103 protein-coding genes, 1 tRNA gene and 3 rRNA genes (2 of these 107 only partly in view) are annotated in these 115,343 nt (G+C 52.7%); 46 read left to right on the top strand and 61 right to left on the bottom strand.

Features of this window, described 5'->3' with window-relative positions:
• Both glmS and glmU read right to left on the bottom strand, forming a co-directional pair.
• Positions 1-1,745, bottom strand: the 5' portion of a protein-coding gene (glmS, locus tag ACMYSL_RS29225; protein WP_434660996.1) for a glutamine--fructose-6-phosphate transaminase (isomerizing). The gene continues 85 nt to the left of window position 1, outside the view; 1,745 of the gene's 1,830 nt are visible here — the first part of the coding sequence; its start codon is at positions 1,743-1,745; its stop codon lies beyond the left edge, outside the window.
• 184 nt (positions 1,746-1,929) lie between these two features.
• The gene (glmU, locus tag ACMYSL_RS29220; protein ID WP_181484303.1) at positions 1,930-3,300 is read right to left on the bottom strand and encodes a bifunctional UDP-N-acetylglucosamine diphosphorylase/glucosamine-1-phosphate N-acetyltransferase GlmU; all 1,371 of its coding nucleotides are present in this window, start codon (positions 3,298-3,300) and stop codon (positions 1,930-1,932) included.
• Positions 3,301-3,645: 345 nt separating this feature from the next.
• Here glmU and ACMYSL_RS29215 point away from each other — a divergent pair, with 345 nt between their 5' ends.
• Positions 3,646-5,817, top strand: a complete 2,172-nt coding sequence (locus tag ACMYSL_RS29215; protein ID WP_434660994.1) for a right-handed parallel beta-helix repeat-containing protein — start codon at positions 3,646-3,648, stop codon at positions 5,815-5,817.
• A 409-nt stretch (positions 5,818-6,226) separates the two neighbouring features.
• On the opposite strand, the gene ACMYSL_RS29210 is transcribed toward ACMYSL_RS29215, so the two are convergent.
• From ACMYSL_RS29210 to asnC, 13 genes are all read right to left on the bottom strand, one after another.
• On the bottom strand, positions 6,227-6,646 hold the full coding sequence (locus ACMYSL_RS29210; RefSeq protein ID WP_110276033.1) for a F0F1 ATP synthase subunit epsilon: 420 nt from the start codon (positions 6,644-6,646) through the stop codon (positions 6,227-6,229).
• 20 nt (positions 6,647-6,666) lie between these two features.
• Positions 6,667-8,049 carry a F0F1 ATP synthase subunit beta gene (gene atpD / locus ACMYSL_RS29205; RefSeq protein WP_181484301.1) on the bottom strand — a complete coding sequence of 461 codons (1,383 nt, stop codon included), beginning with the start codon at positions 8,047-8,049 and terminating at the stop codon, positions 6,667-6,669.
• Between the two features lie 26 nt (positions 8,050-8,075).
• Positions 8,076-8,939, bottom strand: a complete 864-nt coding sequence (gene atpG / locus ACMYSL_RS29200) for a F0F1 ATP synthase subunit gamma (protein WP_110276035.1) — start codon at positions 8,937-8,939, stop codon at positions 8,076-8,078.
• Positions 8,940-8,989: 50 nt separating this feature from the next.
• Positions 8,990-10,531: a F0F1 ATP synthase subunit alpha gene (atpA, locus tag ACMYSL_RS29195; protein WP_110276036.1), complete on the bottom strand. Its 1,542-nt coding sequence runs from the start codon at positions 10,529-10,531 to the stop codon at positions 8,990-8,992.
• Between the two features lie 12 nt (positions 10,532-10,543).
• On the bottom strand, positions 10,544-11,077 hold the full coding sequence (atpH, locus tag ACMYSL_RS29190; RefSeq protein WP_110276037.1) for a F0F1 ATP synthase subunit delta: 534 nt from the start codon (positions 11,075-11,077) through the stop codon (positions 10,544-10,546).
• A 14-nt stretch (positions 11,078-11,091) separates the two neighbouring features.
• Entirely contained in the window at positions 11,092-11,562 is a 471-nt protein-coding gene (gene atpF / locus ACMYSL_RS29185; protein WP_110276038.1) for a F0F1 ATP synthase subunit B, read from the bottom strand.
• A gap of 56 nt (positions 11,563-11,618) precedes the next feature.
• Positions 11,619-11,858 (bottom strand): F0F1 ATP synthase subunit C, encoded by a 240-nt coding sequence (gene atpE, locus ACMYSL_RS29180; RefSeq protein ID WP_000429386.1) that lies wholly within the window; start codon positions 11,856-11,858, stop codon positions 11,619-11,621.
• Between the two features lie 47 nt (positions 11,859-11,905).
• Positions 11,906-12,721, bottom strand: coding sequence for a F0F1 ATP synthase subunit A (gene atpB / locus ACMYSL_RS29175; protein WP_110276039.1), 816 nt, complete (start codon positions 12,719-12,721; stop codon positions 11,906-11,908).
• Positions 12,722-12,729: 8 nt separating this feature from the next.
• Positions 12,730-13,110 carry a F0F1 ATP synthase subunit I gene (atpI, locus tag ACMYSL_RS29170; protein WP_182235431.1) on the bottom strand — a complete coding sequence of 127 codons (381 nt, stop codon included), beginning with the start codon at positions 13,108-13,110 and terminating at the stop codon, positions 12,730-12,732.
• 616 nt (positions 13,111-13,726) lie between these two features.
• Positions 13,727-14,350, bottom strand: a complete 624-nt coding sequence (rsmG, locus tag ACMYSL_RS29165; protein WP_304254532.1) for a 16S rRNA (guanine(527)-N(7))-methyltransferase RsmG — start codon at positions 14,348-14,350, stop codon at positions 13,727-13,729.
• A gap of 114 nt (positions 14,351-14,464) precedes the next feature.
• Positions 14,465-16,354: a tRNA uridine-5-carboxymethylaminomethyl(34) synthesis enzyme MnmG gene (mnmG, locus tag ACMYSL_RS29160; protein ID WP_434660991.1), complete on the bottom strand. Its 1,890-nt coding sequence runs from the start codon at positions 16,352-16,354 to the stop codon at positions 14,465-14,467.
• 381 nt (positions 16,355-16,735) lie between these two features.
• A complete protein-coding gene (gene mioC, locus ACMYSL_RS29155) occupies positions 16,736-17,176 on the bottom strand; it encodes an FMN-binding protein MioC (RefSeq protein ID WP_434660989.1) in 441 nt (146 codons plus the stop codon).
• Between the two features lie 91 nt (positions 17,177-17,267).
• Positions 17,268-17,726 carry a transcriptional regulator AsnC gene (asnC, locus tag ACMYSL_RS29150; protein ID WP_004107306.1) on the bottom strand — a complete coding sequence of 153 codons (459 nt, stop codon included), beginning with the start codon at positions 17,724-17,726 and terminating at the stop codon, positions 17,268-17,270.
• A 151-nt stretch (positions 17,727-17,877) separates the two neighbouring features.
• On the opposite strand from asnC, the gene asnA reads away from it, so the two are divergent.
• Positions 17,878-18,870 carry an aspartate--ammonia ligase gene (asnA, locus tag ACMYSL_RS29145; protein WP_181484296.1) on the top strand — a complete coding sequence of 331 codons (993 nt, stop codon included), beginning with the start codon at positions 17,878-17,880 and terminating at the stop codon, positions 18,868-18,870.
• 8 nt (positions 18,871-18,878) lie between these two features.
• On the opposite strand, the gene viaA is transcribed toward asnA, so the two are convergent.
• Both viaA and ravA read right to left on the bottom strand, forming a co-directional pair.
• On the bottom strand, positions 18,879-20,327 hold the full coding sequence (gene viaA / locus ACMYSL_RS29140; RefSeq protein ID WP_304254538.1) for an ATPase RavA stimulator ViaA: 1,449 nt from the start codon (positions 20,325-20,327) through the stop codon (positions 18,879-18,881).
• Positions 20,324-21,823 carry an ATPase RavA gene (ravA, locus tag ACMYSL_RS29135; protein ID WP_182235435.1) on the bottom strand — a complete coding sequence of 500 codons (1,500 nt, stop codon included), beginning with the start codon at positions 21,821-21,823 and terminating at the stop codon, positions 20,324-20,326. Before ravA ends, viaA begins: the two co-directional genes overlap by 4 nt.
• Positions 21,824-22,040: 217 nt before the next feature.
• Here ravA and kup point away from each other — a divergent pair, with 217 nt between their 5' ends.
• From kup to rbsR, 7 genes are all read left to right on the top strand, one after another.
• The gene (gene kup, locus ACMYSL_RS29130; RefSeq protein ID WP_181484293.1) at positions 22,041-23,909 is read left to right on the top strand and encodes a low affinity potassium transporter Kup; all 1,869 of its coding nucleotides are present in this window, start codon (positions 22,041-22,043) and stop codon (positions 23,907-23,909) included.
• A gap of 184 nt (positions 23,910-24,093) precedes the next feature.
• Positions 24,094-24,513 (top strand): D-ribose pyranase, encoded by a 420-nt coding sequence (rbsD, locus tag ACMYSL_RS29125; RefSeq protein WP_434664317.1) that lies wholly within the window; start codon positions 24,094-24,096, stop codon positions 24,511-24,513.
• A 7-nt stretch (positions 24,514-24,520) separates the two neighbouring features.
• Entirely contained in the window at positions 24,521-26,026 is a 1,506-nt protein-coding gene (rbsA, locus tag ACMYSL_RS29120) for a ribose ABC transporter ATP-binding protein RbsA (protein WP_182235436.1), read from the top strand.
• 5 nt (positions 26,027-26,031) lie between these two features.
• The gene (rbsC, locus tag ACMYSL_RS29115; protein ID WP_112215583.1) at positions 26,032-26,997 is read left to right on the top strand and encodes a ribose ABC transporter permease; all 966 of its coding nucleotides are present in this window, start codon (positions 26,032-26,034) and stop codon (positions 26,995-26,997) included.
• A 27-nt stretch (positions 26,998-27,024) separates the two neighbouring features.
• Positions 27,025-27,915, top strand: coding sequence for a ribose ABC transporter substrate-binding protein RbsB (gene rbsB, locus ACMYSL_RS29110; protein ID WP_110276051.1), 891 nt, complete (start codon positions 27,025-27,027; stop codon positions 27,913-27,915).
• 98 nt (positions 27,916-28,013) lie between these two features.
• Positions 28,014-28,946 carry a ribokinase gene (gene rbsK / locus ACMYSL_RS29105; protein WP_182240582.1) on the top strand — a complete coding sequence of 311 codons (933 nt, stop codon included), beginning with the start codon at positions 28,014-28,016 and terminating at the stop codon, positions 28,944-28,946.
• A 3-nt stretch (positions 28,947-28,949) separates the two neighbouring features.
• Positions 28,950-29,942: a ribose operon transcriptional repressor RbsR gene (gene rbsR / locus ACMYSL_RS29100; protein WP_110276052.1), complete on the top strand. Its 993-nt coding sequence runs from the start codon at positions 28,950-28,952 to the stop codon at positions 29,940-29,942.
• Here rbsR and mdtD read toward each other — a convergent pair.
• Both mdtD and ACMYSL_RS29090 read right to left on the bottom strand, forming a co-directional pair.
• Complete coding sequence (mdtD, locus tag ACMYSL_RS29095) at positions 29,939-31,336, bottom strand: multidrug transporter subunit MdtD (protein ID WP_434660985.1); 1,398 nt, start codon at positions 31,334-31,336, stop codon at positions 29,939-29,941. The two genes, rbsR and mdtD, sit on opposite strands and share 4 nt — an antisense overlap.
• The gene (locus tag ACMYSL_RS29090) at positions 31,333-32,040 is read right to left on the bottom strand and encodes a FadR/GntR family transcriptional regulator (protein WP_434660983.1); all 708 of its coding nucleotides are present in this window, start codon (positions 32,038-32,040) and stop codon (positions 31,333-31,335) included. The genes mdtD and ACMYSL_RS29090 overlap by 4 nt, the downstream gene beginning before the upstream one ends.
• A 480-nt stretch (positions 32,041-32,520) precedes the next feature.
• Here ACMYSL_RS29090 and ACMYSL_RS29085 point away from each other — a divergent pair.
• The 4 genes from ACMYSL_RS29085 to rrf all read left to right on the top strand — a co-directional run bounded on the left by ACMYSL_RS29085 (position 32,521) and on the right by rrf (position 37,528).
• A 16S ribosomal RNA gene (locus ACMYSL_RS29085) occupies positions 32,521-34,060 on the top strand.
• 87 nt (positions 34,061-34,147) lie between these two features.
• Positions 34,148-34,222, top strand: a tRNA-Glu gene (locus ACMYSL_RS29080).
• 217 nt (positions 34,223-34,439) lie between these two features.
• A 23S ribosomal RNA gene (locus tag ACMYSL_RS29075) occupies positions 34,440-37,346 on the top strand.
• Between the two features lie 66 nt (positions 37,347-37,412).
• Positions 37,413-37,528: ribosomal RNA gene (gene rrf / locus ACMYSL_RS29070) — 5S ribosomal RNA — on the top strand.
• Together the 16S, 23S and 5S rRNA genes with 1 tRNA gene alongside form the textbook arrangement of a ribosomal RNA operon.
• A gap of 142 nt (positions 37,529-37,670) precedes the next feature.
• On the opposite strand, the gene mobB is transcribed toward rrf, so the two are convergent.
• Together mobB and mobA are read right to left on the bottom strand one after the other, a co-directional pair.
• Positions 37,671-38,177, bottom strand: coding sequence for a molybdopterin-guanine dinucleotide biosynthesis protein MobB (gene mobB, locus ACMYSL_RS29065; RefSeq protein ID WP_434660981.1), 507 nt, complete (start codon positions 38,175-38,177; stop codon positions 37,671-37,673).
• Positions 38,174-38,755, bottom strand: a complete 582-nt coding sequence (mobA, locus tag ACMYSL_RS29060; RefSeq protein ID WP_434660979.1) for a molybdenum cofactor guanylyltransferase MobA — start codon at positions 38,753-38,755, stop codon at positions 38,174-38,176. The genes mobB and mobA overlap by 4 nt, the downstream gene beginning before the upstream one ends.
• 71 nt (positions 38,756-38,826) lie before the next feature.
• On the opposite strand from mobA, the gene ACMYSL_RS29055 reads away from it, so the two are divergent.
• The 3 genes from ACMYSL_RS29055 (at position 38,827) to dsbA (ending at position 40,809) form a co-directional block, all read left to right on the top strand.
• On the top strand, positions 38,827-39,096 hold the full coding sequence (locus ACMYSL_RS29055; RefSeq protein WP_110276062.1) for a YihD family protein: 270 nt from the start codon (positions 38,827-38,829) through the stop codon (positions 39,094-39,096).
• Between the two features lie 75 nt (positions 39,097-39,171).
• Positions 39,172-40,158, top strand: coding sequence for a serine/threonine protein kinase (locus ACMYSL_RS29050; protein WP_434660978.1), 987 nt, complete (start codon positions 39,172-39,174; stop codon positions 40,156-40,158).
• Between the two features lie 27 nt (positions 40,159-40,185).
• Positions 40,186-40,809 (top strand): thiol:disulfide interchange protein DsbA, encoded by a 624-nt coding sequence (dsbA, locus tag ACMYSL_RS29045; RefSeq protein ID WP_110276064.1) that lies wholly within the window; start codon positions 40,186-40,188, stop codon positions 40,807-40,809.
• A 49-nt stretch (positions 40,810-40,858) separates the two neighbouring features.
• Here the strand turns inward: dsbA and ACMYSL_RS29040 are convergent, their stop codons facing one another.
• The gene (locus ACMYSL_RS29040; protein ID WP_182235443.1) at positions 40,859-41,755 is read right to left on the bottom strand and encodes an acyltransferase; all 897 of its coding nucleotides are present in this window, start codon (positions 41,753-41,755) and stop codon (positions 40,859-40,861) included.
• A gap of 396 nt (positions 41,756-42,151) precedes the next feature.
• Between ACMYSL_RS29040 and polA the strand changes: the two genes are divergently transcribed.
• The gene (gene polA, locus ACMYSL_RS29035; RefSeq protein ID WP_434660976.1) at positions 42,152-44,941 is read left to right on the top strand and encodes a DNA polymerase I; all 2,790 of its coding nucleotides are present in this window, start codon (positions 42,152-42,154) and stop codon (positions 44,939-44,941) included.
• A gap of 349 nt (positions 44,942-45,290) precedes the next feature.
• On the opposite strand, the gene yihA is transcribed toward polA, so the two are convergent.
• A complete protein-coding gene (gene yihA / locus ACMYSL_RS29030; RefSeq protein ID WP_110276067.1) occupies positions 45,291-45,923 on the bottom strand; it encodes a ribosome biogenesis GTP-binding protein YihA/YsxC in 633 nt (210 codons plus the stop codon).
• Between the two features lie 583 nt (positions 45,924-46,506).
• On the opposite strand from yihA, the gene yihI reads away from it, so the two are divergent.
• Positions 46,507-47,013, top strand: coding sequence for a Der GTPase-activating protein YihI (yihI, locus tag ACMYSL_RS29025; protein WP_434660974.1), 507 nt, complete (start codon positions 46,507-46,509; stop codon positions 47,011-47,013).
• 188 nt (positions 47,014-47,201) lie between these two features.
• Entirely contained in the window at positions 47,202-48,575 is a 1,374-nt protein-coding gene (hemN, locus tag ACMYSL_RS29020) for an oxygen-independent coproporphyrinogen III oxidase (RefSeq protein ID WP_434660973.1), read from the top strand.
• Between the two features lie 37 nt (positions 48,576-48,612).
• On the opposite strand, the gene ACMYSL_RS29015 is transcribed toward hemN, so the two are convergent.
• From ACMYSL_RS29015 to glnA, 4 genes are all read right to left on the bottom strand, one after another.
• Positions 48,613-48,723 carry a YshB family small membrane protein gene (locus ACMYSL_RS29015; RefSeq protein WP_110276071.1) on the bottom strand — a complete coding sequence of 37 codons (111 nt, stop codon included), beginning with the start codon at positions 48,721-48,723 and terminating at the stop codon, positions 48,613-48,615.
• A 110-nt stretch (positions 48,724-48,833) separates the two neighbouring features.
• Positions 48,834-50,243, bottom strand: a complete 1,410-nt coding sequence (gene glnG, locus ACMYSL_RS29010) for a nitrogen regulation protein NR(I) (protein ID WP_110276072.1) — start codon at positions 50,241-50,243, stop codon at positions 48,834-48,836.
• Between the two features lie 8 nt (positions 50,244-50,251).
• A complete protein-coding gene (gene glnL, locus ACMYSL_RS29005) occupies positions 50,252-51,301 on the bottom strand; it encodes a nitrogen regulation protein NR(II) (RefSeq protein WP_181484283.1) in 1,050 nt (349 codons plus the stop codon).
• A gap of 188 nt (positions 51,302-51,489) precedes the next feature.
• Complete coding sequence (gene glnA, locus ACMYSL_RS29000; protein WP_112216906.1) at positions 51,490-52,899, bottom strand: glutamate--ammonia ligase; 1,410 nt, start codon at positions 52,897-52,899, stop codon at positions 51,490-51,492.
• A gap of 379 nt (positions 52,900-53,278) precedes the next feature.
• On the opposite strand from glnA, the gene typA reads away from it, so the two are divergent.
• Positions 53,279-55,102, top strand: a complete 1,824-nt coding sequence (gene typA, locus ACMYSL_RS28995; RefSeq protein WP_110276075.1) for a ribosome-dependent GTPase TypA — start codon at positions 53,279-53,281, stop codon at positions 55,100-55,102.
• Positions 55,103-55,163: 61 nt separating this feature from the next.
• Here the strand turns inward: typA and ompL are convergent, their stop codons facing one another.
• From ompL to yihU, 8 genes are all read right to left on the bottom strand, one after another.
• Positions 55,164-55,856 (bottom strand): porin OmpL, encoded by a 693-nt coding sequence (gene ompL / locus ACMYSL_RS28990; RefSeq protein ID WP_434660971.1) that lies wholly within the window; start codon positions 55,854-55,856, stop codon positions 55,164-55,166.
• An 86-nt stretch (positions 55,857-55,942) separates the two neighbouring features.
• Positions 55,943-57,325: an MFS transporter gene (locus tag ACMYSL_RS28985; RefSeq protein ID WP_139537226.1), complete on the bottom strand. Its 1,383-nt coding sequence runs from the start codon at positions 57,323-57,325 to the stop codon at positions 55,943-55,945.
• A 46-nt stretch (positions 57,326-57,371) separates the two neighbouring features.
• Positions 57,372-58,754, bottom strand: coding sequence for an MFS transporter (locus tag ACMYSL_RS28980; protein ID WP_139537227.1), 1,383 nt, complete (start codon positions 58,752-58,754; stop codon positions 57,372-57,374).
• A 45-nt stretch (positions 58,755-58,799) separates the two neighbouring features.
• Positions 58,800-60,836 carry an alpha-glucosidase gene (locus tag ACMYSL_RS28975; RefSeq protein WP_434660969.1) on the bottom strand — a complete coding sequence of 679 codons (2,037 nt, stop codon included), beginning with the start codon at positions 60,834-60,836 and terminating at the stop codon, positions 58,800-58,802.
• A gap of 52 nt (positions 60,837-60,888) precedes the next feature.
• On the bottom strand, positions 60,889-61,779 hold the full coding sequence (locus ACMYSL_RS28970) for an aldose-1-epimerase (RefSeq protein ID WP_434664315.1): 891 nt from the start codon (positions 61,777-61,779) through the stop codon (positions 60,889-60,891).
• A gap of 3 nt (positions 61,780-61,782) precedes the next feature.
• Entirely contained in the window at positions 61,783-63,024 is a 1,242-nt protein-coding gene (gene yihS / locus ACMYSL_RS28965) for a sulfoquinovose isomerase (protein WP_434660967.1), read from the bottom strand.
• A 15-nt stretch (positions 63,025-63,039) separates the two neighbouring features.
• Complete coding sequence (yihT, locus tag ACMYSL_RS28960) at positions 63,040-63,918, bottom strand: sulfofructosephosphate aldolase (protein ID WP_136031270.1); 879 nt, start codon at positions 63,916-63,918, stop codon at positions 63,040-63,042.
• A 26-nt stretch (positions 63,919-63,944) separates the two neighbouring features.
• Positions 63,945-64,835: a sulfolactaldehyde 3-reductase gene (gene yihU / locus ACMYSL_RS28955; RefSeq protein ID WP_434660965.1), complete on the bottom strand. Its 891-nt coding sequence runs from the start codon at positions 64,833-64,835 to the stop codon at positions 63,945-63,947.
• Positions 64,836-65,000: 165 nt separating this feature from the next.
• On the opposite strand from yihU, the gene ACMYSL_RS28950 reads away from it, so the two are divergent.
• From ACMYSL_RS28950 to fabY, 6 genes are all read left to right on the top strand, one after another.
• Positions 65,001-65,897 carry a sugar kinase gene (locus ACMYSL_RS28950; protein WP_434660963.1) on the top strand — a complete coding sequence of 299 codons (897 nt, stop codon included), beginning with the start codon at positions 65,001-65,003 and terminating at the stop codon, positions 65,895-65,897.
• A 33-nt stretch (positions 65,898-65,930) separates the two neighbouring features.
• Entirely contained in the window at positions 65,931-66,716 is a 786-nt protein-coding gene (locus ACMYSL_RS28945; RefSeq protein ID WP_434660961.1) for a DeoR/GlpR family DNA-binding transcription regulator, read from the top strand.
• Positions 66,717-66,829: 113 nt separating this feature from the next.
• On the top strand, positions 66,830-67,429 hold the full coding sequence (yihX, locus tag ACMYSL_RS28940) for a glucose-1-phosphatase (protein ID WP_181484273.1): 600 nt from the start codon (positions 66,830-66,832) through the stop codon (positions 67,427-67,429).
• The gene (locus tag ACMYSL_RS28935) at positions 67,423-68,283 is read left to right on the top strand and encodes a virulence factor BrkB family protein (protein ID WP_112216894.1); all 861 of its coding nucleotides are present in this window, start codon (positions 67,423-67,425) and stop codon (positions 68,281-68,283) included. The genes yihX and ACMYSL_RS28935 overlap by 7 nt, the downstream gene beginning before the upstream one ends.
• On the top strand, positions 68,280-68,717 hold the full coding sequence (gene dtd, locus ACMYSL_RS28930) for a D-aminoacyl-tRNA deacylase (protein ID WP_110276088.1): 438 nt from the start codon (positions 68,280-68,282) through the stop codon (positions 68,715-68,717). The genes ACMYSL_RS28935 and dtd overlap by 4 nt, the downstream gene beginning before the upstream one ends.
• A gap of 44 nt (positions 68,718-68,761) precedes the next feature.
• A complete protein-coding gene (gene fabY / locus ACMYSL_RS28925; protein ID WP_181484270.1) occupies positions 68,762-69,703 on the top strand; it encodes a fatty acid biosynthesis protein FabY in 942 nt (313 codons plus the stop codon).
• A gap of 17 nt (positions 69,704-69,720) precedes the next feature.
• Here fabY and ACMYSL_RS28920 read toward each other — a convergent pair whose 3' ends face one another.
• The gene (locus ACMYSL_RS28920) at positions 69,721-70,638 is read right to left on the bottom strand and encodes an alpha/beta hydrolase (RefSeq protein ID WP_434660958.1); all 918 of its coding nucleotides are present in this window, start codon (positions 70,636-70,638) and stop codon (positions 69,721-69,723) included.
• Between the two features lie 230 nt (positions 70,639-70,868).
• Here ACMYSL_RS28920 and ACMYSL_RS28915 point away from each other — a divergent pair, with 230 nt between their 5' ends.
• The 5 genes from ACMYSL_RS28915 (at position 70,869) to ACMYSL_RS28895 (ending at position 72,937) form a co-directional block, all read left to right on the top strand.
• Positions 70,869-71,180, top strand: a complete 312-nt coding sequence (locus ACMYSL_RS28915) for a type II toxin-antitoxin system RelE/ParE family toxin (RefSeq protein ID WP_434660956.1) — start codon at positions 70,869-70,871, stop codon at positions 71,178-71,180.
• Positions 71,181-71,468, top strand: a complete 288-nt coding sequence (gene nadS, locus ACMYSL_RS28910) for a NadS family protein (RefSeq protein WP_139537238.1) — start codon at positions 71,181-71,183, stop codon at positions 71,466-71,468. It begins immediately after the preceding gene.
• Between the two features lie 363 nt (positions 71,469-71,831).
• Positions 71,832-72,119, top strand: a complete 288-nt coding sequence (locus ACMYSL_RS28905) for a hypothetical protein (protein WP_434660955.1) — start codon at positions 71,832-71,834, stop codon at positions 72,117-72,119.
• Between the two features lie 201 nt (positions 72,120-72,320).
• Positions 72,321-72,566, top strand: coding sequence for a CopG family transcriptional regulator (locus ACMYSL_RS28900; protein ID WP_434664313.1), 246 nt, complete (start codon positions 72,321-72,323; stop codon positions 72,564-72,566).
• Positions 72,563-72,937: a type II toxin-antitoxin system VapC family toxin gene (locus ACMYSL_RS28895; RefSeq protein ID WP_434660954.1), complete on the top strand. Its 375-nt coding sequence runs from the start codon at positions 72,563-72,565 to the stop codon at positions 72,935-72,937. Before ACMYSL_RS28900 ends, ACMYSL_RS28895 begins: the two co-directional genes overlap by 4 nt.
• 36 nt (positions 72,938-72,973) lie before the next feature.
• Here the strand turns inward: ACMYSL_RS28895 and fdhE are convergent, their stop codons facing one another.
• The 7 genes from fdhE to fdnG form a co-directional block, all read right to left on the bottom strand.
• Positions 72,974-73,903 (bottom strand): formate dehydrogenase accessory protein FdhE, encoded by a 930-nt coding sequence (gene fdhE / locus ACMYSL_RS28890; RefSeq protein ID WP_181484268.1) that lies wholly within the window; start codon positions 73,901-73,903, stop codon positions 72,974-72,976.
• 146 nt (positions 73,904-74,049) lie between these two features.
• The gene (locus ACMYSL_RS28885; RefSeq protein WP_434660952.1) at positions 74,050-74,736 is read right to left on the bottom strand and encodes a response regulator transcription factor; all 687 of its coding nucleotides are present in this window, start codon (positions 74,734-74,736) and stop codon (positions 74,050-74,052) included.
• A gap of 3 nt (positions 74,737-74,739) precedes the next feature.
• Positions 74,740-76,233, bottom strand: a complete 1,494-nt coding sequence (locus tag ACMYSL_RS28880) for a sensor histidine kinase (RefSeq protein WP_434660951.1) — start codon at positions 76,231-76,233, stop codon at positions 74,740-74,742.
• A 17-nt stretch (positions 76,234-76,250) separates the two neighbouring features.
• A complete protein-coding gene (locus ACMYSL_RS28875) occupies positions 76,251-77,594 on the bottom strand; it encodes a vWA domain-containing protein (protein ID WP_434660950.1) in 1,344 nt (447 codons plus the stop codon).
• Positions 77,595-77,761: 167 nt separating this feature from the next.
• Positions 77,762-78,397 carry a formate dehydrogenase cytochrome b556 subunit gene (gene fdoI, locus ACMYSL_RS28870; protein WP_110276095.1) on the bottom strand — a complete coding sequence of 212 codons (636 nt, stop codon included), beginning with the start codon at positions 78,395-78,397 and terminating at the stop codon, positions 77,762-77,764.
• The gene (gene fdxH, locus ACMYSL_RS28865; protein WP_181484264.1) at positions 78,394-79,296 is read right to left on the bottom strand and encodes a formate dehydrogenase subunit beta; all 903 of its coding nucleotides are present in this window, start codon (positions 79,294-79,296) and stop codon (positions 78,394-78,396) included. The genes fdoI and fdxH overlap by 4 nt, the downstream gene beginning before the upstream one ends.
• 12 nt (positions 79,297-79,308) lie before the next feature.
• Positions 79,309-82,359: a formate dehydrogenase-N subunit alpha gene (gene fdnG / locus ACMYSL_RS28860; protein ID WP_434660949.1), complete on the bottom strand. Its 3,051-nt coding sequence runs from the start codon at positions 82,357-82,359 to the stop codon at positions 79,309-79,311.
• A gap of 155 nt (positions 82,360-82,514) precedes the next feature.
• Between fdnG and fdhD the strand changes: the two genes are divergently transcribed.
• Positions 82,515-83,351, top strand: coding sequence for a formate dehydrogenase accessory sulfurtransferase FdhD (gene fdhD, locus ACMYSL_RS28855; RefSeq protein ID WP_434660948.1), 837 nt, complete (start codon positions 82,515-82,517; stop codon positions 83,349-83,351).
• Between the two features lie 128 nt (positions 83,352-83,479).
• Positions 83,480-83,692 carry a YdgH/BhsA/McbA-like domain containing protein gene (locus tag ACMYSL_RS28850; RefSeq protein WP_112216880.1) on the top strand — a complete coding sequence of 71 codons (213 nt, stop codon included), beginning with the start codon at positions 83,480-83,482 and terminating at the stop codon, positions 83,690-83,692.
• 118 nt (positions 83,693-83,810) lie between these two features.
• Here ACMYSL_RS28850 and ACMYSL_RS28845 read toward each other — a convergent pair whose 3' ends face one another.
• From ACMYSL_RS28845 to ACMYSL_RS28795, 11 genes are all read right to left on the bottom strand, one after another.
• A complete protein-coding gene (locus tag ACMYSL_RS28845) occupies positions 83,811-84,509 on the bottom strand; it encodes an oligogalacturonate-specific porin KdgM family protein (protein WP_434660947.1) in 699 nt (232 codons plus the stop codon).
• Between the two features lie 268 nt (positions 84,510-84,777).
• Positions 84,778-85,620 (bottom strand): PTS system mannose/fructose/sorbose family transporter subunit IID, encoded by an 843-nt coding sequence (locus tag ACMYSL_RS28840; protein WP_142512736.1) that lies wholly within the window; start codon positions 85,618-85,620, stop codon positions 84,778-84,780.
• On the bottom strand, positions 85,613-86,413 hold the full coding sequence (locus ACMYSL_RS28835; RefSeq protein WP_142512737.1) for a PTS mannose/fructose/sorbose/N-acetylgalactosamine transporter subunit IIC: 801 nt from the start codon (positions 86,411-86,413) through the stop codon (positions 85,613-85,615). The genes ACMYSL_RS28840 and ACMYSL_RS28835 overlap by 8 nt, the downstream gene beginning before the upstream one ends.
• 11 nt (positions 86,414-86,424) lie before the next feature.
• Positions 86,425-86,922, bottom strand: a complete 498-nt coding sequence (locus tag ACMYSL_RS28830; protein WP_142514950.1) for a PTS system mannose/fructose/N-acetylgalactosamine-transporter subunit IIB — start codon at positions 86,920-86,922, stop codon at positions 86,425-86,427.
• Positions 86,923-86,934: 12 nt separating this feature from the next.
• Positions 86,935-88,113: a glycoside hydrolase family 88 protein gene (locus ACMYSL_RS28825; RefSeq protein ID WP_182235471.1), complete on the bottom strand. Its 1,179-nt coding sequence runs from the start codon at positions 88,111-88,113 to the stop codon at positions 86,935-86,937.
• A complete protein-coding gene (locus tag ACMYSL_RS28820; RefSeq protein WP_434660944.1) occupies positions 88,110-88,592 on the bottom strand; it encodes a PTS sugar transporter subunit IIA in 483 nt (160 codons plus the stop codon). Before ACMYSL_RS28820 ends, ACMYSL_RS28825 begins: the two co-directional genes overlap by 4 nt.
• A gap of 172 nt (positions 88,593-88,764) precedes the next feature.
• The gene (locus ACMYSL_RS28815) at positions 88,765-91,368 is read right to left on the bottom strand and encodes a sigma 54-interacting transcriptional regulator (protein WP_434660942.1); all 2,604 of its coding nucleotides are present in this window, start codon (positions 91,366-91,368) and stop codon (positions 88,765-88,767) included.
• 358 nt (positions 91,369-91,726) lie between these two features.
• A complete protein-coding gene (locus ACMYSL_RS28810) occupies positions 91,727-93,472 on the bottom strand; it encodes a putative frv operon regulatory protein (RefSeq protein WP_434660940.1) in 1,746 nt (581 codons plus the stop codon).
• A complete protein-coding gene (locus ACMYSL_RS28805) occupies positions 93,472-94,542 on the bottom strand; it encodes an aminopeptidase (RefSeq protein ID WP_434660939.1) in 1,071 nt (356 codons plus the stop codon). Before ACMYSL_RS28805 ends, ACMYSL_RS28810 begins: the two co-directional genes overlap by 1 nt.
• A complete protein-coding gene (locus ACMYSL_RS28800; protein WP_434660937.1) occupies positions 94,532-95,977 on the bottom strand; it encodes a PTS fructose-like transporter subunit IIBC in 1,446 nt (481 codons plus the stop codon). Before ACMYSL_RS28800 ends, ACMYSL_RS28805 begins: the two co-directional genes overlap by 11 nt.
• 10 nt (positions 95,978-95,987) lie before the next feature.
• Positions 95,988-96,434 (bottom strand): PTS fructose transporter subunit IIA, encoded by a 447-nt coding sequence (locus ACMYSL_RS28795; protein WP_142512745.1) that lies wholly within the window; start codon positions 96,432-96,434, stop codon positions 95,988-95,990.
• Between the two features lie 484 nt (positions 96,435-96,918).
• Here ACMYSL_RS28795 and ACMYSL_RS28790 point away from each other — a divergent pair, with 484 nt between their 5' ends.
• The 7 genes from ACMYSL_RS28790 to ACMYSL_RS28760 all read left to right on the top strand — a co-directional run bounded on the left by ACMYSL_RS28790 (position 96,919) and on the right by ACMYSL_RS28760 (position 101,886).
• A complete protein-coding gene (locus ACMYSL_RS28790; protein WP_142512746.1) occupies positions 96,919-97,899 on the top strand; it encodes a 6-phosphofructokinase in 981 nt (326 codons plus the stop codon).
• An 11-nt stretch (positions 97,900-97,910) separates the two neighbouring features.
• A complete protein-coding gene (locus ACMYSL_RS28785; protein ID WP_110276106.1) occupies positions 97,911-98,225 on the top strand; it encodes a PTS sugar transporter subunit IIB in 315 nt (104 codons plus the stop codon).
• A complete protein-coding gene (locus ACMYSL_RS28780) occupies positions 98,218-99,585 on the top strand; it encodes a PTS sugar transporter subunit IIC (protein WP_434660934.1) in 1,368 nt (455 codons plus the stop codon). The genes ACMYSL_RS28785 and ACMYSL_RS28780 overlap by 8 nt, the downstream gene beginning before the upstream one ends.
• Positions 99,572-100,414 carry a class II fructose-bisphosphate aldolase gene (locus ACMYSL_RS28775; protein ID WP_434660933.1) on the top strand — a complete coding sequence of 281 codons (843 nt, stop codon included), beginning with the start codon at positions 99,572-99,574 and terminating at the stop codon, positions 100,412-100,414. Before ACMYSL_RS28780 ends, ACMYSL_RS28775 begins: the two co-directional genes overlap by 14 nt.
• A 58-nt stretch (positions 100,415-100,472) precedes the next feature.
• The gene (locus ACMYSL_RS28770; protein ID WP_304254660.1) at positions 100,473-100,742 is read left to right on the top strand and encodes a hypothetical protein; all 270 of its coding nucleotides are present in this window, start codon (positions 100,473-100,475) and stop codon (positions 100,740-100,742) included.
• 155 nt (positions 100,743-100,897) lie between these two features.
• Complete coding sequence (locus ACMYSL_RS28765; protein ID WP_304254662.1) at positions 100,898-101,335, top strand: PTS sugar transporter subunit IIA; 438 nt, start codon at positions 100,898-100,900, stop codon at positions 101,333-101,335.
• Positions 101,332-101,886 (top strand): AAA family ATPase, encoded by a 555-nt coding sequence (locus tag ACMYSL_RS28760; protein WP_304254663.1) that lies wholly within the window; start codon positions 101,332-101,334, stop codon positions 101,884-101,886. Before ACMYSL_RS28765 ends, ACMYSL_RS28760 begins: the two co-directional genes overlap by 4 nt.
• A 101-nt stretch (positions 101,887-101,987) precedes the next feature.
• Here ACMYSL_RS28760 and ACMYSL_RS28755 read toward each other — a convergent pair whose 3' ends face one another.
• Positions 101,988-102,311 carry an AzlD domain-containing protein gene (locus ACMYSL_RS28755; protein ID WP_304254665.1) on the bottom strand — a complete coding sequence of 108 codons (324 nt, stop codon included), beginning with the start codon at positions 102,309-102,311 and terminating at the stop codon, positions 101,988-101,990.
• Entirely contained in the window at positions 102,311-102,970 is a 660-nt protein-coding gene (locus ACMYSL_RS28750) for an AzlC family ABC transporter permease (protein WP_304254667.1), read from the bottom strand. Before ACMYSL_RS28750 ends, ACMYSL_RS28755 begins: the two co-directional genes overlap by 1 nt.
• Positions 102,971-103,070: 100 nt before the next feature.
• Between ACMYSL_RS28750 and ACMYSL_RS28745 the strand changes: the two genes are divergently transcribed.
• From ACMYSL_RS28745 to ACMYSL_RS28720, 6 genes are all read left to right on the top strand, one after another.
• Positions 103,071-103,619 carry a helix-turn-helix domain-containing protein gene (locus tag ACMYSL_RS28745; RefSeq protein ID WP_434660929.1) on the top strand — a complete coding sequence of 183 codons (549 nt, stop codon included), beginning with the start codon at positions 103,071-103,073 and terminating at the stop codon, positions 103,617-103,619.
• A gap of 74 nt (positions 103,620-103,693) precedes the next feature.
• The gene (locus ACMYSL_RS28740) at positions 103,694-104,689 is read left to right on the top strand and encodes a substrate-binding domain-containing protein (RefSeq protein WP_434660927.1); all 996 of its coding nucleotides are present in this window, start codon (positions 103,694-103,696) and stop codon (positions 104,687-104,689) included.
• Positions 104,690-104,803: 114 nt separating this feature from the next.
• A complete protein-coding gene (locus ACMYSL_RS28735; protein ID WP_434660925.1) occupies positions 104,804-106,927 on the top strand; it encodes an alpha-galactosidase in 2,124 nt (707 codons plus the stop codon).
• Between the two features lie 41 nt (positions 106,928-106,968).
• Positions 106,969-108,234, top strand: coding sequence for an MFS transporter (locus ACMYSL_RS28730; RefSeq protein ID WP_182235485.1), 1,266 nt, complete (start codon positions 106,969-106,971; stop codon positions 108,232-108,234).
• Positions 108,235-108,294: 60 nt separating this feature from the next.
• Entirely contained in the window at positions 108,295-108,885 is a 591-nt protein-coding gene (locus ACMYSL_RS28725) for a maltose acetyltransferase domain-containing protein (protein WP_434660923.1), read from the top strand.
• Positions 108,886-108,991: 106 nt separating this feature from the next.
• Positions 108,992-110,371 carry a carbohydrate porin gene (locus ACMYSL_RS28720; protein WP_434660921.1) on the top strand — a complete coding sequence of 460 codons (1,380 nt, stop codon included), beginning with the start codon at positions 108,992-108,994 and terminating at the stop codon, positions 110,369-110,371.
• A gap of 46 nt (positions 110,372-110,417) precedes the next feature.
• Here ACMYSL_RS28720 and rhaM read toward each other — a convergent pair whose 3' ends face one another.
• From rhaM to ACMYSL_RS28695, 5 genes are all read right to left on the bottom strand, one after another.
• The gene (rhaM, locus tag ACMYSL_RS28715) at positions 110,418-110,732 is read right to left on the bottom strand and encodes an L-rhamnose mutarotase (RefSeq protein WP_434660920.1); all 315 of its coding nucleotides are present in this window, start codon (positions 110,730-110,732) and stop codon (positions 110,418-110,420) included.
• Complete coding sequence (gene fucO / locus ACMYSL_RS28710) at positions 110,729-111,877, bottom strand: lactaldehyde reductase (protein ID WP_434660918.1); 1,149 nt, start codon at positions 111,875-111,877, stop codon at positions 110,729-110,731. Before fucO ends, rhaM begins: the two co-directional genes overlap by 4 nt.
• Before the next feature lie 183 nt (positions 111,878-112,060).
• Positions 112,061-113,065: an ABC transporter permease gene (locus tag ACMYSL_RS28705; protein ID WP_182235490.1), complete on the bottom strand. Its 1,005-nt coding sequence runs from the start codon at positions 113,063-113,065 to the stop codon at positions 112,061-112,063.
• Positions 113,062-114,066 (bottom strand): ABC transporter permease, encoded by a 1,005-nt coding sequence (locus ACMYSL_RS28700; RefSeq protein ID WP_434660916.1) that lies wholly within the window; start codon positions 114,064-114,066, stop codon positions 113,062-113,064. Before ACMYSL_RS28700 ends, ACMYSL_RS28705 begins: the two co-directional genes overlap by 4 nt.
• A protein-coding gene (locus ACMYSL_RS28695) for a sugar ABC transporter ATP-binding protein (RefSeq protein WP_434660914.1) crosses the window boundary here: on the bottom strand, positions 114,066-115,343 show its 3' portion. 234 nt of this gene lie beyond the right edge of the window; only the last 1,278 of its 1,512 coding nucleotides appear in the window; its start codon lies off the right edge, out of view — the gene reads right to left on this strand; it ends in the stop codon at positions 114,066-114,068. Before ACMYSL_RS28695 ends, ACMYSL_RS28700 begins: the two co-directional genes overlap by 1 nt.

Below are 115,343 nucleotides of genomic sequence, written 5' to 3'. Positions count from 1 at the left end.
TGCAGCGGTACGGTGTAGAAGATAGGCGCAATCACCTCTTCGACATGCGGCATCTCGATGATGTGCATATTGTCGCTACTGTTAAAACCCGCATCGCCGTCTGCGAAGACATATAGCTGGCCGCCTCGGGCACGAACCTCTTCAATATTGGATTTTAGCTTCTCCAGCAGCTCGTTGTTCGGTGCCACCACCACTACCGGCATTTCAGCATCAATCAACGCCAGCGGGCCGTGCTTCAGCTCTCCAGCGGCGTAGGCTTCAGCGTGAATGTAGGAGATCTCCTTCAGCTTCAGCGCCCCTTCCAGGGCAATCGGATACTGATCGCCACGCCCGAGGAACAGCGCGTGATGCTTGTCAGAGAAATTCTCGGCCAGAGCTTCAATGCGTTTATCCTGTGAAAGCACCTGCTCAATGCGGCTCGGCAGTGTCTGCAGGCCATGAACGATATCGTATTCGATAGCGGCATCCTGACCTTTCAGGCGAGCCAGTTTAGCCACCAGCATCAGCAGAACGGTCAATTGCGTAGTAAACGCTTTAGTCGAGGCAACGCCGATTTCCGTTCCGGCATTGGTCATCATCGCCAAATCGGATTCGCGTACCAAAGATGAGCCAGGAACGTTACAAATCGCCAGAGACCCTAGATAACCCAGCTCTTTCGACAGGCGCAGGCCAGCCAGTGTATCCGCAGTCTCGCCGGACTGGGAGAGGGTGATCATCAGGCTGTTACGACGTACGGCAGATTTGCGATAGCGGAACTCAGAGGCGATTTCGACGTCGCACGGAACCCCTGCCAGTGATTCAAACCAGTAGCGGGATACCATCCCTGAGTTATAGGAGGTTCCGCAGGCGATAATCTGAATATGCTCAACCTGAGACAGCAGTTCGTTGGCCTGCGGACCCAGCTCGCTCAAATCAACCTCGCCGTGGCTGATACGCCCGGAAAGTGTGTTTTTGATAGCATTCGGCTGCTCGTAGATCTCTTTCTGCATGTAGTGGCGATAGATGCCTTTATCACCCGCGTCATATTGCAGATTGGATTCAATATCCGGGCGCTGAACCTCCACGCCAGATTTATCAAAGACAGTGACCGAGCGGCGGGTCACTTCCGCAATATCGCCCTCTTCAAGGAAGATAAAACGGCGGGTAACCGGCAGCAGCGCCAGCTGGTCGGAAGCAATGAAGTTTTCCCCCATCCCCAGACCGATGACCAGCGGGCTGCCTGAACGGGCGGCCAGCAGCGTACCCGGATCGCGGGTATCCATAATCACGGTGCCGTAAGCGCCACGCAGTTGAGGAATGGTACGCAGTACGGCATCGCGTAGGGTACCGCCTTGCTCCAGCTCCCAATGCACCAGGTGCGCAATCACTTCAGTGTCCGTCTCGGAGGCAAAAACATAGCCCCGGGACTGCAGCAGTTCGCGCAGCGGTTCATGGTTTTCGATGATCCCGTTATGCACCACCACAATATGGTCAGAAACATGCGGATGCGCGTTACCCTCAGACGGTTCGCCATGAGTCGCCCAGCGGGTATGAGCAATCCCGGTACCGCCGTGTAAGGGACGTTCTTCTAACGCCTGAGCCAGCATTTGTACTTTACCGAGGCGGCGAACGCGGTTCATATGACCTTCGTTGTCAACGACCGCCAGACCGGCGGAGTCATAACCGCGGTATTCCAAACGACGTAAACCTTCAAGAAGGATTTCAGCAATATCACGCTGCGCGACTGCGCCAACAATTCCACACATAGTTTTTAATTCCGATTTTGGCTGTATGCCATGCGTTGTCGGTCAACCTGTTTGCCCGTATTTCGGGCGCCCCGAGCCTTGTAGAGAGTGGGGTTATTTTTATGGGTACTGCCAGTGGGGGGAGGATTATATTATCCCCTCACCCCGTTCCTTCACCCCCAATAAGGGCGAAAGAGAAATAGTGTTATTTTTTCTTCACCGGACGCTGCCAGCCCTGTTTATGGACCTGCGGCACGCGGCTTAAAACGAGTTCGTTATCGGCAACGTTTCGCGTTACCGTTGTTCCTGCGGCAATGGTCACGCCCTTGCCTACGGTCACCGGAGCCACTAGTTGGCTATCAGAGCCAACAAACACGTCATCGCCAATCACCGTTTTGTGCTTATTCGCGCCATCATAGTTACAGGTGATGGTGCCCGCGCCGATATTAACGTTATCGCCAATCTCAGCATCGCCAAGGTAGGACAGATGACCGGCCTTAGAGCCTTTACCCAGACGCGCCTTTTTAATTTCGACAAAGTTGCCGACGTGCGCGCCTTCCAGCAACTCTGCGCCCGGGCGCAGACGTGCGAACGGCCCGATAGTACAGGCAGCTTCCAGATGAGCATCTTCCACCACCGTATAGGGACTGATCTCGCAATCATCGCCAATGGTGCTGTTCTTGATAACGCAGCCGGTACCAATCTTCACGCGATCGCCCAGCACCACGTTACCCTCGAGAATAACGTTAGTATCAATTTCAACATCGCGCCCGTGTTTCAGCGTGCCGCGTAAATCAAAACGCGCCGGATCAAGCAGCATGACGCCCGCCAGCAGCAGTTTTTCTGCCTGTTCAGACTGAAAAACGCGTTCAAGGCGGGATAATTGTAGACGGTTATTCACGCCTTCTACCTCGCTTAAACGCTGAGGGTGAACAGCCGCAATTTCATGGCCTTCTTCGTAGGCCATAGCAATGATATCGGTGATGTAGTATTCGCCCTGAACGTTATTATTGGTCAGCTTCGCCAACCAGCGTTTCAGGTCCGCGCCGTTAGCGACCAGGATCCCGGTATTAATTTCCTTAATCTGTCGCTGCTCTTCGCTGGCATCTTTGTGCTCAACAATCCCCGTCACCGCACCGTTATCACGCGTAATGCGGCCATAGCCGGTCGGATCGTCGAGCTTAACCGTCAGCAGACCGATACCGCCTTGCGGTTTCGCTTCTCGCAGGCGTTTTAATGTTTCAACGGAAATCAATGGCACATCGCCGTACAGCATCAGGATATCTTCATCATCGCTGAAGAACGGCGCGGCCTGCTGCATGGCATGACCAGTGCCAAGCTGTTCGGCCTGTAAGACCCAGTTAAGATTATCTTCATGCAGCGTCTGGCGCAGCAGATCGCCGCCGTGCCCGTAAACCAGATGCACGGCTGATGCACCTAATTCTTTAGCTGCATCAATGACATGCTGCACCATTGGCTTTCCAGCCAGCGAATGCAACACCTTGGGAAGATCGGAATACATGCGGGTACCTTTGCCTGCGGCAAGAATAACCACGCTCATCGGACTGTTTGACATACGCATCCTGACTGCTGTTGGAACGAAAAGTAAAAGCCTTTCACGTTGAAATATCTACATATTTTTCATCATGAAACGAGTCGAAGATAAAACGTGCAGGCTCAACGCCATACACCATTTTAGGGCGCTATTTTTAACCAGCGCAAACCCGTTTAGTACAAAAAAATCATTTTAGCTAACGGTTATACCGGCTATGCCTCTGCTTTTACTGTTTTTTTGACACCTGAATAAAGAAGATTAACAAAATAAAACACAGTTTTAATATTCATTAATTGTGACGCGATAAATAGAAACAGCATTTCATTTTCCTGATAATGCCGCTTAATAATTACCCAGGAGAAAAGAATGAATAACAAAATACCTTTGGCATTAACCCTTTGCAGTTCGATGATCGCGCTACCGCTGCAGGCTAATGAAGCCCATCAGTGGCGGGCTATCGCCTTTGGACAATCCACAGATAGCAATTTTTCCTCTAACGTCCTGCCGGAAAAGATTGGCGTTAACGATGTCACGATCGCCGGCAAAAAACTTACGCCGCAAGACCCGGCCGATCTCAGCCAGCCCATTACTATTGAGAGTCGCGGCGGCAAAATTGCCAACTCCCATGACGGGCTGACCTTCTTTTATACCGAACTGCCGACTAACCAGAATTTTATCCTGCAGGCAACGGTGACCGTCAATCAGTTTGGCCCGGAAAATGGCGCTCGTCCGGCCGCGCAGGAAGGCGCTGGTTTGCTGGTCCGCGATATAATTGGCAATGCGCGTCAGCAGCCGCTGAAAGTCGGTTACGAAGAGTTCCCGGCGGCATCCAATATGGTGATGAACGCCATTATGACTCAGGATAAAAAAGATCACTCGCATATCAAGCTACAGGCTATCAGCCGGGAAGGGATAACTCAGCCGTGGGGTAATGCGGGCGCATCAATAAAGCGCCAGAGCTATAAAGAGAAGATAAACCTGGAACAAACCCCGACTTTCCAGCTCAAGCTGGAGCGTACCAACGACAGGTTTATTACCTCATGGGCAGCAACGGGCAGCAATGAATGGGTTAGCCAGCAGGTTCCTCACGCTGACCTGATTACGCAGCAGGATAAAGAGCATTACTACGTCGGTTTCTTCGCCTCACGTAACGCAAAAATCACCGTCAGCAATGCTTCACTCACTACTTCAGCAGCAAATACGGCCCCCTCAGCACCGTACGTCGCCAAAAGCTGGCCTCCTGTGATGCAAATTAGCTCAAGCGCAAAAAGCCAAAGCAAAGATTACATATTGCAGGCGCGCACTAATAGCGACGGGCGCATAACCGTTCGTCAGGATGAAGTGGTGATCGGGCAGGATAAAGAAGTAAAAGCCGGAGAGATGTTTACCCAGCCTGCCGTCCTGAAAGATAAAGACACTTTTGAAATCAGCTTTACCCCAGCCACCAGCGCAAAACCGGTTAGCCAAACGCTGACAGTTGAGCACAGCGCCAGCGTGACAGGCAATACGCTCTATGCCGCACCAGATGGGCTACCGCAGGCTAAAGGGACAGCTGATTCACCGCTTGATTTATCCTCCGCCATTGAATTCGTCCCGGCAGGCGGAAAAATAGTATTAGCCGCTGGAGATTATCCGCAAACGGCAATTCCTCTGAGCGCAAGCGGCCTGAAAGGCAAAACCAAAACCCTGCAAGCCGACGGCAAAGCGATCATTCACGGATTGCTACTGGACGCCAGCTACTGGCATATCAACGGCATTGAAGTTACGGATAAAAGCCTGCGCGTGCAGGGTAGCCATAACCTGATTGAAAACGTTATCGCTTATCGCAACGATGATACCGGGATTCAAATTTCCTCTCCGGCAGATGTTGGACGCCCGCTGTGGGCCAGCTATAACCGGGTGGTGAATTCTGAATCCTTTAGTAATGAAGATCCGGGGAAAATTAACGCCGATGGCTTCGCGGTGAAAATGCGCGTAGGGGAGGGTAACCGGCTGGAAGGTTGCTACTCGCACGATAATATCGATGACGGATTCGACCTGTTTAACAAGATTGAGGACGGGGCGAATGGTGTTGTGGTGATCGAGAATTCAATTGCCCGCAATAATACCAGCAACGGCTTTAAGCTCGGTGGGGAAGGGCAGCCGGTCGCACATGAAGTACGTAACAGCATCGCTATTGGCAATCACCTGGACGGTTTTACCGACAACTTCAACCCCGGTAAGCTGGTGGTGGTCAATAACGTTGCGGTAGACAATCAGCGATTTAACTATATCTTCCGCCCAAGCCCATACGGCGCACCGGAAACGCAAGGCGCTTTCAGCGATAATATATCCTTGCGCACTCAAGCAGGGAAATATGACGACGCCGTGGTCGGCAACATCGACGATAGCAACTACTTCATTCACGGCGGTCGAAGCATCAACGCGCAGGGAAAGAGCATTAGTAGTAACGATTACCAAACGCTGGCGTTACCGGCCCCTCTGCTGCGTAATGAGGATGGGAGTTTCAATAACGGTAACTTCCTCAGTCGAAATTAAGACCCGATAAAAACACAAAGGTCGCCCTCGGGCGACCCTCTAACTTTCTTTCCTGCTTCACACCGCATGTGTTGTCGTTTTAGTTAGCGGTACAGCGCAAATGCAGTTCGGATAGTTTGATTCTTAGTTGTTGAAAGTACCAAAGGTAACGTTCATAGCACTGAAGAAAGCGACGATTTTGTTGATCAGTTTCATGATAACTTCCTGGATAGCGATTATATTTTGATGGATTATTTTGTGATTTACATCACAAAAACAAGTCTACACTTCATTTTTTGATCGATCAATAAAAATGAGATATTCATCACAAAAATATTGAACTCGCTTTTTAGTTTTACTATTTCTGAAACGAAACCATAAAAAAAGCCAGCCTGGAAACCAGACTGGCTTTTTAACTTTCAAGCCGGTGTTACATCGCTTTTTTGGTCAACTCGATAACGCGAAGCTGAGCGATCGCTTTGGCCAGTTCTGCGGACGCCTGAGCGTAATCCACGTCGCCGTGAGAGCTTTTGATATGCTCTTCAGCCTTACGTTTCGCTTCCAGAGCTCGCGCTTCGTCGAGATCCTGGCCACGAATTGCCGTATCAGCCAGAACGGTCGTGCTACCAGGCTGCACTTCAAGAATGCCGCCTGACAGGTAGATAAACTCTTCATGACCGTGCTGCTTAACGATGCGAATCATACCAGGCTTAATGGCGGTGAGCAGCGGTGCGTGACCCGGGTAAATACCCAGCTCACCTTCACTACCCGTTACCTGGATTTTCTCGACCAGACCAGAGAACATTTGTTTCTCTGCGCTGACGACGTCCAGGTGGTAAGTCATTGCCATATCACCCTCCGATTAAGGCGTTAAAGTTTTTTGGCTTTTTCCACGGCTTCGTCGATGGAACCGACCATGTAGAACGCCTGCTCTGGCAGGTGATCGTATTCGCCGTCCATGATGCCTTTAAAGCCACGGATGGTGTCTTTCAGGGAGACGTATTTGCCCGGAGAACCGGTAAATACTTCTGCCACGAAGAACGGCTGGGACAGGAAGCGCTGGATCTTACGAGCACGAGCTACCACCAGTTTGTCTTCTTCAGACAGTTCATCCATACCCAGGATGGCGATGATGTCTTTCAGTTCCTGATAACGCTGCAGGATAGACTGAACGCCACGCGCGGTGTCGTAGTGTTCCTGACCAACAACCAGCGGATCCAACTGACGGCTGGTGGAGTCCAGCGGGTCAACGGCCGGGTAGATACCCAGGGATGCGATCTGACGGCTCAGTACCACGGTTGCATCTAAGTGAGCAAAGGTGGTTGCTGGGGATGGGTCAGTCAAGTCATCCGCAGGTACGTATACCGCCTGTACGGAGGTGATAGAACCGGTTTTGGTGGAGGTGATACGTTCCTGCAGAACGCCCATCTCTTCCGCCAGAGTCGGCTGGTAACCTACCGCTGAAGGCATACGACCCAGCAGTGCTGATACTTCAGTACCGGCCAGGGTGTAACGATAGATGTTATCGACGAACAGCAGTACGTCGCGACCTTCGTCACGGAACTTCTCAGCCATGGTCAGACCGGTCAGAGCAACGCGCAGACGGTTTCCCGGCGGCTCGTTCATCTGGCCATACACCAGGGATACTTTATCGATAACGTTGGAGTCGGTCATTTCGTGGTAGAAGTCGTTACCCTCACGAGTACGTTCACCTACGCCCGCAAACACGGAGTAACCGGAGTGCTCAATCGCGATGTTACGAATAAGCTCCATCATGTTTACGGTTTTACCTACACCCGCACCACCGAACAGACCAACTTTACCGCCCTTCGCAAACGGACACATCAGGTCGATAACTTTGATGCCGGTTTCCAGCAGTTCCTGAGAGTTTGACAACTCTTCATAGGACGGTGCTGCACGGTGGATAGCCCAACGCTCTTCTTCACCGATGTCGCCTTTCATGTCAACTGGCTGGCCCAGTACGTTCATGATACGACCCAGTGTTGCTTTACCTACCGGGACTTCGATCGGGTGCTCAAGGTCTTTAACATCCAGACCACGACGCAGGCCGTCGGAAGAACCCATAGCGATGGTACGTACAATACCGCCGCCGAGCTGCTGCTGAACTTCCAGCACCAGTTGCTCATTACCATTTTGTACCTCAAGAGCCTCGTACACGCGCGGTACGGCATCCTGAGGGAATTCGACGTCGACCACGGCGCCGATTACCTGGACAATTTTTCCAGTAGCCATCTTGAATCCTCTACGAATTAACCTGGTTATACCGCGGATGCTCCACCGACGATCTCGGTGAGTTCCTGAGTAATGCTGGCCTGACGAGCTTTGTTGTATACCAACTGCAGCTCTTTAATCAGGCTGCCGCCATTGTCGGTCGCGGCTTTCATCGCCACCATACGTGCGGCCTGCTCGCTGGCCAGGTTTTCTACCACGCCCTGATAAACCTGAGATTCCACATAGCGGCGCAGCAGGGTATCCAGCAGCGCTTTCGGATCGGGTTCATACAGGTAATCCCAGGATTTACGCTTCAAGTCATCATCTTCTGACGCCGGTAACGGCAGCAGTTGGGTGATGGTTGGAACCTGAGACATGGTGTTAATAAATTTGTTGCTGACAACGTACAGCTTGTCCAGACGACCTTCATCGTAGGCCTGCAACATCACTTTTACCGGACCGATCAGTTCGGACAGGGATGGGTTGTCACCCATGCCGGTCACCTGAGCGACAACATTGCCGCTTACGGAATTAAAGAACGACACGCCCTTCGAGCCGATCATTGCGAGTTCGCTCTGAACGCCTTTATCGGACCATGCTTTCATATCCGCCAGCAGTTTTTTGAACAGGTTAATGTTCAAGCCACCACACAGACCACGGTCGGTAGACACCACCAGGTAGCCCACGCGCTTAACGTCGCGTTCTTCCAGGTACGGGTGCTTATATTCCAGATTACCGTTCGCAAGGTGACCAATCACTTTGCGCATGGTATCTGCGTAAGGACGGCTGGCCGCCATGCGCTCCTGCGATTTACGCATTTTGGAAGCGGCGACCATTTCCATCGCTTTAGTGATCTTTTGCGTGTTCTGGACGCTTGCGATCTTACTACGTATCTCTTTTGCGCCGGCCATGAGCTTCTCCTCAATGCCTTGCGGCCTGCCCTAAAGCAAGCCGCCAGACTTTACCAGGACTGGGTTGCTTTGAAGGAATCGAGGATGCCTTTCAGCTTGCCTTCGATTTCGTCGTTATAGCCACCGGACTGGTTGATCTCTTGCATCAACGGAGCGTGATCACGGTCGACGTAAGCCAGCAGAGCTGCTTCGAAACTACCGATTTTCGCCAGCTCTACATCTGCCAGATAACCACGTTCTGCTGCGTACAGAACCAGAGACTGCTGCGCAACGGACATCGGCGCATACTGTTTCTGTTTCAGCAGTTCAGTTACTTTCTGACCGTGGTCCAGCTGCTTACGGGTTGCATCATCAAGGTCAGAGGCAAACTGGGAGAACGCCGCCAGTTCGCGATACTGCGCCAGCGCGGTACGAATACCACCGGACAGTTTCTTCATGATCTTGGTCTGAGCAGCACCACCAACACGGGATACGGAGATACCCGGGTTAACCGCAGGACGAATACCGGAGTTAAACAGGTTGGTTTCCAGGAAGATCTGACCATCGGTAATGGAAATTACGTTGGTCGGAACGAACGCAGAAACGTCACCCGCCTGGGTTTCGATAATCGGCAGCGCAGTCAGAGAACCGGTTTGACCTTTCACTTCACCTTTGGTGAAAGCTTCAACGTATTCAACGTTAACACGTGCAGCACGCTCCAGCAGACGAGAGTGGAGGTAGAATACGTCGCCCGGGAACGCTTCACGTCCTGGCGGACGGCGGAGCAGCAGGGAGATCTGACGGTAAGCAACGGCCTGTTTAGACAGGTCATCATAAATGATCAGCGCGTCTTCACCGCGGTCGCGGAAGTATTCGCCCATTGCGCAACCGGCATACGGAGCCAGGTATTGCAGTGCAGCGGATTCAGATGCGGTTGCAACCACAACGATGGTGTTGGCCAGCGCGCCGTGCTCTTCCAGTTTACGTACCACGTTAGAAATGGTGGACGCTTTCTGGCCGATAGCCACGTAGACGCACTTAATGCCGGAGTCACGCTGGTTGATAATGGCGTCGATTGCCAGAGCGGTTTTACCGGTCTGACGGTCGCCGATGATCAGTTCACGCTGACCACGACCGATTGGGATCATGGCATCGACGGACTTATAACCGGTTTGAACCGGCTGATCGACGGATTGACGTTCGATTACGCCCGGAGCGATAGCTTCAACAGCGGAGAAGCCGTCGTGCTCCAGCGGACCTTTACCGTCGATTGGCGCACCCAGGGTGTTAACCACGCGGCCCAGCAGGCCACGGCCAACCGGAACTTCCAGGATACGGCCAGTACATTTAACCTTCATGCCTTCGGCAAGGTCAGCGTACGGACCCATCACAACGGCACCTACGGAGTCGCGCTCCAGGTTCAGTGCGATAGCGTAACGGTTACCCGGCAGAGCGATCATCTCACCCTGCATACAATCGGCAAGGCCGTGAATGCGGATAACACCGTCACTGACAGAAACGATAGTACCTTCGTTATGAGCCTCGCTCACAACATTGAACTGAGCAATGCGCTGCTTGATCAGTTCGCTGATTTCGGTGGAATTCAGTTGCATGCTCCAGTCCCCTTAAGACTGCAAGACGTCTGCAAGGCGATCAAGACGGCCGCGTACGCTACCATCAATGACCATATCACCCGCACGGATGATAACACCTGCCATTACAGACTTATCGATTTTGCAATTCAGCTTAACTTTGCGTGACAGACGTTTTTCCATCGCAGTGCTAATCTTCGCAAGCTGTACGTCACTCATCTGGGTGGCAGAAATAACTTCTACCTCTGCGGTTGCCTCACTGGCAGCGCGCAGGTGAATGAACTGCTCGAGAACATCAGGGAGCGCCTTCAGACGACTATTCTCAGCCATTACCCGAATCAGGTTTTGGCCATTTTCGTCCAGTTGCTCACCACATACCGCGATAAACGCATCTGAGAGCGTTTCCGGAGCCAGTGCGCCGGAGAGTAGCTCTGCCATTTGTTCGTTCTTGGTCACTTCAGCGACAAACGCCAGCATATCCTGCCAGCGTTCAACACTGTTGTGCTCGACGGCAAAGTCAAAAGCTGCTTTGGCGTAGGGGCGAGCTACCGTTACAAATTCAGACATCAGCCCCTCCCTCCTTACAGTTCAGCGACAAGTTTATCCACGATGTCGCTGTTAGCAGCTTCATCCACGGAACGTTCGATGATCTTCTCGGCGCCAGCAACAGCCAGGATAGCGACCTGCTTACGCAGCTCCTCACGAGCACGTTTACGTTCGGCATCGATTTCAGCCTGCGCCTGTGCGACGATTTTGGTGCGTTCCTGTTCTGCTTCCGCTTTAGCTTCATCCAGAATCTGAGAGCGACGCTTGTTCGCTTGCTCGATGATTACCTGGGCTTCCGCTTTCGCTTTTTTCAGCTGGTCGGTCGCGTTGGCCTGTGCAAGGTCCAAATCTTTCTTAGCGCGTTCTGCAGAAGCTAAACCGTCAGAAATTTCTTTCTGGCGCTTTTCGATGGCAGCCATTAAAGGCGGCCATACGTACTTCATGCAGAACCATACGAAGAGAACAAACGCGATGGCCTGGCCGAGGATTGTTGCGTTCATGTTCACAGCACAATACCTCTTAAAAATTAACTCTGTGGCTTAGGTTTCTTTCGAACAACTTACTACGCGACGGCGAACATCACGTACAGACCCAGACCTACAGCGATCATCGGGATAGCATCCACCAGACCCATAACGATAAAGAACTGAGTACGCAGCAGAGGAATCAGATCCGGTTGACGCGCTGCGCCTTCCAGGAATTTACCCCCGAGGATGCCGATACCGATCGCAGCACCGATTGCCGCCAGACCCATCATCACAGCGGCAGCCATGTACAGCAGATCCATATTCAGGTTTTCCATGACAGTCTCCAGTTTGTTTCAGTTAAAACGTAGTATGTTGGTAAAAATCAATGCTCTTCGGATGCCATCGACAGATAGACAATCGTCAGAACCATGAAGATGAAGGCTTGCAGCGTAATAATCAGGATGTGGAAAATGGCCCATGGCACATTCAGAATCCACTGTGACCACCACGGCAACAGACCAGCAATCAGAATGAAAATCAGCTCACCGGCATACATGTTGCCGAACAGTCGCAGACCGAGTGATACCGGTTTGGACAGCAGGCTTACCCCTTCAAGGATTAAGTTGACAGGAATGAACGCCCAGTGATTGAACGGCTGCAGGGTCAGTTCTTTAACGAACCCGCCCACGCCTTTCATTTTGATGCTGTAGAAAAGAATCAGGATAAACACGCCAAGCGCCATCGACAGGGTGATGTTCACGTCAGCAGACGGAACCACGCGCAGTGCAGGCAGGCCGAAAATGTGTTCGCCGATGTAAGGAATCAGGTCGATTGGCAGCAGGTCCATCAGGTTCATCAGGAATACCCAGACGAACACGGTCAGGGCCAGCGGAGCAATCAGCTTGCTCTTGCCGTGATACATGTCTTTGACGCTGCCATGGACGAAGCCGATGGTCATTTCGATAGCAGTCTGGAGTTTCCCTGGCACACCGCTGGTCGCTTTCTTAGCAACGCTACGGAAAATGGTAAGGAACAGCAGACCGAGAACCACCGAGAAAAACATGGAGTCAATATTGAGCGTCCAGAAGGTGGCTGGGGGGTTGTGCGGATCCACCAGCGAGAAAGTACGCAGGTCCAACTGAAGGTTGTTCAGATGGTGTCCTATGTATTCCTGCGGCGTCATATTTTCTGAAGCCATGATGCCTTTTACCCTTTGTTGTTAATTACAGCTGGCGCCAGAATTTGTACCACCAGCACCAAAACCCACGTCACTATCAGCGGCAAAAACACCACCTTTAAAACCGCTAGCGCCACCGCCAGAAGAGCGAAGGTCAGCAACACCTTGAAGGCTTCACCGAAGGCGAAGGTCCAGGCCACTCGGCCTTTAGCTGGTGTATGCGCCTGATGACGCCAGGCAAAAATCATAAATATCATGTTTGGCAACACAACCGCCAAACCTCCGCAAACGGCAGAGATGCCCCAGAAGGGGTCTTTGAGGCTGAACAGCAGTCCACTTGCTATTACTGCCAGTAACTGAATAAACAGAAGCTTACGAGCAACGTTTCGACTCAAGAGCGACACAGACATCACGTTTTTACTCCTGCTCCCTTTGAGGTATGTCGCGTGTCGTATAAAACGTCCTTTAAGACGAAGAGTCAAGCATCAAAAAGCGGACAAATTATACGGTGACGCCCCGTGATTTCAAACAATAAGTAGCAAAATAGTGAATAAATGTTTAATTATTTTCAAAGTGACAACTTTTCATGCTTTTCACCAATCTGTGAGCGGTCATGCAAAACTGCAAATAGCGAGAAAACACGGCAATTAAAGCGTGCATTAGATCACATAATAGACATTTTTACCGTAATTGAATTAATTCTGTACATAAAACGTAAGTTTTCATCCTTTTGATATCCAACATAAAAAATGGGCATTCTTTCTAAAACAACCCTATATACAATGAAAACCTTTTATTGACATTTATAATAAATATTTAACATCAGTATGAAGCATCAGCAGCTCGATTTTTAGCACACTGATATTTTCAACGTTGACTATTCATCGGAGAAAGCAACAAGTCAAAGTTAACTGAAAGAAAATCCATGGTAAAAACAAGGTTAACAATGACCCGATAATACCCTGCAGTGACTTTTATTTTTGTAACATGCTTGAGCCATCTTTTTTTCACATTTTTTGATAAAAATTAAATCATTTTTGGTTGAATCACCACCAGGTGACGCTCCCCTTCCAACTGAGGTACATGCAGCTCAATAATCTCATTAACCACATACCCTTGCGGAAGATTTGCCATTTCATCTTCCTGGACTAAACCTTTGAGCGCATAGAAATGACCGTTCTTCGCAGGCAAGTGGTGGCACCAGCTCACCATGTCGCTTAACGAAGCAAAGGCGCGGCTAATGACGCCATCAAACAGCGGCTCACCAGAAAACGCCTCTACGCGACTTTGTACCGGCGTCACATTGTCCAGTTTTAACTCATGCTGAACCTGACGAAGGAACCGAATACGCTTACCAAGGCTGTCCAACAAGGTGAAATTGGACTCAGGGCGCACTATCGCCAGCGGAATACCCGGTAGCCCAGGACCGGTGCCCACATCAATAAAACGAGTTCCTTTAAGGTGCGGCGCAACAATAATGCTATCGAGAATGTGGCGTACCAGCATCTCGTTCGGATCGCGAACGGAGGTCAGGTTATAAGCCTTATTCCACTTATCCAGCATACCCACATAGGCTACCAGCTGATTTTTCTGGTGATCGGTGAGCGAAATCCCTGCTTCAGCCAGCAGACGAGAAAGTTTGTTAAGCACGGTCAATACCTGTCTAAAAACAATGAGCCCGGAGGCGATAACGCTTACCGGGCTGATGAATTAAAAGGGCGGATACGAATGCGTTATCCGCCAAATATCTCTATCAGGGAAAGATCAGGCGCTACGACGCAGCATTCCCTGTTTTTTCAGCCACACCAGCAGAATAGAGATTGCCGCCGGCGTAATACCAGAAATACGCGATGCCTGCCCTATTGAGGACGGTTTGTGATCGTTGAGCTTAGCAATCACCTCGTTCGACAATCCGTTCACCAGCCGGTAATCGAGTGTCGCAGGCAGCAAGGTATTTTCATTGCGCTGCTGCTTTTCGATCTCATCCTGCTGACGAGCGATGTAGCCTTCATACTTAACCTGAATCTCCACCTGCTCAGCTGCTTGCTTATCTGCAAGACCTGGTGAGAACGGTGACATCTGCACCAACTGCTCGTAGGTCATTTCAGGACGACGAAGTAAGTCTTCCCCGCTTGCTTCACGAGAAAGTGGCGCAGTCAGGTGAGCGTTCACTTCCGCAGCGCTTTCTGCCAGCGGATTAACCCAGCTGGATTTTAGACGCTGACGTTCACGCTCAATGCTTTCCAGCTTCTCGTTGAAACGCGCCCAGCGTTCGTCATCCACCAGACCCAGCTCACGACCCTGTTCGGTCAGACGCAGGTCGGCATTGTCTTCACGCAGCATCAGACGATATTCCGCCCGCGAGGTAAACATACGGTACGGTTCTTTGGTCCCAAGAGTGCACAGGTCGTCCACCAGCACGCCGAGATAGGCCTGAGAGCGGCCCGGCGCCCAGCCCTCTTTCTCAGCAGAGAAACGGGCGGCGTTCAGGCCAGCGAGCAGGCCCTGCGCTGCGGCTTCTTCGTAGCCGGTGGTGCCGTTAATCTGCCCAGCGAAGAACAGGCCATGGATAAATTTACTTTCCAGCGTCGGCTTAAGATCGCGCGGGTCGAAGAAATCGTACTCAATAGCGTAGCCAGGACGGACGATTTTTGCATTTTCCATCCCCTGCATTGAGCGAACGATTTGCATCTGGACATCAAACGGCAGGCTGGTAGAGATGCCGTTTGGATAAATTTCATTGGAAGTCAGTCCTTCCGGCTCCAGGAAGATCTGGTGCTGATTGCGATCGGCAAAGCGCATGACTTTGTCTTCGATCGACGGACAGTAACGCGGCCCGATCCCTTCAATCACCCCAGCATACATAGGGCTGCGATCGAGGTTATTGCGGATAACATCGTGGGTTTTCTCGTTGGTATGAGTGACATAGCACGGTACCTGACGTGGGTGCTGGGAAGCATTGCCCATAAACGAGAAGACCGGCATTGGATCATCGCCGTGCTGCTGCGCCAAAACGCTGAAATCAATGGTTCTTGCGTCAATACGCGGTGGAGTACCAGTTTTCAGGCGGCTTACGCGCAACGGAAGCTCGCGTAGACGGCGAGACAGAGGGATCGATGGCGGATCGCCAGCACGGCCACCGCTGTAGTTATCCAGACCGATATGGATCTTGCCATCCAGGAACGTACCAACGGTCAGAACAACCGCCTTCGCACGAAATTTGAGGCCCATCTGGGTCACGGCACCGACAACACGATCGTTCTCAACAATCAGATCTTCAACGGCCTGCTGGAAGATCATCAAGTTCGGCTGGTTTTCCAGGGCTGTGCGAACCGCCTGTCGATAGAGCACGCGATCTGCCTGAGCTCGGGTGGCGCGGACCGCCGGCCCCTTACTGGCGTTTAGTATCCTAAACTGGATACCAGCATGATCGATCGCCGTTGCCATCAGGCCGCCAAGGGCATCCACTTCTTTTACCAGGTGTCCTTTCCCAATGCCGCCAATCGCCGGATTGCAGCTCATCTGCCCCAACGTGTCGATATTGTGTGTCAAAAGCAGAGTCTGTTGACCCATTCGCGCTGCGGCCATCGCGGCCTCAGTGCCTGCATGACCCCCGCCAATGATGATGACGTCAAAAGGATCCTGATAAAACATGGTGGTTTGCCTCGCGTAAAGCGGTTTGAAAATGGATTGAAGCCCGGGCCGTGGATTCTACTCAACTTTCGGCTTTCGAGAAAGCACCGGGATCTTGAGTATTAAAAAGAAGATCTTTTATTTAGAGATCTGTTTTATTGTGATCTCTTATTAGGATCGACGATATCTGTGGATAAGTCAGATCCACGATTTAAGATCAAAAGCTTAAGAAGGATCACTATCTGTGAATGATCGGTGATCCTGTTCAGTATAAGCTGGGATCAAAATGAAGGGTTATACACAGCACAAAAATCAGTCAAGGGTTATACTTTGGATAACTACCGGTTGATCCAAGCTTTTAAGCATAGTTATCCACAGAAGAAACAAGGATCTTTACAATTCTCAGAGCAAATTTTCCCAGGATCCAAGCCAAATCTCTGCTGGATCTTCAGGAATCTCATGTTCGAGGACATTAATCTTCAGCGTTTCGCCAATCTGTTTTGCCCCACATGCTATGAGCGCCGCCTCGATTTTATCAATAGCTCCACAGAAGGTGTCATATTCACGACTACCGATGCCGATTGCGCCAAAGTGGACAGCAGAAAGATCGACTTGCTTCTCCTGAAGCGCTTCATAGAAAGGCAGTAAGTTATCGGGAATATCGCCAGCACCATGAGTAGAAGAGATAACCAGCCAGATTCCTTCGGCCTGCAGATCCTCAATCAACGGACCGTGCTGGATAGTGGTGCCGTGACCAGCTTCTTCCAGCTTTTCCGCCAGATGTTCTGATACATATTCTGCGCTACCCAGAGTACTGCCGCTGATAAGAGTTATGTCTGCCATGATCGCCCGCTCCACTATTCAGAGTAGCGTATTGTACGCTGTGAGCGAGCTGGGATCTACCTGTGGAAAAATGTGGGATTAAAAAGTCCGATCACGGGCGAATGGTACGCATAATCGGGTTCTGCAGGACGATCAATGTTTCAGTGGACTGAATTTCATCGATTGTTTGGATCTTGTTGATAAGTACATGTTGAAGGGCATCAATCGAGCGGCACATCACTTTTATAAAGATGCTGTAGTGGCCGGTGGTGTAATACGCTTCGGTAACTTCATCCAGACTGTTTAATCTGGCCAGTGCGGAAGGGTAATCCTTTGCGCTCTTCAGAATGATGCCGATAAAACAGCCCACATCGTAACCCAGCTGTTTTGGACTGACGTCAATGCGCGCGCCGGTAATAATTCCCGCTTGCTTCATTTTCTCGACGCGAACGTGAATTGTCCCGGGGCTGACGCCAAATTGTTTCGCCAGTTCGGCATAGGCGGTACGTGCATTAGCCATGAGAGCTTCAAGGATGCCGCGATCCAGATTGTCGATCTGATAATTTTCCATAGGTTTTTCTTATGAAGTTTGATGAATCGCTCTATTTTAGCGTCATATTTTGATGAATTAAAACCGAAGCAGGCTTTTTGTTGTTGGATTATTGAATTGCATCGCGGTTTTGTTGCTTAATCAATGGCAACAGGACGCAGGAGTCATAAAAATGAAAACCGCATACATCGCAAAACAACGCCAGATTAGTTTCGTTAAGTCTCACTTTTCCCGCCAGCTTGAAGAGAAGCTTGGTCTGATTGAAGTCCAGGCCCCCATCTTAAGCCGCGTGGGAGATGGGACGCAGGATAACCTGTCTGGTTGCGAAAAAGCGGTTCAGGTGAAAGTGAAAACACTGCCTGACGCCCAATTCGAAGTGGTTCATTCACTGGCGAAGTGGAAGCGTCAAACCCTGGGACAACACGACTTCAGCGCGGGCGAAGGGCTGTACACGCACATGAAGGCCCTTCGCCCCGATGAAGACAGATTAACCGCCATCCATTCCGTTTACGTTGACCAGTGGGACTGGGAGCGCGTAATGGGTGACGCAGAACGCCATTGCGGGACGCTGAAATCGACTGTTGAAGCAATTTATGCCGGGATCAAAGCGACTGAAGCTGCGGTGAGCAAAGAATTTGGCCTGACGCCGTTCTTGCCGGAGACGATCCAGTTTGTTCATAGTCAGGAATTATTAAGTCGTTATCCGGATCTTGATGCTAAAGGCCGCGAGCGGGCGATAGCCAAAGATCTGGGCGCGGTATTCCTGATTGGTATCGGCGGTAAATTGTCTGATGGTCAGCGTCACGATGTTCGAGCCCCGGATTATGATGACTGGAGCACGCCGGCAGCTGAAGGTTTTGCCGGTCTGAACGGCGATATCCTGGTGTGGAACCCGATCCTGGAAGATGCTTTTGAGCTCTCTTCGATGGGCATCCGCGTGGATTCAGAGGCGCTGAAACGCCAGCTCGCGATCACTGGTGATGAAGATCGCCTGAAGCTGGAATGGCACCAGGCGCTGCTGCGTGGGGAAATGCCGCAGACTATCGGCGGTGGTATCGGCCAGTCTCGTCTGACGATGCTACTTCTGCAGCTTGACCATATCGGGCAGGTTCAGTGCGGCGTATGGCCAACGCAGGTTCGTGAAAGCGTCGCTGCCCTTCTTTAATAGATCAACTAACGCCGCCAGCGACGCAGCAGGCGGCTGCGTAACCCGGTATCAAAGCGCCAGATATGATCGAAAATGCGCATGATGCCGGGCTTACCGTGTACCGACATTGCCACCGCATGAAAACGGTGCTGATGTTTATGCTGTAGCTCCCCCACCTTATTGATCACCTCATCTGGCAGGCGCTGGGCGATAAAATCGGAAATCACCACCGCATCAGCATCTACCCACTGAGGGTTCTGCATTCGCTCAATAACAGCCCGGAAGCAGCTGGCCAAATCCGTACCGCCGCGAAAGCGCTGGCTTAAGAAACGGATTGCCTGTTCAAGCCCCTGTGGTCCGGTGAGTTCGTAATGCACCACCTCGCTGGAAAACAGCATAATGAAGCAGCGGCGATTATCTGCCAGTGCGACCCGCATCAGCGCCAGGCAAAAAGCCTTGGCGCACTGCTCATTAAAGCCGCCCATTGATCCCGACGTATCGACGCAGACGATAAACGGCCCTCGCGGCTGTTCATCAAAATCCTGGCGGGTGACTGGACGCTCGGTTACCTTTTCCTTCCAGGCATCACCGTGAAGTCGGTAGGTCAGCAGCTGTTTCTCTACCAGCTTACGATAGAACTCAAACTCCAGCTCGGTGATGCCGAGTGTGGCCAGCTCCGGCGGCAGCAGGCGCAGAATATCGTCGCTCTGCTGTAGCCCATCGACCTGCTCCGGCACGGTTGCAGGTTCTCGCACCAGGCTGCGGAAGGTTTCCATCGGCGCATCCTTTTTTGGTACCGCCTTCGCCTCTCTGGAACGACCCAACTGCTCAGCAAGCTGCATAAGTTCAGGCTGCTGAGTCAAAAAATCCCCGTAGCGAACGATCAGCTGATAATCACCGCGCCTCAGCTCTCCTGCGCTCATATCCCACAGGTGCCCTGCTGCGTTATCATTTTCCACCAGCACCGGCTCCAATTGACCGCTGAGAGTCATTCGTTCCTGGACTTCGCTAAGCAACTGATCGCGCTCCTCATCCAGCAGTTGCTGATTGAGGGACGTTGCCTGCACTACCAGACTCAAACGCCAGCGCTGGAGAAATAGCGTATGCAGAGCGGGGGTAAAAGTATGATTGTTATCCACTAACTGCTGTGCCTGGGCGGCAAAAGGGGAGTGAAGCTTGTGTAGCTGACTCAGGATTTGCGGGAGCTGGACGATAAACTGCGAAGTGGAAAGCCGCTGTGACTGTTGATAGCACTGAACTTCCGCATCCAGCTCGGGAGGAACATGGGTCTCTTTTAGCCGCGATCTGACCGCCTCACGCCAGCGAGGAATGTCTGCGGCGATGATATTTTTTAACCGCGGAAATTTTTCAAAGAAAATGGCTAACTGAGGTGCTGCCAGCAGAGCCAGCAGCATTTCGTCGATCATTCCCTCTTCGCCGACTGCCAGCATGACATTCAGCATATCCAGAGTCATGACTGTCGGGCCTGTTTAATCTGCGTCCCAACGTCCTGCAGGCTGGCTTCGATGCGTCCCAGCCACTCACCGGGAATAAACAGGCATTTTTGCTGTTCGCTGAAGCGGTTGTGTTGTTGATGCCATTCGTCGTCCAGCGCTTCCAGCTGTTGCCTGATTTCGGCCGGCATATTTTCCTGCGATTCACTGCCGGGTAGGGAGAGACGCGACCCCTGCAGACTGACATCGCGCACAACCAGGTGCTGGCTGGTATCGACATCCATATTCAGCTGCTGGGCAAAGCCTATACCGTTGAGTTTACCGCGGATCTCACCGCCTTTTTCCAGCCAATGCGCTAGCTCTTCACGGACAAACGTAATATGAATGACTTCCAGATCGTGCAGTTTGAGCGGCTGCTGGAGTAGCAGAGTCAGCGTGGGTGCCTGCACTTCAGCAGGCAATTCATAATGAGGTTTCCGGCTAAACATACCGCCCAGGCGCGTCACTTTTAGCGCGGTCTTATCGCTTTGCTGTTGCTGAAGCTGAATGCGCCTCTGGATAATCGTCCCCAGGCGGGTGAGCATTGCCTGTTGCTGCCAGGCGTGGCTGGTCATTAAGGTTTCCAACTGCACGGACATCAGGTTCATGGTCTCAATGTTGTGCCACAGGCAATCTTTCAGCAGGATCAGGTCGATAGGGGCAATGGTATCTCGACCGCTGAAGAAGGCGCTGGCTTGCAACAGGCGGATGGCTTTTTTCCAGCGACGATCTGAAACGTAGGGCGCGTTGGGTAGAGCATCCAGTTGCTGGCGCAACTGGAAAATCAGTTCAAACACGCTGTCCGGCAGCTTAACAGCACCGATATCTTGCTGCCACTGTATGAATTCCTCGTCGCTGACCTGCAAATTAGTTGGAACTGGATTGCTGTTCTCATCCTGCTGGCTTATCAACATTGAGCGGAAATTGGTTTTATCTTGTACCTTATCCAGCCATAAACGGATGAGCATACGATCGTATAAGGCTTCCAGGCTGTTATCCGCTTCAGGCAATTCGTTCGATGCTGCCACCAGCAGGCGCATAGGGATTTTCTCTTCGGTTGCCCCGTTGCGAAAATGGCGCTCGTTTATCGCCGTCAGCAGCGTATTGAGGATCGCCGGACCTGCTTTCCAGATCTCATCGAGAAAAACAATTTCGGCTTCCGGAAGGTAGCCGGCGGTCAGGCGTTCGTAACGACCTTCGTCTTTCAGCGCCTGGATGGAAAGTGGGCCAAAGACTTCTTCCGGCGTTGAAAAGCGGGTCATCAGATATTCAAATGCGCGGGCTCGCTGGAAGGCGAACTTAAGACGGCGGGCAATTAAGCTTTTGGCGATACCCGGTGGACCCAGCAAAAAAACGCTCTCGCCGCTGAGTGCCGCAAGTAGACAAAGGCGTATTGCGTGGCTGCGTTCAAAGAGTCCTTTTTCCAGAGCTGCGCTGAGTCGGGAAATTCTTTCTGCCAGTAAATGTGATTGAGCCATAATTGAGTTGCGTGCTTTTTAGGATGTCGTTGTTAAGTCGAGTATAGATGTTTGATTAGGGGTGGTAATAGCCTGAAGAATCGATTTATTTTCTTTGAGTCAGGTTAAGATGATGTCAGTTAGGGGTACGATTTAGCAAATAATCGTGCATACTGTGCGCTTTTTGTGGGCCAAGGGACTAGGCACACATTTGTTTTATAAACGAAAAGACTAGTCTATGAGCTCTGATAATAAGCAATCGTTGCCAGCAATAACGCTGGCGGCAATCGGTGTGGTATACGGCGATATCGGCACCAGCCCGCTATATACACTTCGTGAATGTCTGTCTGGCCAGTTTGGCTTTGGCGTTGAGCGTGATGCTGTTTTTGGCTTCCTGTCGCTCATTTTTTGGCTGCTGATTTTTACCGTATCACTCAAATATATTACCTTCGTTATGCGGGCGGATAACGCCGGTGAAGGTGGGATCCTGACGCTGATGTCGCTGGCAGGACGTAACACGTCCGCGCGAGCAACATCCGTACTGGTGATCCTTGGCCTTATCGGCGGTAGCTTCTTCTACGGGGAGGTGGTCATTACGCCGGCAATCTCTGTCATGTCAGCAATCGAGGGGCTGGAAATTATCGCTCCTGACCTGGATACCTGGGTTGTCCCCATATCAATTATTGTTCTGACGCTGCTGTTTGCTATCCAAAAGCACGGCACCAGTATGGTGGGCAAGCTGTTCGCGCCAATTATGCTGATCTGGTTCCTGCTGCTGGCAGTGCTAGGGGCGCGTAGCATTTTTGCTAACCCGGAAGTGTTGCAGGCGTTGAACCCATACTGGGCGGTTCACTTTTTCCTCGAATATAAAACCGTTTCTTTTGTCGCTCTGGGCGCGGTGGTACTGTCGATTACCGGCGTGGAAGCGCTGTATGCTGACATGGGGCACTTCGGTAAATTGCCTATTCGTCTGGCCTGGTTCTCGGTAGTTCTGCCTTCTCTGGTGCTGAACTACTTTGGTCAGGGAGCACTACTGCTAAAACATCCAGAAGCGATTAAGAACCCGTTCTTCCTGCTGGCGCCCGAATGGGCATTGATTCCGATGCTGATTATCGCCGCCCTGGCGACGGTTATCGCCTCTCAGGCGGTGATTTCCGGTGTCTTCTCGTTGACACGCCAGGCGGTGCGTCTGGGATATCTTTCGCCGATGCGCATTATCCATACCTCGGAAATGGAGTCCGGCCAGATTTATATCCCGTTCATTAACTGGCTGCTCTATATCTCGGTGGTCATTGTGATTGTCAGCTTTGAGCACTCCTCGAACCTGGCGGCAGCATATGGGATTGCGGTGACGGGAACCATGGTGCTGACCACCATTTTGTTCTCGACGGTAGCGCGTAAAAACTGGCACTGGAATAAGTTTGTTGTGGCACTGCTGCTGGTGGCCTTTATGTGTATCGACATTCCGCTGTTCTCAGCTAACCTCGACAAAATCGTCTCCGGTGGCTGGCTGCCGCTGACGCTGGGTCTGGTGATGTTTACCATCATGACCACCTGGAAAAGCGAGCGTTTCCGCTTGCTACGTCGGATGCATGAACACGGTAATTCTTTGGAAGCGATGATCTCTTCCCTTGAAAAATCGCCGCCGGTTCGCGTTCCTGGGACCGCCGTATATATGTCCCGAGCGCTGAACGTGATTCCTTTCGCTCTGTTACATAACCTGAAGCACAACAAGGTGCTGCATGAGCGGGTGATCTTGCTAACGCTGCGTACAGAAGATGCGCCATACGTGCATAACGTTCGTCGTGTGCAGATTGAGCAGATTTCACCGTCGTTCTGGCGCGTGGTTGCCAGCTACGGCTGGCGTGAAACGCCGAATGTTGAAGAAGTCTTCCACCGCTGCGGGCTGGAAGGCCTGAGCTGCCGGATGATGGAGACCTCCTTCTTTATGTCGCATGAGTCGTTAATCATCGGCAAGCGGCCATGGTATCTGCGCCTGCGCGGTAAGCTGTATCTTCTGCTGCAGCGCAATGCCCTGCGAGCGCCGGACCAGTTCGAAATCCCGCCAAACCGGGTTATTGAACTCGGCACTCAGGTCGAAATTTGATCCTCTAAAGCCCTTCCTCGTGAAGGGCTTTTTGCTGTTTGTTATTCTGACTTCCTTCCTTTACCTCAGTTTTGCGAAACGTTTCGATAGCGATCACAATTCTCACTTCTGATGATGGTTTTTTGCTCGAGTATTGATAATACTTATGTCAGCGAAACGTTTCGCTAGTGGAGCAAAAGAGAAAATGAAAAAAGGTACCGTACTTAACGCTGATATTTCGTCGGTCATCTCCCGTCTGGGTCATACCGATACGCTGGTAGTTTGCGATGCTGGATTACCAGTACCTCGCAGCAGCACGCGTATCGACATGGCGTTAACCCACGGAGTTCCCTCCTTTATGCAGGTTCTGGAGGTGGTGACGAGCGAAATGCAGGTTGAAGCGGCTATCCTCGCGCAAGAGATTAAAACCCTTAACCCGCAGCTCCACGCGACGTTGCTCAGACATCTTGAGCTGCTGCAGCAACACCAGGGAAACACCATTGAAATTCGTTATACCAATCATGAGCAGTTCAAAAAAGAAACTGCAGATAGTCAGGCGGTGATTCGCAGCGGGGAGTGTTCCCCGTATGCGAACATTATTCTCTGTGCTGGCGTCACGTTCTGAGGCGGTCATGGACGCACTCTTACAACTCAAAGGGATCGATAAATCGTTCCCGGGCGTGAAGGCGCTCTCCGGTGCTGCGTTAAATGTCTACTCTGGGCGCGTCATGGCGCTGGTGGGCGAAAACGGCGCAGGCAAATCCACCATGATGAAGGTGCTGACCGGGATTTATGCCCGTGACGCTGGTTCGCTATTATGGCTGGGTAAAGAAACCACCTTCACCGGCCCGAAATCCTCCCAGGAAGCGGGTATCGGCATCATTCACCAGGAGCTGAACCTGATCCCGCAGCTGACGATTGCAGAGAACATCTTTCTCGGCCGTGAGTTTGTGAATCGCTTTGGCAAAATCGACTGGAAGAAGATGTATGCAGAAGCCGATGTTTTGCTGGCGAAGCTGAATCTGCGCTTTAAGAGCGATCGTCTGGTAGGCGATCTGTCGATCGGCGATCAGCAGATGGTGGAAATAGCCAAAGTGCTGAGCTTCGAGTCGAAAGTCATCATTATGGACGAACCGACCGATGCGCTGACCGATACCGAAACCGAATCCCTGTTCCGCGTCATCCGCGAGCTGAAATCGCAAGGGCGCGGCATTGTTTATATCTCCCACCGTATGAAAGAGATCTTCGAAATTTGCGATGACGTGACGGTCTTCCGTGACGGCCAGTTCATTGCCGAGCGTGAAGTCGCCAGCCTTGATGAAGATCTGCTGATTGAAATGATGGTGGGACGTAAGCTCGAAGATCAGTACCCGCGCATTGATAAAGCGCCGGGCGATATCCGTCTGAAAGTGGATGCGCTGTGTGGGCCGGGCGTGGAGAACGTCTCTTTTACCCTGCGTAAAGGCGAAATTCTTGGCGTCGCTGGGCTGATGGGCGCAGGGCGTACGGAACTCATGAAAGTGCTATACGGTGCGCTGCCGCGCACCAGCGGCTACGTCACCCTTGATGGCCATGAAGTGGTGACGCGTTCTCCGCAGGATGGCCTGGCAAACGGCATCGTTTATATCTCTGAAGACCGTAAACGTGATGGTTTAGTGCTCGGTATGTCGGTCAAAGAAAATATGTCGCTGACTGCGCTGCGCTATTTCAGCCGCAGCGGCGGTAGCCTCAAGCATAAAGATGAACAGCAGGCGGTCAGCGATTTTATCCGCCTGTTTAATGTGAAGACGCCGTCTATGGAGCAGGCCATTGGGCTACTTTCCGGCGGTAACCAACAGAAAGTGGCGATTGCCCGCGGGCTGATGACTCGGCCAAAAGTGCTGATCCTTGATGAACCAACCCGCGGCGTGGACGTGGGGGCGAAGAAAGAGATCTACCAGCTAATCAACCAGTTTAAAGCCGATGGTCTGAGCATCATTCTGGTCTCTTCTGAGATGCCAGAAGTGCTGGGTATGAGCGATCGCATCATGGTGATGCATGAAGGGCATCTCGGCGGTGAATTCACACGCGAGCAGGCCACCCAGGAAGTATTGATGGCTGCCGCTGTGGGCAAGCTTAACCGCGTGAATCAGGAGTAAAAAAGATGAATAACCCGACTGTTTCTGGTCGCCGCTACTTCACCAAAGCGTGGTTGATGGAGCAAAAATCGCTGATTGCCCTACTGGTGCTGATTGCGGTTGTCTCTACCATGAGCCCCAACTTTTTTACCGTGAATAACCTGTTCAATATTCTGCAACAGACTTCAGTTAACGCCATCATGGCGGTAGGGATGACGCTGGTTATCCTGACGTCGGGTATCGACCTGTCCGTAGGTTCCCTTCTGGCGCTGACTGGCGCGGTCGCCGCTTCAATTGTCGGAATTGAGGTTAACGCGCTGGTGGCCGTTGCCGCCGCGCTGGCATTAGGCGCGGCAATCGGCGCTGTTACAGGCGTAATTGTGGCGAAAGGGCGCGTGCAGGCATTTATCGCTACCCTGGTAATGATGCTGCTGCTACGCGGTGTGACCATGGTTTATACCAACGGTAGCCCGGTAAATACTGGCTTTACCGACAATGCCGATCTGTTTGGCTGGTTCGGGATTGGTCGCCCTCTCGGGATCCCAACGCCGGTATGGATTATGGCGATCGTTTTTCTGGCGGCCTGGTACATGCTGCACCATACCCGTCTGGGTCGTTATATCTATGCGCTGGGGGGAAATGAAGCGGCAACGCGTCTATCCGGCATCAGCGTCAATAAAGTTAAAATCATCGTCTATTCTTTGTGCGGCATGCTGGCTTCGCTGGCCGGGATTATTGAGGTCGCGCGTCTCTCTTCCGCGCAACCGACAGCGGGCACCGGTTATGAACTGGATGCGATTGCTGCGGTAGTGCTTGGTGGCACCAGCCTGGCAGGTGGTAAAGGTCGTATTGTCGGTACGTTGATTGGTGCTTTAATCCTTGGCTTCCTGAACAACGGTTTGAATTTATTAGGTGTTTCATCCTATTACCAGATGATCGTTAAAGCGGTGGTTATTTTGCTGGCGGTACTGGTAGATAACAAGAAGCAGTAACTGAGAACTCTACAGGACATCTTAACTATGAATATGAAAAAACTGGCGACCCTGATCTCTGCTGTAGCTTTAAGCGCAACCGTAAGCGCAAACGCGATGGCAAAAGATACTATCGCCTTGGTTATCTCTACGCTTAACAACCCGTTCTTTGTCTCTCTGAAGGATGGGGCACAAAAAGAAGCGGACAAACTCGGCTATAACCTGGTGGTGCTGGATTCACAGAACAATCCGGCGAAAGAACTGGCTAACGTTCAGGACTTAACCGTTCGCGGAGCCAAACTGCTGCTGATCAACCCAACCGACTCTGACGCAGTAGGTAATGCTGTGAAGCTGGCGAATCAGGCGAAAATTCCGGTTATTACCCTTGACCGCCAGGCCTCAAAAGGCGAAGTGGTAAGCCATATTGCTTCTGATAACGTTCTGGGCGGCAAGATGGCCGGTGACTATATTGCCAAGAAAGTCGGCGAAAGCGCGAAGATTATTGAACTACAGGGAATTGCAGGGACGTCCGCGGCACGTGAGCGTGGCGAAGGTTTTCAACAAGCCGTTACGGCGCATAAATTTAACGTACTGGCTAGCCAGCCGGCAGATTTCGACCGCACTAAGGGCCTGAACGTCATGCAGAACCTGCTGACGGCGCATCCTGATGTACAGGCTGTATTTGCCCAGAACGATGAAATGGCGCTGGGCGCGCTGCGCGCTCTGCAAACTGCTGGTAAATCTGATGTGATGGTGGTTGGATTTGACGGCACTCCGGATGGCGAAAAAGCAGTAAACAGTGGCAAACTGGCTGCGACCGTCGCCCAGCTTCCGGAGCAGATCGGTGTGAAAGGCGTTGAGACCGCTGATAAAGTGCTGAAGGGCGAAAAAGTGGATACCAGCTATCCGGTTGAGTTGAAACTGGTCATTAAGCAATAATGTGTGATTCGGGCTGGTAACGGTCCGAGGGACAACATAATAAAGAAAAGCAGGGCATGCGCCACCGGGTGCCGGTGGCGCGCTTTCCGGGAATATTGATTATGAAAACCGCAGGCAAACTTGTCGTCCTTGGTAGTATCAATGCCGATCACATCCTTAACCTCGACTCCTTCCCTACGCCTGGTGAAACCGTCACCGGTCATCACTATCAGGTCGCTTTCGGCGGTAAGGGCGCAAATCAGGCCGTTGCTGCCGGGCGCAGCGGGGCAAATATCTCTTTTATCGCCTGTACCGGTGATGACGATATTGGTGAACGGGTTCGTCGCCAGTTGGAAAGCGATAATATCGACGTTGCGCCGGTAAGGGCTGTTGCCGGGGAATCAACCGGCGTGGCGCTGATTTTTGTGAACGCTGAAGGTGAGAATACTATTGGTATTCATGCTGGAGCTAACGCCGCCCTTTCCGTTACGCAGGTTGAAGCTGAAAAAGAGCGTATCGCCAGCGCGCAGGCGCTACTAATGCAGCTGGAATCGCCGTTGGAAAGCGTACTGGCGGCGGCGAAAATTGCTCACCAGAGTCAAACTGCAGTGATACTCAATCCTGCTCCAGCACGAGAGTTGCCGGATGAACTGTTAGCGCTGGTGGATATCATTACTCCGAACGAAACCGAAGCGGAAAAACTGACCGGCGTTCGAGTGGAAAATGACGATGATGCGGCAAAAGCAGCTAACGTGCTCCATGATAAAGGTATTGATGCGGTGATTATTACCCTCGGTAGCCGTGGTGTATGGGCTAGTCTCAAAGGCAACGGTCATCGTGTTCCCGGCTTTAAAGTCCAGGCTGTTGACACCATTGCCGCTGGCGATACCTTTAATGGTGCGCTGGTGACTGCGCTCCTTGAAGGTATGGTACTGGCTGAGGCTATTCGTTTTGCCCATGCCGCCGCGGCTATTGCCGTTACGCGTAAAGGTGCCCAGCCCTCCGTGCCATGGCGAAAAGAAATAGACGAATTTTTACGTCAACAGGGGTAACGCTTGGCCACCATGAAGGATGTAGCCCGCATAGCGGGCGTTTCCACTTCGACGGTTTCTCATGTCATCAACAAGGATCGCTTCGTTAGCGAAGCCATTACCGCTAAAGTCGACGCCGCGATTAAGAGCCTGAATTACGCGCCATCTGCACTGGCGCGTAGCCTTAAATTAAACCAAACCCGTACTATTGGCATGCTCATTACCGCCAGTACCAATCCGTTTTACTCGGAGCTGGTACGCGGCGTGGAGCGTAGCTGTTTTGAACGCGGCTATAGCCTGGTGCTTTGTAACACCGAAGGCGATGAACAGCGAATGAACCGTAATCTGGAGACGCTGATGCAAAAGCGCGTCGACGGTTTGCTGCTGCTGTGTACTGAAACTCACCAGCCTTCGCCGGAGATCATGCAGCGCTACCCTTCCGTACCGACGGTGATGATGGACTGGGCACCGTTCGATGGCGATAGTGACCTGATCCAGGATAACTCTTTGCTGGGTGGCGATATAGCGACGCAGTACCTCATCGATCAAGGCCATACGCGGATTGCCTGCATCGCAGGCCCGCTGGATAAAACCCCTTCGCGACTGCGTCTTGAGGGATATCATGCTGCAATGGCTCGTGCCGGGCTGGCAGTACCTGAAGGATACGTTATTAGCAGCGATTTTGAGTTTGGCGGCGGATTTAGCGCAATGGAAAAGCTGTTAGTACTCCCCAAGCTGCCGCAGGCGGTGTTTGTCGGTAACGACGCGATGGCGGTTGGTGCTTATCAGGCGCTTTATCAGAGTGGATTGCGCATTCCGCAGGATATGGCGCTGGTGGGTTATGACGACATTGAGCTGGCTCGCTATATGACGCCGCCGCTGACGACCATCCATCAGCCGAAAGATGAACTGGGCGAGCTGGCCATCGATGTACTCATCCACCGAATGGCTGACCCAGGACAAAAACAACAACGCGTTCAGCTGACTCCAGAACTGGTCGTGCGTGGCTCTGCTTAATGCTTGTGCCGCTCCTTAATCAGGTTGCGGCCATCTTTCGCTTTCAATAAAGCAAATACTAGCGCTGATACCACGGTGATTGCTCCCATGGTTATAAAGGTGTAGTGGAACTGCTCGATGGTATTTACACTATCGAACCCTTCATAAAAGCGCAGCACTGCCGCACTAATGGCGACCCCGAGGCTGATAGATAACTGCTGGGTGACGGCCAGCATGCTGTTGCCGCTACTGGCATTTTCATCGGTCAAATCTGCGAGCGTGATGGTGTTCATTGATGTGAACTGGGTGGACATCGCCATCCCCAATACAAATAGCGGCAACAGCAGTACCCAAATCGACATATCCGGGGACTGCAGTGAAAATTGGGCGATCATCAGACCGATAAATATCGTGACCCCAACCAGCGTTTTTCGATAGCCAAACCAGCGTAGAATTTGGGTAACGGTCGATTTGGCAATAATCGAACCGATAGCTGTTGGTGCAATTATGCAGCCTGCGATAATCGCCGGATAACCAAAGCCCACTTGTAGCATCAGAGGCATCAGGAACGGGACGCAGCCGGTGCCCAGGCGAGTTGCCAGATTTCCCGCGATCCCCACTGAAAAAGTATGCGTCTTAAATAAAGAAAGCGAAATGAGCGGCGTAGGATGGCGGCGAGCGTGGCGAATATACGCCAACAGCATAACAACGCTCAGAGCAATGATGGATAGAGCAATCCATGTCGCGACGATCTTCTCACCAAACAGTTCGATTCCGCTGGAAAACAGTACCAGACTTAATCCGAACAGCAGAAAGCCGAGCGCGTCAAAACGGCGCCGGGGCGTAGTGAAGTCCGGCATATATTTACGGGCGTACACAATCCCGATAATGCCGATGGGAATATTAATCAGAAAAATCCAGTGCCAGCTGGCCCAGGTGACCAGTACACCGCCGAGTACGGGTCCGAGAATGGGGCCGACCAGCCCGGGCATCGTGACGAAATTTAGCACTGGTAGTAATTCACTGCGCGGATAGGCGCGTAGTAATGCCAGCCTCGCCACCGGCATCATCATCGCCCCACCTATACCTTGAATAACGCGGAAGGTAACCAGCTCTGTTAGAGAACCTGAGAGGGCGCAGGCGAGAGAACCCAGGGTGAATAGACTAACGGCGATGATAAACACTTTCCGTGTGCCGAAACGGTCAGCCAGCCAACCGCTGACTGGAATTACCATGGCCACGGTAAGCGTATAGCTGATGATAGCGGATTGCATGGCCAGCGGTGAACGGTTGAGACTCTGTGCTATAGCAGGAAGGGCGGTATTCAGAATGGTGGCATCCAGCGCCTGCATAAAAAAGGCCATCGCAGCAATCCACGGCAGCCCGGCCATACTACGCCCTTTCTTCTCGCTCATTCGGTGCCCTTTGAATGATTTGGAGCACTCAACAAAGCCTGACAGGCGTTCAGCGCTCGTGAACCGTCATTATCGAGGATGGCATCAACTATTGCCTGATGGAGATCCAGCTTCATCACTTCATTCTGGGTTATAGAAGTGAAATAGGTGTGGTAGACCGAATGGAATAGAGAAGCGAAAGAGATCAGAAAGGGATTTCCACTCATCTCATATATATGTTCATGCCAGGCCATATCGACTTCAATCCAGCGCTCGCGCTGAAAGTTTCTCTTCAACTCAATCATCTCCGCCATTAGAGCATTGAGTTGTGCTCTTTGTTCTGAGCTACCTGAATTCGCCGCCAGAAAACAGGCTTGCGGTTCAAGACTGCTGCGCATCACGAGGAAATGGCTAACAACCTCTTCAAAGTTATCTTCCGTTAACCACCAGGCTAGCAGCTCTTTGTCGAGAAAGTTCCAGCTACTGCGTGGCATAACGCGGGTGCCGATGCGTGGGCGAGGCAAAAGCATCCCTTTTGCTGTCAACGTTTTGACTGCCTCACGAACCGCCGTGCGGCTTACGCCGAATTGCTCACCCAGCTCTATCTCTCCAGGAAGAATGCTTTCTGGCTGATATTCGCCGGTCAGAATTTTTTGCGCCAGTTTCTCCGCTAATACCCAGGAGATATTCTTTTGTGCCGCCAGCTGCTGTGTGCTTAAAGACATAAATGCCGTTCCTTTCTCTTTTTTACTCTATCAGTATGCCATCAGGCGACTTACTTCGTTTGTTAAAACGGCAAAACGCCGGTTTTTTGCCACATTACACGTTGCTGTGGTGAAAAAAGAGACGGTTGAAAAGTTTTTTGAAGTTTCCTCTTGTCACGTCGGAATAACTCCCTATAATGCGCCACCACTGACACGGAACAACGGCTTACAGGCCGCCGGGTTAGCGGAGTTCAGCGATGAACGCCGGCAGAGAAAAGCGAAATTAAACGCTTGACTCTGAATGAGGAAAACGTATTATACGGGACCTCGCAACGGTGAGCGAAAGCCGCGTTGCACTGCTCTTTAACAATTTATCAGACAATCTGTGTGGGCACTCAAAGTGACATGGATTCTTAACGTCGCAAGACGAAAAATGAATACCAAGTCTCTGAGTGAACATACGTAATTCATTACGAAGTTTAATTCACGAGCATCAAACTTAAATTGAAGAGTTTGATCATGGCTCAGATTGAACGCTGGCGGCAGGCCTAACACATGCAAGTCGAGCGGTAGCACAGAGAGCTTGCTCTCGGGTGACGAGCGGCGGACGGGTGAGTAATGTCTGGGAAACTGCCTGATGGAGGGGGATAACTACTGGAAACGGTAGCTAATACCGCATAACGTCGCAAGACCAAAGTGGGGGACCTTCGGGCCTCATGCCATCAGATGTGCCCAGATGGGATTAGCTTGTTGGTGAGGTAACGGCTCACCAAGGCGACGATCCCTAGCTGGTCTGAGAGGATGACCAGCCACACTGGAACTGAGACACGGTCCAGACTCCTACGGGAGGCAGCAGTGGGGAATATTGCACAATGGGCGCAAGCCTGATGCAGCCATGCCGCGTGTATGAAGAAGGCCTTCGGGTTGTAAAGTACTTTCAGCGAGGAGGAAGGCATTGAGGTTAATAACCTTAGTGATTGACGTTACTCGCAGAAGAAGCACCGGCTAACTCCGTGCCAGCAGCCGCGGTAATACGGAGGGTGCAAGCGTTAATCGGAATTACTGGGCGTAAAGCGCACGCAGGCGGTCTGTCAAGTCGGATGTGAAATCCCCGGGCTCAACCTGGGAACTGCATTCGAAACTGGCAGGCTAGAGTCTTGTAGAGGGGGGTAGAATTCCAGGTGTAGCGGTGAAATGCGTAGAGATCTGGAGGAATACCGGTGGCGAAGGCGGCCCCCTGGACAAAGACTGACGCTCAGGTGCGAAAGCGTGGGGAGCAAACAGGATTAGATACCCTGGTAGTCCACGCTGTAAACGATGTCGACTTGGAGGTTGTTCCCTTGAGGAGTGGCTTCCGGAGCTAACGCGTTAAGTCGACCGCCTGGGGAGTACGGCCGCAAGGTTAAAACTCAAATGAATTGACGGGGGCCCGCACAAGCGGTGGAGCATGTGGTTTAATTCGATGCAACGCGAAGAACCTTACCTACTCTTGACATCCAGAGAACTTAGCAGAGATGCTTTGGTGCCTTCGGGAACTCTGAGACAGGTGCTGCATGGCTGTCGTCAGCTCGTGTTGTGAAATGTTGGGTTAAGTCCCGCAACGAGCGCAACCCTTATCCTTTGTTGCCAGCGATTCGGTCGGGAACTCAAAGGAGACTGCCAGTGATAAACTGGAGGAAGGTGGGGATGACGTCAAGTCATCATGGCCCTTACGAGTAGGGCTACACACGTGCTACAATGGCATATACAAAGAGAAGCGACCTCGCGAGAGCAAGCGGACCTCATAAAGTATGTCGTAGTCCGGATCGGAGTCTGCAACTCGACTCCGTGAAGTCGGAATCGCTAGTAATCGTGGATCAGAATGCCACGGTGAATACGTTCCCGGGCCTTGTACACACCGCCCGTCACACCATGGGAGTGGGTTGCAAAAGAAGTAGGTAGCTTAACCTTCGGGAGGGCGCTTACCACTTTGTGATTCATGACTGGGGTGAAGTCGTAACAAGGTAACCGTAGGGGAACCTGCGGTTGGATCACCTCCTTACCTTAAAGAACCTGCCTTTGTAGTGCTCACACAGATTGTCTGATGAATGTAAAGAAGCAAGACGGCTGCGAAGTCGCGACACCTCGTGTCCCCTTCGTCTAGCGGTTAGGACTCCGCCCTTTCACGGCGGCAACAGGGGTTCGAATCCCCTAGGGGACGCCACTTGCTGGCTGTGAGTGAAAGACACAACCCACCGATATCTCAAAACTAACTCAGTGAGTTACGTTTGAGATATTTGCTCTTTAAAAATCTGGATCAAGCTGAAAATTGAAACGACACGCTGCGTCTGTTCTCCGTAATAAGAACAGCATGACGGTGTGTTCGAGTCTCTCAAATTTTTGCAGCACGAAGTGTTTTACGAAACATCTTCGGGTTGTGAGGTTAAGCGACTAAGCGTACACGGTGGATGCCCTGGCAGTCAGAGGCGATGAAGGACGTGCTAATCTGCGATAAGCGTCGGTAAGGTGATATGAACCGTTATAACCGACGATTTCCGAATGGGGAAACCCAGTGTGATCCGTCACACTATCGTTAAGTGAATACATAGCTTAACGAAGCGAACCGGGGGAACTGAAACATCTAAGTACCCCGAGGAAAAGAAATCAACCGAGATTCCCCCAGTAGCGGCGAGCGAACGGGGAGGAGCCCAGAGTCTGAATCAGTTTGTGTGTTAGTGGAAGCGTCTGGAAAGTCGCAGGGTACAGGGTGATACTCCCGTACACAAAAACGCACAGGCTGTGAACTCGAAGAGTAGGGCGGGACACGTGGTATCCTGTCTGAATATGGGGGACCATCCTCCAAGGCTAAATACTCCTGACTGACCGATAGTGAACCAGTACCGTGAGGGAAAGGCGAAAAGAACCCCGGCGAGGGGAGTGAAACAGAACCTGAAACCGTGTACGTACAAGCAGTAGGAGCCCACTTGTTGGGTGACTGCGTACCTTTTGTATAATGGGTCAGCGACTTATATTCTGTAGCAAGGTTAACCGTATAGGGGAGCCGCAGGGAAACCGAGTCTTAACTGGGCGTTAAGTTGCAGGGTATAGACCCGAAACCCGGTGATCTAGCCATGGGCAGGTTGAAGGTTGGGTAACACTAACTGGAGGACCGAACCGACTAATGTTGAAAAATTAGCGGATGACTTGTGGCTGGGGGTGAAAGGCCAATCAAACCGGGAGATAGCTGGTTCTCCCCGAAAGCTATTTAGGTAGCGCCTCGTGAACTCATCTTCGGGGGTAGAGCACTGTTTCGGCTAGGGGGTCATCCCGACTTACCAACCCGATGCAAACTACGAATACCGAAGAATGTTATCACGGGAGACACACGGCGGGTGCTAACGTCCGTCGTGAAGAGGGAAACAACCCAGACCGCCAGCTAAGGTCCCAAAGTCATGGTTAAGTGGGAAACGATGTGGGAAGGCACAGACAGCCAGGATGTTGGCTTAGAAGCAGCCATCATTTAAAGAAAGCGTAATAGCTCACTGGTCGAGTCGGCCTGCGCGGAAGATGTAACGGGGCTAAACCATGCACCGAAGCTGCGGCAGCGACGCTTATGCGTTGTTGGGTAGGGGAGCGTTCTGTAAGCCGTTGAAGGTGGCCTGTGAGGGTTGCTGGAGGTATCAGAAGTGCGAATGCTGACATAAGTAACGATAAAGCGGGTGAAAAGCCCGCTCGCCGGAAGACCAAGGGTTCCTGTCCAACGTTAATCGGGGCAGGGTGAGTCGACCCCTAAGGCGAGGCCGAAAGGCGTAGTCGATGGGAAACAGGTTAATATTCCTGTACTCGGTGTTACTGCGAAGGGGGGACGGAGAAGGCTATGTTAGCCGGGCGACGGTTGTCCCGGTTTAAGCATGTAGGCGGATGTTCCAGGTAAATCCGGAACGTCATTCAACGCTGAGGTGTGATGACGAGGCACTACGGTGCTGAAGTAACAAATGCCCTGCTTCCAGGAAAAGCCTCTAAGCATCAGGTAACATCAAATCGTACCCCAAACCGACACAGGTGGTCAGGTAGAGAATACCAAGGCGCTTGAGAGAACTCGGGTGAAGGAACTAGGCAAAATGGTGCCGTAACTTCGGGAGAAGGCACGCTGATGGTAGGTGAAGTGACTTGCTCACGGAGCTGAAATCAGTCGAAGATACCAGCTGGCTGCAACTGTTTATTAAAAACACAGCACTGTGCAAACACGAAAGTGGACGTATACGGTGTGACGCCTGCCCGGTGCCGGAAGGTTAATTGATGGGGTTATCCGTAAGGAGAAGCTCTTGATCGAAGCCCCGGTAAACGGCGGCCGTAACTATAACGGTCCTAAGGTAGCGAAATTCCTTGTCGGGTAAGTTCCGACCTGCACGAATGGCGTAATGATGGCCAGGCTGTCTCCACCCGAGACTCAGTGAAATTGAACTCGCTGTGAAGATGCAGTGTACCCGCGGCAAGACGGAAAGACCCCGTGAACCTTTACTATAGCTTGACACTGAACACTGGTCCTTGATGTGTAGGATAGGTGGGAGGCTTTGAAGTGTGGACGCCAGTCTGCATGGAGCCATCCTTGAAATACCACCCTTTAATGGCTGGTGTTCTAACGTGGGCCCCTAATCGGGGTTGCGGACAGTGTCTGGTGGGTAGTTTGACTGGGGCGGTCTCCTCCTAAAGAGTAACGGAGGAGCACGAAGGTTAGCTAATCCTGGTCGGACATCAGGAGGTTAGTGCAATGGCATAAGCTAGCTTGACTGCGAGCGTGACGGCGCGAGCAGGTGCGAAAGCAGGTCATAGTGATCCGGTGGTTCTGAATGGAAGGGCCATCGCTCAACGGATAAAAGGTACTCCGGGGATAACAGGCTGATACCGCCCAAGAGTTCATATCGACGGCGGTGTTTGGCACCTCGATGTCGGCTCATCACATCCTGGGGCTGAAGTAGGTCCCAAGGGTATGGCTGTTCGCCATTTAAAGTGGTACGCGAGCTGGGTTTAGAACGTCGTGAGACAGTTCGGTCCCTATCTGCCGTGGGCGCTGGAGAATTGAGGGGGGCTGCTCCTAGTACGAGAGGACCGGAGTGGACGCATCACTGGTGTTCGGGTTGTCATGCCAATGGCATTGCCCGGTAGCTAAATGCGGAAGAGATAAGTGCTGAAAGCATCTAAGCACGAAACTTGCCCCGAGATGAGTTCTCCCTGACTCCTTGAGAGTCCTGAAGGAACGTTAAAGACGATGACGTTGATAGGCCGGGTGTGTAAGCGTAGCGATACGTTGAGCTAACCGGTACTAATGAACCGTGAGGCTTAACCTTACAACGCCGAAGATGTTTTGGCGGAATTGAGAGAATTTCAGCTTGATACAGATTAAACAGAATTTGCCTGGCGGCGACAGCGCGGTGGTCCCACCTGACCCCATGCCGAACTCAGAAGTGAAACGCCGTAGCGCCGATGGTAGTGTGGGGTCTCCCCATGTGAGAGTAGGGAACTGCCAGGCATCAATTAAGTGAAGAGCCCATCCTGACGGATGGGCTTTTTGCGTTTTTGTACATCATAAAAAATCAGACAAAGCGCGATGAAGCTTTATCCGAGCATGCATTTCTCATACAGCAAAAATTTTCTTTTCTATTGAGATCTGATTAGGGCTTGTGTAACCACTGTAAAATAAAATCCACGATTTGCGGGATGTTATTTAAATCTAACTGCGGAAGTGAAGTCTCGACAGGAATATCGCTAGCCACGGCAATGACGTATTCATCAAATACCAGTTCATCTACATGGTGCCCACTGTTGTGCCTGTAAAGTAGGATCTTTGGTACTGGCTCATGCTTAAAACCTTCGACTAACACTAAATCCAACGTTGAAGGGTCCATTTTGCTTACTAGCCAGCTAAGATCCAGTTCGTTTTTATTTGGTGTTTCTGTGATTAAGGCCCAGCGCTGTGAACTGGCGACAATAGTCTGTGCAGCTCCGGCTTTGCGTAGCTCATAGCTATCTTTACCTGGTTTATCCACGTCCATGTCATGATGAGTATGTTTGATAAGCCCAGGTCGTAAGCCTTTCGCACATAATTCCGGGATCAGTTCCTTCAGTAATGTTGTTTTACCCGTACCGCTCCAGGCCGCGATAGCCAGAAGGGGAATCATGATGACACCTGCATATTCTGTAAGTCATCGAGGGTATTTACGTTCATGAATGCTGATTTCACATCGCTAAAATCAACATTATGCCCACCAACTTTGCGCATAAATACCATGACTCGCCGTTCACCTGCGGCCAAATAGGTTTCAAGTTCTGCTGTGACCTTATGATTCACCAAAGCGATAGCCGGATGATCGCGTTCACCATCATGTACCCAAACTACTGGAGATAATTTCTTATTCTTTATTAAGCGCTCGACCAGAAAGGCGGGGATAAAAGGAGTATCACATGGACAAAACAGGAACCACTCGCTTTCAACATGCTGCATAACAGATAGCATCCCGGCCAGAGGGCCTGGAAAATCATTCATACTATCGGTAATAATCGGATAACCGCTGGTTTGCCAGCTATCAAGGTTCCGATTGGCGCTAATAACCATTTTATCCACCTGTGGTTCCAGCGTATCGGCGACGTAGCACCACAATGGCTTACCCTTTAACGTCTGCAATCCTTTATCCACTCCCCCCATGCGCGTCGCCCTTCCTCCAGCCAACACGACACCGGTTATTACCTCGCGTTGCATATCAATATCGCCTCTTTCATTGTGGGATTGTCCCTGCTAACGTGTCTTTATCTAGAGTAAGGAGCATTACTATGAAATGTAAACGTCTGAATGAAGTCATTGAACTCCTCCAGCCAGCCTGGCAGAAAGAACCTGAACTAAATTTGATTCAATTCTTGCAAAAACTGGCCAAAGAGGCCGGTTATACGGGGGAATTAAGTGATCTTTCCGACGATATTCTGATTTATCATCTGAAAATGCGCGACTCGACAAAAGAGGCCGTTATTCCCGGTATTCAGAAAGATTATGAAGAAGACTTCAAAACCGCATTGCTTCGCGCTCGCGGAGTCATTAAAGAGTAAAAGGTTGTAAGCGCTGCCACGGAACAGGCAATGAGATGATATCCTGAATCATTCGCACGATTATCGGATGTCAGGATGCACGATAAGGCTTTTAATTTTCAGACGCTTCACCCGGATACCATCATTGATGGTTTGTTTGATCTGGGTATGCGGCTGGACTCTGGGCTCACCCCGCTTAACAGCTATGAGAACCGCGTTTACCAGTTTCAGGACGAAGATCGCCACCGCTATGTGGTGAAGTTCTATCGTCCTGAACGCTGGTCTGCAGAACAAATCCTCGAAGAACATCAGTTTACCCTTCAACTCGTGCAGGATGATGTTCCCGTTGCGGCGCCATTATCTTTCCATGAAAGTACGCTTCACCAGCATCAGGGATTCTTCTTTGCCGTTTTCCCAAGCTTGGGTGGACGTCAGTTTGAGGCGGATAACCTCGATCAGATGGAATGGGTTGGGCGCTATCTTGGCCGTATGCACCAGACAGGTCGCAAGCAGCGTTTTGTCGCTCGCCCGGAGATTGGTACTAATGAATATCTCCTTGAGCCACGCCAGGTCTTCGAGCTCTCCCCGTTGATTCCTGCTGGTTTGAAAGAGGCCTTTCTCAGCGCTACCGATAAACTGATTGATGCTGTAATGGCACAATGGCACGGGAACGCTAATATCTTACGTTTGCACGGTGACTGCCATGCCGGAAATATCCTCTGGCGTGATGGCCCTTTGTTTGTTGATTTAGACGATGCGCGTAATGGTCCTGCTATCCAGGATCTCTGGATGCTGTTAAATGGAGATAAAGCCGAGCAGCGGATGCAGCTTGAGATGATCATTGAAGCCTATGAAGAGTTCAGCTCTTTTAATACGGATGAAATCGCTCTCATCGAACCTTTACGTGCGATGCGGTTAGTTTATTATCTGGCGTGGTTGCTCAGACGCTGGAATGATCCTGCTTTCCCTATAAATTTCCCATGGTTAACCGGGGAAGATTACTGGCGCGGGCAGACAACAACTTTTCTTGAGCAGGTGAAGGTTCTGCAGGAACCCCCTCTTCAGTTAACGCCAATGTATTAATGTGAAATATCCAGGAGAGAATTAATCATGAACAAAATTTGGCTGGCGCTGGCTGGTATGATTCTGGCTTTTAGTGCATCCGCTGCCCAGATCACCGACGGTAAGCAGTACATCACCCTCGACAAGCCAGTTGCTGGCGAGCCTCAGGTGCTCGAGTTCTTCTCGTTCTACTGCCCCCATTGCTATCAGTTTGAAGAAGTACTTCATGTGTCAGATAACGTGAAGAAAAAGCTGCCTGAAGGCGTCAAGATGACTAAATACCACGTTGAGTTCCTGGGCCCATTGGGCAAGGATCTGACTCAGGCGTGGGCTGTGGCGATGGCGCTGGGCGTGGAAGACAAGATTACTGTTCCAATGTTTGAAGCGGTACAGAAAACTCAGTCCGTCCAGACCGTGGCCGATATCCGTAAAATCTTTGTTGATTCCGGTGTGAAAGGCGAAGAGTACGATGCGGCGTGGAACAGCTTCGTGGTGAAATCTCTGGTTGCTCAGCAAGAAAAAGCCGCTGCTGATTTCCAACTGCAGGGCGTACCCGCGATGTACGTTAACGGAAAATATCAGATTAACCCGCAAGGGATGGATACCAGCAACATGGACGCATTTGTTGCTCAGTATGCCGATACTGTTAAGCAGTTAGTTGAGAAGAAATAAAAAACAAACGCCGGTCATTGACCGGCGTTGTTCTCTTCAGCGACTAAAATCATTTTTTCTGCCGCATTATTTCCGTCAGTTGACGATCCTTTTCTTCCCACAGCATATTTAACCAACGCTGGAAGTGGCGCTTAAAGTTTTTATCATTCACATAGTCGCCATGTAGATCTTCAGCTACAGGCTCCAGATTTATTCGCACCACAATCCGCGTCAATCGACCACTTAGCATGTCGTAAAATGGCCTGTGGTTGTTCTCTGGGTAACATAACGTCACGTTGAGCAGCTTATCAAACTGCGATCCCAGCACGCCCAATGCCATAGCGATTCCCGCAGCTTTTGGGGGTAATAAGTTATTGTAAGGTGAGCGAGTCTGACGCTGCTTTTCTTCAGTAAAACGTGAACCTTCGACAAAGTTAACGATAGTCGTTGGGTGGACGCGGAATTTCTCGCAGGAACGACGGGTGGTTTCAACATCTTTACCGCGACGTTCTGGATGACGAATTAAATAACCACGTGAGTAACGGCGCATAAACGGCATGTCCAGGGCCCAGCAAGCAAGACCAATGAACGGTACCCAGGCTAGCTGCTGTTTGAGAAAGTATTTATTCATTGGGATATGTTTGCGAAACAGCACACAGAGCACCACGATATCAGCCCAACTGTGATGGTTGCTGATAAGTAAATACCAGTTTCTCTTGTTCAGGCCTTCAATACCTTGAACATCCCATTTTAACCACGGATTAAGATGTAGCAGTAGTGCCAACCCTTCACACCAGCAATACATCATGAAGTTGCAGAAAACAGATATCGAGCGCCAGACCGCAGGAATCGGCACAAGAAGTTTAATCAGTCCGGCGATGATTATCGGCACCGAGCAGATTATAGTGACTAAGATAGTAAGGGCGATACTCAGCGGAAGGATTATCGCAGCGAGTAATCTCGACATAGTTAGTTTATTCAGAAAGTTAGGCTGACAAAAAACGCATTTAAACAGCGCAAGGGACTGATTTTATCAGAAAATACAGCAAATAACGGGTCTTACCAGAGCAGAAAAATTTCCGGATCTTATATCCACATGGAGCATTGAGTCATCAAAACGACATTACGATAAAAAATATAACGTTAACTAAATGATAAATATGAATTAATTATTTGAAGAGCTATTTTATTAAGAGTTAGCCAGCTATCATTTTAAAACTATACACAAAGTTATCCACAGATGAAGTTGTACAATGATCGTGGAGATCAATGAATCTTTTCGATGAAATAGGGGAAAAATTCAGGATTTAATGCCCGTCTGTGGCATCCTTTACCCATAATCTGATAAACAGGCACGGAAATTATGGTTCAGATCCCAGAAAACCCTCTCATCCTCGTTGACGGCTCCTCTTACCTTTACCGGGCATATCACGCTTTTCCCCCGCTGACTAACAGCGCTGGTGAACCGACTGGCGCAATGTACGGCGTACTGAATATGCTGCGAAGCCTGATCCTACAGTATCAACCGACTCATGCAGTCGTGGTTTTTGATGCCAAAGGGAAGACTTTCCGTGATGAATTGTTTGAGCACTATAAATCTCATCGTCCACCGATGCCGGACGATCTGCGTGCGCAGATCGAGCCGCTGCATACCATGGTTAAGGCGATGGGCTTACCTCTGATGGCTGTTCCGGGCGTTGAAGCTGATGATGTGATCGGTACACTAGCGCGTGAAGCTGAAAAGGCAGGTCGTCCAGTGCTGATTAGCACGGGTGATAAAGATATGGCTCAATTGGTTACGCCGGGTATTACCCTGATTAACACGATGACTAACACTATTCTTGGTCCGGATGAAGTCGTCACAAAATACGGCGTTCCACCTGAACTGATCATTGATTTCCTTGCTCTCATGGGTGACTCGTCGGACAACATTCCTGGCGTCCCTGGGGTCGGCGAGAAGACCGCACAGGCGTTGCTACAGGGGCTGGGTGGGCTTGATACGTTGTATGCTGAGTCTGAGAAAATCGCCGGCCTGAGCTTCCGCGGATCTAAAACGATGGCGGCGAAGCTAGAGCAGAATAAAGAGGTCGCGTATCTCTCTTATCAGCTGGCGACGATTAAAACGGATGTTGAACTGGATTTGAGCTGTGAAGAACTGCTCGTTGAGCAACCCGCAGCGGATGAACTGCTGACGCTGTTTAAAAAGTATGAATTCAAACGCTGGATAACCGATGTTGAGTCCGGTAAATGGATGCAGGCGAAAGGCGCTAAACCTACCGCGAAACCAGTCGAAGTAGCGGCAGATGCTACAGATGCTGAAGAAGAGACGGCGGCAACGCTCTCCTCTGAAAACTATGTCACGATTCTTGATGAAGAAACGCTGACGGCGTGGATCGAAAAACTGAAGAAAGCGCCGCTTTTTGCTTTTGATACCGAAACTGACAGCCTTGATAATGTATCCGCCAATATGGTCGGCCTGTCATTCGCCGTTGAGCCAGGCATCGCAGCTTATGTACCGGTTGCTCATGACTATCTGGATGCGCCGGATCAGATCCCGCGCGACCGCGTGCTGGAACTGCTGAAGCCCTTACTGGAAGACGATAAGGCTCTGAAGGTTGGACAGAACCTCAAGTATGATCGCGGTATTCTGGCTAACTATGACATTGAGCTGCGCGGTATTGCCTTTGATACCATGCTGGAGTCCTACATTCTTGACAGCGTAGCGGGCCGCCATGATATGGATAGCCTTTCCGATCGCTGGTTGAAGCACAAAACCATTACCTTTGAAGAGATTGCCGGCAAGGGTAAAAATCAGCTCACCTTTAATCAAATCGCACTGGAAGAAGCTGGTCGTTACGCGGCGGAAGATGCTGACGTGACTCTGCAACTGCATTTGAAAATGTGGCCAAAGCTTCAGAAAAATGAAGGCCCGCTGAACATCTTTAAAAATATAGAAATGCCGTTAGTGCCAGTGTTATCCCGCGTTGAGCGTAATGGCGTGAAGATTGACCCAGCCGTGCTGCATGCGCATTCTCAGGAAATCGCCAAGCGCCTGATTGAGCTGGAGAAGAAGGCATATGATATTGCAGGTGAAGAGTTTAACCTCTCTTCGCCTAAGCAGCTGCAAACCATCCTGTTTGAAAAACAAGGGATTAAACCACTGAAGAAGACGCCGGGCGGCGCTCCGTCTACGTCGGAAGAGGTGTTGGAAGAGCTGGCTCTGGATTATCCGCTGCCAAAAGTTATCCTTGAATATCGTGGCCTGGCAAAACTCAAATCTACTTATACCGATAAGCTGCCGTTGATGATCAGCGCGAAAACGGGTCGCGTGCATACATCTTATCACCAGGCGGTCACTGCAACGGGACGCCTGTCATCTACCGATCCGAACCTGCAGAACATTCCGGTACGTAACGAAGAAGGACGCCGTATTCGTCAGGCGTTTATTGCTCCGGAAGATTACCTCATTGTCTCCGCCGACTACTCGCAAATTGAATTGCGCATTATGGCGCATCTGTCGCGCGATAACGGTCTGCTAACCGCGTTTGCGGAGGGGAAAGATATCCACCGTGCTACTGCGGCAGAGGTTTTTGGTTTGCCGCTTGAAAGCGTGAGCAGCGAACAGCGACGCAGCGCAAAGGCTATCAACTTTGGCCTGATTTACGGGATGAGCGCATTTGGCCTTGCACGACAGCTCAATATTCCGCGTAAAGAAGCGCAGAAATATATGGACCTCTACTTTGAGCGCTATCCAGGTGTGCTGGATTATATGGAGCGTACCCGTGCGCAGGCAAAAGAGCAGGGGTATGTTGAAACGCTCGATGGCCGCCGACTCTATTTGCCGGACATTAAATCCAGCAACGGAGCACGTCGCGCTGGCGCTGAGCGTGCGGCAATCAACGCGCCGATGCAGGGAACTGCTGCGGATATCATTAAACGTGCAATGATCGCTGTAGATGATTGGTTGTTAAGTGAAAAACCGCGGGTGCGTATGATCATGCAGGTACACGATGAATTAGTCTTCGAAGTTCATAAAGACGATTTAGATACGGTCGCGAAAAAGATCCACGAACTGATGGAAAGCAGCACGACGCTGGCTGTTCCGCTGCTGGTAGAAGTGGGTAGTGGGGAAAATTGGGATCAAGCGCACTAAGTGTTCAGTACATAAGGCCATTTTTTGTAAGTGAGTAACATAACTTATACCTTTTTGTGATGATCATTTGAATTTGCTATGTAAAGACTGAAAATAAACTACAAAAATGCTTTATCCATAACGGAAACAAGAGTAGAGTTAAAGACGTAGGGTACAGAGGTAAGATGTTCTATCTTTCAGACCTTTTACTTCACGTAATCGGATTTGGCTGAATATTTTAGCCGCCCCGGTCATTTATGACCGGGGCGTTTTTTATTGCGTGAAAGAAAATTTTTTGCGTATTGATATTGGCAAGGCAGGCTGCCCGGATAAGGCTCTGTATGCCCATACCCGGGAAAATTAACGATAATTACTCGCCGTCTTCAGGCTCTTCCTGAGGAGGAATGTCGTTATACCAGCTATCCAGCTTCTGACGCAGTTTATCTACGCCCTGCTTCTTCAGGGAAGAAAATGCTTCCACTTGCACATCACCATTAAATGCGATTACTGCTTCACGGACCTGGTTGAGCTGGGCTTTGCGCGCGCCACTGGCCAGCTTATCGGCTTTAGTCAGCAGCACCAGAACCGGGATATCGCTTTCAACGGCCCATAGGATCATCTGCTGATCGAGATCTTTAAGCGGATGCCGGATATCCATCAGTATGACCAGTCCTTTCAGACACAGGCGTTTTTCCAGGTATTCACCCAGCGCCCTCTGCCATTTGATTTTCATCTCTTCAGGAACTTGAGCGTAACCATAGCCTGGCAGGTCGACCAGACGTTTTCCCTCAGCAACTTCAAACAGGTTAATGAGCTGCGTACGACCAGGCGTCTTTGATGTACGAGCAAGGCTTTTCTGGTTAGTCAGCGTATTCAGGGCGCTGGATTTCCCTGCGTTAGAGCGGCCAGCGAATGCCACTTCGATACCGGTATCAGAAGGAAGATGGCGGATATCTGGTGCGCTAGTGACAAAATGCGTCAGTTGATAATTCCAGTTGGTCAAGACGGTCGTCTCCGTTAATCAGGCTATGACGGGGATTATACCTGAACAATAGAAAAAGGCTGTTTTTACCGCAACCCACTGGTGTGAGTAAAAGCCACATGCTTTGTAAGACATTGGCCATTGTTGATATAAGACATTTGTGAGAAAAGCCTGATTAAAAAATCACTAACGTTCTATAAATCATACAATTAAACGAAGAGAAGATTCTGAAATTAGCATTTTTTATACCGTTGCTGGTTGTAGGTTTTTCTTAAACCAGTAAAGTAGCGGGCAAGGGCGAAGGAAGCTAACAGGATTAAGACTCAGGACGAGGTGTCAGGAAGCGCCAGGAGGCGAGGACTACGGATTGTCAGGATGACAGGCGTCTGGAGACGTTTTAAAAGGAAATGGATGTAACAGGGACTGTTGGTAGCTAAAGGAAAGACAGGGGTTGTCGTTAGCTAACATGGAAAGTAGAAACCCATTAAGGGTTGTCAGTGCGGAAAAAGGCGACAGAGTAATCTGTCGCCTTTTTTCTTTGCTTGCTTTCTGCTAGATTCCGCCTCAATTCTATACTGAAGAAAACGGCCTGAAGATTAACACCATGAAAAAACCGACATCTGTACCTCGTGGCAAAAAAAGTCGCAAAACGCGTGAAGAATTGAACCAGGAAGCTCGCGATCGTAAGCAGCAGAAGAAACATCGCGGTCATGCGGCAGGAAGTCGTGCGACCGGTGGTGATGCCGCCTCTGCGGGTAAAAAACAAGGCCAACAGCAAGATCCGCGCATTGGCAGCAAAAAACCGATCCCGCTGGGTGTGACAGAGAATGCCCCAGTGATTAAGCAGCACAAACCGAAGAGCGAGAAACCTATGCTTTCACCGCAGGCTGAGCTGGATTTGCTGGAGAACGATGAGCGCCTGGACGCGCTGCTGGAACGTCTGGAAGAGGGCGGAACCTTGAATGCTGAAGAGCAGATCTGGGTTGATGCCAAACTGGACCGTATTGATGAACTGATGCAACAGCTCGGCCTCTCCTACGATGATGACGAAGATGAGGAAGAGGAAGAACGCAAAGAAGATATGATGCGTTTGCTGAAGGGCGGAAACTAACATTTGCACCCCATCGGATTCCCGGTCCTGCTTATAACCCTTTTGGTTATATGTTATCTGCTGTGGTTATTCGTTAAACTACGACGGTTGTCGCGGCGTCAGAAATGGCTGCGCAACCGGCTCATTACCCCAGGTGTGGTTGGGCCGGAGCGGCGTACCCGCCGACGGCACCATCGGAAGGAGTGAGCATGTCTGTGCAGTTAATCGACTGGGATCTGGCCCTGATCCAAAAATATAACTATTCCGGGCCGCGTTATACTTCGTACCCTACCGCGCTGGAGTTTTCTCCGGAATTTGGCGCTGCTGAATTTGACGCAGCGGTAGCCCGTTATCCGCAGCGACCTCTATCGCTGTATGTGCATATCCCGTTTTGCCATAAGCTCTGCTATTTTTGTGGCTGCAATAAAATTGTCACCCGCCAGCAGCATAAAGCCGATCAGTATCTGGACGTCCTTGAGCAGGAGATTATCCATCGCGCGCCGCTTTTTGCGGGTCGCCTGGTTAACCAACTGCATTGGGGCGGCGGTACGCCGACATATTTAAATAAGGCGCAAATTAGCCGCCTGATGAGCCTGCTGCGTACGCATTTCAATTTTAATGCCGAGGCTGAGATTTCCATTGAAGTCGATCCGCGTGAAATTGAGCTTGATGTACTGGATCATTTACGCGCTGAAGGATTCAACCGCTTGAGCATGGGCGTGCAGGACTTCAACAAAGAGGTGCAGCGCCTGGTGAACCGCGAGCAGGATGAAGAGTTTATCTTCGCCCTGCTCAACCATGCCCGAGAGATTGGCTTTACTTCTACCAATATCGATCTGATTTACGGACTGCCGAAGCAAACGCCAGAGAGCTTCGCTTTTACGCTCCAGCGCGTGGCTGAGCTAAATCCCGATCGTCTGAGCGTATTTAACTATGCGCATTTGCCGACGCTCTTCGCCGCACAGCGCAAAATCAAAGATGCCGATTTACCTTCAGCAGAGCAGAAGCTGGATATCCTGCAGGAAACGATTGATTCGCTGACCGCTGCGGGATATCAGTTTATCGGTATGGACCACTTTGCTCGTCCGGACGATGAACTGGCGATAGCCCAACGTGAAGGTATTTTGCATCGCAACTTCCAGGGCTATACCACCCAAGGGGATTCCGATCTGCTGGGGCTGGGTGTTTCGGCGATCAGTATGATTGGCGACTGCTATGCGCAGAACCAAAAAGAGCTGAAGCAGTATTATCAGCAGATTGATGAAACCGGAACGGCCTTATGGCGTGGCATTGCGTTGACTCGCGATGACTGTATTCGTCGCGATGTCATTAAAGCGCTGATCTGCAATTTCCGTCTCGATTTCTCCGCTGTAGAAACGCAGTGGGACTTAGACTTCAATGACTACTTCACTGAAGATATGAAACTGCTGGCGCCGCTGGCCAAAGACGGGCTGGTGGATGTGGATGAGAAAGGGATTCAGGTGACGCCGAAAGGCCGGTTGCTGATTCGCAACATATGCATGTGCTTTGACGCATATTTGCGCCAGAAAGCACGGATGCAGCAGTTTTCACGCGTGATTTAATCTATTCACCCTCTCCTTGCCGGGAGAGGGTGAATTATCAGCTAAACAATCCAACCATCGCCGCACACAAAACAGCAGCTATTGCCGTCTGCGGGGTATGACCGGCTGCGACACCGCTCGATATAATATTTATGAGTGATTCAAGCATGATTTCCCCCTGTCTTTCCGGGCACGATCATACTCAACGCATTTGAACAGTAAAGTACAAAATAGCAGCAGTTTGCGCTGGCAGACTATTTTTTACACGACACTATTCTACTACTCCATTCCCAGTTCTTTTAGCTTACGTGTCAACGTATTACGGCCCCATCCCAGCAGGCGTGCTGCTTCTTGTTTATGCCCCTGAGTGTGGCGTAGCGCGGTGGTCAATAGCGTGCGCTCCATCTCCGGCTGTGCTTCTGACAGCAGGTTTTGATGACCGGAACGTAAAGCGCGGTCGGCCCATTGCCCCAACAGCGTGGCCCAGCTATCCGGCAGCATTTGCGTCGGATTATCCGGTATCGCGGTTTCAAACAGCTCACTGGGAAGATCCTGGGTCAGAACCTCCTGGCCTGCCGCCATCACCGTCAGCCAACGACAGGTGTTCTCCAGTTGACGCACGTTACCCGGCCAGGCCAGCCGGGTTAGCGCCATCTCCGTTTCCGGGTGCAGCAGCTTGGCTTCAACGCCGAGTTCACGAGCAGCAACTTGCAGGAAGTGGCGCGCCAGCCGCGGAATATCTTCCCGACGCTCGCGTAGCGGCGGGAGATGGACGCGAATCACGTTCAGGCGGTGGAATAAGTCCTCGCGGAATTTTCCTTCCTGTACGCGCAGCTCAAGATTCTGGTGGGTGGCGGCGATAATGCGCACATCCACTTTCACCGGCGCATAGCCGCCTACGCGATAAAACTGGCCATCAGCCAGCACGCGCAGCAACCGAGTTTGTACGTCCAGCGGCATATCGCCGATTTCATCGAGGAACAACGTGCCGCCGTCTGCCTGTTCAAAACGCCCCTGGCGTACGGTATTCGCGCCCGTAAAGGCCCCTTTCTCGTGGCCGAACAGTTCTGATTCAATCAAGTCTTTGGGGATTGCCGCCATATTCAGCGCGATAAATGGTGCCTTAGCGCGCGGGCTGTGGCGGTGCAGAGCATGGGCAACTAGCTCTTTACCGGTACCGGACTCGCCGTTGATCAGCACGCTGATGGAGGAACGCGACAGGCGGCCTATAATGCGAAAAACGTCCTGCATTGCTGGCGCTTCGCCGATAATATCGGCCGCTGGGCTATTTATTGGCGCATTTCGCGGCTGCTGCTGTTCCTGATAATGGCTGATTGCGCGGTCGACCAGCGCCACCGCTTCATCAATATCAAACGGTTTTGGTAGATAATCAAAGGCACCTTGCTGATAAGCGCTGACCGCCGCGTCCAGATCTGAATGCGCCGTCATTATGATGACCGGGAGCATCGGGTGACGCTGTTTAATTTGTTTCAGCAGCGCCAGCCCATCCATTCCCGGCATACGGATATCAGACAGCAGGACATCCGGGGTTTTGGTGGTGAGGGCATCAAGCACCTCGCTGCCGCTCTCAAACGTTGTACAACTCAAGCCAGCCCCGGTGAGCGCGCGTTCAAGCACCCAACGGATGGAGCTATCGTCATCAACGATCCATGCTATCCCTCGTTGCATAAACACCTCTACTTCCGAATAGGCAGGTACACCGAGAATTCGGTATGCCCTGGCCAACTGGTAAATTCAATTTTGCCGGAGTGCTGATCGATAAGGCTGCGGGCGATAGACAGCCCGAGGCCAGTACCGCCTTCGCGCCCGCTCACCATCGGATAAAACAGCGTATCCTGTAAGTGAGACGGTATTCCCGGGCCGTTATCTTCAACGTCAATACGTGCTGCAAGGCGGTAGCGAACCCCGTGCAGAGTCAGCTGGAACGCCGTACGGGTACGCAGGACTATCTCTCCGCCATCAGGCCCCAGCGCTTGCAGCGCATTGCGGACGATATTCAGCAGCACTTGTTCAATTTGATCCGGGTCGTGTGGGAGTTCCGGCAGGCTTGGGTCGTAATCACGAACCAGTTTGACGTTATCCGGCAACTCCATAGACACCAGCTTCACCACTCGCTCTGCAACCTTGTGAATGCTCTCTGTGACGTGCATTCCAGGATGCTGCGGTCCCAGCAGGCGGTCAACCAGATTTCTTAACCGATCGGCCTGCTCAATGATGACTTTGGTGTATTCCGTCAACGAAGGATCGGGCAGCGCTTTGCTCAGCAACTGCGCTGCACCGCGCAGGCCACCCAACGGGTTTTTAATCTCGTGGGCCAAACCGCGCACTAAGTCACGCGCGGCAATCTGCTGTGCGTGCTGAAGCTGTTCCTGGCTCAGACGACGCTGATTATCCATCGGTGCCATTTCCAGCAAAATGTAGCCCTCAGGAAGGCGCTGTGCCGTCAGAGACAGGATATGCGACCGACCATCGATGACCAGCGTCACTTCGTTATCGGTAAAGCCCTGGCCCGCCTGCAGGCTCTCCTGCATGAGACCAATATTCAGCGAGAAATAGCTCAACAGCTCCGGGAGCGGGGTACCAAATAGCTTACGTGAGCTTTGCGCCAGCAACTGCTGTGCAGCCGGGTTCGCGTAATGCACCGCCAGGTCGTCATCGACCAGTAAGATACTGTTGATTAAAGAGTTAAGGATCTGCCCAGCATCGGGCAGTGTGCCTGTTGCCATCTGACAGTCTCCTGAATTAGAGTGCACCATTTTAGTGCAGTATAGCTTTTTATGAGTAAAAAGCTCATGAGATCAGCGCGTTGGTGGAGAAAAAAGCCCATCCTGAGATGGGCTGAAAGTTTCCACGGCAACAAAACATCCTCGGTACCCCACGCCACAACACGGAATACCGCGGATTTACAGCAAAATTAAACGCTGTAGTACAGCTCGAACTCAACCGGGTGCGGAGTCATGCGTACACGGTCGTTCTCTTCAATACGCAGGGCGATGTAAGCATCGATTGCGTCGTTGGTGAATACGCCACCAGCGGTCAGGAATTCACGGTCAGCATCCAGTTCGTTCAATGCTTCTTCCAGAGAACCTGCAACCTGTGGGATCTCTTTCGCTTCTTCCGGCGGCAGATCGTACAGGTTTTTGTCCATCGCTTCGCCCGGATGGATTTTGTTCTTGATACCGTCAAGGCCAGCCATCAGCAGTGCAGCAAAGCACAGGTACGGGTTAGCAGCCGGATCCGGGAAGCGGACTTCGATACGACGCGCTTTCGGAGAGGTCACTACCGGAATACGGATGGAAGCGGAGCGGTTACGGGCAGAGTAAGCCAACATGACCGGTGCTTCATAACCCGGGACCAGACGCTTGTAAGAGTTGGTGGTCGGGTTCGCCAGGGCGTTAATGGCTTTAGCGTGCTTGATTACGCCGCCGATGTAGAACAGCGCTTGTTCAGACAGGCCTGCGTATTTGTCGCCAGAGAACAGGTTTACGCCGTTCTTGGACAGGGACATGTGGCAGTGCATACCGGAACCGTTATCGCCGAACATCGGTTTTGGCATAAAGGTCGCTGTTTTACCGAAGCGGTGTGCGACGTTGTGCACGACGTATTTGTAGATCTGAATTTCGTCCGCTTTTTTGGTCATGGTGTTAAAGCGGGTAGCGATTTCGTTCTGACCGGCAGTCGCCACTTCGTGGTGGTGAGCTTCAACAACAAGGCCCATCTCTTCCATGATCATACACATGGTAGAACGGATATCCTGAGAAGAGTCTACCGGCGGAACCGGGAAATAACCGCCTTTCACGCCCGGACGGTGGCCTTTGTTGCCGCCTTCATATTTGGTGGAAGAGTTCCATGCGCCTTCGATATCATCGATAGCAACGTGAGAACCGGAGATGGACGCACCAAAACGGATGTCATCGAACAGGAAGAATTCAGGTTCTGGCCCGAACAGCACGGTATCCGCAATGCCGGTTGCGCGCAGGTATTCTTCCGCACGTTTGGCGATGGAGCGCGGGTCACGGTCATAGCCCTGCAGGGTGCCTGGTTCCAGGATATCGCAACGGATGATCAGCGTCGGTTCTTCGTAGAACGGGTCGATCAGCGCGGTAGTTGCGTCCGGCATCAGAACCATGTCGGATTCGTTAATACCTTTCCAGCCGCCAATCGAGGAGCCATCAAACATTTTGCCTTCTTCGAAGAATTCGGCATTTACCTGATGAGAAGGAATAGTAACGTGCTGTTCTTTACCTTTGGTATCGGTGAAGCGCAGATCGACAAACTTCACTTCGTGCTCGTTCAGCATCGTCAAAACGTGTTCAGCGGACATACTTAAACTCTCCCGGATTGGTCATTGTCGTCGTGGTAACGAAAACTTTCTAACTGCTTAAGGTGGCGTTGTTGCCTTAAAAAATATAAAGCGAAATCTGTGCCAACTTTTAAATTGCCCCCAAAAGGCGTTATCATGCACACCATCGTGCAAAAGGGCTGCACCATTATGAATGCATTGCACTATAATAGTGCAATTGTGTGAACATTGGGCACTTATTTGGTGCAATTGACCTTTAATAACCCTTTTAACGCTCCGTGAAAGCGGTCACAAAGAAACTCTGCAATACTTGTTTGCGGGGGATGTTTGTGATCCTGTTTTGTAGTGCGATTAATCCGTGTACAATAACGCGCTATTTCTAAATGCCTGAGGCAAAGTTGTGATCGAAAATTTGCGTAACATCGCCATCATCGCGCACGTTGACCATGGTAAAACTACCCTGGTTGATAAGCTGCTGCAGCAATCCGGTACGTTCGATGCGCGTGCCGAAACTCAAGAGCGTGTGATGGACTCCAACGATTTGGAGAAAGAGCGTGGGATTACCATCCTGGCTAAAAACACCGCTATCAAATGGAATGATTACCGTATCAACATCGTTGATACCCCGGGGCACGCCGACTTCGGTGGTGAAGTTGAACGTGTCATGTCCATGGTCGATTCCGTTCTGCTGGTCGTTGATGCAATGGATGGTCCGATGCCGCAGACGCGCTTCGTGACCAAAAAAGCCTTTGCTCATGGCCTGAAGCCAATTGTTGTTATCAACAAAGTTGACCGTCCGGGCGCACGCCCTGACTGGGTTGTCGATCAGGTATTCGACCTGTTCGTAAACCTCGACGCTACCGACGAACAGCTGGACTTCCCTATCGTTTACGCTTCTGCGCTGAACGGTATCGCGGGTCTGGATCACGAAGATATGGCTGACGATATGACTCCGCTGTATCAGACTATCGTCGATCGCGTACCGGCTCCGAACGTTGACCTTGATGGCCCGCTGCAGATGCAAATCTCCCAGTTGGACTACAACAACTACGTTGGCGTCATCGGCATCGGCCGCATCAAACGCGGTAAAGTGAAGCCGAACCAGCAGGTTACTATCGTTGATAGCGAAGGCAAAACCCGTAACGGTAAAGTCGGTAAAGTTCTGACCCATCTGGGTCTTGAGCGTATCGAGAGCGACGTTGCAGAAGCTGGCGATATCATCGCGATCACCGGTCTGGGCGAGCTGAACATCTCTGACACCATCTGCGATACGCAGAATGTTGAAGCGCTGCCGGCGCTGTCTGTTGATGAGCCGACCGTAACCATGTTCTTCTGCGTTAACACCTCTCCGTTCTGTGGCAAAGAAGGTAAGTACGTTACCTCTCGTCAGATCCTTGACCGCCTGAACAAAGAGCTGGTGCACAACGTGGCGCTGCGCGTTGAAGAAACTCCGGATGCAGACGCATTCCGCGTTTCTGGCCGTGGTGAACTGCACCTGTCTGTTCTTATTGAGAACATGCGTCGTGAAGGTTTCGAGATGGCGGTTTCCCGTCCGAAAGTAATCTTCCGCGAAATCGATGGCCGTAAACAAGAGCCGTTCGAAAACGTCACGCTGGACGTCGAAGAGCAGCACCAGGGTTCTGTGATGCAGGCACTGGGTGAGCGTAAAGGCGATCTGAAAAACATGAATCCAGATGGCAAAGGCCGCGTACGTCTTGACTACGTGATCCCAAGCCGTGGTCTGATCGGTTTCCGTTCAGAATTCATGACCATGACCTCCGGTACCGGTCTGCTGTACTCCACCTTCAGCCATTACGACGACGTTCGTGCGGGTGATGTGGGTCAGCGTCAGAACGGCGTTCTGATCTCCAACGGCCAGGGTAAAGCGGTTGCGTTCGCACTGTTCAGCCTGCAGGACCGCGGTAAGCTGTTCCTGGGTCACGGTGCAGAAGTTTACGAAGGCCAGATCATCGGTATTCACAGTCGTTCTAACGACCTGACTGTAAACTGCCTGACCGGTAAGAAACTGACCAACATGCGTGCTTCCGGTACTGACGAAGCGACGACCCTGGTTCCGGCACTGAAAATGACGCTGGAGCAAGCTCTTGAGTTCATCGATGACGACGAACTGGTAGAAGTAACCCCGACTTCTGTCCGTATCCGTAAGCGTCATCTGACCGAGAACGATCGTAAACGCGCGATGCGTGGTTCTAAAGAAGATTAATTAACGCTTCTTGCTATGAAAAAGCCGCTGATTATCAGCGGCTTTTTTTTGCCTAAAAAACTTAAAAGAAATACTTCACCCCAGCGCGAATCTGGTTTTGCTCCCGGTGGTACGGCTCCACATTGCGATCCAGCCAGCGTAGTTCAAAGTAAGGCAGCCAGTTTTGATTGATCCGATACCTGAAGGTATTGGTAATTTCCCAGTGATGGTCTTTACCGTTGCTACTATTAAAGTCATTCACCCGCGTAAAATAGTGTGGTTCAAAAGTATAAGAGAATTTATCGGTGATAATAAAATTCCAATAGGTACCTACTTCGTAGGTATCATTATTATCTTGCTCACCGTTTAAGTCAGTTGAGCTGTAGTTATTGTGATTATAGCGGTTACGCACGGTCAGATTAAACCACGGGGTAAATTTGTAATTCACATCCAGATAAACCGCACCGCTGGAGCCAATGCTCTTGTCGGTAATTAACCCTCCCGGCTGAATCGTTAATTTATCCGTTGGTCTGAATAGCGGATACCAGCCTTCGATTTCGTTATAGCCATGCTTTAACTCATCCTTGCGTTGCAGAGTATAGGTGTTGGTGAGCATCAGGCCAGCGCCCATATCAAAGTTATAGCCAACGCGCAGCATGACCTCCATCTGATCGGATGCAAGGTTATACGCCTCGCGATTTTCCACATAAGCAACAGCAAACGCAGAGGTAGAGATAACAGAGGTTAACAGAAGTATCGCGTTTATTTTTTTCATAATAAATCCATTTTTTAACGTAGGGGAGCCGCTATCCATTAAAATGGATAGAGCGGCAATAATTAAAAAAGAGGTCTTTTAGTTATTCACAATACCGGGTTGTGTTGTTTTTTTCGTTGGCCAATTTCCTCGATAATAAAAGCAAAACGGCTTTCATTGAGCTTATAAAATAAGCCCATAGTGAATGCCGCGATAATCGCCAGACTGCAGGGCCAGAGGAAAATAAGCTGGCGTAAACCGAGTAGCGTAGTTTCACTTTGCGCAACATTGGGGATATAACCAATTTGCGTCAGCATAATTCCTGGCAAGAACCCAGCAAGCGCTGCGGAAATTTTTCGTGAAAAGGTATAACCGGTATAAACCGACCCTTCCGCACGAATACCCGTTTTCCACTCACCATAATCAACCGTATCCGGAACCAGCGCCCAGTTCAGACTGTTAACGAAGGCGGTGCCAAAGAAGGCCATGCAGGAGAACGTCACAAATAAAAATGATGTACTTCCCCAGAAAAAGTTCAGCACATCGCCTATGGCCCACAATGCCAGCCCACCCAGGTAAACCTGCTTTTTACCGAAGCGCTTCACCGTTGTGGGGACAAGAAAAACGCCCACCAGGATACAACCCATACTGAAAAAGCCCATCCATGACAGCAGATGGATATCGTTCAGTACGTACTGGGTGTAATAGACCTGAATCGCCAGCTTGATGTTAAATGCCGCCAGCGTACACAGGTTAGCAATACACAGCACCAGCAGAGGGGGGTTACGGAAAATCGCGCAGAACGACTTGAGAATACTGGGTTTATGATGATCCGGTACGATTTCAATATAGCGCTCTTTCACCCCGCTAAAGCACCACCACATGCTGAATAACCCGCAAACGGAGAAGATCAGCGCAGCAATCAGATAGCCAAGTGAAGGTGAACTTGTAAAAAGCGCCTGAATGGGCATAAAGCCAACGGTACACAGCAACAGGCCCAGGGTTGCGCCGCCCTGTCGCCACGCGGCGAGTTCTGCGCGCTGGTGCGGGTTTTTAGTGATGGCGGGAACCATCGCCCCGTAAGAGCAGTTCATCAGGCTATAGAACAGACCGAACAACATAAACAGCACCGTCGCCAGCCCCGTTTTCACCGTTAGCGTAAAATCTGTCGCTAAAAACTGCGCTGTGGCGACCAGCGCGACGGGGAATGAGGCATACAGAATAAAAGGCCTGAATTTCCCCTTTGCGCCGATATTACGCCGCGAGTCCAGTAATACGCCGGTCAGCATATCGGTGAAGGCGGTGAAGAACTTCGCTACCAGAAAGATGATCCCGCCGTAATATGCAGGCATCCCTAGTTCATCGGTATAAAATTTAAGCAAATACAGCGTGCCGATACACAGCATCAAATTTGAGCCGAAGTCACCCACGCCATAGGCGCATTTTTCCCGTAGGCTCAGTTTTAGCGTTAGCGGATCATGGTCAGACATAATCGCTCCTCAATAACGCCCCGTAGGGCGCTATTCATTATTATTATCAGACAGGTTGTTTACGGGCTTCTATCTCTTCAACGATGCGGACATACATCTTCTCGTTAAGGTTGTAGAAACAGCCCATCGCCACGATGGTGATCACCGCTAGCGCGCACGGATAAATAAAAATCAGCTGGCGTAAGCCTTCGACGGTACCCGCCGATTGCACCACGTTGGGCACGTAGCCAATCTGGGTCAGCATCCAGCCGGGGAAGAAGCCAGCCAGCGCCTGCGACACTTTACGGAAGAAGGTAAATCCGGTGTACACCGTACCTTCAGAACGCACGCCGGTGCGCCATTCGCCATATTCCACCGTGTCGGAGACCAGCGCCCAGTTCAGGCTGTTGACGAACGCCGAACCAAAGAAGGCCAGACAGGAGAAAGCAACAAAACTGACCGACCCGCCGCCAAAGAAGTAGTTGAGCAGATCGCCCGCAATCCAAATCAGCAGGCCGCCGATATAAACCTTCTTCTTACCAAAGCGTCTGACCATCATGGGCATTAAAAAGACGCCAATAAAGATACAGCCCATGCTGAAAAATCCCATCCAGGAGAGGAGGATGGGGTCATTCAGTACGTACTGGGTGTAATAGACCTGAATCGCTAGCTTGACGTTAAACGCGCCGAGCGTACAGAGGTTGGCAATGCACAGAATAAACAGCGGGCGGTTGCCAGCGATGGCGCGGAAGGATTGCAGTAACCCCGGCTTTTGCGCCGCATCAACGGGCTTAACTTCGACGTAGCGCTCTTTAACTCCCGCATAGCATAGCCACATAAACAGCAGGCCGAACAGGGAGAACAGCGTGGCGGCGAAGATATAACCCAGTTGCGAGTTGCCTTCGATCAGGTTCATCACTGGCACAAAGCCGACGGTGCACAGCAGCAGGCCGAGCGTCGCGCCGCCCTGACGCCAGGCGGCAAGCGAAGCGCGCTCATCCGGGTTTTTCGTTATCGCGGGTACCATCGCGCCATAAGAGCAGTTCATCATGCTGAAGAACAGTCCGTACAGCATAAACAGCACCGTCGCCATCACCGTTTTGCCGGTGATTTCAAACGGCGTGCCGACAAAGTTAGCGATAGCCAGAAGCGTAACCGGGAAAGCTGCGTAAATCAGGAATGGACGGAATTTACCTTTTGGACCGATTTTACGCCGCGAATCGAGCATAATCCCGGTGCCCATATCGGTAAATGCGGTAAAAAACTTGGCGATAAGGAAAATAATACCGCCGTAAGTTCCCGGTAAACCAAGGACATCGGTATAAAATTTGAGTAAATAGAGCGTGCCAATGTCCAGCAGGATATTGGAACCTAAATCACCCAGCCCATAGGCGAGTTTTTCTTTAAAAGGCAAGCGTAGGGTTGCCGGATTAGCTGAATTTTGACTCATTGTTATTCTCCGTTTGCCCGCGAGTCTCCCCGCGGGCGAGCCGTATTAGATGTGGCGTAAAGTGGCAAACAGCGATGCCCACTCACTCTTCGCGCGATAGAAGACGGGTGGCTGGCCAATTGGCGCATCGACGGTAATTTCGCCGCCCTGGTGAGTTTCACCGGTCCAGACGTTGACCCAGCTGTCTTCTGGCAGATACAGCGTCCAGTCGCATTTATCCTGTTCGTGAACCGGCGCAACCAACAGATCCTGACCCAGCAGATACTGATATTTCAGGGTATAGGTGGCTGCATCGTCTTCGTAATGCAGGAACAGCGGGCGCATCACCGGCAGGCCGGAGGCGGCGTTCTGCGCAACGGCCTGTTTGAGATACGGTTTCAGGGTGGTGAAGACGGTGGTCATACGGGCAAAGTGGGCGATAGTCTCTTCATCGCCATCAAACTGCCAGTTATCGCCTGGGCGGTTACCTTCGTGGGTGCGCATCATCGGGGTGAAGGCGCTGAAGTCACACCAGCGCAGCAGCAGCTCTTTCGTGCGTTTCATGTCAAACAGGGTCGTGTAGCCGCCGATATCGCTGTGGTGCAGGCCGTGGCCGGTCATCGCCAGCGACAGCGCCGCAGGGACGACCGAAGCCAGGCCATCGTCGAGACTCCAGTCCACGTTTTGGTCGCCCGCCCACATCATGGTGGAGTACTTCTGGCTGCCGGTGTAACCCGCACGCATAAAGAACAGGATCTCGCCGAGCTTGCCGGTCTCCTGTAGCGCCTCGTAGTTACATTTCGCCCACAGCGCAGGCCAGGCGTTGTGCATGATCTCGGCGCTGACGCCGTTGTGCAGATACGTATCGGTCGGCAGGTATTCGCCAAAATCTGCCATCCAGCCGCCGCAACCGAGCTCAATCATGTTCTTTTTGATGACTTCTTTGAACCAGTCGTAGGCTTCCGGGTTAGTCAGATCGACCACGCCGCCGTAAAACTCGCCGAACTCAACCAGGTAGTCACCGCCAGCGGCATCTTTTGCCAGATAGCCGCGTTCTGCCGCTTCGGCGCAGAGATCTTTATCGCTGGCAACGTACGGGTTGATATACGAGAGGAACTGCACGCCTTCTTCTTTCCACTGCTTAATACGGCTATCCAGCTGTGGGTAGTTGTCGCTGTTCCACTTCCAGTTCCACATCACGCGCTTGCCAAAGGAGGTCATACGGATCCCGGACCAGTCCTGCGCCCAGATGCCGTTCACCTTCACGCCCGCGTTGCGCATGGTGTCCAGTTTGTTCTGGCAAACCTCGGTGCCGCCCTGAATACCCAGCGTGACGCCGTCGTAAATCCAGTCCGGCAGCTCTGACTGGCGGCCTAACAGCGCGGTCAGTTTTTCCAGCAGGGAAATATAGGTGTCGGCGCACTCAAAGCGCAGGGTGGTTTTGTCTTCCCACAGCGCCAGTTCGTGATACTCCGGTGCGCTAAAGTCGAAATTCATGTAGCAGCTGTTATCAACGTGGCAGTAGTATTTTTGCGTGCTGACAAAGGTTGGTTGCGGGAAGAAGGTCCAGTAATAGTCGCCGCCCGCGTTCTCTTTGCAGTCCGCCTGCCAGGTGACATAACTATTTTTATTACGACCCACGCCCTGTTCGCTGGTCCACAGTGGGAACGGCTTGCCGCGTAAATCAAAGTAAGAGAACTGTTCGCCGCAGCCGTAGATATGATCGGCCGGGTTAGCGGCCAGCCGCAGCCAGATGCGATTGTGGCTCAGATCGTCGTTTTGCAGATCCAGCTTCAGGCGGCCCTGTTCATCAGTGGAGATTTTCAGGGTCGCGTTGATGGTGGTGCCGCGGCTGAAATCGACCCGCCAGCCGTCAGACGATTCACTGACCGTGGCACTCGTGAGAGCAATTTTTTCATTCAGTTTGTCTTTAATACTGAAGTTGCCGCGAAACATATCAATATCCGCGACGCCGGCGCCAATCCACAGGCAAGGAGTTTGCGAGGTATGGCGCAGAATCAGGCGCTGTTGATACGTTAGCGCAAAGCCATCCTGTAGGGTTGTGAGTTCTAATGCGCTTGACCGTTGTTGTAACGAATTCATTTTCGTCTCCGTAGATATAGGGTAATTCGGTAATTTTTGCGTCGGAATGGGGCTATTCAGCGCCGATCAAAAAGCGCATCCGGTGCATCTCGCCAGGGGCAAGAGAAATAAGGCCAATTCCGGAATTAAAGGCATCAGGCGGACAGGTCATGGGCTCGACGGCGAGTCCTTGTCGATGTAACTTCTCGCCGCTGTAAACCTGCAGCCAGGGTTGGTCGCAGCGCAGAAACGTCGTCATATTTTTTGCTGCGCTGAACATCCTGACTTCCCACTCATCGTCCGGCGCTGTCGTTTTAAAGGTGTGATCGATCTGCGTCGCCGCGATAGGGCGTGGTGTGGTGAAATTTAGCTCTGTGTGCTCAACGCGATGCAATTCCTGGGTATCAATGCTCAATACCTCGTCTGCCGGAAGGATTAGCGTACAGCTATCAATTTTCTCAAGATCGCAGGTTAAATAGGGATGCGCGCCGGAACCGTAAGGGGCTGGTTGATCGCCGATATTGAGCGTGCTGATAGAAACATGCAGACCGCCTATGGCGTCCAGGCGGTACATGACTTCGACAAGCAGCGAAAAGGGATAGCCGTAAGAAGGTGGCAGAAAAATCATCAGCGACGCTTCCGATGCCGACTGCTGGTTAATCTGCCAATCCCGCCAGGCTAAAAGGCCATGAATCGCGCTCTGCGAAGCAAGGTCGTTAACGGCAAGCTGAAATGCCTTGCCGTTATGCTGATAGCAGCCGTTTGCTATGCGATTTGGCCAGGGAACCAATATTTTCCCCAGATGCGCCAGCGGCATCTCTTCAGGCTTGTGCGGAATAACAACGTGACGCCCATGGTGCGTCAGTTCTGCCAGTCCCGCGCCAACCGTGACGATTTTTGCCTGATAGTGTCCGGCCTGAAGTTGAATGGTTTTTCCGCCGCTGTGCATGGCTGCTATCCTTATGACCTATTTTGCGTTGATATCCAGAAGACCAGCAGCAACCGCCGGAGCCAGCCCAGGTGCCAGGGGCAGGCGCGGGATCACCAGGCAGTGCAGCAGGTGGTAAATATCCTGCTTGCCGTCCCAGACTTTGGTGGTCACCTTGTTATCGGTATCCAGCTCCTGCCACCATGAACCGGTCTCGTAGTCCATCAGATAAGTGATGCAGTAATCCCACCACGTCTGGTACCAGGCTTCGTACTGGCTGTCGCCGGTGAGGGTGTACAGGGCGTAGGCGGTGCCCATCGCTTCGACGATCGGCCAGCGCACTCTTTCGCGAACGATCGGTTTACCGTCCCAGTCCACCGAGTAGACAAAGCCGTCCGCGCCGTCCGGTGCCCAGGCATCGCGGATGGTGGCGTGGAATAAACCTTTAGCATCTTCCAGCAGCCAGGCTGGTGGCGTTTCGAAGCGAGCTTCCAGCGCGGCGTGCAGATGCAGCATCAATCTGCCCCACTCGATCCAGTGGCCCGGAGTGCCGCCGTAGGCGCGGAAGCGATGCGCTGGGTTGTCTTTGTTGTAATCGCGAATAGGGTTCCACTGCGAATCGAAGTGCTCGTTAACGCGATACTCACCGCTGCGGGCCACGTCGTGAATAATCACCGACGCGATGCGTAGCGCCCGATCCAGCCATTTACGATCATGAGTGACGTCGTAAACGATCAGGAAGGCTTCAACTGCGTGCATGTTGGCGTTGCCGCCGCGATAATCTTCCGTCTGGCTGAAGGCTTCGTCCCAGGACTCCAGGCACATCTGCTCATCTTCACTCCAGAAGTATTTTTCAATCACTTCGATGGCGTCATTGAGCAGTTGTCTGGCCTGTGGATGACCGGTCGTGACCGCGCTTGCCGCGCCAAGCAACACAAAGAAATGCTGATAGCCCTGCTTGGAGGCATCCGTCACGCCTTCGTCATTAACGCAGGCGTACCAGCCGCCGTAGCGTTTGTCGCGCAATGCGCCGTTCAGAGCGTTGATCCCGTGACTGACTAATTGATACGCACCGGGGCGACCCATGGATGCGGCAACGGAATAGACGTGCAGCATTCGGGCAGTGATCCACAGATGCGTTCCCATATCCGTTCTGACCTGACCACTATTTCCCAGCCAGCCAAATCCGGTCGGTACCGCCGCGTTCTTGCCAAAGTTAAAGATGCGGTCGGTTTCCTGCTCCAGCCAGCGGTTGTGGCTCAAGGTGTTAAACCATTTCATTCTTCGATCCTCGTATTAACGGCGGCGAGCCATCATTTCATCGACGATATCGCCCAGACGCTGCAACTTCGGTGCAGAAACATCGCGCAGCATCAGCTCGGTATCCGGCAGCCCCACAACCGATGACCAGACCGCACGCCCCGCCAGGAAGCCTGATGCGCCAGCGGTCATTGCAACGCTGACCGCGCGAGGAAACAGTTTTTCATCGACACCTGAGGAGAGAATGACCCACGGCATGCTGATGTTTTCATTCAGGCGTTGGGAGGCGGTGAGTAGCTCTTGCGCAGAGCCCTTGCCGTACAGCGGCATTTCGACTTTGTAGAGATCGGCACCGCTGTCGCCCAGCTCTTTAGCGGCATCGATAATGGCCTGCTCGCGATCGAACTTATCGCCACGACGCGGCGGACGTACTACCGGTTCGATAATGCTCAGCAGGCCACTGGAGTGGCATAGCTCGTTGAACTCTTTCACCATGTCCAGACGCTGCTGGGCATCTTCATCGCTGCGCCACAGCACCAGCAGTTTTAATGCTTTGGCACCGTCCTGCTTCACGGCCTGCGGATCGATATTTTTATCAATCACCACGCTATCAACGGGGATGCCGTTGCCGGGAATAAACTCGTCGGCGGCGACAATCATGGCGCAGCTTTTGGCTACCGCGTTTTGCTCCACCACCTGGCGGTAACAGAATTGCTGATCGACCAGAATGGCCGAGGCATAAGGAGAAAGAATCTTCGCCGCATTCACTTTGAAATCGGTCAGCACGCTGTCGCTGACCGGGGATTTCGCCCCCGCTGCGGCAAACATTAAGCGCATGGCTTCGCGTTGATCGACGGCCAGCATGGCAAAACCGCCGGAAGCTCGGGTGATATCTTTCAGGGTGTACTTCGTCATTGTTCAGTCCTCAGTCCTTTTACTTATCAATGTTGATTGTTCAGTCCGGCAGATGCGCGAACCTGCTCAAGAATGGCGCTCCAGTCTTCCCGACCACGACCTGCAGCGCGCGCCTGGTTATAAACTTCACGGGAGGCGGCCCCGAGCGGCATCGGCACATGCAGCTGATTGGCAACATCCAGCGCGATGCCAAGATCTTTGTGGGCCAGATCGATCATGAAGGCCGGAGAGAGATCGCCTTTCAGCACTTTGTTTGGCCAGGAGGTGGTGAAGTGACCTTTTCCGGCAGGCGTTCCGCTCATCACTTTTAAGGCCACATCGAAGGAGAGGCCGAGCGCTTCGCACAGCACGGCGGCTTCGGCGGACAGCGCATTCAGCGCAATGCTCATATAGTTGTTGATAAGCTTCACGCGGATACCCATACCCGGACCGCCTGTATTGACCTGTTCGTTACCCATCGCCATCAGTACCGGCGTTGCGCGTTCGACCTGCTCTGCCGTGCCACCCGCCAGCAGCAGCAATGTCCCCGCGATGGCGTGATCTGAAGTGCGCCCGACCGGGCAATCCATCATGTCGAAGCCTTTGGCGCGCATATCGGTAATCAGTTTGTCGGTTTGCAGCGGGTGAATAGTCGACATATCAATCACCAGCGCTTGTGGGGAAAGGGTTTCGCAGACGCCTGATTCACCGAATAAAACGCCGCGTACCAGATCGCCGTTTGGCAGCATCATGATGACAAACTCTGCCTCTTTCGCTGCCTGTGCTGGACTGGTGGCAGGACGCGCCCCTTTTTCCACCAGCTGCTGCATGGCATTCGGGTTAATGTCAAAGACGCTGAGCTGATGGCCCTGCTTCAACAGGTTGCTCGCCATGGGGGAACCCATCTGACCTAATCCGATAAATGCTATAGCTGCCATAACGTTCTCCTGAGACGTGGTGTCATTTTTTGTCATTTAAAATGGGTTTTTATTGTCTGTTTTTGATCGTATTTGTAATTTATAGTCAAAAAATTGACAGCCGTCACTTTTTAAACATTTTGTGAAATTAAAATGATCCCATCTCCAAACGTTTAAGGAATGACCATGATTCACGTTGCTTGTGTGGGTATTGCCGTGATGGATCGCATCTATTACGTAGAAGGTTTACCGTTTGAAGGAGGGAAGTATGTGGCGAAGCGCTATACGGAAGTGGGCGGCGGGCCTGCCGCAACGGCGGCTGTGGCGGCGGCGAAACTGGGCGCGCAGGTGGACTTTATTGGCCGGGTTGGCGATGACGACACCGGAAACCGCTTGCTGGCGGAACTGGAGTCCCTGGGGGTAAATACTCGCTACACCCGGCGCTATACGGGAGCGAACTCTTCACAATCGGCAATAATGGTTGATGCGAAGGGGGAGCGGATTATCGTCAACTACCCTAGTCCGGATTTACTGCCGGATGCCGACTGGTTGAATGCGATTGATTTTTCCCAGTGGGACGTGGTGCTGGCAGATGTTCGCTGGCACGAAGGGGCAAAGCAGGCATTTACCCTCGCGCGTCGGGCTGGAGTGATAACCGTGCTGGATGGTGATGTTACGCCGCAGGACATTAGCGAGCTGGTGGCGTTAAGCGATCATGCTGCTTTCTCTGAACCGGGTCTGGCGCGTCTGACCGGGACAGAAGAATCGGAGGCTGGTCTGAAAAAAGCACAAGCGCTCACAAATGGACATGTTTATGTGACGCGAGGCGGGGAAGGCTGTGACTGGATAAAAAATAATGTGTTACAGCATCAACCTGGATTTGCCGTGGATGTGGTTGATACTACCGGTGCAGGAGATGTTTTCCATGGTGCGCTGGCCTTCAGTCTGGCTTCTGGCTGCGCCCAGGAAGATGCCGTCAAGTTTGCCAGTGGGGTTGCGGCACTGAAGTGTACGCGCCCGGGAGGGCGTGCGGGTATCCCTGACTGTGATCAAACCCGATCTTTTCTGTCACTTTTTGTATAAAATGCCAGGGCAATGGTTTTTCGAGGAAATTTCATGAGTCTTACCGAACTGACCGGTAACCCGCGGCACGATCAGCTGCTTATGCTGATTAGCGAGCGCGGTTATATGAATATTGACGAGCTGGCCAGCCTGCTGGATGTTTCCACGCAGACCGTGCGCCGTGATATTCGTAAACTAAGCGAACAGGGATTGATTACGCGTCACCACGGCGGGGCGGGCAGAGCGTCGAGCGTGGTCAATACGGCGTTCGAACAGCGTGAAGTCTCATGGACGGAAGAGAAAAAAGCCATCGCGGAAGCGGTGGCTGACTATATTCCGGATGGTTCAACGGTGTTTATTACCATTGGCACCACCGTTGAGCAGGTGGCGCGGGCGTTGTTAAACCATAACCATTTGCGCATCATCACCAACAGCCTGCGGGTGGCGCATATTCTTTATAACAACCCACGCTTCGAGGTTATGGTGCCCGGCGGTACGCTGCGTCCGCACAATAGCGGAATCATCGGCCCTTCCACGACGGCGTTTGTGGCTGACTTTCGGGCTGATTATCTGGTGACAAGCGTCGGGGCCATTGAAAGCGATGGCGCACTGCTGGAGTTTGATGTCAACGAAGCCAGCGTGGTGAAAACGATGATGGCGCACTCGAGGCAAATTCTTCTCGCCGCCGATCATACTAAATATCACGCTTCTGCTGCCGTGGAGATTGGTAACGTCGCGCAGGTGACGGCGCTGTTTACCGATGAGTACCCGTCAGGCGGATTAAAATCGTGGCTGGATGAAAATCAGACAGAAATTATTCTTGCCCAGGAAGAGGGCTAGCTAGCTATTCCTCAGTTCCTGATGTGCTGGGGGTCTTCAACCTTTACTCATGAATAGTAAAACCTCTCCTTTCCCGCTACAGTTAATTTTCCACGGTACAAAAGGAGAGGACCATGCTCTATATCTTTGATTTAGGTAATGTGATTGTCGATATTGACTTCAACCGTGTGCTCGGGACGTGGAGTGATTTAACGCGTATCCCGCTTGCGACGCTGAAGCAGCATTTCGCAATGGGCGAGGCGTTTCATCAGCATGAACGCGGTGAAATCAGCGATGAAGATTTTGCGGCGGCAATGTGCCATGAAATGAGCATGCCGCTTAGCTATGAACAGTTCGCCCATGGCTGGCAGGCCGTTTTTGTTGCCCTGCGCCCGGAAGTCACCACCATTATGCAAAAGCTGCGTGAGCAGGGGCATCGCGTGGTGGTCCTGTCGAATACTAACCGTCTGCATACCACCTTTTGGCCGGATGAATATCCAGAGATACGCGCCGTTGCTGACCATATTTATCTTTCGCAAGAGATGGGGATGCGCAAACCTGAGGCGCGGATCTATCAGAGCGTCCTCGAATCCGAAGGTTTTTCTGCTGAGGATACGGTCTTTTTTGATGATAACGCCGAAAATATCGCGGGCGCTGAGCGGTTAGGGATTACCAGTATTCAGGTGACCGGGAAGGAGACCATTCCCGACTACTTTGCGAAACAGCTATGCTAAAAAATCTTCATCAAAAAACAACGCGCCGTACGCGGCCGCTGGTTTCCTGGCTTAAGTTGCTTTGGCGGCGTATTGATGAAGATAACATGACGACGCTGGCGGGCAACCTTGCTTACGTGTCGTTACTCTCCCTTGTGCCGCTTATCGCCGTTGTTTTCGCGCTGTTCGCGGCATTTCCGATGTTTTCTGATGTCAGCATCCAGATTCGCCACTTTATCTTTGCGAATTTTATCCCGGCTACCGGAGATGTTATTCAGGGTTACATTGAGCAATTTGTCGCTAACTCCAGCCGGATGACCGCCGTGGGCGCTTTCGGCCTGATTGTGACATCGCTGCTGCTGATGTACTCCATTGATAGCGCGTTGAACACGATCTGGCGCAGTACCCGTACGCGGCCAAAGACCTACTCCTTCGCGGTCTACTGGATGATCCTCACACTGGGGCCGCTTCTAGCGGGGGCGAGCCTGGCGATCAGCTCTTACTTGCTGTCATTACGCTGGGCCAGCGAACTGAATAGCGTGATTGACGATGTACTGCGCATTTTTCCGTTAATTCTTTCCTGGGTGGCATTTTGGCTGCTCTACAGCATTGTGCCAACGGCGGAGGTGCGCAATCGCGATGCGGTGATTGGCTCGCTGGTAGCCGCATTATTGTTTGAAGCGGGGAAGAAGGCTTTTGCGTTATATATCACCGCTTTTCCGTCGTATCAGCTGATTTACGGTGTGATCGCCGTCGTACCCATTTTGTTCGTTTGGGTGTACTGGACGTGGTGTATCGTCTTGCTTGGCGCTGAAATTACTGTCACTCTCGGTGAATACCGCAAACTGAAAAAAGAAGAAACAGAACAATCATGATTGCATTAATTCAACGCGTATCCCGAGCTAGCGTTACCGTGGAGGATGAAGTGACGGGCGAAATCGGCCCGGGACTTTTGGTGCTGTTAGGCGTCGAGAGAGACGACGATGAGCAAAAAGCGAACCGCCTGTGCGAGCGCGTGCTGGGATACCGTATTTTCAGCGATGCTGAAGGAAAGATGAATCTTAACGTACAGCAGGCTGGCGGCAGCGTGTTGGTGGTCTCACAGTTCACGCTGGCGGCGGATACCGAGCGCGGGATGCGTCCAGGTTTTTCTAAAGGGGCCGCGCCGGACAGAGCAGAAGCGCTATATGAGTATTTTGTCGAGCGCTGTCGACAGCAGGAAATGAATACACAGACCGGAAGATTCGCTGCCGATATGCAGGTCTCTCTGGTGAATGATGGCCCCGTGACCTTTTGGTTGCAGGTATGAGCCAGCTTCCGGGCAGGCTGCGGGTAACAAAAGAGAGTACAGCTATGTATCACCTTCGTGTACCGCAAACAGAAGAAGAGTTAGAGAGCTACTATCAGTTTCGCTGGGAGATGCTGCGTAAGCCGCTGCATCAGCCGAAAGGGTCCGAACGAGACGCGTGGGATGCGATGGCGCACCACCAGATGGTTGTTGATGAAGAGGGTAATCTGGTTGCTGTCGGACGGCTGTATGTGAATGCGGAGAACGAAGCTTCAATTCGCTTTATGGCTGTGCATCCCTCGGTGCAGGATAAAGGTCTGGGTACCCTGATGGCGATGACGCTGGAGTCGGTTGCCCGTCAGGAGGGCGTCAAGCGCGTGACCTGTAGCGCTCGTGAAGACGCGATGGACTTCTTTGCCAAGCTTGGTTTTGTGAACCAGGGTGAAATCACCACGCCGACCACCACGCCGATTCGCCATTTTTTGATGATTAAGCCGATAGCCTCGTTGGACGATATTTTGCATCGCGGCGACTGGTGCGCTCAGCTGCAACAGGCCTGGTATCAGCATATTCCGCTCAGCGAAAAAATGGGTGTGCGCATTCAGCAGTACACCGGGCAAAAATTTATCACTACCATGCCGGAGGCCGGTAACCAGAATCCGCACCACACGCTGTTTGCCGGTAGCCTGTTTTCACAGGCAACGTTAACCGGTTGGGGGCTTATCTGGCTGATGCTGCGCGAGCGGCATCTCGGCGGGACGATTATTCTTGCCGATGCCCATATCCGTTACAGCCAGCCAATTAGCGGACGCCCGAGCGCAGTTGCCGATCTTGGCTCGTTAAGCGGCGATCTTGACCGCCTGGCGCGGGGGCGCAAAGCACGCGTTCAACTGCAGGTTGAACTGTTTGGCGATGATCAACTGGGCGCTGTCTTCGAAGGTATCTACATTGTTCTGCCCGCGAAACCTTTTGGCTCGTATGAAGAGGGCGGTAACGAGGAAGAGTAGATTTCCCTCGTGCTTATCTATTGGCCTGGTGATTTAACCCGCCAGGCGATATCCCCCATGGCGTTTCGCGCCGCTGGGCTCACCCCACCTAACTGAAAGAAACCGTGAATCACCCCAAGATAGCGCTGGCAGGTACAGTCAACGCCCTGTTCAACCATGCGCTGATATAGCGTTTCGCCTTCATCACGCAAAGGGTCATATTCCGCCGTCAGAATATGCACCGGCGGCAGGCCGCTAAAGTCTTTACGCCAGAGCGGGCTGGCTTCCGGATGGTGGAGTTCCGTCGATAAAAGGTACATTTCGTAGCCGCTGAGCAGCGTATCTTCGGTGATGATGTAATCTTTACCGTTATCGAGATAGCTCTTCATGCTGGCGGTGGCATCCAGCATCGGGTAAATCAAAATGAGCTGTGCGGGTTGCCAGACCTGTGCTGTCTTCAGGCGCAGAGCGGTCACTAATGCCAGATGTCCCCCGGCGCTGTCGCCAGCAAGCGTAATACGCGAAGCGTCAATGCCCAGCGGCTCTGCATGGCGATGAATAATCAGCGCTCCCTTTTCTGCATCGTCATGTGCGGCAGGAAAAGTATGTTCTGGTGCCAGTCGGTATTGCACGGCGATAACCCGACAACCGCTGCGATAAGCCAGCTGGCGAAGCTGATTGTCGTGAGTAGCGAAGCCACCGCTGATAAAGCAGCCGCCGTGAAAATAGATAACGGCTGGCAGTGCGCCAGTAGCATTCAGGGGTGAGACGACGCGAAAAATCATGCCTTCAAGCTCGATATCTTCTACCTGTACGCGCTCTTCTTGTTCCCCGGCTAACACGGTGCTGGCGACGTAACCGTTTCTCCGGTCATCAATATTCTGTTCGCGCGAAGAGGGGCGACCCGCAGCGATAAACTCCCGAACCAGCTCTGCAATACCTTTTTCAAGCGCCATTTTCATTCCCTTTAACTGTTTGGATATACAGCGTTATAGCCTGGTTCTTAGCAAAAGAAAATGGAGGATTTGGGTTGCCGAAGGATTATGGAAAGCGGCTCGCAAAAGTGAAATGTTCATTGAGCACTGGTGGCTTTGCCTGATTCTGGGTCGTAATGTTAAGTGATATGAGCTATACGCCATTGACGTATAGTTGATTTCGATTACTATAAGCCAATGGCGTAGGGAAAATGCTATTTATCGAAACGGAAATCTTTACTGAAGACGTCAAAAAATTACTCGATGACGATGAATACCACCGATTTCAAGTGTTCCTCGCGATACAACCTGAGGGAGGCGATTTGATATCAGAAACCGGTGGTCTGAGAAAAATTCGATGGGGTGCTCGAGGAAAGGGGAAACGAGGTGGTGCACGAGTTATCTATTTTTATCAAAGCCGGAAATCTGAGATTCGGTTATTACTGATCTATCAGAAAGGCATCAAGGATGACCTGACTCCGCAGGAAAAGGCGGTACTCCGTATGTTAAATGAGAGGTGGTAGATGGATAAGGCGCTGTTTGAGCGATTGACCAAAAGCATGAGCCAAATGGGTGAGATAGTCGAAGGAGATCGCCAGCCTTCGCGAACCTTTCATATTGATGCTATGAAAATCAAAGAAATCCGTCAGTCCTCTGGATTATCACAATCTAAATTTGCAGAGTTAATATCGGTAAGTGTAGATACGTTACGTAACTGGGAGCAGGGAAGGCGTTCCCCCACGGGGCCAGCTAAAGCGCTGCTACGGGCGATTGCCAATGATCCATTGCATGTCATTCCGGCGCTTAGCTAAGGGAAGATAGACATAATGATGAATCGGAAGTTTCAGTACTCAGAACTCATGTGAACGCGGCATAGTGCCGCCAACTCAGGAGTGATGAAATGGCCAGAACGCGTGCCGAGCGTCGGCATCATAGTGTGAGGCTAAAGAAAATCCGCAGTAAATATCGTAATGCGGGTTATGGAAGCGGGAGGCAGATTGGTATTTGTTTTCACTCGCCATGTGGTTGTTCCTGCTGGATGTGTGGTCATCAGCGTGCTCATCATGGTCCACGGGTGCAGGAAATACGCGCCAGAGCGCGATATACGGATTAAGGAGTGAAGATGAACTATTTCAAGGAGGCGCATTTTTAGAAACCTTAACAGGAGACTAAAAATGTCGACGTTTAATACCCGCAGAGACAGAACTCGCGATGGTAAAGCGAAACCGCATAAACATACTAAATGCGCCAGTCTTAACGGCAAATGGCATCACCCAGCAGAGGGGGATAGTTGGCCGCGTATGAACTGGAACACACCGGGTCCGCATGACTGGAAACGGCTGTATACCACTCTTTATCGTCGTGCAAACGATCACCAAAACCTGCGAGCTATATTATCAGGGACCGATCCCGAAGGGATGAACTGGTGCCCGGATAACTACCCAGACGAATACTACTACTAATATAAATATTACCCGGCCAACTCTGGATGTTGGCTGGGTTTTTTTGTCGCTGTTGATTGTAACGAGCAGACGGATTGCTATCTTCTGGAAAGCGGCTCGCAAAAGTGAAAATCGTTTCAGACGACACTTTTCCCCTGTCTGCCATAGGTGTATGTTGTTTGAAAATTAGTCGCCAATGATATACTGGAGGTATATGTGAGCATGATGGCAGGAATGGATATGGGCAGAATATTACTCGACTTATCAGATGACGTTATCAAACGTCTTGAAGACCTCAAGCAGCAGCGCAATCTTCCGCGAGCAGAACTGTTACGTGAAGCGGTAGAACAGTACCTGGAAAGGCAAGGCCTGGCTGAAACTACTATCGCCGATGCGCTGGGGCTTTGGCAAGGCTGCGAGGAAGATGGTGTTGAATATGAAAGGAAGCTTCGTGAGGAGTGGCAATGAGTAAAGGCCCGGCGCTGTTTGATACCAATATTCTCATTGATCTGTTCAGCGGCCGCGTTGAAGCGAAACAGGCACTGGAGGCTTATCCACCACAAAATGCGATTAGCCTAATCTCCTGGATCGAAGTGATGGTGGGAGCAAAAAAGTATCACCAGGAACATCGTACGCGCATTGCACTGAGCGCTTTTAATATCATTGGTGTCTCACAGGATATTGCAGAACGAAGCGTCAACCTCAGGCAGGAGTATGGAATGAAGTTGCCGGATGCCATTATTCTGGCGACGGCACAAATGCATCGTTATGAGCTAGTCACGCGCAACACTAAAGATTTTGCCAGGATTCCAGGCGTGATTACGCCTTATCATTTGTAAGCCGGGCAGCAAATGCTACCCGACATAATGCTAAATTTACTCCCCTTCACCAGGGAACAGGAACGGGTTGATGGAACTGCGGGCGAAGCCCTCTTGTTCCATGCGCGCGTCCAGCACCAGTGAGGCGAGGTCGTCGGCGACGGCTTCCACTTTCGGATCTTTTTCCTGATACAAAATCTTCAGGTAAGTCCCGCAGTCGCCACAGCTCTCGGCTTTAATGGCCGACTGCTCGTTATCCAGCGACCAGTAATGCAGATCGCGTGTCTGTTCGCAGTTGCTGCACTTCACACGCACGACGTGCCACTCGGTTTCGCACAGATTGCAGTGCAGATAGCGCAGACCTTGGGTAGTACCAATTTGCACCATGCTGGAGACCGGCATTGAACCGCACACCGGGCAGAACTGGCGCTGTTCGCCGTATTCCGCGCGGGCTTTACCGGGGATCAAGCTGGCCATTTGCGCCCAATAGAGAGATAGCGCAGCCCAGATAAACGGGGCTTTATCACTGCTGACTGATGCGAAATCAGAGGCAAACAGCGCGCTTGCCATCAGTTCCAGCTCCTGCTCTGATGATTTTTCCAGATTCTCGATAACTGCCAGCGCCGGGCCGCTCATCTCGGGCTTCAGCTCGGCAATCAGCGAATGCAGCAGCTTGTGCCAGTGCTTATCGCGCGGCAGCACGTGAATATCCAGCGGCGGTTTGCCCTGGTCGTTTGCTTCTTTAATGCGCGCGGTGAGATCCATCTGTAACGGATGGTCGTACAGCACCACTTCCTGCGCGTGGGCGATCAGTGCGGCGAAGCGCAGGTAGTCGCCCAGCGGGTTATTTTCAGCCAGCTCGCGCAGGCGTTCGGCGCGGCGGTTATACAGATTTTTGAGCCGAGGAAATAATAACGGTGGGATCATATCCGTCGAGCGTTTCTCGCTCTTTTCCAGCTCATCTTGCGGGATGATACGAATGCTCATTTAGTCACTTCCTGGTTTCAGCAGATTCGGCTATGGTCGCGTCCGCTCTGTGATTTGGCGGGCATCACGCGCCCGCTCTGGTGAATGTCATTAATGATAACCGCAATCGGCATACGGGATATACCTAAGAAATCGCAATGTGTGCGTTACGATACCTGATATCTATACCCCAGACCATGCACCGTTCGGATTAGCTGAGGGTGATTAGCATCCTGCTCAATCACCTTACGTAACCGGGAAATATGCTGATCAAGAGTGCGGCTGTTGGGCATGTAATCGTAGCCCCATGCAGCGTCAAACAGCATATCTCGAGTCACCACCTGATTTTTGTGGCGTTCCAGACAGCTTAAAATTCGCACTTCGCGCAGAGAAAGTTCTAATCGTTGCTCGCCACGCCATGCGCACAGTTCGTTGGGAAAAACCGCTAAATCCCCAAAGGAAAAGCTGAGATTGGGCTGTGAATCGTTATGGCTTAAGCAGCGGCGGGCGATCGTTTTGATTCGCGCCCGCAGTTCGTGAATGCCAAATGGTTTGCTGATGTAATCATCCGCTCCCAGTTCCAGCCCCACAACGCGGTCGATTTCCTCATCTTTAGCAGAGAGAAATACAATGGGGATATGTTCATTGTGGCGGCGAATTTCACGGCAAACGGAATAACCATCCATTTCGGGCATCATGATATCCAGCAGCACGAAGTCCGGCATTTCACGATGGTAGATAGCCAATGCTTCACGGCCATCAGGGGCTGCAAGCAGCGTGTAACCTTCACGCGACAGCGCATCAACCAGCCCCTGGCGAATATTGGCGTCATCTTCTGCAATCAGTATCTTCATGTTTCATCCTTGAGGTAATGTTAGCGTAAAGCGCACACCGGGGTTTTCGGCGGTAACCTGAATCTTTCCTTGCAGGCGTTCGGCCAGCTGTGACGCGATGGTCAGCCCAATACCGGTACCTGAAACGCCTTCGGTAATGGATGATTTAACCCGATAAAACGGGTGAAATATCATCTTCATTTCTTTCTCCGCAATGCCCGGACCATAATCACGAACGGCGATCTCAACCTGTTCAGATGTGGTTTGCACCAGGATATCGACCCGTTTACCCTGCGCTGCATATTTTTCGGCATTACTAATAAAGTTGCTGATAATTTGCGTGATCACGTCGCGATCGCTTTGCAATATGATCTCTTCAGGGCAGGAGAGATGAATCGTCATCCCCTTTGCCTGAAGTGCAGGCGTAAAGATTTGGACGATTTCTGCGATGAGGCGTGAAATATTCACCTTCTGCAGATGTAGTTTAGGCGCTCGTGTAAACGTCAGGATATTTTGGATAAGCCGGGATAGCCGCTGGCCCTCCTGGGTGATGACATCTACGTAGCGCAGCTCCTGCGTTTGATCGTCATCCAACCCTTCACGCAATAGCTCGGCATAGAGGGTAATATTGGTCAGCGGGGTTTTAAGTTCATGCGATACCTGGCTGACAAAATCTACCTGCTGGCGCGCCTGGCGGGCGGCGCGAGTGTATTCCCGCCACAGCGAATAGCCCAATAAAGCGACAGCCGTCAGCAGCAGCAGAATGAGCGCGCTACCCCATAGCCAAATGTGATAAAGCGGGGTTTTAACGCCATAAACACTGATTTGCCACAGGGTAAGCGGGTAGTCCAGTGTGCGCGAGTCCAGCGGCGTCAGCTGATTCAGAACTGCCTGTTTGTTTTGAAAAATCTGTCGCCCACTTTCACTTACCCGAACTATATGCTGCTCTTTAGGGCTAACCTGAACGTTATTTGCAATATCCATCATCAGCTGCACATATGAGAGACGAAAGCCGATGACCGTATCGCCTTTTTGTCGCCAGTAAATCAACAGCGGCTCCTGATTTTCACTGGTAATAAACCATCCCGCCTGCGGCGTTTCTTGCTCATTGTGAGTAATATGGCTGACAAGCTGGCTGGGGTCGTTAGCCAATGGCGTTAGCTGGCGCACCCACTCTTTATCTTCATTACTTAATGGCTGGCGTTCATCGGGGTAAAGCAGCTGGTTTTTACGCAGGGTAAACACGGCGGTAATGTCGCTATCGTGTTCTTTTAGCGTCTTGAGAGCGGCGAAATTATGGGGATCGATAAAATCGCTGATAGCATGCAGACGCGAGGCTTTTTGTTGCAGGAGACTTTCGATACCCGTCGCCACGCTGGCGGTTTGTGTCCTGGCAAGGGTTTGCGTCTGGTACTGGCGCAGCAAGACTTCATGCTCCAGAGTACGAATGCCCAGGTAAGCCAGCAGGATAAAAAATATCAACGTAACGATGAGATAAATCAGCTTGCTTCTGGGCATCCCGCACTCCTTGTGGATTAGTTCGCTTTCGAACTCTGATTCTTGGTTCTGTAGTTCTGTTCTTTCAATGATTTACGAGAAGATTCTTTGCTTTCCGTTTCTAGCTTTTGTAGCAACTGGCGGTTTTCTTCTGCACTTTCTTGTGCTTTCATTCTTGGCGCTGGCGCACTGAGCTGCAGGGAACCCATAAGATTTGTGCTTTCACGCAGGGCTGCCTTTGCTTCATCCATTTTGCCTTCGTCGATAAGCTTTAAGGCCTGTTCGTTTTGAATAGCCGATTTTTGAATCGCCGAATCGACGACCACATCTTCCACTACTGCTTTTTTCACTTCGCTGACAGACGCGGTATATTGAATGGTCATCTTCTCATCCCAGCGCTCTTTCTGGCGGGTCGCAAGGTTGTCATAGCGGACGTTCACATCTGCCAGCGGCTTGCTTTGTGCTGCGCTACCTTTTACCGGAAGCAGCTCCAGCATGACATATTTCTCCTGGTTGGCGTAAAGCTGGTTGAGCTTCACGCTAACTGAGTTGCCCTGGATATCGCCTTCACGTCCCAGTAATCGCAGTGGCTTAACGTTGTCAGCGACCTTGATTTCCACCACCACATCCTGGGCGACCACCGACATTACATCGCCAAATTCATGGGCAAATGCTTTCTCCAGATCGTGGGTATTTTGTACAAAAACGTGGTTGCCATCGCTGTACTGTGCTATCGCCGCCATCAGGTCTTCATTGTAACCTTCGCCAATGCCCATCGTGGTGATAGCAATCCCTTTACGGGCGGCGATTTTGCCTAATTCTGCCAATTCGCTGGTTGATGATGGACCAATATTGGCCTGGCCATCGGAGAGCAAAATAATGCGGTTAACCTGGGTTTTATCCAGAAACTTACTGGTCTCTTTGATACCGCGACTCACGCCCGCAAATAGCGCAGTACCGCCGCGGGCGGTCAGTTTTTCGCGAATCTGGCTGATGAGCTTCTCTTTATTGCTGAGCTTAGCTGCGGGGACGATGACATCCACCACATCGTCGTAAATCACCACCGAGAGCGTGTCCTGGGAACTCAAGGTATTTACCGCCATCACTGCGGCTTCTGTGGCTTGTTTAATTCTCTCGCCGCCCATTGAGCCGGAACGGTCTATCACCAGCGCGAGGTTAATCGGGCTGCGTTTGGCGGCGTTAAGAGGAAACCCCGTCAGAGACACTTTGAGGTAGTTTTTATCCTGTGTATTTTCCATGACAACAGGGGAAGCCAGTTCAGCTTTGATGGCCACTTTCTGGTCAGGTTGCTGGGCGTATACACCCGCGTTTGCTGCCAGCAAACCGAGGGTCAGCGCGGCGAAAAGGTGCTTTATATTCACGATACGTCTCCTTGTAAAAGAATCGAATCCATTCTTATGGAACCTGAACCTCGATTGGTCTGTTATCTGTATAAAGATGTCAAAAAGTTGTCAAAACTGAACAAGAACCGTTAAAAAAATGGCGTCGATATACGACGCCATTTCAGAGACCGACAAAGTGCTTGCGCTTACGGCTGGCTCTTATCCTGCTTTTCGCGGACTTCACGGTACCAGCGCGGGTGATGCTTCTTCGCCCACGTCTTCGTGACCCAGCCTTCCACCATCGCGGTAATGGTGCCTTTCACCCATAGAGCGGCGTAAATATGCACCATGATAACCACAATCAACGCTACGGCGGCAAACGAGTGCAGCATTAACGCGAACCGGATCACCGGGATAGAGAACGCTGGCGCAAAGTACGGACGCCAGATGATGACGCCGCTCACCAGCAGCAATACCAGGAAGATAATCGCCGCCCAGAACACGCATTTCTGGCCGAAGTTATAGCGCCCGGTATCCCCCACCTCCTCGTTGACGACGATCTTGCGAATATTCTTCGCCCAGAAAATATCGTCCCGATTGATCAGGTTATGGTGCCAGTAGCGGAAGAACATAATGATGAACGAAGCAAACATGATAACGCCGACAAACGGGTGCAGAATACGCGCCAGCTGCGGAGTACCCATGATTTGCATCAGCCAGTTGAAGGATGGGAAAAAGAACCCCAGCCCGCTCACCGCCGCCAGAATGAAGCAGAAGGCGGTGACCCAGTGGTTGATTCGCTCCGGCGCCGTGTAGCGCACGATGGTGTCACGTCTTTTCATTTGCGCACCTCGTCTTTCTCTTCATCCAGATTATCCTCTTCCTCTTCCGCACGGTTCGGACCGACACCGACGTAGTGGAAGATGCTGGCGGCAAAGGTGGCCGCAAAACCAACGGCGGCCAGCGGTTTCCATATACCTTTCCAGAACTTCACGGTGGCGCTGATTTCCGGGTTCTCCGGCAGGCCGTGGTACAGATTCGGCTTGTCGGCGTGATGCAGCACGTACATCACGTGCGTGCCGCCAACCCCGGCTGGATCGTACAGCCCTGCGTTGTCGTAACCACGGGTTTTCAGCTCCGCCACGCGCTCGCCTGCCAGTACCTTCATATCCTCTTTGGAGCCAAAGTGGATAGCGCCGGTCGGGCAGGTTTTCACGCAGGCCGGTTCCTGGCCTACGGTTACGCGGTCGACGCACAGCGTACATTTGTAAACGCGGTTATCTTCCGGGTTCAGGCGCGGCACGTTGAACGGACAGCCAGCGATACAGTAGCCGCAGCCAATGCACTGCTCAGACTGGAAGTCGACGATACCGTTGGCGTACTGAATGATCGCCCCTTCCGCCGGACACGCCTTCAGGCAGCCCGGATCGGCGCAGTGCATGCAGCCATCCTTGCGGATCAGCCATTCCAGTTTGTCGTTTTGCTCCACTTCCGAGAAGCGCATCACCGTCCAGGATTTGGCGGTCAGGTCGGCGGGGTTGTCGTACACCCCGACGTTGCTACCGATTTCGTCGCGGATATCGTTCCACTCGGAACAGGCCACCTGACAGGCTTTACAGCCGATGCAGGTGGTGACGTCGATAAGCTTCGCCACCTCTTCCTGATGATTCCGCGCCTGGGGCGCGGGAGTGAAACCGTTAGTGGCGGAACGACGAATAATATCTTGCGATTGATAAGCCATAAGTCGTCTCCGTTACACCTTTTCCACATTCACGAGGAAGGATTTAAATTCCGGTGTCTGTGAGTTCGCATCGCCGACGGACGGTGTCAGGGTATTAGCAATAAACCCTTTCTTCGCCACGCCTTCGTAGCCCCAGTGGATCGGAATACCGATGGTATCGATATCCTTACCGTCTGCTTTTAGCGTGCGAATACGCTTGGTCACCACCGCTTTGGCTTTGATAAAACCGCGGTTAGAGGAGACCTTAACGGTATCGCCGTGAGCAATACCGAGCTTATTTGCAAGCTTCTCGCCGATCTCCACAAACTGTTCCGGTTGCGCGATGGCGTTAAGCAGCGCGTGCTTGGTCCAGTAGTGGAAGTGCTCGGTCAGGCGGTAGGTGGTTCCGACGTACGGGAACTTATCTGCTTTACCCAGAGCCTCTTTGTCGCCCTTAAAGATGCGGGCGGCCGGGTTAGAGATTACGTTCGGGTGCAGCGGGTTGGTGCCTAACGGCGTTTCAAACGGCTCGTAGTGTTCCGGGAACGGACCTTCCGCCATCTTATCGAGGGCAAACAGACGTCCCATCCCTTCCGGCTGCATGATAAACGGCCCGACATCGCTGCCCGGCGCCGCGGCGCTGTAGTCCGGAATATCCATCCCACCCCACTTCGCGCCGTCCCATTTCAGGATCTGGCGTTTCGGATCCCACGGATTACCCTGTGGGTCAGCAGAAGCACGGTTGTAGAGGATGCGACGGTTAAGTGGCCACGCCCATGCCCAGCCCAGCGTATTACCGAGACCTGACGGGTCGGCGTTATCGCGTCGTGCCATCTGGTTGCCTTCCGGCGTCCAGCTACCGGCGAAAATCCAACAGCCGCTGGCGGTGGTGCCGTCATCACGTAGCTGTGCAAACGAACTGAGCTGCTGGCCTTTCTTGACGATAACCGCGCCGGTAGCCGGGTCGGTAATATCCGCCAGCGCCTTCCCGTTATTCTCCATTGCCACTTCTTCCGAAGCGGGTTCATGTGGTGTGGAGTAGTTCCAGGTCATGTTCAGCACCTGTTCCGGGTTGGCACCGCTTTGTTCGGCATACATCTTGCGCAGACGCAGGAAGATACCTGCCAGGATCTCGCCATCGGTTACGGCAATCCCTGGGGCATCCGCGCCCTTCCAGTGCCACTGCAGCCAGCGCCCGGAGTTAACGATCGAACCGTTCTCTTCGGCAAAGCAGGTGGATGGCAGGCGGAACACTTCGGTCTGGATTTTCGACGGATCAACATCATTCGACTCACCGTGGTTTTGCCAGAATGTGGAGGTCTCGGTATTGAGCGGATCGATGGTCACCAGGTACTTCAGTTTGGACAGTGAAGCAATCGTCTTGTTTTTGTTCGGGAATGAGGCGACGGGGTTGAAGCCCTGGCAGATGTAGCCATTGACTTTGCCCTCTTTCATCATTTCGAAGTACTGAAGAACGTCGTACCCTTTGTCCCACTTAGGCAGCCAGTCAAAGCCCCAGCTGTTTTCCGCTGTTGCCTTATCGCCATAGAAGGACTTCATCAACGAGACAAAGAATTTCGGGTAGTTGCCCCAGTAGTTGACCTGATCCTTCAACAGCGGTTTTGGCGTGTTGGCGGTCAGATAAGTTTGCAGGTCAGTCTGTTTTTCGTTCGGCAGCGTCAGATAGCCTGGCAGGCTTTGTGACAGCAAGCCGAGGTCGGTCAGTCCCTGGATGTTGGAGTGACCGCGCAGGGCGTTCACGCCGCCACCCGCCATCCCCATATTACCGAGCAGTAGCTGGATCATCGCCATGGTGCGGATGTTCTGCGAACCAATGGAGTGCTGTGTCCAGCCAAGCGCGTAGAGGAACGACGCGGTTTTATCATGGGCGCTGGTTTCCGCGATGTACTCGCAGACTTTCAGGAAGTCGGCTTTCGGTGTCCCACAGATATTTTCGACAACGTCCGGCGTATAGCGGGAAACGTGCTGCTTCAGCAGGTTCCAGACGCAGCGCGGGTGTTGCAGCGTGGTATCGCGTTTGGCAAAGCCGTTTTCATCCAGCTCATAGTTCCAGGATGTTTTATCGTACTTGCGGGCTTCGGCGTCGTAGCCGCTGAACAGACCGTCTTCAAAGCTATAATCCTCACGCACGATCAGGCTGGCGTTGGTGTAGGCTTCGGTATATTCACGGTTGATTTTTTCATTGTTCAACAGGTACAGGATGACGCCTGACAAGAAGGTAATGTCAGTACCGGAACGAATTGGGGTATAGAAATCAGCCACCGACGCGGTACGCGTAAAGCGCGGATCGATCACAATCAGCTTGGCGCCGTTGTGAATTTTAGCTTCCATCGCCCAGCGGAATCCTACCGGGTGTGCTTCAGCGGCGTTGCCGCCCATCACCACGATAAGGTTGGCGTTCTTGATGTCGACCCAGTGGTTGGTCATCGCACCGCGACCAAATGTTGGAGCAAGACTTGCTACCGTTGGTCCGTGTCAGACACGCGCCTGGTTGTCGACCGCGAGCATACCGAGCGCGCGGGAGAATTTCTGGGTTAAATAGCCGGTTTCATTACTTGAAGCGGAAGCGCACAGCATCCCGGTGGAAAGCCAGCGGTTTACGGTGACGCCTTCGGCGTTTTGTGCAACATAGTTGGCATCGCGGTCTTCTTTCATCAGCTTAGCGATGCGATCGAACGCATCATCCCAGCTGATTTGCTGCCATTTATCTGAGCCTGGCGCGCGATATTCCGGGAATTTCAGGCGGCTTTCAGAGTGGATAAAGTCCACCAGACCGGCCCCTTTCGGACAGAGCGCACCACGGTTGACTGGGTGGTCCGAGTCACCTTCGATATGGAAGATAGACGCTTTGGCGTTTTTTGCGCCGTCGCCGAGACTGTACATTAACAGCCCGCAGCCGACGGAACAGTAAGTGCAGGTGTTACGGGTTTCGCGGGTACGCAGCAACTTGTACTGCCGTGTTTCCGCGAGCGCTAAACCGGGCGCAAAGCCCAGCGCAGCCGCCGTGGTTCCTGCCATACCGCCAGCGCAGATCTTAAAGAACTGCCTTCTGCTGACCTGCATGGTTCGCTCCTTGTTTCGACATTGTCACATATAGTTATTTGCTTTGCGGTAAGGGCCGCAAAGGTTCAGAATTAGGGTAATTTCCCTCGTTCCTGGAGGGATATAAACAGAATACCACATTGTGTGTATGCCTGTTCCAATACGGTTAAGACAAAGTGAATAAGAACCCTCTCGAACAAGTCAAAAGTGTGACATATGTCACAGGTTATCGTCAGGTTATGCTCTGGAAACGCGAAGATCTGCAACATCCTCATCCAGACGAGTTAGCTGAAGAAGTACCTGTTGCTCTGGTTTATAACGGTATCTCGCACGTCGTGATGATGGCGACGCCGAAGGATCTGCAGCAATTCGCCGTGGGATTTTCCTTATCCGAAGGGATTATAGAAAATCGACGTGAAATTTATGCGATGGATGTCGTACAGGCTTGCAATGGCCTGGAAGTACAAATTGAGCTGTCCAGCCGCCGCTTTATGGGGCTGAAAGAGCGCCGTCGCGCGTTGGCCGGGCGCACCGGCTGCGGCGTCTGCGGCGTGGAGCAGCTCAACGATATCGGTAAGCCGGTGCAGCCGCTACCGTTTACCCAGACGTTCGACCTGGCGAATCTTGATCGCGCGCTGGCGCATCTGAACGATTTCCAGCCGATAGGTCGCCTGACCGGCTGTACGCATGCCGCGGCCTGGGTTCGTCCTTCCGGCGATCTCTTGGGCGGCTATGAAGACGTGGGTCGTCACGTGGCGCTGGATAAACTCCTCGGACGCCGTGCGGAACTGGGGGATGCCTGGCACAATGGCGCCGCGTTAGTCTCCAGCCGCGCCAGCTATGAAATGGTGCAGAAGGCGGCCATGTGCGGAGTGGAAATCCTGTTTGCGGTTTCTGCCGCTACGATGCTGGCAGTAGAAGTTGCCGAGCGCTGCAACCTGACGCTGGTGGGTTTCTGTAAGCCGGGCAGGGCGACTATCTATACGCATCCACAGCGGTTAATTGCGGGTTAAATTTAAGTCAAATTTTTTGAATGATGACAACAAATCCTTCCGCTTTTTGTTTGCTGATGTGAGGGCTATTATTTATCACATCAAGGCAAAGCGCCTTATACAAACAACTAACGTAAAGGGTTTATATCATGAAAAGCATCAAAACTTTTGTCGCAGTTATCGCTCTGGCCGCTTCTTTTGGTTCCTTCGCCGCTGAAACCGTGACCGCTACCGCTATGACTATCGACGGCGCAGAAGCGCAAATCGCCGCTCAGGCCCAGGCTGCTGGCGCGTCGTCTTACAAAATTACCGAAGCATTTACCGGTAACCGCGTGCACATGACAGCGGAACTGAACAAATAAGCTTAAAGCTACTGTCGAAAGAGCGCCTCAGGGCGCTTTTTTTGTGCCTGAAGCCGGGCAAGGCGTTAGCCGCCGCCCGGCAGAAATGCGGGCACAATAGCTTGTGTCCTGGTTGCATTTAATCGAAGTAATAGCGAATTCCGAGACGGAATCGCACTTGATTGTCATGATTCTGGTCTTGATCCAGCCAGGCGACTTCCGCATAAGGAAGCCAGTGCTTATCAACACGGTAGCGTGCCACGATGCTCGGTTCCCAGTGGGTTTTCTGCCCGTTAGAAGCATTGAAGTCGTTGGTGTTAACGAAAAATTCCGGGTTGAGCTGGAGCCACAGTTTCTCTGTCGCCTGGTAATTCAGGAACAGGTCGAACTGATGGCTGTCGTTATAATCCATCTCGCCATTATAATCGCGCTCTTTATGGGTCATATGGTTATAGCGATAGCGGCTGCTAAAACTTAATTTTTTACTGATTTTATAATCGAGGCTGATATAAGGAGCCAGCTTCGTCCCATTACTATCAATATCGGTTAATCCCCCCGGCGTCAGCGTCCATTTTTCATTAAGCGGAATGGGATACCAACCTTCAAACTCCTGAAAAGAGCTTTTCATTTGATTAAAGTCTTGCCCGAGATCGTACATAGCAGAAGCCAGTACTCCTGCGCCGTTATCAAATATATGGCCCAGACCTATTTTGTACTGATTTTTCTCAGCGGCCGTGGTGTGTGCGTAGCGATTATCAACCCAGGTGGCTGCGGCAAATACGTTTAGCGTAAAGCAGGACAGCGGTATGCCTATCAACAGCGTGCGTAATATTTTCATTTTTATTCCTGTAGGATTTATTGAGTGCCATTATTTGCGAATAAATACAATTACTGCGTCAGAATATAAAATCCTTAAATAAATATATTGATTGTAATATTTCTTGTTGTTATTCGGTGTTGACGGTTTTTCTATTTAAACATTAACCATTTATAGGGCTTTTGTAGCCCGGACAGGCGCAACGCGCCGCCTCCGGGAAATAACCAGCAGCGTGGTTCTGTCCGGGCTACCTGTTCTATCCCTTTATTACAGGGAGCTTGATGATAAATTAAATTATCCCAACGCCAGCCGCCGCAAAGCCAAAGACAATTAACATAATTAATACCTTATTTGGGCTAACCTTTTTATTCAGCAGCTTCAGGCAGCCCAGAACTAAAAGCAGAGGTATCAGCCCGACGCAAATTTTGTCGAGGATCTCCTGCAGCACAAAGGGCTGTCCGGCGATGGTCGTTTTGAAGGTGGTCGTAAACTTCACCATGCTGGCGCTCATTGCCCCCACCATCATCAAGCCCATCATCGCCGAGGCTTTCGTTATGCAGCTCAGCAGCCCAGACTGTGTTGCTTCGGCAATGTATTTTGATCCCAGACGGTAGCCCATTACCCCGCCGTAATAGCGCAGCAGATAGCTGGGAATATTGTAAATCAGCAGGAACAGCAGCGGCCCCAGCGGGTTACCCTGCGACGCCAGACCAATGGCGATCCCGGTGGCGATAATGCGCAGCACGCCGTAGAAGAAGGAATCCCCGACTCCTGCGAATGGTCCCATTAGCGCCACTTTGATGCCGTTAATACTGGAAGTATCAAAGTTCGGATTGGCTGCGTTCTCTTTCTCCATCGACAGCGTCAGGCCCATAATAAACGGCGCTAAATGCTGGTTGGTATTGAAGAACTGGCTGTTACGTTTGAGCGACTCAGTATAGCGATGCGGGTCGCCAGCATAGATTTTTTTCAGCATCGGCGCGATGGCCCAGCCGTAGCTCAATCCCTCCATGCGGGTGAAGTTCATCGAACCCAGCAACTGGAACTGACGGAAGAACAGCTGGCGGAACATCTTTTTCTCACTCTTGCTGTCGCTGTACGCGCTCACTGCGTTGTTATGGATATCAGTCATTGAAGAACCCATCCTTATCGTCAACTGACGGGGTTGCGGCGGTCGCCGCTTGTTTGTTCGCTTTAAGCTGGTTGAACTCGTTAAAGCACAGATAAACGGCAACGGACGCGGCAATAATCGCAATGCCCATGATCGGCAACTGCAGATAGGCCGCCATGGCAAAGCCGATAAAGAAGAACGCCGCGATGTTCCGGTTCCATAGCGCCTTGAGCAGAATGGCGAATCCCAGCGCTGGCAAAATGCCGCCTACCGCAGTCATTCCGCGCATGACGGTATCCGGGATGCTCTCGACCAGGCTGCGGATAACATCGGTGCCGAACAAAATACCGAAGAACGCCAGCACCGCGAACGGCACGCCGTAAAACATCGTCATACCGAACGTGATGCCGAGCGCGGCACGGTCGCGCCCCTCTTCAAGCAATGCGTCATATTTCTCGACCAGGGCGGTATAAACCAGCTTCAGCACCTGGTAGACAAACACCGCCAGCAGGCTGATGGGCAGCGCCAGCGCAACGGCCACCGCCGGTTCCGCGTGGGTAAGGATGGTAAACGCGGTAGCCAGCACCGAACCCACCGCCAGATCTGCGGGAACGGAGCCGCCGATGGTGATGGTGCCAAGGAAAATCAGCTCCAGCGTGGCGCCGATAATAATGCCCTGCTGGACATCACCCAGCACCAAACCGACCATCGCGCCGCAGATCAGCGGTCGTTCGATTAACGGTTGGCCCAGGGTATGGTCGGCGAACTTGGCGATATACATCACCAACGCGACAAGTAATGCAGACGTTAACATAGCGACCTCGCTTAGTTGGCGGCGTTATCCAGCATCTCAATCAGGTTTTTCACCGGGTGAGAAGGCAGGACCTGATATTCAACGGCCACGCCGCGGTCGGCGATGGCGTGGAAATCCGCCACATCTTCCGGCGTCACGTAGACGGTGTCACTTATGCGCTTTTTCGCCGCCAGATTGTCGGTAATGCGTCCGAAGTTGGCGACGTTCAGAGTTTTTATCCCCGACACCTGCTCGACCAGACGGCGGGCATCGGCAGCATTGTTTACGATCACCATAATTTTCATCGCTTCCGAACGTGGGTCGTTAAGCACATCGCCCGCGTCTTTCACCGCCATAATGGCGCACTTGGCGGTATCGGGAGCCGCCATGCGCAGCGACATTTTTTGCACTTCGTTATTCACGATCTGGTCATTGGCGACCAGAATGCGGTTCACGCCCAGATGCTTGGTCCAGACCACGGCAACCTGTCCGTGGATCAAACGATCATCAATACGTACTAAAGAAATCATGTGTAGCTCCAGTTAGCAAAAGTAGGGGGTCCAGACGCGGGAAAGGCGAACCAGGGCTTCGAAATAAAAATAATCGCCCCAGAGGTTTGGTTCGTTAATACCCATATTGCGGCCAAAGTTGTAAACGCCTTCGCGCAGCAGGCCGTCCTGCGCGTGGGCAAAGTAATGCTCGCGTAAATTGCGCATCATCAAGTCGATAGCGTTGGCGTAGGCCGGACGCAGCGGGTCGGTTAGCGGCAGCAGCTTCAGCAATTCCGCCAGACCGCAGGCGGCGATCGCCGCCGCAGACGTGTCCCGGTACTGGTTATCTTCAGCGGTAAAAATCAGATCCCAGTAGCAGACAAAATCGTCCGGTAAGCGGTTAAGAAAATAGTGCACCAGGCGGCGAGAGAGCTCGGGTTGCCAGGCATCGCCGGTATGGGCATATCCCAGCGCGAAACCGTAAATTCCCCACGCCTGACCGCGTGACCAGCAGGAGCTGTCGCTGAATCCCTGATGCGTATCGCCGCGCAGCGGCTGGCCGCTATTCACATCCATATAAAACGTATGAAAGGTCGACGCGTCTTCACGCACCAGATAGCGCGCAGCCTGCGCCAGATGGCGGCTGGCGGCTTCCCGCCACTGTGCGTTACCGGTCTCGTCGGCGGCCCAAAACAGCAGTGGGACATTGAGGTTGCAGTCGATGATCATCCGCCCCTGACGCGCCGGGTCGTTTAAATCTCCCCATGCCTGAATCACGCCCGCCGTGGCGTTAAAGCGGCGATACAGCTGCTCGGCGGCGCGCAGGGCGAGTTCGCGGGCGCGCAGGTTGCCGGTGAGCTTCCAGGCATTAACGCAGGAGAGCAGATAGAGAAAGCCGAGGTCGTGGGTATCGACTTTGATCTGCTGATCGAGCCGCTCTTCAAAGCTGTCGAGCAGGCTTTCCGCCACCGCGCGGTATTTTTCATCGCCGGTCACCTCCCAGGCGAGCCACAGCATCCCGGTCCAGAATCCCTCGGTCCAGTCGACTTTCTCCACGCTTGCGTAGCAACCATGGGTGGCACTGGCGGCGGGAAACGTTGCCGTAAAGCGCGGCAGCATGGCATCGAGCTGGCCCAGCACTTCAGCGATGGCTTCGTCGAGCCACCTCTTATCCAGCCCCGGCGGCGGTGAGAAGTAGCGGGTATCAAGCGCTTCGAGTGCGATAGTCACAGGTTTTCCTCCCCGGCAAAAAAATCGTCAATATCGTCCTGGGTCTGCTGCTGCGTCGCCTGGCGCGCCGAGATGATTTCCGGCAGCAGATTCATGTACTGCATCGCCCCGCTGGCGGCGGCAACCGCATCCTGAAGTCGCTGCGCGGTATCAGAGTGTTCCGACATGCAAAACTCCATCAACATAATCAGGTTGGCGCCGCTGATAACGTGGGCGTGAGGGTATTTGACCATCATCTGCACGGCGGTATTGTTGACGCTGCCGCCGGGCATATCGGTAAACAGCACCAGTTCATTGCCACGACCGGCGGCCTGCTGAGCGATGGCGTTAAAGCGGGCTGCCAGCTCTGCCGTTGAGCCAATTTCGCCGCAGTAGGCGCAAACGGGCGTGACGCCGTGGTCGTCGCCAATCAGCAGATTTAACGCCGAGACAATCCCTTCGGCATAGCGGCCATGAGTTGCGATGTACATCTCTCGCATTTCGCGTTCCTTAATCTTTTCAGGTATCTGCCAGGGATTTTGCAATCAGCGTGCCATGTTTATATTTGTTTGTTTTTAAAGGTGAAAAATTAATTTTTGGACGCTAATTTCAGTGTTGAAATGGGTGGGGTAACCAGTGTCGATGGGGCCAGCCGAAGCTGGCGGCGGGAGGTTAATTGATGGGGTCAAAGGCGATCCATGGCTCCATGATTTCATAGATCATCAGCACTTCGGTGATCGGCAGGGTGATATTGTATTTACGGTTCAGTGCCTGGAAAAAGGTGTCGTGGACGGCGACAAACGCTTGCTGCTCCAGCGTCAGCTCCGCCTCTTCGCGATGGCGCACGCCGTTATTGACCATTACCCGCTCAATCATCAGCGCGATATGCATAAACAGATTGATGCGCAGGTAGCTTTCAAAATGGATTTTGTAGAAGGATTCATACTGTTTAATCACCGCTTCGACTTCATCAATAATCACCACCGGGTTGAGGAAGTTGAGACGGCTGGCGACGCCTTCGACGGTAAACAGCTTCACGACTTCATCAATCATCGGCTCCAGACCGCCTTCCATCAGCAGCCCGTTGAAGTAGTCGCGCTTTAACACCAGCGTCTTTTCTTTAATCAACTGCTCTACGCTTAGCAGCGGAATATAGCCCGCTTCCAGATCGGTGGTGGTGATGATAAGCCGGGTGCCGTTTAGTGCCGGGTCGGCGTGGGCGATTTTCCACTTCAGATCGTCATACTCCATCGTAATGATGTCGATCTCCTCCTGCGCCAGAAATCGCTGGACGATATCTTTCAGCTTGCGGGAGATCCCTTCGCCGGAGATGCAGGAGATAATGATTTTATTCCCCGGCAAGATCCCGGCGTAGTAGCGGGTTTCAACCTCATACGCCCCTTTGGCGCTCTCAATAATTGCCTCCATCGACAGTTTGTCCTGAATTTTGGCGGCAATATCCAGCGCCATGGCGGTGCTGACGTTGTTGATAACCAACAGTTCACCATGCAGGTGAAGCTTAATTTCTTCGTAGATCTCTTTTAGCGACCCCATATCCACCAGGATAATCAGCCCGCCCCCTTGTTTGAGGCGCGAGACGTGGGCAATCAGCAGGTCGATGATTTCCCTGGTGGAGGTCGCGTTGGCCATATCGAAGGCTTTAAAGTAGTAGCCGCCGGTCAACTGATTGGCGATACCGGCAATGCTCGATGCGGTGGCGCGACCGTGGGAAACGATAATGCCCTGAATGGGGTCGTCTTCACCGGCCAGGGTATGAAAAGCACAGCTTAACAGCGGCAGCAAGAGGGGCAGCGGCTGGTGGGTGACGTGTTTGTTCAGCAAGGCGAGGCACTCTTCCGCCAGCAGGCGCGCCTTCGCGGAAACATAGTCGGAAATCGTCTGTAGCTCGCTCGCGTTGACCGCCTCCTGAGAAGGATGCAGCGCATAGCTGACGCAGAGCCATACGGCTTTGTGGATCTCCTGGCTACAGCTGATACCGGTCAGGCTCTCCAGCTCGTTCAACGCATGAGCGGTGTTCTGCCAGATATAGCCGCTATACAGCGACTCGGCGGCAACCGCGCCGCTGACCGTGGTCAGCAGCTGTTCCATTTTGCGATTGAGCAACAGCACGTTGCCGCTATGGCAAAAGTCGCGAAAAATAACCGCATCGTGCATCGCTTTTGGCAGCAACTGGCTGACATTAAGCGCATCATCATCAGGGTTAGCGGTAATTCTGATTATTTCGCCGCCGGACGAGGGGCCGCGTAGCGTAATCACGGAGGTCTCGCGATTATCGCTCCAGGCGCTGGCGCACATGACTTTGATCTGATTTTTTAGCTCGCCGATATTGCCGCGCACCGGCGAGGTTACCAGTTGATGCATGAGCGGATTATCGAGATGAATATCCCGGCGCAGGCTGAGCGCTTCCTGATGCAAAAAATGGCTAACCTGAGCGACGCGCTCGGTGAGTGGGCGTGAAATATAGTTGGGCAGCGTCACGCGCACCGGAATTCGGCGGCGAAAAGTGTTGAGCAGGACGGTGTCGATATTCTCCGTGGTGGCGAAAATAAAGCGCAGCGACGCCGGATGGCGCGTGCGGTTATCGCCGAGACGATAGAAATAGCCTTTGTCCATAAACAGAAACAGCTTCTCCTGGTTCTCAGCCGACAGTCGATGGACCTCATCGAGAAACAGAAACCCGCCATCCGCATCATCAAAGGCCCCGCGCTTTTCGCGGTCGGCCCCGGTGAACGCACCGCGCGTATAGCCGAAAAGCGTTGCTGAAAGCAGCTCCGGGTTATTGGCGTAGTCGGCACAGTTCAGTTCAACGAACGGCTTATCCGCCGCAATGACGTTGCGCTCGATGGCATATTGATAAATCAGCGCCGCCAGATGGCTCTTACCGACGCCGCTTTCCCCGGAGAGCAGGACAGGCAGACCGTCGCCGGGATAATCCACCGCCGAGCGGCAAAGCGCGATTGCTTCCGCCAGGCTTCCCTGTGCGCCGATCAACTGCTGAAAGGCGTCGTGCTTTTTCGACACTATGCGAGACGCCTGCGCGTTTTTTACGCCATTTTGCTGCACAAAGAAGCGAACCGGGCGGGTATTTTCTTTACTCAGATGGCCGTCATCACACAGCCTGTTGAGGTAATGACTGATGACGCTGCGGTTAACCTGCATAAAGTCAGCGCAGTCCTGAGCCGTGAAACCTGCGGGTTTCTGCGCATAATGGGTGAGTATTTTGTGAAATAACTTTTCTTTCGCCGACAGCGCCATTTTTCAGTGTTCCGCATAGAGTAGAAAATAGCGTCGATTTAATTTAGACACTAGACACTACTGTTTTCATTAGACACTGAATACTTTCCACGCCATGAATTAAAAATGAAACTACGTTTTGATTGGAATGTGATGGAGATCGCCACACATTTTGCAGGGGGGTAAACAGGGGGGCGATAGTTAAGGTTTGAAGAGCTTTTGAGATTGATGACAATAGAGTGCTCGCATTTTTTGCCGGGTGGCGGCTAGCGCCTTACCCGGCCTACAAACCCATACTCCGTAGGCCGCGCAAGCGAAGCGCCGCCGGGCAATTCCAGAGAATCGCACTTTGTCAGCAATCTGAAAGTTCTGAAGAGCTTTACTCCCGGAGCAGCGCAATAAATGCTTCATACCCCGCCAGTCCCGCAATAGTGTCCGCCGGATGACGGCACAGCACGCTGGATAAATAGCTAAAGATTTTTAACTCATGGCGCGCGTCGGCGGCGGCGCAGGCGATGAGCACATGGCTGACCGGCTCGTTATTGACCTGCATGGGACGCGCGAGGGTGATAAAGAACCCGCGAAAGCGGCGTTCCTGCTCGCTCCAGCAGTGGGGGATCGCCAGGCGATTCACAATCAGGTTTTCGCCCTCATGCTCCCTGGCGCAGATGCGCAGCGCCTCGTCTTCGGTGATATGACCCTGTGCGACAAGCTGTCCGCAAATTCGGCCGATAATCTCCTGCCAGCTTTCGCCCGCCGCATTGGCGTAATGGAAGCTGCCCTGCTGTGAAAAGAAACGCTCAGGCTGCTGGCGGATAAAGGCCGTGGCGAGGAAATTTTTAATCTGCTCGGTACCGGCTGCGGTGATAATGTTTTTGATGGTAAGAACATTTTTTAAAGCATCATCAAGCAGATAGTGGCTATTGTTGATGATTAATAGCGGAGTGACCTCTTCGCTGATGGCGCTTAATTCGCCCGTGCTGCGCGCAATAATCACCCGGCAATTCAGCACATCCCGCTCAATCGCCTGCTGATTAATGGTGGCGATGGCGTTCTGATCGGAGAGCAAAATAATCGGCTGGCGCTCGTTCTGATGCCGTTCCAGAGCACAGGCAAAATAGAGCCCAATCAGGTCGCTGTCGAACAGAGGAATATCCAACTGTTCGCGAAGCCGGGCGATAAAGCGCAGGCTCATGTCGAAGGCGGCGGGCCAGGCGGCCTTCAGGTTGTTCATGCTGCCCTGTCGATGTTCCGGGATCCATACCGGGGCGGCGACGCAGCGCAGGAGGTGACCGGTAATATTTTCGACTAGCTGTTCGTCGATAATATTCAGCGGGGTGACGCCGGGTAGCGATTTTAGCAGCGACACGACGCCCTCTTCGGAAATCGCAGCGGTATGCTGTTGCTGCATTTCCAGCAGCCCAACCAGCGTGCTGAACGCCTTGTCGCCGAGATAAATTCCCGCCTGCTCCACCGCATTATTAAGCGCACTATGCTGACACTCAGGCCAGGCGGCGGCGAGCTGGTTGCGCAGGGCATAAACGGCAAGCACCACGCTTGCGAGATACTCTCCGGAAACCAGCGCAAAAGCATGCAGATTTTCACAGGCCTGCTGAAGCTGATCGATGTTCTCGCGCGTCATGCCCGGCAGAGGAATCAACAGCGGATCTTTTTTCAGCAGATTCGCCAGCAGGATAAGGCGCTTATCTTCAGGCTCATCAATAAAGTGCCCGACGCCGGGACGGCTTGCGATGCAGAAGGCACGTTCGTAGCGCTGCTTCAGGCGCGGCAACCTGTCGGCGACCCAGGTCTCCGGTAAATTCAGCGTCGCGGCGAGCTGTACGCGGGTGGTAAATGGGTTAAGCAGTAATATCGCCAGCAACCGGTCATCATTATCATGACGTTGTAAAAGCTGGAAATAGCCGCGCCGGTCGACAATATCCAGCTGGTAGCCCGCACCGCCGCCGGGGTGAATGCGGGCCTTACCGCTGAAGGTAAAGTTGAGGTAATCAATATCGCGCAGGATCGTGCGGCTCGATACGCCAGTTTGTCGCGCCAGTTCGCCCAGCAAGCAGGGCTGCTGTTCGAGAATCTCCGCGACCTTTAACTGGCGTTCCGATAGCATTATCTCACCTGGCGAAAGTCAGTGAAGGATTTGACCTTATCCGCCGTCAGCGAGGCCAGCAGTTCGCGCACCAGGATAAACAGTGCGTCATAATCTTTTGCCGAAACCATGCCGCTGTTGGCGTGCAGATAGCGGGTCGGCAGGCACAGCGCCGCCACCGGACGACCGCCGCCCATCACATTGTAGCGTCCACCGTCCGTTGCCCCGGTTTTCATGGTGCAGAACTGCAATGGGGCTCCGCTGTCTCCGGCGCTCTGTTTTAAGGCGGCGACCAGCTGCTGGTTGGGGAAATAGCGCTTATCAAACAGCATCAGCCCCGGCCCGTCGCCGAGCTTCAACGGATATTTGATGCTGTCGATGCCGGGCACGTCGCCCGCCACCGCAGTATCCAGCACGATAACCACGTCGGGTTTGATATGCTCCGCTGAGGTTTGCGCCCCGCGCAGCCCCACTTCTTCTTCAACGCTGCCGACGCCGTACAGGGTGATTTCGGGGTTATCTACCGCCTGTAAAAGTTCTGCCATCAGGGCGCAACCCACGCGGTTATCCAGCGCTTTGCCGACGATCTTATCTTCGCCCCAGCGGGCAAAGTTCGCTTCCGGACTGATGAAATCGCCGATCGCAATGCCGCGTTTTTCCACCTCTTCGCGGCTGCTCGCGCCAATATCGATGAACATCTCGTCAAACGACAGCGGCTGCTGTTTCTGCTTTTCCGTCAGGGCGTGCGGTGCTACAGAGCCAATCACGCCGGGGATTTTTACCCCCGCGCGGCTACGCACGGTCACCCGGTGATTGAGCATCGACTGACTCCACCATCCGCCAATGGTGGTGAAACGGATAAAACCGCTCTCGTCGATATACGTCACCATAAAGCCCACTTCATCCATATGCCCGACGATGGCGACTTTCGGCCCGCGCGTTCCTTTGCGGGCGACAAAGCTGCCGAGGCCGTCAAAGGTGATTTCATCCACGCACGGTTCCAGCGTATTGATCAAAATCGAGCGAACTTCCTGTTCATCACCGCTGACGGCGCTGGCTTCGCATAACTGCTGTAGTAACTCAATGTTCATGGACAAGCTCCTGCTGCGCGGCTTTACGTTTGAGCCACAATCCTTTCAGAATGATGATTAGCGAAATGTTTAGCGCCAGGCCTATCGCCAGCACCAGATAAAATGACCCTACAGGCGACATCAGGCCGATCAGCGGGTCAAAGATACCTAAACCCGGCGCCAGACGTTTGATTCCGAAGGCGATCACCAGCATCCCGGTAATGCCGCCGGAGAGCGTATTGGCGGTAATCATCGGCAGCGGCGCGGCCAGCGCGTAAGGAATTGCCGGTTCGGTAGCGACGGTTGCACCGACCACAATCGCGCTGCTGGCGGCGGCCTTCTCCTGCTGCGTAAACAGCTTCGGTGCGATATAGGTGGCGATACCTGCGGCGACGGGCGGCATCAGCGCCACCACGCCAACGATGGCGTACCAGTCATAGATATGTTTTTCCAGCAGCGAGAAGCAGAAGAACCACGCGGTTTTGTTGATCGGTCCGCCCATGTCGAACGCCAGCATCGCGCCAACAAGGAAAGCTGCGCCCATTTTCATGGATGGCGGAATAGTGTTCAGGAAGTGCAGCAGGCCACCCATGATGTCGGACATCACCGGGCCGACGACGTAGTACGTCAGCACGCCAAATACAAGCAGAGTGACGAACGGGATCAGCATTGAGCCGAGCAGCGGCTGAAGCGCCTTACCGAGACGTACCTTGCGAAACCATAACACGAAGTAGCCGATTGCCAGTCCCAGCAATACCGCGCCGAGAAATCCCGCGCCGGATTGCGTACCCAGCAGCCCTTTATCGTTCGCCAGATAGCACACCAGAAACGCCGGGGCGAACGCGGGTTTATCACCAATCGACCAGGCGATGTACGCGCCCATAATCGGGATCATAAAGGTGAAGCCGAGATAGCCGATGGATTCGACGACCCAGGTAAACGACGGCGCGCCTTTCGACATGTCGGTATAGGGCAAACCAAACTGCACCAGCATGTTGGCAATGGCAACCAGAATACCACCGCCGATAACAAACGGCAGCGCGGCAGAAACCCCCGCCATCAGGTGGCTCATCACGCTACCCTGCTGAACATCCTGTTTGCCCAGCTTGACGCCGCTATCGGCGGCGAAAAGCTGTGAATGAGAGGGCAACTGGGTAAAGATCTGGTCGATATTTTTCAACGCCTGGGAAATGGCGATCTCATAAACCTTCTTCCCGGCAAAGCGCGCGCGATCATCCGCACTTAAGCCGCGTCCTGTCGCCAGAATCACGTAATCCGCAGCGGCAATCTCTTCATTGGTCAGGCGGTTTTCGACGCCGCTTGAGCCCTGGGTTTCAACTTTTATCGTATGGCCGAGCGAACGCGCTTTTTGCTCCAGCGCTTCCGCCACCATGTAAGTGTGGGCGATACCGGCGGGGCAGTTGGTGATCGCCACTAAACGCAAGGATGACTCCATAGCCGCTTCCTTATGAGGTTAAGGTCTGATTTAACAGCGCCAGCACCTGGTCGGCGTCGCCCTGTTTCAGCTGGTTGATAAAATCCTGATGGATAATTTTGCGACACAGGGTGCCGATGATTTTGACCTGGTCGTCCTCGCCGGCCTGCGGCACGCCGAGGCAGATCCAGCAGTTGACGTCTTCGCCGTCGCTGGCTTTCCAGTCGACGTTGGCGGATTTACGCGCGAACAGGACGAAGGGCTGCTTCACGCAGGCGTTTTTGCCGTGAGGAACGGCGATGCCCGAACCAAAACCAGTGGAGTGCAGCTTTTCGCGCAGCAACAGCGTTTGCAAAAACTGATTACGGTCGCTGACGTAGCCGTTATGAAAGGCCATATCCGCCAGCTGCTTGAGGATGGAATAAACGCTATTGCCCTGAATATTCAGGTCAATACAGTTCGCTGTAAGGGCTGCCATGATGAGACTCCGTTAAAACCTAATTAATATGATTTTAACGTCGGGACGGCGAAGAGATGAGCGGCAATATGTCAGCGCGCAGTGACATTTTGCCCAGTAAGCGCGAGTGGGCTTTGTGCGCAGGCACACAATTCTAGTTCGTGCGGGTCAGCGGAAAAACGCGCTGTGAACCTTCCTGACGTAAAAAAATGCGCTATTTATCACATTTCTCTCTTTCCGCAAAAGCGGGATTACCGGGTAAACACACGCAACCCATGCAGGGAATTATCGGGCTAAGTAACTTAATGATCTTAAACAAAATAAAAAGTTAACTGTTAAGCCGATCTCACTTTATAAAAGAGATATTGATCACAAAAAACAGCGTGATAAAGCGGTTGTCAATATTAGGCTGGAGCAAAATTATCGGCATATTGTGATCTCTATTGCAAATAGCAGCCTTGAAGTCAGGGAAAAATGTTGGCAGAGAAAACAGCGGGGGCAGGTAATGAAAATTGGCATTGTTATCAGTGGTGGAGATGTTTCTGGAATTAATAATTTTATATTCCAGATTGCCAAAATGGCGAATGCTGAGATCACCATTTTTAATGGCGGAATACCTGGGCTGTTGGATAAAAATTATCAAGAAGTTGCCTGGCGCGATCTGGTTGATTTTTCGATTGCGGCTATTCCGATTATTACCTCCGGACGCACCAGTCGTAAATTGCTGCGCAGTGAATATGAAACGATCGCTAAAAAAATTAAGTCACTGCGCGTTGATGTGCTGATTATGGCCGGCGGCGACGGTAGCCTGCAGTTTCTCAATACGTTAAGTGAGTTTGATATTAACTGTTTTGGCGTCGGGATGACGATTGATAACGATGTATACGGCAGCGATTATACCATTGGTTTCTCTACCGCCTGTGAGCAAATTATTAAAGAAGTTTCCCGCTTAAGAAATACCGGCAGAGCATTGCCTGGTCGGGTATTTATGGTCGAAATATTAGGAGGTTATTGTGGAGAGTTAACGTTGCAATCGGCGATTAAATGTAACGCGGATATCGCCCTGATCCCGGAATCGCAGATGCCGCTGGCTGCGCTTGCCGAGCGCGTGAAGCAGAAGCTGGCAAAGCAGAACAGCGTCGTGATCCTGTGCTCCGAAGGCTACACCAGGGAGTATTCCCCCGGATTCCAGGGGGCTATTGATACCATGATTAAGCAGCTTGAACCGCAAATTGGCGTGCGTATTCGTAAAACCATTGTGGGCTACGGTTTACGTAACGGTGACCCGACCTGTGAAGAGATTTATCAGGGTACGATTATGGCCAGTGAAGTCGTTCGCTGCATTCAGTCAGGGATGAAAAATAAAGCTATTATCATTAATTCAAGTAACAAACCTATTCCAATTGATTTAGTCAGTATGAAAAAACGTCTGGTAGATACCGAAGGACACCATTATAAACTTGCCAAACAACTCAATATAATTTGAGGAGACCCTACATGCTGAAAATTCTTTGCGTATGTGGCTGCGGCCTCGGTTCAAGCTTTGCCATTGAAATGACGGCGAAAGCAGTTTTAAAGAAACTGGAAATTCCGGCGCATATTGAACATACCACCGTTTCTGAAGCCGGCGCGTTTAAATCCGATATGATACTCACGCAAAAAACCTTTGCCGATATATTAACGGCAGATGCCAGTGAGGAGGAAATTAAACGGGTGGTAGTATTGCATAAACTGACGGATAAAGACGAAGTTGAGGCCAAGATCGTCGCATTCTTAAAAGAACGTAACCTGAAGGTAGCGGACTATGAATAGCTTTGTAGAGTTTATCGTCAAAGATTTGCTCGGTCAGGCATCGATATTAATCGCGTTTATTGCGATGCTGGGCCTGATCCTGCAAAAAAAATCACCGGGCAAAACGGCGGAAGGGACATTTAAAACCCTGCTCGGTTTTTTAATCATGATGGCCGGGATTAATATTATTGTCGCCACGCTCACGTTCCTGAACGATATTTTCGCTCAGGGATTCGGTATGAAAGGCTATATTACCGACGTTGCTGCTATCGCCGGGTTAGCCAACCGTGAATTAGGCTCTGAGGTGGCGCTGACGCTGCTGGTGATCTTTGCCGTCAATATTATTATCGCCCGCCTGACGCCGCTGAAATATATCTTCCTGACCGGTCAGGCATTGCTGTGGATGGCGACCATTGGGGCGGTGATTGGCTATAAAGCCGGACTGACCGGATTCCCGCTGATCCTGACCGGCGGCATCTTTGGCGGCATTATGGCGGTACTGATGCCCGCGCTGGCGCAGCCGGTAGTCAGGCGTATTACCGGTTCTGATGACGTGGCGCTGGGGCACTTCTGTACCATTGGCTATCTGGTGCAAGCCGCCGTGGCGAAAGTGGTGGGTAAAGGTTCTCGCTCTACGGAAGACCTTGAACTGCCGGATAACTTTAAGTTCCTCCAGGATACCTACCTCGCGATGGCGGTGGTGATGGTGCCGATGTACCTCATCCCGGCGGTCGCGGCGGGCCCGGAATATATTGCTCAGTTCTCCAACGGTATTAATTACCTGATGTACGCCTTTATGCAGTCCATTCAGTTTGTGGCGGGCGTCTTCGTGCTCTACAGCGGTGTTCGCTTACTGCTTAATGAACTGGTTCCGGCATTTCGCGGTATCGCGATGCGCATTGTCCCGGACGCCAAGCCCGCGCTGGATTGCCCGGTTCTGTTTCCCTATGCGCCTAACGCCGTGATCGTCGGCTTCCTGGCGACCACCGTCGGCTCCATCATCGGCATGCTGGTGTTCCCGATGTTTGGCCTGGCGATGATTCTGCCCGGTCTGTTAACCAACTTCTTTGCTGGCGGTACGGCGGGCGTGTTTGGTAACGCGCTGGGCGGCCGCCGTGGGGCGATGATTGGCGGCGTGGTTCACGGCCTGTTTATCACCTTCCTGCCTGCGATTCTGGTGCCGATGCTCGAAAGCTACGGCTTTACCGGCGTCACCTTCAGCGATTCTGACGTGATCAGTTCCGGTCTGGTATTGGGCCACGCTTTCCAGAATAACTGGTTGTTTGTCGCCTTATTCATTGTTTTTGTTGCCGCACTGGCATGGTTCGTAAACGGTAAATCAGCGAAGCCGAAAGGGGAAAATGCTCATGAGTCTGTATAATTTCAACGATATTCTGAAAATTGCGCAGGAAAGAAAATTTAAAGCGATTGGATCGTTTAATTTGCACTGTATTGAAATGCTGCCCGCTTTTTTTAAAGCGGCGCAAAAAAGCAATAGCCCATTAATGATTCAAATCTCGACCGGGACGGCGGAATATCTTGGCTATCGTTTACTGGTGGATGCCGTTTGTTCATTAGCGGAAAGTGAAAATGTGCCGACCTGCCTGCATCTGGATCACTGCTCCGATATTAGCGCGATTGAAACGGCAATGGACGCCGGTTTTTCATCGGTGATGTATGACGGCTCGCACCTTGGGCTGGAAGAAAACATCGGCAATACGCGGATAGTGGTGGAGATGGCTCGTCCGCGAAATATCACCGTTGAAGGCGAACTTGGCGCTATCGGAGGCTCGGAAGATGGTAAAGCCGTTGCTGCGGAAGATATCTGCTTTACCACGGTGGAAGACGCGAAACGTTTTGTGGATGAAACGCAGGTCGATATGCTGGCGGTCTCCGTGGGGACGGTACACGGCCTGTATACCGGCAAGGCGCAGATCCAGCATCAGCGGCTGCAAGAAATTAGCGCCGCTACCGGCGTGCCGTTAGTGCTCCATGGCGGTACCGGCGTCAGCGATGAGGATATGCGTCTGGCCGTCACTGAGGGCATCAATAAAGTGAATGTTGGCACGGAAATGAACGTCCAGTGGGTCGAACAATGCAAAACCACCTTTGAAAAAGGCAAAGTGAATGACAGCGTGCGCAAGTTTTTAATTCCAGCGAATAATGCAGTCACGCATGTATTAATGGAAAAAATCGCCCTGTTTAAATAAAACCTTCGTTATTTAATGGTATTCCGTTGCCCTGTAGTCCGTCAGGGAGGAGCTCGCTATGTTTGAATCTTTAAAAACGCTGTGGAAAAAAGAAAATAACCCGCCGCAGGATTATGACCAACAGGCCAGCCAGCTGGCGGAGGAAATAACCCGGCTGGAAGGCGAATTACAGGGCAACCCCGGAAATGGCGAAGTACAGAAAGCATTAATGCTGATTTATAACCGTGCGCTGTCGGTGTATGCCAAAAGCAAAACACATCGGCAGGAAATAGATGCGCTTTTTATTCGTATTGATGAGTTGCGTAACACTATTCGCCGTAATATTTAGAACCTGTTCATTAGGCTATCTTGTTTGCCAGTTTGAACCAGGGCAGTGCTCAAAATCCTCACGTACTACGTGTACGCTCCGGTTTTTCCGCGCTGTCCGTGTCCAAACCGCCTGCACCGATAACGCCTACTGATATAGGCTCTTAAGGAGTCGTAATGACAATAAAAGAGTTACTTATTGAGGCCGATGCCATTCAGGTCGGCGTCACGGAGTCCGACTGGCAGAAGGTGATTCATCTGGCCGCCAGTCCGCTGGTAGCAAAAGGGTACATTTCGGCGGATTACGGCCAGGCGGTCATTGATAATACTCTGCATCATGGTGCGTATTACGTTTTTGATGAAGGGGTGGCAATCCCTCACGCCAGACCGGAATGCGGCGTAAAGCGTAACTGTTTTAGTCTGGTGGTGCTGAACAAACCGATTCAGTTTGCCGACAGCGAGAAGGCTGACATTGTCATTATGTTTGGTGCCCAGGACAGCAATGCTCATATCGAGGAGGGGATCCGCGCGATTATCGCGTTGCTCGATAATAACGAAACGATGACTAAGCTGCGGGCCGCCAGCAGCCGGGAGGAGGTCGTCGCGCTGTTATGAACAGACATCTCACTCCAGGCTGCAAAACGGTGATTTTAATTAACGGCATTCCCGCATCGGGTAAAAGCACCGTCACCCGGCAGCTCTCGGCAACATTTAATCTGCCGCTGCTGACCATTGACGGTATTAAAGAGCCCTTTATGGCGCGCTTTACTGATATTGATCGACCCTTCAACCGGCAGCTGGGCTGCGCCGCCTATGAGGTTATCTGGTCGATTGTCGGTCAGTCTCCGGCGGGCTGCGTCTGGCTGGTAGACGCCTGGTTTGGTTTTCAGCCGCGTGAAACATTGCAGCAACTGCTCCTGCAGGCTGGTGTTGAAAAGGTCCTTGAAGTCTGGAATCACATCTCGCCAGAACTTGCGGTATCGCGCTACGCCACGCGGTTGCAGGATCGCAAACCGGGACATCCGGGTGAAGAGTATCTCCCGGAGCTTCACGCGCTTGCCGAACGAGCGCAACCGATGCGCCTGGGGCCGGTGTTCACGATAGATCAGCAGCAGCCGCTGGAGATTACATCCGTTACCGGTTGGATCGAAGCGCAAATACAGTAAGACGTATAATTTGTTGATATATTGGGTTTTGTAGGCCGGGTAAGGCGCTAGCCGCCACCCGGCAGAAATGCACGCGCATCGTCTAAATGCAAAATCGCTTTTTAATGTATCCCCGCCATCCGTAACAGCGCCGTTACCACGGCGGCGGCGATAATCACCACAATCAGCGGCATCTTGCGCCAGGCGAGAAACACCGCGAAGCCCACGCCCAGCACCCGCGCCATGCCGGCAAAATGTTCGCCTTCATAAAAGGTGGTCGCCAGCGCGACGGAAAAGAGCAGCACCGTCGCCGCATCGGAAAGCAGCGCCTGAGAACGTTCGGAAAAGGCTAAACGGCTGCCGAGCTTTGCCCCACCTAAACGCATTAAATAGGTTCCCAGAGATAGCACGGCAATACCGGCAATAAATAGCGTCATATTGCCCATTATTTTTTCCTCGTCAGCAGGCCAAACAGCGACAGCAGGACCGGCAGGCCAACCGGCGCAAAGGGTACCGCGGCCAGCGATAGCGCCGCTCCGCTGCAGGCGCGGATAAGCGTAGTGAGGTTTTTAAATGCCGGAACCACCAGCGCCAGCAGAATCGCCGGGAAGACCGCATCGAGGCCGATGGTCTCCGGTGCCGGGAGCAGCTTGCCGACGCCCGCGCCCAGGAGCGCTCCCAGCGGCCAAATCAGCGCTACGCCCAGACCGCATAGCCAGTAGGCGGCCCGGCGCTGTTCGGGTGTTTTCTGCGACAGACCAAACACCACGCTTTCGTCGTTCATGATGTGGCAACCGAGGAGGCTGGCGGCGCGCTGGCCGACCAGATCGCGTACCGTGACGCCGAAAGGGATATGGCGGGCATTAACCAGTAAACCGGCCGCCGCTGCTGCCAACGGGTTGCCGCCGCTGGCGACAATCCCAATAAACATAAACTCAGAGGCACCCGCCAGCACGCAAACCGAGAGGACAAAAGGCACCCAAATGGGAAAGCCATAGGCGATAGCCAGCGAGCCGTAGGACATGCCGACGATGCCGACCGCCAGGCAGACTAAAACAATTGCTTTGATGGTGTCGCCTTTGAGGCTGGCGAAGTGTTGCTTCATACTCTTTAGCCATATCGAACGAATTTCCATTATAATGAACGCAACAGAATCGCATTTCAAGACGAACGAATCGTTCGTTATAAAAAACACGGAGCCGTGTATGACCCAGCCAATCAGCCTGATTGCCAAAAGTCTGGTACGTGAACGTGCGCGCACCGGGCTTTCCCTCGCCGAAGTTGCGCGGCGGGCGGGAATTGCCAAATCGACGTTATCGCAGCTGGAGTCTGCTAACGGCAACCCGAGCCTGGAGACCCTGTGGGCGCTTTGCGTGGCTCTCGATATTCCCTTCGCTCGTCTGCTGGAGCCGCAGGTCAATACGACCCAGGTGATCCGTCGTGGCGAGGGGACGAAAGTTATCGCCGAGCAGGCAAACTATCAGGCGATCCTCCTGGCTGCATGCCCGCCGGGCGCACGGCGCGATATCTATCTCTTGTTGACTCAGCCGGGAGCGGACCGTATCTCACAGCCGCATCCTCCGGGTTCAGTGGAGCATATTATTGTCACCCAGGGGCGAGCGCGGGTTGGCCTGACGGAAGCGCCGGAAGAACTGGGCGAAGGGGATTACATTTGCTATCCCGCAGACCGGGAGCACGTTTTCCAGGCGCTGGAGCCGGACACCCAGGCGCTGCTGGTAGCCGAGCAGAACTAGTCACGGCGGCAGGCTGGACGCCATGGCCGTATTGCGGGACACTACCGCATTCTCCCGCGAGGACAGGGATACTTATGTCGTTGAAAGCCATTGCTAAAGAACTTGGGATCTCGGTCACGACCGTCAGCCGTGCGTTAAACGGCTACGACGACGTGTCGCAGGAGACGCGCGCCCGCGTGGAAGCCGAAGCGCAGCGTCGCGGGTATCGCCCGAATACCTTCGCCCGTCGCCTGAAGATGGGCAAAATTGACGCCGTTGGCCTCGTTTTCCCCGTGCGTCCTGCGCCGCTGAATAACAACGTTTTTCTCGATATGGTCGGTGAAATCAGCCACGAGCTGGCGCGCTATGAGATTGATTTACTGCTGATTGCCGATGATGAACAAGCCGACAAGCACGGGTATATGCGTATGGTGCAGAGTCGTCGCGTCGATGCGTTGATTGTCGCGCATACCCTCGATGACGATCCGCGTCTGGCGCAGTTGCTCTCATCGGGTTTTCCTTTTCTGGCCCTGGGCCGCAGCCGCCTGCCGCAGCCTTACGCCTGGTTTGATTTCGACAACCAGGCCGGAACCTATCGCGCTACCCGCCACCTGATTAGCCAGGGGCACCGGCGCATCGCATTGCTGAGCGAAAATAATAATCAGGCGTTTATTACTCAACGCCGCAACGGCTATCTGCAAGCGCTACGCGAAGCCGGATTAGCCGAGGACTGGCTGCGCAGCGTGTCGCCAACCCGGCGTAGCGGGTTTCAGGCAACTATGGAGTTGTTGCGTTCGCCTGAACCGCCAACGGCGATTGTCACCGACTGCAACAGCCACGGTGACGGCGCGGCGATGGCTCTTGCCCAGCAGGGGCGTCTGACCGGCGATAATCGTGTCGCGTTAGTCGTTTACGATGGCTTGCCGCAGGACAGCATCATTGAAACCCCGGTCGGCGCGGTGATTCAATCCACCCGCCAGGGCGTGGGTCGCCAGATAGCCAGCATGGTTCGCCGCCTGATCGCGGGTGACGATCTCGCCTCTCTCCAGGTGCTCTGGCAGCCTGAATTCATCCCCGGCGAAACCGCCTGATTCACTCCTTTTCAGATTAATTTCCTGAACTCGATCACGGATCCGAAACGTTTTGGTTGGCGTCCGAAACGTTTCGGATCAACAGTAAGGCATTCCTTGTTGTGGAGATGTCTGATGTCTGATTCGATTTTACGCCTGCAAAGCGCAGCCGCCGATGTGGTGATAAAAACCCATCCGTTCGCCGAAATTATCTACTGGGGGCCGCATTTAAGCCACTTTTCGCCGCAGGATGCGGTCAGTCTGGCTCGTCCGGTCGCCAATAGCCGCGTGGATGTTGATTCACCGCTGACCTTAATGGCCGAGCTGGGCCACGGCCTGTTCGGTGCGCCGGGTATTGAAGGGCATCGTCAGGGGCTGGACGCTTCGCCGATTTTTACCACCACCGATGTGGTGCAGGATGGGCAAAATTTAACGATTACCAGCGAAGACTCGCAGGCAGGCCTGCGGTTATGCAGTGAAATCCAGCTCGACAGCAGCGGCGTACTGAGCGTTCGTCATGGTTTAACCAACCTGCGCGCGCAGCCCTGGCAGGTGGACCGTCTGGCAGTCACGCTGCCAGTCGCCGAGCGTGCCCGCGAAGTGATGGCCTTTCATGGCCGCTGGATCCGCGAATTCCAGCCCCATCGTCTGATTCTGGAGCATGACAGCTTCGTGCTGGAAAACCGCCGTGGGCGCACCTCTCATGAACATTTTCCGGCGCTGATTACCGGTAGCAAAGCCTTTAGCGAGATGCAGGGCGAAGTGTGGGGCGTGCATCTTGGCTGGAGCGGCAACCACCGTCTGCGGGCGGAGGCCAAAACCGATGGTCGCCGCTATCTGCAGGCGGAAGCCCTCTACCTGCCGGGCGAAATGGCGCTGGCGGAAGGCGAAACACTGTGGACCCCGAACCTCTACGCCAGCTACTCCGCGCAAGGGCTGAACGGCATGAGCCAGCAGTTCCACCGCTACCTGCGCGAGCAGATTATTCGCTTCCCGGATAACAAACCACGCCCGGTACACCTCAATACCTGGGAAGGGATCTATTTCGACCACGACCCGCAGTACATCATGCGCATGGCGGATGAGGCGGCGGAGCTGGGCGTCGAGCGCTTTATCATCGATGACGGCTGGTTTAAAGGGCGCAACGACGACTGGGCGGCGCTCGGCGACTGGTATCTCGATGAGAAAAAATACCCTAACGGCCTGACCCCGGTTATCGACCACGTGAAGTCGCTGGGAATGGAGTTTGGTATTTGGGTTGAGCCGGAAATGATTAACCCGAATTCGGATTTGTATCGCGCACATCCGGATTGGGTGCTGGCGCTGCCGGGCTATACGCTGATCCCTGGGCGTCATCAGTTTGTGCTGAACCTGAATATCCCCGAAGCTTTTGACTATCTGCTGGAGCGGATGAGCTGGCTGCTGGGCGAGCACGCCGTGGACTATGTGAAGTGGGATATGAACCGCGAGCTGGTGCAGCCCGGGCATAACGGCAAAGCCGCCGCCGATGCGCAGACCCGCCAGTTCTACCGCCTGCTGGATACGCTGGTGGCTCGTTTCCCGCATATCGAATTTGAGTCCTGCTCCTCCGGCGGCGGACGTATTGACTATGAAGTGCTGAAGCGCAGCCATCGCTTCTGGGCTTCCGACAATAACGATGCCCTGGAGCGCAATACCATCCAGCGCGGCATGAGCTACTTCTTCCCGCCTGAAGTGATGGGCGCGCACATCGGCAACCGCCATTGCCACGCCACCTTCCGCCAGCACAGTATCGCTTTTCGCGGCCTGACGGCGCTGTTCGGTCATATGGGTCTTGAGCTGGACCCGGTGAGCGCCGATGAACAAGAACGCGCGGGGTATCGCAAATACGCCGCGCTGCACAAGCAGTGGCGCGACTTAATCCATCACGGCGTGCAGTGGCGGGCAGATATGCCGGATGCCACGACGCTCGCGCACGGCGTGGTCAGTGAAGATAAGAGCCAGGCAATTTTCCTCGTCAGCCAGCTGGCGATGCCGGACTACACCCTGATGGCGCCGCTGCGCGTGGCGGGACTGGACGCAGGCGCGCGCTATCAGGTGACGCTGCTCGATGATCCAGACATTCAGATTACCGGAGAGGGCGGCCATACGATGCGTAAGCTGCCGGAATGGATGACGACGCCGCAGACCGTAAGCGGCGAGTGGTTACAACAGGCGGGACTGGCGCTGCCAATCCTTGACCCGGAAAGCGCCATTTTGATTGGCCTGCAACGCGTTTGATGGTGACGGGCCGCGAGTCGGCCCTTTTTGAGGAATACACAATGAACCCGACCGTCTGTACCCATAAAAACAACCCCAATTTCTGGATTTTCGGGCTGTTCTTCTTTCTCTACTTTTTCATTATGGCCACCTGCTTTCCGTTTTTGCCGATCTGGCTATCGGATGTCATTGGCCTGAATAAAACCGAGACCGGTATTGTTTTCTCAAGCTTGTCGCTGTTCGCTATCTGTTTTCAGCCCATCCTGGGCGTGATTTCCGATAAGCTCGGGCTGAAAAAGCACCTGATGTGGATAGTGACCGTGCTGCTGGTGCTGATCGCGCCCTTTTTCCTCTACGTTTTTGCGCCGCTGTTGAAAACCAATATCTGGCTCGGCGCGCTAAGCGGCGGGGCTTATATTGGCTTTGTTTTCTCCGCCGGTGCCGGGGCGATGGAAGCCTATATCGAACGCGTGAGCCGCAATAGCGGGTTCGAGTACGGCAAGGCGCGTACCTTTGGCTGCCTCGGCTGGGCGCTGTGCGCGACCACTGCCGGGATGCTGTTCAGCGTAAACCCGGAGTGGGTGTTCTGGATGGGATCGGCCGCCGCGCTGGTGTTGGTCGTGCTGGTGGCTATCGCCAAACCGCAGGCCAGCCAGAGCGCCCAGGTGATGGATTCTTTGGGCGCGAATCGCCCGGCGGTGGATTTAAAAACCGCCGTGAGCATGTTCCGTCAGCGCAAAATGTGGATGTTTATCCTCTACGTGATCGGCGTGGCCTGTGTGTATGACGTCTTCGATCAGCAGTTTGCCACCTTCTTTAAATCCTTCTTCGCTACCCCGGAATCGGGTACCCGTGCCTTCGGTTTTGCGACCACCGCCGGGGAAATTTGTAACGCGATCATTATGTTCAGCTCGCCGTGGATTATTAACCGCATCGGGGCGAAGAACACGCTGCTGATTGCCGGGATGGTGATGGCGGCAAGGATGATTGGTTCCTCGTTCGCCACGACCGCTGCGGAAGTGGTGGCCCTGAAAATGCTCCATGCGCTGGAAGTGCCGTTCCTGCTGGTGGGCGCGTTTAAATATATTACCGGCGTATTTGATGTCCGTCTGTCGGCGACGATTTACCTGGTCGGTTTCCAGTTTTCCAAACAGGTGGCGGCGATTTTCCTCTCCGCTTTTGCTGGCAATATGTATGACCGCATCGGCTTCCAGGACACCTATATGATCCTCGGCGGAATTGCCCTGGCCGTCACGCTAATCTCCGCCTTTACCTTATCGGGTAAGGCCAAGTCGGAAAAGATTAGCGATAACGCCATGACGGTTTGATAAAACGATGAATTAATGGCTTCACAGGGATGTGTTAAATAAATGGGGAATAGTTAAACGATGGATATGAGAAAAATCATGAATAGCGGAGAACTCTATTCTGATGCGGGTCATGGATTACCCGAACAGCGGTTAATGGGAAAAGCTCGGGCCTATGAATATAATCACTCGCACCCTTTTGACCAGGAATTAAGAAACGATATTATCCAACGGATGTTTGCCAGCGTGGGTAAAAAATGCTGGATCGAACCGCCGGTGTATATTGCCTACGGTATTCACACGACTATTGGCGATAACTTCTACGCTAATTTCAATATGACGCTGGTCGATGACGCCGATATTACTATTGGCAATGACGTGATGTTTGCGCCAAACGTGACGATTTCCACCGCCGGACACCCGGTCCATCCGACGCTGCGCCACACGCAACAGTTCTTCTCGCAGCCGGTGGTTATTGAAGATGGCGTCTGGCTGGGCACGGGGGTGATTATCAACCCCGGTGTCACTATCGGTAAAAACTCGGTGATTGGTGCCGGCAGCGTGGTTAACCGCTCAATACCGGCAAACGTGGTCGCCGCCGGGATACCTTGCCGGGTATTAAGAGATATTACCGATGAGGATAAAAATAAATATCAGCTATTTGTGGAGTGATAATATATAAAATAAAAATTTAAACTTTCCTTATCATATAAAAATAGAAATAAACACAGGTGAGTTTTCTACTCACCTGGCCCTCTTTTACCTCCGGAAAATAAAAATGAATAAAAAAGCATTATCGATAGCCATTGGTTTATGTCTGATAGCAGGTTCGGCGGTTGCGAAAAATAATTCACTGACGCTGGAACAACGAATGGAGCAGCTTGAAGCGCGGCTTGCCGCCGCCGAAAGCCGGGCGACCATCGCGGAAAGCCAGATGCGAGAATTACAGGATAAACAGAATGCCTCTATGCAGGTCGCACAGAATACGGTACCGGTAAAAAGCCAGACCCCTGTCGCTGAGAGTAAAAAGAATATTTCGGCCCCTGAGCTTAAATTATCCGGCTATGGCGACCTGAAAATTTATGGCGATGTTGAATTTAATATGGATGCGGAAAGTAAACATGGCCTGCTGGCGATGACCAACGCTGATGTCGGCAGCGACCCAACCTACGACAACTGGGATTTAAATGGCCGCATTCTGCTGGGTTTTGACGGTATTCGCAAAATGGACAAAGGCTATTTTGCCGGGTTCTCCATTCAGCCGCTGGCGGATATGACAGGATCGATGAACCTTGATGATGCCGTTTTCTTCTTTGGTCAGGAGAACGACTGGAAGGTCAAAGTGGGGCGCTTTGAAGCTTACGATATGTTCCCGTTAAATCAGGACACCTTCGTTGAGCACTCGGGGAATACCGCCAACGACCTGTACAGCGACGGCCATGGCTACATCTATATGATGAAAGAGGGGCGCGGTCGCTCTGACGCAGGCGGCAACTTCCTGCTGAGTAAGCAGATAGATAATTGGTATTTTGAGCTTAACACTCTGCTGGAGGACGGTACTTCGCTGTACAACGACGGCGGCTACCACGGCCGCGATATGGAGCAGAAAAAGAACGTTGCGTACCTGCGCCCTGTCGTGTCATGGGCGAAGGATGAATTCTCCGTTGCGGCGGCAATGGAGGCCAACGTAGTGCAGAATGCCTACGGTTATCACGATGCGCAGGGCAACTTTGTCGATCAGTCCGATCGTACCGGCTACGGCTTGACCATGACATGGAACGGTCTGAAGAGCGACCCGGACAACGGCGTGGTGGTAAACCTGAACACCGCTTATATGGACGCCAGTAACGAAAAAGATTTTACCGCCGGGGTGAATGCGCTGTGGCAACGCTTTGAGCTGGGATATATCTACGCGCATAACAAAATCAGCGATTATGCCGGAGTGATTTGCGATAACGACTGCTGGATTAAAGACGAAGGCACCTACAATATTCATACCTTCCACGCCTCGTATCAAATCCCTAACGTGATGAATATGCAGAACTTTAATATTTATCTCGGTGCTTATTACTCTATCTTGGATAATGACAATAAGCTGAGTCAGGGTGACGACGACGACCGCTACGGCGCGCGGTTGCGCTTTAAGTATTTCTTCTAACGTCCTGAAAGATTGCCCCGCTAAACGCAGCGGGGCAGTCATGGCTTTAATCCAGATAAAACACTTCTTTCAGCTCTGCGCTCACCGGGCTGTTGTCCGGGTTCGCTGGCATCACATCGCACATATATTTCCACCAGCGCTGGCACACTTCGGTACTGGCGACGGCGTTCCAACGTTCTTCCGATTCAATCTCCACCGTGGCGAACAGCAGGTTGCGCTTTTTATCGAGGTAAATTGCGTAGTGGTGCGCGCCGTGGGCCTTCAGCACCGCTTCCAGCTCCGGCCAGATCGGCGTGTGGCGGCGCTGATACTCTTCATGTGCTTCAGGATTTACCTGCATAACAAAAGCTTTGCGGATCATAATGCCTCCAGATACAGCGCGCGAACTTCGTCACGGCTGGCGGTGCGCGGGTTGCATGGCGCGCACGGGTCGGCCAGCGCCTTGTCCAGCCAGCCTTCAATGTCCCCTTTGCTGACGCCAAGCTGGCTGAAGCCCTGCGGAATACCGACGCGCTTGCTCAGGGCGCGGATGGCATTGATCGCTTCCATGCTGGCAGCTTCATCGCTCATGCCGCGGGTCTCGACGCCCATTGCCTGCGCCACGCGAGCAAAGCGCGCGACGGCGTTCGGGCGGTTAAAGTTTTCGATGATCGGCAGCAGGATGGCGTTGCACACGCCGTGCGGCAGGTTATGGGTCGCCCCCGGCTGGTGAGCCAGCGCGTGAACCAGGCCGAGACCGGCGCTGTTAAACGCCATGCCCGCGAGATATTGACCAAAGGCCATCTGCTCACGGGCTTCGAGGTTGTGTCCGTCGTCCACGGCTTTCGGCAACCACAGGTTGATCAGGCGAATCGCTTCCAGGGCGTTGGCGTCGGTCAGCGGGTGCGCGCCCACGGAAACGAAGGCTTCAATGGCGTGAGTCAGCGCATCCATGCCGGTGGCGGCGGTGATGGCGGCCGGAATGTCCAGCATCACGCTGGCGTCATCAACGGCGATATCCGGGATGATATTCGGGTCGATAATCACTTCTTTAACCTGACGTTCGGAGTCGATGATCACCGCGTTGCTGGTCATCTCCGCTGCCGTTCCGGCGGTGGTGTTGATTGCTACCAGCGGCACGCCGGCGTTTTTCACCTTGCCGACGCCGGAGTAGGCGGTGGACGGTCCCGGATTGGCAGTGAGGATTTTCACCGCTTTGGCGGTATCAATTGGGCTGCCGCCGCCAAAGGCGATAATAAAGTCGCAGTTTGCTTCCTGATACGCCGCGTAGCCTTTTTGCACTAGTGCTTCGGTCGGGTTGGGGAATACCTCGTCAAACAGATGATATGACATCTGCTGAGCGTCCAGCGCGGCAAACAGGCTATCGAGCAGGCCCATTTTGACCAGATGACCGTCGGTGACGATCAGCGCTTTACCCCACTGTTTGCCCGCCACCAGCTTGATCATATCGCCGATTGCGCCCGCGCCGTGAAGGCTGATTTTAGGAAGTGCCAACATAAAACTCATGATAATTCTCCTTAATGTCGATTTGGGTAATCCGTTTCCCCTCACCCCGACCCTCTCCCAAAGGGAGAGGGGGAAAGGCGGGTCCGTAGCCTCCGGGGTATTCCTTGGGTTGCGTTCAGGCTATCAAAGCGCAATGCACCGTCCCCTCTCCCCTGTGGGGAGAGGGTTAGGGTGAGGGGGAAATTAAATTCGTCTTCGCTGCATCATCCGTCGCGTAATAATCGGCAGCGAGATAACCACAATCAGCATCGCGCCGATGATGATCGACATCACGATGCCCGGCACGTTGAGCAGGCTCAGCCCGAAGGTCACCAGCCCCATCAGGAAGGCGGCGATAATCACCCCCACCATGCTGCCGGAGCCGCCGAGAATATTGACGCCGCCGAGCACCGCCATGGTGACCACCGCCAGCTCCCAACCCATCGCCAGCGTCGGGCGGGTGCTGCCGAGCCTTGAGGTCAGCAGGACCGCCGCCAGCCCGGCCATTAGCCCGACCAGCGCGAACAGCATCAGGTTGTGGCGTTTAACGTTGATCCCGGAGAACCAGGCCCCGGTCGGGTTATTACCGATGGCGTAGGTTCGGCGGCCAAAGTTGGTTTTATGCAGCAGGAAGGTAAAGGCGGCGGCGAGGAGGATAAACAGCGCGAACTCGAAAGAGAGCGCCCCCCACACGTAACCCTGACCGAACCAGGCGAAGCTGTCCGGGTAGTGATTGAGCGCTTTGTCGCCCAGCAGGATGTAGGTCATCCCGCGATACAAGCTCATGGTGCCGATGGTGATCACAATCGATGACAGGTTAAAGCGCGTCACCAGAATGCCGTTGAACAGACCGCACAGCAGCCCGACGCCCAATCCGACCACCACCAGCAGCGGCGTGTCCATGCCCGCCGCCGCGCAGAAGCCCATCACCGTTGAACTCAGCGCCATCGTTGACGCCACCGAAAGGTCAATTTCGCGGGCGATAATCAGCATCGCCATTGGCAGCACGATGATCGCTTTTTCGGTGAAGTTAAACGTGGCGTCCGACAGGTTCCAGATATTAAGGAAATAGGGCGACGCCAGGGCGTTAACCACGAATACCGCCAGAGTGACCGCCAGCAGAAATCCCTCCCAGCACAGCAGGCGCCGCAGAGGTGACGGCGCGACCGGCGGACTTTTCATCTCTTCAGACATCATCATTTTGCTCATGATTTCACCGCCTGTTTCTGTCGGGCTAGCGCCGCGTTGCGCAGGATTAACCGCCCGTGACCTTTATTGCCGCGCTCGTTAAGCAGCACCGCAATCACGATAACCGCGCCGGAAATCGCCATTTGCCAGAACGGCGAAATGCCGATCACCGGCAGCGCGTTATTGATAACCCCGAGGAACAAGGCACCGCACAGGCAGCCGAGCACCCGACCGGTTCCGCCCATGGTGCTGATACCGCCGATTACGCAGGCGGCGACCACCTGCAGTTCGAAACCGTTGGCGACATCGACGTAGGCGACGGCAAAGCGTGAGATCCACAGGTAGCCGCAGAACCCGGCCAGCGCGCCGGAAAGACAGAAGCTGATGAACTGCATTTTCCCGGCGTTAATCCCGGTGTAGTACGCCGCCGTGGCGTTGCCGCCTGCGGTGTACAGCGCTCGTCCGGTGCGGCTGAAGCGTAAGAAATAGCCGACCAGCAAGAGTGCGGCGATGGCGCACCAGCTCAGCAGCGGCAGGCCCAACAGCGAGGCGCGCGGCAGGCCGAGAAAATCGGCGCTCATCTGGTGCGAGTTAACCCAACCGCCGTCGGAGAGCAGGAAAATAATCCCCCGGTAAATGCTCATGGTGCCGAGCGTCACCACGATGGCCGGGATGCCGAGCCGCCAGACCAGCAGGCCGTTAATCACCCCCATCAGCAGCCCAAGCAGGGTTGCCAGCGCCAACAGCGCCACCACGGGAATCTCCGGATAGTGGGCGTTGAGCAGGGCGACGATCATCCCGGTGAGCGCCAGGTTGGCGGCCATCGACAGATCGATGCCCTTGGTGAGCAGCACCATCATCTGACCGAGGGCGAGGATGATGAGAATCGAGGTGTCGTTAAACATCTCCACCAGATTGCCTGGGGCGATAAACGACGGCACCCGACTGCCTATCGCGCCGATCATCAAAATGATGACCGCCGCCAGCAGCGCTTCGCGGTGTTTAAGCAGTTGTTTGCCCATTACGCGGCCTCCTGACTGACGCCGCTGGCGGCGCTTACTATGGTTTCCGCCGTGGCCTCACCGGCCTGATACTCGGCGACCATCAGCCCTTCGTGCATCACGATAATCCGGTCAGCCATACCCATCACTTCCGGCAGCTCCGAAGAGACCATGATCACTGCCAGCCCCTGGCTGACCAGCTCGGACATAAACTGGTGCACCGCCGCTTTGGAGCCGATATCGATCCCTTTGGTCGGCTCGTCGAGGATAATCACCTCCGGATGGGTCGCCAGCCATTTGCCGATCACCACTTTTTGCTGATTGCCGCCGGAGAGGGTCTCTACCGGCTGTCGCCAGCTAAAGGCTTTGACTTGCAGGCGCGAGGCGTACTCATCCGCCAGCCGCCATTCGCGGGCGTCGTTCAGCACGCCGTTAGTGTTGAGTTTGCTGAGCTGCGGCAGGCTGATGTTCTGGGCGATTGGCAAGGCGATGATCGCCCCCTGTTTCTGCCGCTCTTCCGGGACGCAGACGATACCGGCGTTGATGGCGTCGGCAGGCTGGCGAAAACGCATCGTTTTGCCCTTCAGCACGATCTCGCCGGAAGAGGGGTGCGATACACCGGAAAGTGCCTGCATCAGCTCGGTACGTCCGGCACCGACCAGGCCGTAAAAGCCGAGAATTTCCCCTTTGCGCAGGCTGAAGTTGATATGGGCGAATTCGGTAAGGTGGCAGAGGTCTTTCACCTCCAGCACCGTTTCCCCTGGGGTACAGTCGACTTTCGGGTAGGTTTGCGTAATGGCGCGACCGACCATCATCGCCACCATCCGTTCTTCGGTGATGTCGTTAATCGCCCCGGAGCTGACGTACACGCCATCGCGCAGAATGGTGTAGTAGTCCGCCAGCTCGAAAATCTCATCGAACTTATGCGAGATAAACAGAATCGCTTTTCCGTCCTGTTTCAGGCGCTCAACGATTTGATAAAACTCCAGAATTTCATGCTGGGAGAGTGCCGCTGTCGGTTCATCGAGGATCACCACCTGAGCCTCAAAGGAGAGCGCCCGGGCAATGGCCACCATATGGCGCTGGGCGATGCTGAGGGTTTTCAGCGTCGCGCGCGGGTCAATCTGCACCTCAAGGCGGTTGAGGATCTCGCTGGCTTTGCGGTGCATCGCAGGCCAGTCGAGTTTTTTCAGCAGGCCGGTATGCAGATACTGACCGACGAAAATATTTTCAGTGACCGACAGCTCATCAAATAGCACGGTTTCCTGATGGATGGCGGTGATCCCCACCTTGTGCGC

This window comes from Klebsiella sp. MISC125 (genome assembly GCF_051131775.1).
Lineage (GTDB): Bacteria > Pseudomonadota > Gammaproteobacteria > Enterobacterales > Enterobacteriaceae > Klebsiella.
The sequence above is the reverse complement of the archived record's forward strand: the minus strand, read 5'-3'. Positions and strand labels throughout refer to the sequence as shown.

What these genes read in the sequence shown, in the direction of transcription:
- ACMYSL_RS28975 (WP_434660969.1), bottom strand. Translation starts at nt 60,836, where the DNA reads ATGAATTCGTTACAACAACGGTCAAGCGCATTAGAACTCACAACCCTA.
- ACMYSL_RS28950 (WP_434660963.1), top strand. Translation starts at nt 65,001, where the DNA reads ATGATTCACGTTGCTTGTGTGGGTATTGCCGTGATGGATCGCATCTAT.
- polA (WP_434660976.1), top strand. Translation starts at nt 42,152, where the DNA reads ATGGTTCAGATCCCAGAAAACCCTCTCATCCTCGTTGACGGCTCCTCT.
- viaA (WP_304254538.1), bottom strand. Translation starts at nt 20,327, where the DNA reads ATGACTCTGGATATGCTGAATGTCATGCTGGCAGTCGGCGAAGAGGGA.
- ACMYSL_RS28765 (WP_304254662.1), top strand. Translation starts at nt 100,898, where the DNA reads ATGACAATAAAAGAGTTACTTATTGAGGCCGATGCCATTCAGGTCGGC.
- ACMYSL_RS28800 (WP_434660937.1), bottom strand. Translation starts at nt 95,977, where the DNA reads ATGGAGTCATCCTTGCGTTTAGTGGCGATCACCAACTGCCCCGCCGGT.
- mobA (WP_434660979.1), bottom strand. Translation starts at nt 38,755, where the DNA reads ATGCAACGCGAGGTAATAACCGGTGTCGTGTTGGCTGGAGGAAGGGCG.
- ACMYSL_RS28895 (WP_434660954.1), top strand. Translation starts at nt 72,563, where the DNA reads ATGAGTAAAGGCCCGGCGCTGTTTGATACCAATATTCTCATTGATCTG.
- ACMYSL_RS28815 (WP_434660942.1), bottom strand. Translation starts at nt 91,368, where the DNA reads ATGGCGCTGTCGGCGAAAGAAAAGTTATTTCACAAAATACTCACCCAT.
- ACMYSL_RS28835 (WP_142512737.1), bottom strand. Translation starts at nt 86,413, where the DNA reads ATGTTAACGTCTGCATTACTTGTCGCGTTGGTGATGTATATCGCCAAG.
- ACMYSL_RS28830 (WP_142514950.1), bottom strand. Translation starts at nt 86,922, where the DNA reads ATGATTTCTTTAGTACGTATTGATGATCGTTTGATCCACGGACAGGTT.
- ACMYSL_RS28755 (WP_304254665.1), bottom strand. Translation starts at nt 102,311, where the DNA reads ATGGGCAATATGACGCTATTTATTGCCGGTATTGCCGTGCTATCTCTG.
- glnG (WP_110276072.1), bottom strand. Translation starts at nt 50,243, where the DNA reads ATGCAACGAGGGATAGCATGGATCGTTGATGACGATAGCTCCATCCGT.
- dtd (WP_110276088.1), top strand. Translation starts at nt 68,280, where the DNA reads ATGATTGCATTAATTCAACGCGTATCCCGAGCTAGCGTTACCGTGGAG.
- atpI (WP_182235431.1), bottom strand. Translation starts at nt 13,110, where the DNA reads ATGTCTGTGTCGCTCTTGAGTCGAAACGTTGCTCGTAAGCTTCTGTTT.
- ACMYSL_RS28945 (WP_434660961.1), top strand. Translation starts at nt 65,931, where the DNA reads ATGAGTCTTACCGAACTGACCGGTAACCCGCGGCACGATCAGCTGCTT.
- fdhE (WP_181484268.1), bottom strand. Translation starts at nt 73,903, where the DNA reads ATGAGCATTCGTATCATCCCGCAAGATGAGCTGGAAAAGAGCGAGAAA.
- asnC (WP_004107306.1), bottom strand. Translation starts at nt 17,726, where the DNA reads ATGGAAAATTATCAGATCGACAATCTGGATCGCGGCATCCTTGAAGCT.
- ravA (WP_182235435.1), bottom strand. Translation starts at nt 21,823, where the DNA reads ATGGCTCAATCACATTTACTGGCAGAAAGAATTTCCCGACTCAGCGCA.
- ACMYSL_RS28735 (WP_434660925.1), top strand. Translation starts at nt 104,804, where the DNA reads ATGTCTGATTCGATTTTACGCCTGCAAAGCGCAGCCGCCGATGTGGTG.
- yihI (WP_434660974.1), top strand. Translation starts at nt 46,507, where the DNA reads ATGAAAAAACCGACATCTGTACCTCGTGGCAAAAAAAGTCGCAAAACG.
- ACMYSL_RS29055 (WP_110276062.1), top strand. Translation starts at nt 38,827, where the DNA reads ATGAAATGTAAACGTCTGAATGAAGTCATTGAACTCCTCCAGCCAGCC.
- ACMYSL_RS28905 (WP_434660955.1), top strand. Translation starts at nt 71,832, where the DNA reads ATGTCGACGTTTAATACCCGCAGAGACAGAACTCGCGATGGTAAAGCG.
- kup (WP_181484293.1), top strand. Translation starts at nt 22,041, where the DNA reads ATGAGCTCTGATAATAAGCAATCGTTGCCAGCAATAACGCTGGCGGCA.
- ACMYSL_RS28850 (WP_112216880.1), top strand. Translation starts at nt 83,480, where the DNA reads ATGAAAAGCATCAAAACTTTTGTCGCAGTTATCGCTCTGGCCGCTTCT.
- ACMYSL_RS28790 (WP_142512746.1), top strand. Translation starts at nt 96,919, where the DNA reads ATGAAAATTGGCATTGTTATCAGTGGTGGAGATGTTTCTGGAATTAAT.
- ACMYSL_RS29215 (WP_434660994.1), top strand. Translation starts at nt 3,646, where the DNA reads ATGAATAACAAAATACCTTTGGCATTAACCCTTTGCAGTTCGATGATC.
- mnmG (WP_434660991.1), bottom strand. Translation starts at nt 16,354, where the DNA reads ATGTTTTATCAGGATCCTTTTGACGTCATCATCATTGGCGGGGGTCAT.
- ACMYSL_RS28750 (WP_304254667.1), bottom strand. Translation starts at nt 102,970, where the DNA reads ATGAAGCAACACTTCGCCAGCCTCAAAGGCGACACCATCAAAGCAATT.
- atpA (WP_110276036.1), bottom strand. Translation starts at nt 10,531, where the DNA reads ATGCAACTGAATTCCACCGAAATCAGCGAACTGATCAAGCAGCGCATT.
- atpH (WP_110276037.1), bottom strand. Translation starts at nt 11,077, where the DNA reads ATGTCTGAATTTGTAACGGTAGCTCGCCCCTACGCCAAAGCAGCTTTT.
- rbsB (WP_110276051.1), top strand. Translation starts at nt 27,025, where the DNA reads ATGAATATGAAAAAACTGGCGACCCTGATCTCTGCTGTAGCTTTAAGC.
- ACMYSL_RS28700 (WP_434660916.1), bottom strand. Translation starts at nt 114,066, where the DNA reads ATGGGCAAACAACTGCTTAAACACCGCGAAGCGCTGCTGGCGGCGGTC.
- ACMYSL_RS28840 (WP_142512736.1), bottom strand. Translation starts at nt 85,620, where the DNA reads ATGACTGATATCCATAACAACGCAGTGAGCGCGTACAGCGACAGCAAG.
- ACMYSL_RS28920 (WP_434660958.1), bottom strand. Translation starts at nt 70,638, where the DNA reads ATGGCGCTTGAAAAAGGTATTGCAGAGCTGGTTCGGGAGTTTATCGCT.
- ACMYSL_RS29210 (WP_110276033.1), bottom strand. Translation starts at nt 6,646, where the DNA reads ATGGCAATGACTTACCACCTGGACGTCGTCAGCGCAGAGAAACAAATG.
- yihS (WP_434660967.1), bottom strand. Translation starts at nt 63,024, where the DNA reads ATGAAATGGTTTAACACCTTGAGCCACAACCGCTGGCTGGAGCAGGAA.
- ACMYSL_RS29015 (WP_110276071.1), bottom strand. Translation starts at nt 48,723, where the DNA reads ATGCTTGAATCACTCATAAATATTATATCGAGCGGTGTCGCAGCCGGT.
- atpB (WP_110276039.1), bottom strand. Translation starts at nt 12,721, where the DNA reads ATGGCTTCAGAAAATATGACGCCGCAGGAATACATAGGACACCATCTG.
- ACMYSL_RS28900 (WP_434664313.1), top strand. Translation starts at nt 72,321, where the DNA reads ATGATGGCAGGAATGGATATGGGCAGAATATTACTCGACTTATCAGAT.
- yihU (WP_434660965.1), bottom strand. Translation starts at nt 64,835, where the DNA reads ATGGCAGCTATAGCATTTATCGGATTAGGTCAGATGGGTTCCCCCATG.
- ACMYSL_RS28795 (WP_142512745.1), bottom strand. Translation starts at nt 96,434, where the DNA reads ATGGCAGCCCTTACAGCGAACTGTATTGACCTGAATATTCAGGGCAAT.
- glmU (WP_181484303.1), bottom strand. Translation starts at nt 3,300, where the DNA reads ATGTCAAACAGTCCGATGAGCGTGGTTATTCTTGCCGCAGGCAAAGGT.
- dsbA (WP_110276064.1), top strand. Translation starts at nt 40,186, where the DNA reads ATGAACAAAATTTGGCTGGCGCTGGCTGGTATGATTCTGGCTTTTAGT.
- ACMYSL_RS28730 (WP_182235485.1), top strand. Translation starts at nt 106,969, where the DNA reads ATGAACCCGACCGTCTGTACCCATAAAAACAACCCCAATTTCTGGATT.
- ACMYSL_RS28725 (WP_434660923.1), top strand. Translation starts at nt 108,295, where the DNA reads ATGGATATGAGAAAAATCATGAATAGCGGAGAACTCTATTCTGATGCG.
- fdoI (WP_110276095.1), bottom strand. Translation starts at nt 78,397, where the DNA reads ATGAAAAGACGTGACACCATCGTGCGCTACACGGCGCCGGAGCGAATC.
- atpD (WP_181484301.1), bottom strand. Translation starts at nt 8,049, where the DNA reads ATGGCTACTGGAAAAATTGTCCAGGTAATCGGCGCCGTGGTCGACGTC.
- yihT (WP_136031270.1), bottom strand. Translation starts at nt 63,918, where the DNA reads ATGACGAAGTACACCCTGAAAGATATCACCCGAGCTTCCGGCGGTTTT.
- ACMYSL_RS28980 (WP_139537227.1), bottom strand. Translation starts at nt 58,754, where the DNA reads ATGAGTCAAAATTCAGCTAATCCGGCAACCCTACGCTTGCCTTTTAAA.
- glnL (WP_181484283.1), bottom strand. Translation starts at nt 51,301, where the DNA reads ATGGCAACAGGCACACTGCCCGATGCTGGGCAGATCCTTAACTCTTTA.
- rhaM (WP_434660920.1), bottom strand. Translation starts at nt 110,732, where the DNA reads ATGATCCGCAAAGCTTTTGTTATGCAGGTAAATCCTGAAGCACATGAA.
- asnA (WP_181484296.1), top strand. Translation starts at nt 17,878, where the DNA reads ATGAAAACCGCATACATCGCAAAACAACGCCAGATTAGTTTCGTTAAG.
- fucO (WP_434660918.1), bottom strand. Translation starts at nt 111,877, where the DNA reads ATGAGTTTTATGTTGGCACTTCCTAAAATCAGCCTTCACGGCGCGGGC.
- ACMYSL_RS28820 (WP_434660944.1), bottom strand. Translation starts at nt 88,592, where the DNA reads ATGCGAGAGATGTACATCGCAACTCATGGCCGCTATGCCGAAGGGATT.
- ACMYSL_RS28985 (WP_139537226.1), bottom strand. Translation starts at nt 57,325, where the DNA reads ATGTCTGACCATGATCCGCTAACGCTAAAACTGAGCCTACGGGAAAAA.
- ACMYSL_RS28780 (WP_434660934.1), top strand. Translation starts at nt 98,218, where the DNA reads ATGAATAGCTTTGTAGAGTTTATCGTCAAAGATTTGCTCGGTCAGGCA.
- ACMYSL_RS28720 (WP_434660921.1), top strand. Translation starts at nt 108,992, where the DNA reads ATGAATAAAAAAGCATTATCGATAGCCATTGGTTTATGTCTGATAGCA.
- mioC (WP_434660989.1), bottom strand. Translation starts at nt 17,176, where the DNA reads ATGGCAGACATAACTCTTATCAGCGGCAGTACTCTGGGTAGCGCAGAA.
- fdxH (WP_181484264.1), bottom strand. Translation starts at nt 79,296, where the DNA reads ATGGCTTATCAATCGCAAGATATTATTCGTCGTTCCGCCACTAACGGT.
- ACMYSL_RS28845 (WP_434660947.1), bottom strand. Translation starts at nt 84,509, where the DNA reads ATGAAAATATTACGCACGCTGTTGATAGGCATACCGCTGTCCTGCTTT.
- mdtD (WP_434660985.1), bottom strand. Translation starts at nt 31,336, where the DNA reads ATGAGCGAGAAGAAAGGGCGTAGTATGGCCGGGCTGCCGTGGATTGCT.
- ACMYSL_RS28775 (WP_434660933.1), top strand. Translation starts at nt 99,572, where the DNA reads ATGAGTCTGTATAATTTCAACGATATTCTGAAAATTGCGCAGGAAAGA.
- yihX (WP_181484273.1), top strand. Translation starts at nt 66,830, where the DNA reads ATGCTCTATATCTTTGATTTAGGTAATGTGATTGTCGATATTGACTTC.
- ompL (WP_434660971.1), bottom strand. Translation starts at nt 55,856, where the DNA reads ATGAAAAAAATAAACGCGATACTTCTGTTAACCTCTGTTATCTCTACC.
- ACMYSL_RS28745 (WP_434660929.1), top strand. Translation starts at nt 103,071, where the DNA reads ATGACCCAGCCAATCAGCCTGATTGCCAAAAGTCTGGTACGTGAACGT.
- rbsC (WP_112215583.1), top strand. Translation starts at nt 26,032, where the DNA reads ATGAATAACCCGACTGTTTCTGGTCGCCGCTACTTCACCAAAGCGTGG.
- ACMYSL_RS28915 (WP_434660956.1), top strand. Translation starts at nt 70,869, where the DNA reads ATGCTATTTATCGAAACGGAAATCTTTACTGAAGACGTCAAAAAATTA.
- ACMYSL_RS28810 (WP_434660940.1), bottom strand. Translation starts at nt 93,472, where the DNA reads ATGCTATCGGAACGCCAGTTAAAGGTCGCGGAGATTCTCGAACAGCAG.
- rbsD (WP_434664317.1), top strand. Translation starts at nt 24,094, where the DNA reads ATGAAAAAAGGTACCGTACTTAACGCTGATATTTCGTCGGTCATCTCC.
- ACMYSL_RS28805 (WP_434660939.1), bottom strand. Translation starts at nt 94,542, where the DNA reads ATGAACATTGAGTTACTACAGCAGTTATGCGAAGCCAGCGCCGTCAGC.
- ACMYSL_RS29090 (WP_434660983.1), bottom strand. Translation starts at nt 32,040, where the DNA reads ATGTCTTTAAGCACACAGCAGCTGGCGGCACAAAAGAATATCTCCTGG.
- ACMYSL_RS29050 (WP_434660978.1), top strand. Translation starts at nt 39,172, where the DNA reads ATGCACGATAAGGCTTTTAATTTTCAGACGCTTCACCCGGATACCATC.
- atpG (WP_110276035.1), bottom strand. Translation starts at nt 8,939, where the DNA reads ATGGCCGGCGCAAAAGAGATACGTAGTAAGATCGCAAGCGTCCAGAAC.
- ACMYSL_RS28770 (WP_304254660.1), top strand. Translation starts at nt 100,473, where the DNA reads ATGTTTGAATCTTTAAAAACGCTGTGGAAAAAAGAAAATAACCCGCCG.
- atpE (WP_000429386.1), bottom strand. Translation starts at nt 11,858, where the DNA reads ATGGAAAACCTGAATATGGATCTGCTGTACATGGCTGCCGCTGTGATG.
- hemN (WP_434660973.1), top strand. Translation starts at nt 47,202, where the DNA reads ATGTCTGTGCAGTTAATCGACTGGGATCTGGCCCTGATCCAAAAATAT.
- ACMYSL_RS28760 (WP_304254663.1), top strand. Translation starts at nt 101,332, where the DNA reads ATGAACAGACATCTCACTCCAGGCTGCAAAACGGTGATTTTAATTAAC.
- ACMYSL_RS29040 (WP_182235443.1), bottom strand. Translation starts at nt 41,755, where the DNA reads ATGTCGAGATTACTCGCTGCGATAATCCTTCCGCTGAGTATCGCCCTT.
- ACMYSL_RS28935 (WP_112216894.1), top strand. Translation starts at nt 67,423, where the DNA reads ATGCTAAAAAATCTTCATCAAAAAACAACGCGCCGTACGCGGCCGCTG.
- mobB (WP_434660981.1), bottom strand. Translation starts at nt 38,177, where the DNA reads ATGATTCCCCTTCTGGCTATCGCGGCCTGGAGCGGTACGGGTAAAACA.
- ACMYSL_RS28740 (WP_434660927.1), top strand. Translation starts at nt 103,694, where the DNA reads ATGTCGTTGAAAGCCATTGCTAAAGAACTTGGGATCTCGGTCACGACC.
- nadS (WP_139537238.1), top strand. Translation starts at nt 71,181, where the DNA reads ATGGATAAGGCGCTGTTTGAGCGATTGACCAAAAGCATGAGCCAAATG.
- ACMYSL_RS28705 (WP_182235490.1), bottom strand. Translation starts at nt 113,065, where the DNA reads ATGAGCAAAATGATGATGTCTGAAGAGATGAAAAGTCCGCCGGTCGCG.
- ACMYSL_RS28785 (WP_110276106.1), top strand. Translation starts at nt 97,911, where the DNA reads ATGCTGAAAATTCTTTGCGTATGTGGCTGCGGCCTCGGTTCAAGCTTT.
- rbsA (WP_182235436.1), top strand. Translation starts at nt 24,521, where the DNA reads ATGGACGCACTCTTACAACTCAAAGGGATCGATAAATCGTTCCCGGGC.
- ACMYSL_RS28880 (WP_434660951.1), bottom strand. Translation starts at nt 76,233, where the DNA reads ATGCCCAGAAGCAAGCTGATTTATCTCATCGTTACGTTGATATTTTTT.
- fabY (WP_181484270.1), top strand. Translation starts at nt 68,762, where the DNA reads ATGTATCACCTTCGTGTACCGCAAACAGAAGAAGAGTTAGAGAGCTAC.
- glnA (WP_112216906.1), bottom strand. Translation starts at nt 52,899, where the DNA reads ATGTCCGCTGAACACGTTTTGACGATGCTGAACGAGCACGAAGTGAAG.
- ACMYSL_RS28885 (WP_434660952.1), bottom strand. Translation starts at nt 74,736, where the DNA reads ATGAAGATACTGATTGCAGAAGATGACGCCAATATTCGCCAGGGGCTG.